Genomic DNA, 115,343 nt, shown 5'->3' with positions numbered 1-115,343 from the left:
GCCGTATTTGGCGAGCAGCCCGAAGCCGCGCATCCAGGCGTCCGAGGTGGTGATGTCGGCCGGGGAGTAGCTGCGCCGGGGATCGGCATGCCAGTTCACGATATGGCGAATGCCGCGCACATTGGGGTGCGCGACATGGGCGCCGAGCAGGCCCTCGAGCGTCGGGCTCTCCAGTGCGGCGAAGGCGATAATGCCGTTCGGCATGCCGCTCCGGTCGGCCATGGCCTGGAGCCACTCGGTCTCGCGCAGCGCGTCGTCGGGATGCGCGCCCGCATCGATATGGACGATCCCGCGCACGTCCCACTCGCCCGCATCGGCCAGATAGTCGTCGAGCCCGTAATCGCTGGCGATGGGCTCGACGCTGCCATTGGGCCCGTCCTCGCTGAACGGCGGCATCAGCCACGGATAGCGGATGTGCGACAGGTTCCAGAGATGGACGTGCGGATCGATGAAGGGCGGGCGCTGGGGCATCAGAAGGTGGTTCGGCCGCCCGAGGTGTCGAAGGTGGATGCGGTGGTGAAGCTGCACTCCTCCGAGGCCATGAAGCACACCATCGCCGCCGATTCCTCGACTTCGCCGAGGCGGCCCATCGGGATCTTCGAGCGCATGTAATCGACCTGGCTCTGGGGGAGCTGAGCAAGGATCGGGCTCTCGAAGGTGGCAGGGGTGAGCGCATTGGCGATCACGCCCTTGCCGGCCAGTTCCTTGCCGAGCGACTTGGTGAAGCCGATCACGCCGGCCTTGGATGCCGAATAGGCGCTGGCGTTCGGATTGCCTTCCTTGCCGGCGACCGAGGCGATGTTGACGATGCGGCCATAGCCGTTGGCCAGCATCAGCGGCACGATCGCGCGGTTGCAGTAGAACAGGCCGTTGAGGTTGATGTCCATCACCCGCAGCCAGCTGTCGAGCGGGAACTCATGCACCGGCACGGTGGCGCCGGTGATCCCCGCCGAGCAGACCAGCACGTCGATCTTGCCGAGGATTTCGGCGCTGGCCTTGGCTGCGGCTTCGACCGCGGTGGCGTCCGACACGTCGAGCGCCTGCACGCCGGCCGCGCCGACTTCGGCCTGCGCGGCGGCGAGGGCATCGGCGTTGAGATCCCAGAGCACGACCTTGCCGCCCTCCGCGACGATGCGCGCCGCCACGGCCTTGCCGAGGCCCGAGGCACCGCCGGTGACGACGGCGCAGCGGCCGGCATAGCGTCCCGCGAACACGCTCACTTGGCGGCCTGCCATGCGACGAATTCCTGGCGCTGCTCGCCGAGCTTCTCGATGCCGAGCTCGACCACGTCGCCGGCCTTGAGATACCAGGGCTCGGGCTTCTGGCCGAGGCCGACGCCTGGCGGGGTGCCGGTGGTGATGACGTCGCCGGGGAGCAGCGTCATGAACTGCGAGCAATAGGCGACGATCTGCGCGACGGTGAAGATCATCGTCTTGCTGTTGCCGTTCTGCATCTTCTTGCCGTTGACCGACAGCCACATGCCGAGATCCTGCGGATCGCCGACTTCGTCCTTGGTCACCATCCACGGGCCGATCGGGCCGAAGGTGGGGAAGCCCTTGCCCTTGTCCCAGGTCAGGCCGCGCTCGACCTGCCAGTGGCGCTCGGACACGTCGTTGATGACGCAATAGCCGGCGACATAGTCGAGCGCGTCTTCCTCGGAGACATAGGAAGCGGTGGTGCCGATCACGACGCCGAGCTCGACTTCCCAGTCGGTCTTCTTCGAGTCCTTCGGGATGGTGACGGGGTCGTTCGGACCCTGGATGCAGCTCACCCACTTCTGGAAGACCACGGGCTCCTCGGGCACCGGCAGGTTCGATTCCGCGGCGTGATCGGCGAAGTTGGTGCCGATCGCGATGAACTGGCGGGTGCCGCCGACGCACGCGCCGTAGCGGACATCTCCCTCGACCAGCTTCAGGCTGGCGGGATCGATCGCGGCGAGCCTGGCGAGGGCATCCTTCCCGAGCGCATCGGGGCCGATATCGGCGACATGCGCGGAGAGGTCACGGATGCGGCCTTCGGCGTCGATCAGGCCGGGCTTCTCGGCGCCCGGGGCGCCATAACGGCAAAGCTTCATGGGATTGGGTCCTTAACGGGAATAGGGGCGGTGAAGGGCGATATCGCGGTTGAGCTCGACGCCGAAGCCGGGCTTGTCGAGTTCGCTCGCGCGGATCCTGCCGTTGACGGGCACCGGCTCGCCGAGCAGCTGCGGCGCGAACATCGGCACCACCTCGGTCGGCCCTGGATGCATCATCAGGAACTCGGCGAAGGGCGAATTGTGGCGGGTGATGACGAAGTGGTAGCTGTACACCGACGAGCCGTGCGGGACCATCATCACGCCCTTTGAATCGGCGTAATTGGCGATCTTGGTCAGCTCGGTCACGCCGCCGCACCAGCCGACATCGGGCTGGATGATGTCGCAGCATTCCATGTCCATCAGCATGCGGAAGCCCCAGCGGGTCGCCTCATGCTCGCCGGTGGTGACGAGCAGGCCCTTGGGAGCATTCTTCTTGAGCTGGGCATAGCCCCAGTAATCGTCGGGGCTCAGCGCCTCCTCGATCCACTTCAGCCCGCATTCCTTCCAGGCGCGGTGGGCGAGGCGGGTCGCGTAATCGAGGTCGAGCGACATCCAGCAATCATACATCAGCCAGAAATCGTCACCGCACTTGGCACGCATGTCGGCGAGCAGGGCGATGTTCTTCTCCAGCCCCTCCAGCCCTTCGGCAGGACCGTGGTGGAGCGGCAGCTTGCCGCCGATGAAGCCGAGCTCCTTGGCGATGTCCGGCCGTGCGCCGGTGGCGTAGAATTGCAGCTCGTCGCGCACCGCGCCGCCGAGCATGTGATAGACCGGCTCGCCGCGCAGCTTGCCGAGCAGGTCCCACAGCGCGAGGTCGACGCCCGAGATCGCGTTGATCACCAAGCCCTTGCGGCCATAATATTGGGTCGAGAAATACATCTGGTCCCAGATCTTCTCGAACTCATACGGGCTACGGCCTTCGAGGAAGCGGGCGAGATGCTTCTCGACGATATAGGCGGCAGGCTCGCCGCCGGTGGTGACCGCGAAGCCGATCGTGCCGTCCTCGGCCTCGAGCTCGACGACCAAGGTGCCGAGCACGTTGATACCGAAGCTCTGCCGCGAGGCGCGATATTCGGGATAGCGCGCCATCGGGGTGGCGATGTGATCGTCGATCCAGTGGCCTTCGCCCTGATCGTGATAATCGGCGCCGCCACCGCCGCGCACGACGAAGGCGCGGACATGTTTGATCTTCGGCAGGCTCATGCGCATTCCCTTATTGACCGGCGCGCGGCGTGCGCGCGTCGTCGAGCACCAGCACCCAGTCATTGCCCGGCGCGGTTTCCCCCGGCGGATCGAAGCGGTGCTGGCCTGTGTTGTTGAAAGTCCCGATTTCCACCGACTGGCCGTCGCGCGGCGAATACCAGTGCGCGCTGACCCGCTTGCCCGTGGTCGTGCCAAGCCGCAGCGTGAACGGGCGGCCGGTATATGTATAGACAAATGCATAGCCCTTGCCGCGGCTCGCCAGCACGCGGTCATAGCGGGTGCCGTTGTCGACGATCAGCGTCTGGTCGGGCACGCGCTCGAGCATCGGGCGGGATTCGATCAGGCGGCGCAGATACTGCATCTGGTTGGCGCCCGGCGCCTCGATCGCCTGTTGCCAGGGCGTGACCGGCTCGAAATTGGCCGTGTCCGCGCCGGGCGTGAAGAACTGCATGACGTGGTTTTCGCCATAGGTGTGGCCGAACGCGCCGGCCATCACCGCCCACCAGGCATAGCGGCGCGCATCGGGCGCCAGCCAGCGCGGCTGGTTCGCCTCGTGCAGACCGTGGGGGATGCCCTCATAGGAAGGCTCGCCGTCGATCACCGGCTTGGTGGGCAGGCGGATCCAGTCGGTGGCGACATAGCGCCAATTATCCTCGGCAATCGCGCTTGCGCCTTCCTGGGCATAGGAACGGTGGCCGGACTGGAACATGTTGAAATCGAGCCAGGGCGCCTCGTGATACTGCCACGAGGAATCGGTGCGGCCGATCGGGTGGAAGGTCATCAGATGGCCGGGATCGTAGCGCTTGATCGTCGATCCCAGCGCGTCCCATACCGCGGTGCGCATCTCGGAGCGCGTGTCGCCGCCGTTGAGCCAGATGATGTTGGGCTGATCCTTGTAGCGCTCGGCGAGGAAGCGGCCATAGGCGGGGGCGTTCTGCAGGTTCAGCTTGCCGCCGTCGGCGATCGAGCCCCAGCAGGGCACCAGCGCGAGATAGATGCCGAGCTGCTCCGCGCGCTTCGCGACCCAGTCGAGATGGTCCCAGTAATCATATTCGCCGGCCCTGGCCGGATCATTGCCGGGCGTGGTGCGCGGGCGGCCGGGATCGCCATCGACGAGTGCGGGGCCGGTCGCCGGATTGGTCATCTTCTCGGTGTGCAGCACCATGATCTGGACGACGTTGAAGCCCTGGCGCTTGCGGGTGCGCAGATACTGCTCGGCCTCGTCGCGGCTGGTGCGGCTGAGCAGCAGCCAGCCGGTGTCGCCCAGCCAGAAGAAGGGCTTGCCGCCGGCGAGCAGATAATGGCCGTTCGGCGCGACCGAGAGGGGCGGAGTCTGCGCGGCGGCCGGCGTGGCGACTGCCGCAGCGGCCGCGAGCGCGGCCAGCAGAAACGAGCCGGCGTGCATCAGACTTCCCTCTCCCGAAGCGCGGGAATCGTGGCCCCCGCTGTCTGACGTTCATTGTATAATAGTATTATTTAAGTCAACCGCCGTCGCGCACTTCTGCCGTTAATTGCGGTGGATACGGGGCGGTGGCGATCCACGACACGCGCGACCGGGCGCGCCATGCGAGGCATGACGCGCTGTCCGGCGATATGTTTGGCCCCGGGCGGGGCGGTGGGCTTATTGGAGGTTCACGAACATGCCGCCATCGACCAGCAGCGCGGCGCCGGTGACATAGGCCGCCATGTCGGAGGCGAGGAAGACGATCGGCCCGGCGAGATCCTCGGGCATGCCGAGGCGGCCGAGCGGGGTGCGCTCCTCCATGTAGCGGCGCTTGGCTTCGTCGGCGAGATCGTCCTTGTTGATCTCGGTCAGGATCGTGCCAGGCAGCACGCTGTTGCAGCGGATGCCGTGCTTGCCGAGTGCGATCGCAGCCGACTGCATAAGCGAATGCACGCCGGCTTTGGTGGGCGTGTAGTGCGTCTGGAACTCGCCGCCGACCAGCGCCGAGATCGACGAGACCGCGACGATCACACCGCCATGGCCTTGCTTGACCATCTGGTTCGCCGCGGCCTGCACCATGTAATAGGCGCCGTGGAGATTGACCCGGAAGGTGCGGTCCACGGTCTCGACCGGCATGTCGAGGAAGGCGTGGAACGGGCAGATGCCGGCGTTCGAGACCATCACGTCGACCTTGCCGAACGCTTCGACGGCCTTTGCCACGAAATCGGTCGCGGTCTCAGGCAGGGCGACGTCGCCCTTCACCGCGATGCCGCGTCGGCCCAGCGCCTCGACCTCGGCGATGCAGGACTCCGCCTTTTCGTCGCTGGCGACATAGTTGATCGCGACATCGGCGCCGTGCTGTGCCGCGCCGATCGCTGCCGCACGGCCGATGCCGGTCGAGCCGCCGGTGACGAGCACGGTCTTTCCTTCGAGAAGCTTCATCTTACATCCTCTGCCAGGATCGAGCGATCGATCGCTTCGATCCGATTGACTCCGGTCAGCGTCATCGCGACCGTCATTTCCTTGGCGATCAGCTCGAGCAGCTTCGCCACCCCTGCCTCGCCCTGCGCGGCAAGGGCATAGACCCAGGCGCGGCCGAGCAGCACCGAGTGGGCGCCGAGCGCAAGCATCCGCACCACATCAAGGCCGTTGCGCACGCCGCCATCCGCGAGGATGGTCAGCCGGTCGCGGACGGCGTCGGCGATCGCGGGCAGCGCGCGGGCGCTCGACAGCACACCGTCGAGCTGGCGGCCGCCATGGTTCGAGACCACGATGCCGTCGGCGCCGATCGCGGCGGCTTCGCGCGCGTCTTCGGGATCGAGGATTCCCTTGATGATCAGCGGGCCATCCCAGGCGGCGCGGATCCATTCGAGGTCGCGCCACTGGATCGACGGATCGAAATTGGCGCCGAGCCAGCCCATATAGTCGTTGAGCCCGCTGTCCTTGCCGAGCACCGGCAGCAGGTTGCCCAGCGTATGCGGGCGCCCGCGCAGGCCGACATCCCAGGACCAGTGCGGCTTGCCCATTGCCTGGAGCACGCGGCGCAGCGGCGCATTGGGCCCGGACATGCCCGAATGCGCGTCGCGATAGCGCGCACCGGGCACCGGCATGTCGACGGTGAACACAAGCGCCTTCGCCCCGGCGTCCTTCGCGCGGGCGATCAGGTCCCTCATGAAGGCGCGGTCGCGGATCACATAGAGCTGGAACCAGAAGGGGTCGGCCTTTTGCGCGACGTCCTCGATCGGGCAGATCGACACGGTCGACAGGCACATCGGCACGCCGGCCGCGCGGGCGGCACTGGCGGCCTGGAGCTCGCCGCGCCGTGCATACATGCCGCTGATCCCGACCGGGCCGAGCCCCACCGGCAGCGCGATCTCGCGGCCGAACAGGGTGGTCGAAAGGTCGATCGTCGCCACATCCTTCAGCACGCGCTGGCGCAGCGCGATGCCCGACAGGTCGCTCACGTTGCGGCGAAGCGTCTCCTCGGCATAGGCGCCGCCATCGGCATAATCGAACAGGAAGCGCGGCAGGCGGCGGCGGGCGGCCTCGCGGAAATCAGTGGCTGAAGCGATGATCATGGGAATGCCTTATGGCGTTCGGCGCGGCCGCGGGAAACGGATTGTGCAATCATCGCCACGACATTTTTCCTGGCGATGAGGGCTGCTCCTAAGGGAGCGCACCGGCGCTCTCCCGAGCTGCGCGAGTCGCGTGCTTTCATCATCCCGATCCTAAAATTCGCCCCTCCGGCAGCGCCTTGGGGGTGTCGCGCCGGTCTAGTGGCCCGGTTTCGATATTGTCAATTTCTTCGCTAAATGACGGAAAACAAAAAAGTCGTAAGCCGCATACTGGGGATATTGAAGATATTATAGTACTAATCGTTGCAATTGTCCCTTTCCCCGGCTAACGAGCGGGAAGGAGAGATAGATGCATAAGCTGGAAAGGCCGGAGGTGGCGGGCGACCGCTCCACGCGCTTGGAAATTCGTGCAAACCACGTGCGCGAGCGCGCCAATTGGATGCGCCGGCGTCTCTTGAAGATGATCTTCGTTGCCGGCCAGGGGCACCCGGGCGGCGACCTCTCGGCCGCGGACATCGTGGCATCGCTCTATTTCGATATCCTTCGGATCGATCCGAAATCGCCGAATGCGCCGGATCGCGACCGTTTCATCCTGAGCAAGGGCCATTGCACCGGGGCGCTTTATACCGCGCTCGCGGGGGCGGGCTTCTTTCCCGAGGAAGAGCTCGATACCTATCTCCAGCCGGGTTCGCGGCTGAACGGCCATCCCAACCGCAACTATCTGCCGGGCGTCGAGACCAACACCGGTCCGCTCGGGCACGGCTTCCCGGTGGGCGTGGGCGCTGCGGTGGCGGGACAGATCGACGGCGCGGGCTATCGCGTGTTCGTGCTGACCGGCGACGGCGAGCTGCAGGAAGGCAGCATGTGGGAAGCGGCGATGTTCGCCGGGCACCGCAAGCTGGGCAACCTCACCGTGATCGTCGACCGCAACCGGCTGCAGCAGGGCGCCCGCACCGAGGATACCAATTCGCTCGAGCCGCTGGCCGACAAATGGCGCGCCTTCGGCTGGGACCTGGTCGAGGTCGATGGCCATGATCCGGAAGCGCTGCTCGCGGCGTTCGATGCGGCGGCGGACCCGCGCGACAAGCCGCGCGTGCTGATCGCCAATACCTTCAAGGGGCAGGGCGTCAGCTACATGCGCGACCAGGCGGGCTGGCACCACGGCGTGCCCGATGCCGAGCAATATGCCCAGGCGATCGCCGAGCTGGAAGCGGAGCTGCGCGCGTGAAGGACGTGGTCGCGCCCGACATGTTCGATTGCCGCGACGCCTATGTCGGCGCGCTCGAGGCGCTGGCGGCAGGGGACGATCGCATCGTCGCCGTGGTCAATGATTCGGTCGGCTCGTCCAAGCTCGGCAAGTTCCGCGACCGGTTTCCGGCGCGGCTGATCAATGTCGGCATCGCCGAGCAGAACATGGTCGGCGTCGGTGCCGGCCTCGCCAATGGCGGCAAGATCCCGTTCGTCAGCGGCGCGGCATGCTTCCTGACGGCGCGGGCGATGGAGCAGATCAAGGTCGACTGCGCCTATAGCGAAGCGAATGTGAAGCTGTGCGGCATCTCGAGCGGGGTCGCCTATGGCGAGCTCGGCGCGACGCATCACAGCATCGAGGACGTCGCCTGGCTGCGCGCGATCGACAAGCTCACCGTGATCGTCCCGTCGGATCCCTGGGAGACGGCGGCGGCGATCCGGGCGGCGGCGGCGCATCAGGGGCCGGTGTTCGTGCGGATCAGCCGCATGCCGGTGCCGGCGCTCGCGCGCGGCGAAGATGCGGTCTTCACGATCGGCAAGGCGGAGCTGCTGCGCGACGGCGGCGACGTGGCGATCATCGCCAACGGCACGCTGGTCCACCGCGCGCTTGCCGCGGCCGAGGCGTTGGCCGCCGAGGGGATCGCGGCACGCGTGGTCAACATGGCGACGGTGTCGCCGCTCGATGGCGATGCGATCCTCGCTGCCGCGGCCACCGGCGCGATCGTGACCGCCGAGGAAGGGCTGGCGACCGGCGGGCTTGGCGGCGCGGTCGCCGAGCATTGCGCGCGCCACCGCCCGGTGCCGATGCGGATGCTGGGCTTCCCCGGCTTCCTGCCGACCGGATCGGCCAGCTGGCTGATGGAGCATTTCGGACTCACCGCGGAAGGCATCGCCGATGCCGCCCGCGAACTGGTGGCGGGGAAGGGCTGATGGCGGCGCCGTCGGCATCGACCGGTCGCAACATGGCGGAGCGCGCGGCGCTGCCGCCGGGGGGAACGTGACGGGGCGGCGGTGGGGCCGCAACGAATGACGTGAGGTGCTTCGGCACGAGAACATAAGAATTGGGAAGGGAGTGGAAATGAATAAGTCGTTCAAGACAGTGCGTCCCGCGCCGTTGCTGCGCGGAATGCTGCTGACCGGGGTCAGCGCCATGACGCTTGTCGTCGCGCCTGCCGCATTCGCGCAGCAGACCGCGCCGGCGCCGGACACCGTTGCCGAGACGCCGCAGGAGCCGGTGACGCAGAATGATGCGATCGTCGTCACGGGCAGCCGCATCAAGAGCCCGACGCTGACTTCGCCGTCGCCGCTGCAGGCGGTTACCGCCGAGACGATCCAGAATATCGGCGCGACCAACGTCCAGGAAGCACTGGCCCAGATCCCGGCGGTCGGCGTGCCCGGCCAGACCCGCGTCAGCAACGCCGGCGATACCAATCCCGGCCTCGCCACCGTCAACCTGCGCAATCTTGGCGACAACCGCACCCTGGTGCTGATCGACGGCCGCCGCTCGGTCGCCGGCATTCCGGGTACTTCGACCGTCGACCTGTCGATGATCCCGACCTCGTTCGTCGAGCGCGTCGACGTGCTGACCGGCGGCGCCTCGGCCGTCTATGGCTCGGACGCGATCGCGGGCGTGGTCAACTTCGTCTACAAGAAGAATTTCCAGGGCTTCCAGGCCAATGCACAGGCCGGTATCTCGGAACTCGGCGACGACAAGCGCTATTCGATCAACGGCACCTTCGGCCAGAATTTCGCCGACGGCCGGGGCAACGTGATGATCTATGCCGGGTATAATCACGAAGGTGACGTGCCCAACTACAAGCGCGAGCGCACCGCAGCCGGCTATAGCAGCCTGGGCAACACGCAGCGCGTCGGCGGCAACAGCGATGCGAACCTGACCGCAGCGCAGAACCTGTTCACGCGCTTCTACCAGCCGTCGAACGTCGGCCCGGGCGGCGTGTTCAACTTCGGCGGCGTCGGCAGCCGGCTGATCCTGGCGGACGGCACGCTCGACACCTATCCGGCGGTGAACGGCACGAACTACAACGACCCCACGGTCGTCGCGAAGATCAACAAGTACGGCTACAACGCGGCTGCGCTGGGTCAGCAGGCGTCGCCGTCGAACCAGATCACGGTTGCCACGCGCGCGAACTTCGACGTTAGCGACAAGCTGAACCTGTTCGTTGAATCGACCTACTCGAACTACAAGACCAAGGGCCGTCGCGAAGCCTCGCCGATGCGGACGGACAGCGCGCTGGGCGCGTTCAACGGAACGAACGGGTTCTTCCCGATCCAGTTCCAGGTCGTGAACCCGAGCAACGCCGCCGATGTCCGTATCGTCAACAACCCCTTCGTCCCGACCGCGGTGTTCAACGCGGCCGACAATCGCGCCGTCAATGACGCGATCGCTTCGAAGGATGTCAGCTTCCTGCTGCGCACGACGATGTTCGGCGATGGCACGCGCAGCACCCCGACCGAGCGCGACAATTTCCGCGCGGTGATCGGCGGCACCTACAAGATCGGCGGCGACTGGACTGCCGACTTCTACTACCAGTACGGCTTCACCAAGCAGCGCCAGAGCATGACGGGCCTCGCCGACCTCAATCGCCTCGCCCAGGCGGTGCAGGCGATGCCGGACGTGTTCGACTACAACAAGAACGGCAACACCACCGAGGCCGTCTGCGTCGACGCGACGGCGCGCGCAAACGGCTGCGTGCCGATCAACGTCTTCGGCCTGAATGCGGACGGCAGCTCCAAGATCTCGAAGGAAGCCGCTGCGTGGCTGATGACCGAGATGAGCCGCTATTCGAAGCAGGAGCTGCAGACCGCGGCGGTGAACGTCGGCGGCACGCTGTTCAACCTGCCGGCCGGCCCGGTGCAGGTCTCGGTCGGCGCCGAGTGGCGTTCCGAGTACAGCATGGATGACTTCGATCCGCTGACCAACACCGCGCGTAACGGCTATGTCCAGCTGCTCGACACCAAGGGCAAGTTCAACGTCAAGGAAGCGTACGGCGAACTCGTCGTGCCGATCCTGCGCGACACGCCCTTCTTCCAGAACCTGACGCTGCGCGGCGCGGCGCGCCTGTCCGACTATTCGACGGTCGGCAGCTTCTGGGCCTGGAACGTCGGCGGCGAATGGGCGCCGGTCGAGGATATCCGCTTCCGCGCGGTCTATGCCCATGCCGTCCGCGCGCCGAACATCGGCGAGCTCTATGCGGCGGCGGCGGCCGGCATCATCACCATCACCGATCCGTGCCAGGGCGTAACGCTGGCGCAGACCTCGGCGGTGGCAGTGAACTGCCGCAAGGATCCGGGCGTACTCGCGAACATCAACGCGAACGGATCGATGACGCTGACTTCGTCGGATACGGCGGGCGTCGGCAGCATCACCGCGAGCAACCCGGGCATCCAGCAGGAGACGGGCAAGACCAAGACGTTCGGCGTGGTGATCAACCCGCGCTCGATCCACGCGCTGCGCGGCCTGACGATCACCGCCGACTACTACGACATCAAGCTCGAGAACGCGATCAACCGCCTCGCGGCGGCGACCGTGCTCAACAAATGCTATGTCAGCGGCCTGGCGGACTTCTGCCAGTTCGTGACCCGCCGCCAGCAGCCTTCGGGCGCGTTCAGCGTCGGCTCGGTCGAGCAGGTCGTGCGCGGCCTGGTCAACAGCGGTGGCCAGTTCACCCGCGGCATCGACATGACGCTGAGCTATTCCCACAAGATCCTGGGCGGCACGGCGACCTGGTCGGGCAGCTGGACCCATCTGCTAAAGCAGGGCATCGTCCCGCTGACGGGCGACGCCTATGACAACACCATGGGCGAGATCGGCACGCCGCGCGACTCGTTCAACTACGGCCTGAACTGGGACAACGACTCGTTCGGCTTCACCATCACCGGCGAAGTCACCGGATCGCAGATGTTCGACTATGAGAACTACCAGACGACGTTCCGTCTGGCCGATGGTTCGCTGCCCGATAAGAAGTATTTCACGATCGGTGCGAAGAACTACAACAACGCCCAGATCCGCTACAAGGGCATCGAGAATTTCGAGCTCTATGCGGGCGTGAACAACCTGTTCAATGTCCAGGCGCCGCCGCTCTGGACCGGTACGCCCAACGGCAGCCCGAACGCGATCTGGGATATCATCGGTCGCCGTTACTATGCGGGTATCCGCTTGAAGTTCTGAAGGCCCCCCAAGTTGCCTCCTGTCGGGGCGGTGCGAAAGCACCGCCCCTTTTTTTGTGCGCGACAGGGGCGCCCAAATCGACTGGGTTGCCAGCGGGGAGCGCGAGGATATGCTGACCCGATGTGGCAACCGGCTATCCTTGCTCTGATGTCTGCTTCGCCCGCGGGGCAGGGCGTGACTTTCGACGGCGTGGCCTTCGGCCCACAGCGCACCCTTAGTTGCACCTGGTTCACCAATTTCGAGAATAGCCGATTCGAGCAATGCCGGGACGCGACAGGACCGCTGCTGGGGAAGGCGACGGGGCATCGATCAAATGCCGTGGAGACACGTGCAGGCAACTGGATGCCGCAGCCCGGGAGGCATCGGGCTGGCGAAAAGCCGAGCCGCCCTGGGGCAACTTCACGGTGCAGCTGGTGGGGCGGGTGAGCCTTGCGCAGCACAAGAAGCGCTATCTGGGCGATGCCAGCAGGGACGTTCTCATCGAACGTCTCGTCAGCGTTCGCGTCTTGAAATAGGCCGGTATGGGCGAATGAAGAAGGGCGGCCTCGTTGCGGAGACCGCCCGTGCGAGATGCCGGCGGGTCGAAGAACCGGCGGCCCGCAGTTTGTTCAGGCCTTCAGCTGGGCCTCCAGCTCCTCGAGCGACTTGCCCTCGTTGCGCGGGGCGCCGAGCATGCCGATGATGCCGCTTGCCGCGAGGAAGCCGGTGAGGATCCAGGCGAGCGTGGTGAAGCCGGTGGCGGTCAGCACCGGCACGAAGAAGCTCCAGATGCCCAGGCCGATGCGTACCACCGCGAACATCAGCCCCTGCGCCGTGGAGCGCAGCAGCGTCGGGAACATCTCCGAGCTCCACAGCTGGAAGAAGGACTGGGCGCCGAAGCCCTGGCCGAACGCCATCAGGAAGACGTGGAGGATCGCCAGCGGCAGGGTGAGCGGGAACAGCGCGAGCAGCGACATGCCGACCACCTGGATGATCGCCGAGACGAGGAACATCGTCCGCTGGTTCAGCCGGTCGGAGAACTGCATGAACACCCCCCAGATCGACAGCATGCCGATCAGGAAGCTCAGCGTCTGGATCGCCACCGCGGTCGCCTGGCTGGCATCGCCGACGGTGCGCAGGATATAGGGGAAGAAGAAGCCGTTGGTGCCCGCCCACAGATTCCACATGCCGTACATGCCGATCAGGAAGGCCATCGAGCCGAGATAGCGCGGCTTGAACAGCGCGCTGATCCTGGCCGGCTCGATCTGCTTGTGTTCGTCGGCGGCCTGGGCCTCGAGCCAGCGCGGCGATTCCTGCATGCGCGAGCGCAGGAAGGTGAGGCCGATCGCCAGCAGCGCGAGATGCGCGAAGACGATCCGTGCGCCGAGCAGCCCGAGCGGGGTAAGCACCAGGAAAAGCAGCAGCACGACGACCGGGCCCAGATACCAGAGCACCTGCGCCACGCCGCTATGCTTGCCGCGTTTCCCCTTCGGCGCCATCTCCGCGATGATCGACCAGGAAGCGGGAATGTCCGCGCCGACCGCGAGGCCGACCAGGAAGAAGCCGAGCACGACCATCCAGGCGTTCATCGCGAACACCAGCCACAGCATGCCGAACGCGTAGAACAGCATGTCGTACTGGTAGATCTTCTTGCGGCCGAACAGGTCGCACAGCCGCCCGCCGATCAGCGCGCCGACGCCGGCGGAGATCGCGTTCGGCCCGAAGGCGCCGATCAGCCCGACCGTATTGTTGTTGAGGTGATAGGCTTCCTGCCACAGCGCGAGCGCTGCCGATCCGGCGACGATCGATCCGGCGTCGATATAGTTCGCAAGGCCGGCGAGGATCGTGTTCCGCCAATCGTCCTTGTCCTGCGCATTCGTGCTGGCCATCGCCTGGCACCCCTCCTTTACAACATATGATAGTATTATTTGTGACGCAGCCTAGCCGTGCCCGGAGGCGGGGGCAAGCGCTTGCAGCGCTTCGCGGACCCCTTAATCATGGTTGTGCGGATGATGATTTCTAGTACGATAATATTATTATAAAGCGCGGCGCCTTTCCGGGGTGGATGCGGCAAATCTGGAGAGGGTTGGAATGAAGATCACGCGACGGAACATGCTCGCCCAGACGATGGCGATCGGTGCCGCCACTTCCGTTCCCGCCATGGCTGCCGCAGCGCCGCGCACGGTCGAGCGCTGGGGCGTGTTCGAGATCGAGCTGGCCGGCCCGAGCGGGGGCAATCCGTTCGTCGATGTGACGCTTGCCGCGGTCTTCGAAGGCGCGGGGAAGCAGATCCGGGTGCCGGGCTTCTATGATGGCGACGGTGCCTATCGCATCCGCTTCAGCCCACCCGAGCTTGGAAGCTGGCGCTGGCGCAGCGAGAGCAATGCCGGAGCGCTGGCGGGCAAAACGGGCGCGTTCACCGCGGTCGCGCCGGGCAAGGGCAATCGTGGTCCGGTCCGCGTCTCCAAGGATGGCTATCACTTCGCCTATGCCGATGGCACGCCGTTCCGCCAGATCGGCACGACCTGTTACAGCTGGGCGCTCCAGTCCGACGCGAAATGCGCCGAGACGCTGAAGACGCTCGCCGGCGCGCCATTCAACAAGATGCGGATGCTGGTCTTCCCCAATGTCCCCTCGGTGGCGACCAACCCGTTCGCGCGCACCGGGGACGGGCCGAGGGACTGGGATCCGGCGCGGTTCGATCCCGCCTATTTCCGCCGCTACGAGGATCGCATCCAGAAGCTCGGCGCGCTGGGGATCGAGGCGGATGTGATCCTCTACCACCCCTATGACGAGAAGCGCGGCTATTCGGACATGAAGCGCGCCGACGACGAGCGCTATCTGCGCTACGTCACCGCACGCTTCGGCGCCTACCGCAACGTCTGGTGGTCGATGGCGAACGAATATGACAACATCGAAACCAAGGCGGTGGAGGACTGGGACCATCTCTTCCAGGTCCTGGTCGCCGCCGATCCGCATGACCGGCTGCGCTCGATCCACCAGATCAACACCTATTACGACCACCGCAAGCCGTGGATCACCCATGCCAGCGTCCAGAACGGCGCGGCCGTGCTCGACGATCTGCGCGCCGAGCTGCACCGCGCCTTCGCGCTCAAGCCGGTGATCTTCGACGAGGTGGTGTATGAAGGGAACATCGCCAAGCGCTGGGGCAATCTGAGCGCCGAGGACATGGTCCAGCGCTTCTGGTACGGGCTGATCGGCGGCTGCTATGTTGGCCATAGCGAGACCTTCGCGGCCGATCGCAATGCCGATGGCTCGTGGCTGGGGCAGGGCGGCAGCCTGGCCGGGCACAGCGCGCCGCGCCTCGCCTTCCTGCACCGGATAATGGAGGAAGGGCCGGTGCCGGGCGTGGAGCCGATCCAGGCCTGGTGGAACTATCATCTCGGCGGCCAGCAGAACGCCTATTACCTGCGCTATTTCGGCGCCGAGCAGCCGACCGAATGGCCGGTGGTATTGCCCGGCAAGGGGCCGGACTCGCTGCAGAGCTACCGCCTCGACATCATCGACACCTGGAACATGACGGTCACCCCGGTCGAGGGCGTGTTCCGGATGGCGAAGAAGAACGACTATGACGTCCAGGACCCGGCGCGGCCGACGGTGAAGCTGCCGGGCAAGCCGTGGATCGCGCTGCGGCTGGTCAAGGTGCAGGCATAGCGATGCGGTACGCGCGCTTCCTCGCGGCAGGGCTGCTGCTGGTCGCTCTGCCTGCCGCCGCGCAGAGCGGTCGCGAGGTCTGGATCGACGCCTATCAGTCGAGCCCGGCGGATTACGACTTCGTCATTCCGAAGGAGATGAAGCTCCCGCCCGAGACGCGCGAGCGCCTGCGCGATCGGCCGCCGGTTACCGGCACGCTGCGGATGCGCTTCGCGGTTGCGGCCGGCGGGCGGCAGGTCCGCATTCGCCTGTCGAATGAGGACGGCACAACGCCGCTGACCGTGGTTGCTGCCAGCGCCGGCATTGCCGCGACCGGCTTTGATGCGAAGCCCGGCACGCTGCGCAAGCTCAGCTTCGGCGGCGCGGGGCAGGTGACGATCATACCCGGTGCGCCGGTGCTGAGCGATCCCGTCGACCTGCCCGTTCCGACAATGGGCGAGCTGGTGGTGAGCGTGCACATTCCGGCGGGGCTCAAGCTCAAGGGCTTCGGCAATGCGGTGATGGCGATGGGGGAGGGCGACCAGATTCTCGCCGAGGCGATTGCGGGTGCCGATACGATCATCGGCCGCCCGCCGGTGAGTGGCGTGCTGGTGCGCACGGCCAGCCCGCCGCGCGTCATCGTCGCGCTGGGGGATTCGATCACCGACGGCAACCGGCCCGCGCTCGGCCAGCTGCATGGCTGGCCGGAGAGGCTGAACCAGCGCATCGCCGCCGCGCCCGGCCGCCCGGCGCTGGCGGTGATCAACGCCGGTATCGGCGGCAACCGGGTGCTCTCGACCAGCTGGGGCAAGGCGGCGCTGGCCCGGTTCGATCGCGATGTCGCCCGCGTGCAGGGCGTGTCGCATGTCATCCTGTTCGAAGGCATCAACGATATCGGCAATGGCGGTTCGAGCACGATGTTCGGCAACAACCCGCCGCTCGACGTGGACGCGCTGATCGCCGGCTACCGCCAGATCATCGCCCGGGCGCACGCGGCGAATATCAAGGTCGTGATGGGGACGCTGACGCCGTTCCAGGGCGCGACTTCGTACAACGAGGCGCGGGAGGCCCAGCGCCAGGCTGTCAACCGCTGGATCCGCACCTCGGGCGAGCCGGATGGCGTGATCGATTTCGACAAGGCCGTCCGCGATCCCGTCGCGCCGCTGCGGCTCCGCCCGGACTATGATTCCGGCGACCATATCCATCCGGGCGAGGGGGGATACCGGGCGATGGGCGATAGTGTCGATATCGCGGTGTTTGGGAAGGCGGGGTGACGCTCGGACCCTGAAAGCTCCCCGGCGAAAGCCGGGGCCCAGGGTTTCTCTGCCGTCCCGCTTGTGACCCTGGGCCCCGGCTTTCGCCGGGGAACAGAATAGTGCGGAAGGGTCAGCCCGCGAACAGCGCTTCCCGCGCCAGGCGCAGGGTCTCCACCGCGTCCTGCTTCGCCTGCGCCGCGCGCATCGCGTCGAAGTCGAGCCGGTCGAGTGCCTTCTCGATATGCTTGAGGAAGCCGATCGCGCTCTTGGCGGCGCCCACGCAATCCTCGCGGAACGGGAACTGGTCGAGCTGCCAGACGCCTTCCCACTTGTTCTTGCGCAGCGTGTAGAAGAACTCGAACAGCTCGATCGGATGCACCGAGCCGGCGATCATGTCGTCGTCCCAGCCGCGCAGATTGTCGTTCACGTCCATGCCGAACAGCCGGCCATGGTCGATCGCCAGCTGGGCCGAATCCGCCGGGCTCTCGCCGCCGTACAGCGCATGGCCGAAATCGAGCAGGATGCCGATATTGGGCAGGCCGATCTTCTCGATGCCGAGCAAAGTCCGCGCGACGCTGTCGAAGCTCATATGGTTGCGCGGCTCGCGCGGCTTGTACTCGATCACGAACTGGAGATCGGGATTCTCGGAGGCGAGCTGGCCGACGCCGTCCATGCTCATCCGCCACAGATCGCCATGATCGACCTGGAAGGGATAGTCCCAGCCGTCCTGACCCGGCCACAGCTTCACATATTTCGCGCCGAAGCGGCGGACCACGCCGGCGGCCTCGGTGATCATCGCATGCGCTTCGCGGCGGATGCCCGGATCGGGATTGGTGAAGGCGCCCTTGGCGAACTTGCGCGTATAGATCTCCGGCGTGATGCCGATCACCGACAGGTTGTTGCGGGCGAGCGCGGCTTCCACTGCGGCGAAATCGGTCTCGCCGCCGGGGAAGGGATAGTTGATGTCGACCACCGACAGGTCGCCGACCTCGCCGGCCAGGTCGATCATCTCGATCAGCGAGCGCGCCGGGCCATAGCCATCGGTCGCATAGCGATCCACATAGGTGGCGAAGTGCCAGATCCCCGCGCCGTACTTCTGCTCGCTCGCCATCATCAGTCCTCTCGAAGTGCCGCCCGGCTTCGTGCCGGGCGTGAAATCATGGGGCCGTCGCGTTTTCGCGCCTGGCCGTGCGCCTGCCGGTCAGGCGATGAGTACCTTCACCCCGGCGGCCTCGAAGCCCGCACGGTCCTCGTCGCGGATGCCGTCGTCGGTCACCAGCGTGTGGATCAGCTCGATGCCGCCGAGCGACGAGAAGGAGCGCTGCCCGATCTTGCTGCTGTCGGCGACCAGGATCACCTCGGCCGCGGATTCGATCATCGCGCGCTTCACCGTGATGTCCGAAAGCGACGGGAAGGTGAGGCCCGCATCGAGCGACACCGCCGCCGTCGCCAGGAACAGCTTCTGCGCGAACAGCCCACGGAAATAGTCGCCCGAGCGCTCGCCGCTGAGCGACAGGGTCGGTGCCTTGAAATGGCCGCCCGGCATATGGACGTCGAACCCCGGCAGGCCGCCGAGCGCCAGCGCGATGTTGAGCGCGTTGGTGATCACCGTCAGCCCGCTGCGGGTAGCAAGATGGGACGAGATCTCGGTGGTGGTTGATCCGGAATCGAGGATGATCGTCTCACCATCCTGCACCAGCGCGGCGGCCGCCCGGCCGATCCGGCGCTTCGCTTCCATATGGACCATGTGGTGCAGCGCCATTGCGCGCACCTGCTGGGTCACCGACTTGAGGAACGCGCCGCCATGCTCGCGCACGACATGGCCTTCCGCTTCGAGCTTCTCCAGGTCCTGGCGTACCGTCACTTCGGATACCCCAAAGGCATCAGCAAGTGTGCGGACGCGGGCGGCGCCTTCTTCCTGCATCCATTCCAGGATCTTCATCCGGCGGGCTTCGCCAAGCAGCCCGGGCGTTCCGGTTCGAGTGTTCATGCCTGTCTCCAATCCCCGCGTGCGATGCGGAGCTGCAGTGGCTCTAGCATGCGGGCGCGTGCGGCATAGATGCGGCGCACTTCCGGGGTTGAGGCAAGGACATGACGCGGGCCGGCCTGCTCACCATTTTCCATGCCGAAACGCCGCACAGCCCATCCTCTTCCGTATCGCAGCTCTGATTGCCGGATTTTGCGCAACGCTAAGCGGTAACGCAGCGAAGTGTCAACGAACGAACCGATATTCGTTGTGAAATGGAGGTAAACGAAAATAATCGTAAGAAGTCGGTTGCCGTTCCCATCGGTCCTCGGTTAAGGCCCGGCCATGGGTAAGGCAGTAGCAACCGAGGAATTCGTCGATGCGCGGGTGGCGGACATCCGCCGCCGGGCGGACTGGATACGGCGCCAGGCGCTGACGATGGCGCACCGCGCGAAGCAGGGGCATCCGGGCGGTGACATGTCGTGCGCGGATATCCTGGCGACGCTTTATTCCGCCGTGCTGCGCTTCGATCCCGCCAATCCGCAGGACCCGACGCGCGATCGCTTCGTGATGAGCAAGGGCCACTGCACCGGCGCCTTCTATTCGGCGCTGGCCGGTGCGGGCTATTTTCCGGTCGCCGATCTGGAGACCTATCTCCAGCCGGGCTCGCGGCTGAACGGCCACCCGAACCGCAATTACCTGCCGGGCGTCGAGACCAATACCGGCCCGCTCGGGCATGGCCTGCCCGTCGCGGTCGGCATGGCGGTGGCCGGGCAGATTGACGCGGCGGACTTCCGGGTCTTTGCGCTCACCGGCGACGGCGAGCTGCAGGAAGGCAGCATGTGGGAAGCGGCGATGTTCGCCGGCCACCGCAAGCTCGGCAACCTGACGGTCATCATCGATCGCAACCGGCTGCAGCAGGGCGCACCGACCGAGGACACCAATTCGCTCGAGCCGCTCGCCGACAAATGGGCGGCCTTTGGCTGGGAAGTCGCGGATGTCGACGGTCATGATCCCGCGGCCCTGCTCGAACTGCTCTCCACACCGCGCGGCGCCAACGGCAAGCCGCTTTGCATCATCGCGCATACGATCAAGGGACGCGGCGTGAGCTATATGGAAAATCAGGCGGGCTGGCATCACGGCACGCCCAGCGACGCGCAGCTGGCCCAGGCTTTCGCCGAACTCGACGCGGAGCTTGCCGCATGAGCGCCGCACCGCAGGGCAAGGGCTTTGATTGCCGGAATGCCTATGTCGAGACTTTGGAGGCTTTGGCTGCTGAAGATCCCCGGATCGTCGCGGTGGTCAATGACTCGGTCGGCTCGTCGAAGCTCAACAGGTTTCGTGACCAGTTTCCCGAGCGGCTGGTCAATGTCGGCATCGCCGAGCAGAACATGGTCGGCGTCGGTGCCGGCCTGGCCAATGGCGGCAAGGTGCCGTTCGTCAGCGGCGCTTCGTGCTTCCTGACCGGACGCGCGCTCGAGCAGATCAAGGCGGACATCGCGTACAGCAACGTCAATGTGAAGCTGTGCGGCATCTCCAGCGGCGTCGCCTATGGCGAGCTTGGTGCGACGCATCACAGCATCGAGGACCTGGCCTGGCTGCGCGCGATGAAGGGACTGACGGTGATCGTGCCGTCCGATCCCTGGGAAACCGCCGAGGCGATCCGCTGGGCCGCCGGTTATGACGGCCCGGTCTTCATCCGGGTGAGCCGCATGGCGGTGCCGGCGCTGGCCCGTCCGGAAGGCGCGCGCTTCGAGGCCGGCAAGGCCGAGATCCTGCGCGACGGCAGCGATGTCGCGATCATCGCCTGCGGCACGCTGGTCCACCGCGCACTCGATGCCGCCGAGGCGCTGGCGGCGGAAGGCATATCCGCCCGCGTGCTCAACATGGCGACGGTCTCGCCGATCGACCGCGAGGCGATCGTTGCCGCAGCCGGCACGGGTGCTATCGTCACCGCCGAAGAACATGTCGTGCGTGGTGGCCTGGGTGGCGCCGTGGCCGAAGTCGTGGTGGAGGAGAGGCCGGTTCCGATGCGCGTTCTGGGGTTCCCCGGCTTCCTGGAGACCGGCTCGGCCGAATGGCTGTTCGAGCGGCACGGGCTCACCCCGGCAGGTATCGCCGCCGCGGCGCGCGAGCTGATCGAGAAGCGCAGCTGATGGCGCGCCCGGCGATCCTGGCGGTCGACCAGGGCACGACCAACACCAAGGCGCTGCTGTTCGCGGCGGATACCGGCGAAGTGCTCGGCCGCGCCTCGCATCCGCTGGGCGTGGTCCATCCGCGTCCCGGCTGGGCCGAGCAATCGGCCGAGGCGATCTGGGGCAGCGTCGCCGGCGCGATCGGCGAAGTCATCGCGACCACGCCCGGCGCCGAAGTCGCTTCGCTCGCCATCGCCAACCAGCGCGAGACGATCGTGCTGTGGGACGCCGAGAGCGGCGAGGCTGTCGCGCCCGCGATCAGCTGGCAATGCCGCCGCACCGCCGATCGCTGCACCGCGCTGATGCCGCATGCGCAGGAGATCATTGCAGCGACCGGGCTCGGCATCGATCCGCTGGCGCCCAGCACCAAGCTCGCCTGGCTGCTCGACGAGACGCCGGGCGCCCGCGCCAAGGCGGAGGCGGGGCTGCTCCGTGCGGGCACGATCGACAGCTGGCTGTTGTGGAAGCTCACGAACGGCGCCCAGCACGCGACCGATGTCAGCAACGCCTCGCGCACCCAGCTGATGTCGCTCGACGCGCTTGATTGGGACCGCGCGATGCTTGCGCTGTTCGGCGTGCCCCGGCTGGTGCTGCCGACGATCCGCCCGTCCGACGCCCAGTTCGGCCTCACCGCGGCGAGCGGCGTGCCCTCGGGCCTGCCGATCGAAGTGCTGCTCGGCGATTCGCACGCGGCCCTGCTCGGCCATGGCTTTGCGGCGCCCGGCCAGGCCAAGGTCACCTGCGGCACCGGATCCTCGCTGATGGCGGTGACGCCGGCGCGCGTGACCTCCTCGCATGGGCTGTGGAGCACGATCGCCTGGGCGCGCGGGCATGACGTCTTCCACGCGCTGGAGGGCAATGTCGCGGTATCGGGCCACGCCGCGGCCTTTGCCGTGCGCCTGCTCAACCTGCGTGACGAGGGCGAACTGACCCGCCTCGCCGCCGAAGTACCCGACAGCCAGGGCGTGACCTTCGTGCCCGCGCTGGCGGGGCTCGGTGCGCCGCACTGGCGCTCCGAGGCGCGAGGGCTGCTCAGTGGCATGTCGCTCGGCACCAGCCCGGCCCATGTCGCGCGCGCGGTGCTCGAAGGCATCGCGCTGCAGATCGCCGATATCGTCTTCGCGATGGACGCCGATCTCGGCGCGCCGCTCGATACCCTGTCGGTCGATGGAGGTGCTGCGGCCAACGACCTGCTCGTCCAGATCCTCGCCGACGTTATCGACCGTCCGGTCCTGCGGCCGCGCCAGCTCGAGCTGGGCGCGCGCGGGGTGGCGCAGCTGGCTGCCGGGAAGCTGGGTGGCAATGCCTGGGCCATCGTGGATCAGGACCGCTTCGAGCCGGGCATCGCCGGCGCCGATCGCGGGCAATTGATGGCGCGCTGGCGCCAGGCGGTTACCGCCTCCGCCGCGACGCATCCCTAGCCCAGGGTGCCCGGCGAGGTGGCGCGTGCAACATCGAAATCCGAGGTCGTCAGCAGGAAATCGCTCGGCTAAACACTCGTGAAACTACGAGTGAGAAATCGATTCCATGAGCCTGTCCGATACCCCTTCGCGGCGTGTGCGTTCCGTCGTTATCCTGGGTGGTGGAACGGCTGGCTGGATGACCGCGACGGCGCTGGCGCGCCAGTTCGGCCAGACGCTGGATATCACCCTGTTGGAGTCCGAGGAGATCGGCACGGTCGGCGTCGGGGAAGCGACGATCCCGACGATCCACTGGTTCAACCAGCTGATCGGGCTCGACGAGGCGGCGTTCCTCCGCGAGACCAAGGCGAGCTTCAAGCTCGGCATCGAGTTCGTCGACTGGGTGCGGCCGGGGCATCGCTATTTCCACCCGTTCGGCGACTATGGGGTGCGCTTCCCGGGCGTTGCCTTCCACCATCGCTGGATGAAGGCGCGAGCCGAGGGGCTGGACCTGCCGCTCTCCGCCTTCTCGCTGGCGACCGAGCTGGCCGGGCAGGGGCGCTTCGCTATGCCGACGGGCGACGCCCGCTCGATCCTGTCGACGCTCGGCTATGCCTATCATTTCGATGCCAGCCTCTATGCCCGGCACCTGCGCGGCATTGCCGAGGCCGCAGGGGTCACCCGGATCGAGGGCAAGCTCCGGGAGGTCGAGCGCGACGGCGAGAGCGGCATGGTCGCTGCGCTGACGACGGAACGGGGCGAGCGGATCGAGGGCGACCTGTTCATCGATTGCTCGGGCTTCCGCGCGCTGCTGATCGACGGGACGATGGGCGGCGGGTTCGAGGACTGGTCGCACTGGCTGCCCTGCGACCGCGCGGTGGCGGTGCCCTGCGAACGCACGGAGCACACCACGCCCTTCACCCGCTCCACCGCGCGCCCGGCGGGCTGGCAGTGGCGCATTCCGCTCCAGCACCGGATCGGCAACGGCCATGTCTTCGCCAGCGGCTTCATGAGCGAGGACGAGGCGACCGCCATGCTGATGGCGAACCTGGACGGGGAGGCGCTGGCCGAGCCGCGCACGCTGCGCTTCAAGGCGGGCACGCGGCGCAAGGCCTGGATCGGCAATGTCGTGGCGCTCGGGCTGTCCTCGGGCTTCCTCGAACCTTTGGAGTCCACCTCGATCCACCTGATCCAGAGCGGCATCGCCAAGCTGCTGACGCTGTTCCCGGACCGCGACATGGATCCGGCGCTGGCCGAGCGGTACAACGCGCTCCTCAATGCCGACATGGACAATATCAAGGACTTCCTGATCCTCCACTACCACGCCAATCCCGGCCGGACCGATCCGTTCTGGGTCGAGCGGCGCGAGATGGCGCTGCCCGAGACTTTGGTGGCGCGCGAGGAGCAATATCGTCGCTCCGGGCGGCTGATGCTCGGGCCCGAGGAGCTGTTCCGCGACGCGAGCTGGCTGGCGGTGCTCAACGGGCAGGAGATTGTGGCGGAGGACTATAACCCGCTCGCCGACGTGCTCGACAGCGCCGCGAACAGCGCGCAGGTCCGCCAGGTCGCCGAAGTGATCCAGCGCGCCGCGCCGACGCTGCCGCTGCACGACGCGGCGCTCGCGGCGGCGATGGGCGGGTGATCAAGCCGGACATCGTCGCGCGGCGGATCGGCAGCGAAGGCCAGCCGATCGCGATCGTCGACGGTTTCCATCCTGATCCGGATGCGCTGCGCGCGGCCGCGCTGGCGGCGCGGTTCGAGCCGGGCCGGCATCACTATCCGGGCATTCGCGCCCCGCTGCCGGCCGACTATTTCGCCCGGGTGCGCCCGGGGCTGGCGCCGGTGCTGCGCGAGGTGCTGGGGGCTGCGAGCGTCGAGCTGCTCGACGCCAGCTTCTCGATGGTGACCACGCCGCCCGCCGAGCTCGGCAGGGAGCAGCGGCTGCCGCATGTCGATGCGGTACAGCCCGGACGGATCGCGCTGGTCCATTACCTGTCGGAAGGCGAGGGCACGGCATTCTTCCGCCACCGGGCGACCGGGTTCGAGACGATCGATGCGGCGCGCTCGGCCGGCTATCTCGCCACGCTCAACGCCGAGCTGCGCACCGATCCGCCGGAAGCGGCCTATCCCTTTGGCGATACGGCGCTTTTCGAGCGGATCGCGCATGTCGAGGCGCGGTTCAATCGCGCGGTGATCTATCGCAGCGCGCTGCTCCATAGCGGCGCGATTTCACCGGGGGCGCTGCTCGATGCCGATCCTGCGACCGGGCGGCTGACGGTGACTGCGTTTCTGGCGGCTACCTAAAAATCACCCGCCATCTCCCCGGGAAGGTGGAGATGACGGGCCGAGGTGGGGTGTAGGGTTAGCGCTTCTTCGCCGGGGCGGCCTTGGGCGGCTGGACCGCGAGATAGACCGTGCTCCACAGCTGGGCGGCGTTGGACTCGTCGACATCCGCCTTGCCGGCGCCGAAGGCGACGACCTTGTAGCGGCCATTCTCGAAGGCCCAGGACCAGAGCTCGGAGCTCTGCGTCGCCCGGGTGGCCTGGATCGCGCGCCACAGCTTGGCCTGCGCGTCCTTCAGCACCGCGCGGGTGGCGGGGGGCAGGTCGGTGCGGGCGAGCTGGCGCTCCAGGCCGGCGGCGAACAGGGCCTGTTGCCACGACCAGACCACCGCGCCGTGATAGGCGGCCGGGGTGAAGCGGTCCTGGACCTCGGTGCCGGCCAGCGCAGGATTGGCCACCAGCAGGCCGATATCGGTCATCAGCCCGGCCGGGAACGGCCGTGCCAGCGCGCCGACATAGGCCTGGAGATCGGCCGGATCGGGATGGCCGAACAACAGGCTAAAGCCTTCATCCGAATTGATAATCGGCACCGGCTTGCCGTCATCGTCGAGCGCGATCGCGTGATAGCGCAGGGGCTGGCCCTTGAGCGCGACGAGGGCCGGGGCGGCGGGGACGCCGACGCGGGCGGCATAGGCGCGGACCTGGGCTGCGGCCTCGGGGCCGGGGGTCTCGACGGCGAACAGGCTCGGGGCCTTGCTCCGCCAGGTCGCCGCCATCGCATGGGCGCGCTCCAGCGCGGCGCGGTCGTCCGGGGTCAGGTAGCGATCGAGCAGCCCGGCGCGGAGCAGCTTGTCGGCGGCCTCGAGCGCGGCGGGGACAAAAACCGCATTGACGTCATAGGGATAGCGGCCGCGGCCAAGGCCTTCCTCGCTGTCGCGCCACTGGCCGGTCAGGCGGCCCTTGTGGATCGCGACGAGGTTGCTCCAGCGCGGATCCTCGGCAAACGGACGCACTTGATCGATAACGTAGCGAAGGTTGCGCACCAGGAGGGTTCCGGCCGACGCGGAACTGCCGGGATTCGCTTCGCTCTGTACGGTTCTGGCCAGGAAAGTTCGCGCGGCCGCCCGGGTCGCCGAACCGAGCAGATAATCGGCGGAGACGGGACCGAGCATATAGTCGTCATCGACCATACCATAATCGAGCGTCGCAGCGGCACCGCCCGGTTGCTTGTGCTGCGCATGGTCGATCAGCGCGAATTCGGAGAGCCCCTCCTCATGCGCGACCTCGCCGTCGCGATCGAGCCGGGCGAGCACCGCGCCCAGGCCCGCCTCCACCGCAGCGCCCTTGAGCGCGGGCATCAGCAGGCGAACCGACATGAGCGTGTCGCGGCCGAAATAGGTGTCGAAGCGCCACGAGCCGGCCAGGAACTTCTCCCGGTAGCTGAGGAAAGCGAGCGCGTTGCGCGCTGCCGGATCGGCGGCTGAATGGGTATTGAGCAGCTCGGCCTTGCTGAGGCCGGTCAGCGGGGTGTCGCCGGTCGCTGCCACGATCCGCAACTGGATGCGTCCATTCGCGCCCGCGACGATCTCGCCCTTCTCGATGCGGCCGTGCAGCACCTGGATTTCCAGGCTGTAGCCCGGCGCGCCATCGACCCGGTCACGGGCATAGAGGATGCGGTCGCCCTCGATGCGGACCGGTGCCGCCACTTCGGCGGGGAAGCGGCTGACCGACTGATAGTCGCGCAGGAAGCGGACATTGGAGAGTACCGCCTGCTTGGGGGCGAGGCGGGGCGCGTCGATCGTCGCGATGCTCTCGATGCCGTGGAGCGGGCGCCCCCTGGCGTCGGCGAAGGTCACCGGGCGCGGGGCCTGGTCGAGCTTCCAGCTGGCGGGACGGGCAAGCGGCTGGAACCACAGGCCGACGCCGCTGTTGCCGGCGGGGAAAGCGACGAGGATGCGCGGATCGCTGCCGTTGCGCAGCAGCAGGTGCGCCGCAACCTTGCCGTCGCGCACGAACGCGTTGAGGTTCTGGCCCTCGGTCAGGCTGTACGCCAGCTCGGGCGCCTTCGCGGCGCGCTGCTGCGCCATCGCCGCCGTGCTCGTGCCCGCGAGCAGCAGCCCGCCCACCAGCAGCAACCGCATCGAACCTCGCATCCGTCTCTCTCCTCTTTTCATTCCAGATATGGAAAGGCGCGGCGAACCTTTCAGTTGCCGCGCCCTCCCTTTTGCGACCCTTGCGGGGTTTATCAGAACTTGAACGTGATCGTGCCGCCATAGGTGGCGCCGACGATGCCGCGGGCATAGAAATAGCCGTCGGTGATCGCCTGCGTCTGGCCCTGGCGGGGATTACCCTCGGTCAGGCCGATGACGTTGAAGATGTTGTCCGCGTTCACGCTCAGCTGCAGCTGCTTGCTGAGGTTGAACGAGGCACCCACGCTGGTCACGCCGTAGCTCGGCAGCGCCACGCCGTTGCCGGCGTCGGCGTAGATCTTGCCGATATACTTGTAGCGGCCATAGATCTCACCGAGACCGTTCGGCAGCTTGTAGCTCGGCGTGATCGTGAACAGGCGCGCCGGAGTGCGCTCGGGACGATTGCCCTCGAAGCCCTGCTGGTTGGCGCCGTTGATCGCCAGGTTGACGAGCTTCGGATCCTGGAACACGCCCTGGAAGTCGATGCTGAAGGCATCGACCGGACGGACGTTGAGGTTGAGCTCGACGCCGTTGGTGCGCAGATCGGCGTTGATGTTGCTCTGCTGCGACGGGTTCACCGGATCGGCGAAGTTGTAGTTCTGGTTGCGGAAGTTGGTGCGGAACACCGTCGCCGAAGCCGAGACCAGGCGGCCCATCTGGTAGCGGACGCCGGCTTCGTACAGCTCGATCCCGGTGATGGGATCGACATTGTTCATCTGGAAGCCGTTGGCGTAGCGGGCATAGATCGAGAAGTTCGGCGTGATCAGGTAGTTCGCGCCGACGGTGTAGGCCACCGCCTTCTTGTTCGCCTTGCGCACCGCATAGGTGCCGTCCCAGGTCGAGCCGACCGTGGTCAGCACGCCGGCCGTGCCCGGCTGCACCGCCTGGTTGACCGCCGCGGTGTTGCCGTCCCACGCCGTCGCGCTGTCATGTTCCCAGCGCACGCCGGCGTCGATGTGCAGGTCGCCGATCGAGAACTCGTCGTTCACATAGAGCGACAGGCTCGAATCCTGGCGGCTGCGGATGCCGGCACCCCAGTCGCCGTACGAGACCAGGCCGTTGTCGGACAGGGTGCCGATCACCTGGTTGTTCGCGTTGAGCGCGACGATGTCATAGACGTCGCTGTTGGTGCGCACGTCGTTGACCACGCTCGCCGTCGCCGACTGGTCCTGGTTGCGCTTGGTCTTGTAGTACATCACGCCCGCGGTGAGCGAGTTCTTGAAGCTGCCGCTCTCGAAGTTCCAGCGGCCGCCGACGTTGAAGCCCAGGTCATAGGCGTCGATCGCGTCGTGGTTGAGCGTGGTGCGCTGCAGGAAGCCGTTGCCGTTCAGCGCGTTGAGCAGCGCCGTCTGGTTCGAGCCGATGACCTGGCCGGTGCGCAGGTTCTTGATGCCGTAGCGCACGGTGGTCGGGAAGGCGGCCTGGCCGAGCGTCAGCAGGTCGTTGATCGGCGAGCTGCTGCCCGGGGTCAGGTAGTTCACCGCGCTGGTCAGGCCGGCATTGCCGGTGCCCGAGCCCGGGAACAGGCCGTTGAAATCATAGCTGTAGTCGAGATAGCGGCCATGGCCGAACAGCGTGAACGAGTCCGAGATCGGCTTCTCGAAGTCGAGGCGGACCTGCCAGGTCTTCGAGACGATGCCGTCGTCATAGTTGAATTCGCGATAGCCGCTCGAATGCGCGTTGGTCGAAACCGGCACCGCGATGTTCGAGAAGGCGCGGCCGCCGACATTGCCGAACTGGGTATCGAGGCTCGGCACGCCGCCCGGCTCGCCATCCGTGAACTTGTACGGCTGGTCGGCGTAATAGGCGTTCTTCATGTCGCCGCCCTTGGCCGACAGGCGGACATAGCCACCGTCGTCGAACTTGTATTCGAGCGCGCCCTTGATGCGCCAGCCGGTATAGTCGTTGGTGTTCTTGCGAACGCCCGGGCTCGACTGGAAATAGCCGCCGACGCTGAAGGCCAGCTTGTCGGTGATGGGCTGCGAATAATAGCCGTCGGCGCGCTTCAGGCCGTAATTATAGCCGGTGAAGCGGACCGCGCCCTCGGGGCGCTCATGGTTCACGGCCTTGGAGATGAAGTTGATCGTCGCGCCCGCGCCGTTGACGGTGAGCACGCCCGACGAACCGCCCTTGACCGCTTCGAGGCGATCGATGGTCAGGTCCTGGTCGAAGAAGAAGTCGGCGCCGCCGCCGCCGTACAGGATCGGCATGCCGTCTTCCTGCAGCTGGACGAAGCGCTGGCCGCCGCCCTGCAGGCCGCGGACCGAATAGTTGTTCGAAACCGCGCCGGCGGTCGCCTCGACGAAGATGCCCGGGACCATTTCGAGCAGGTCGGCGGTCGAGCGCGGGGCCTTCTGGTCGATCAGCTCGCGGTTGGCGAGCGTGATGTCGGCCGACGAAGTGATCAGCGGGCGGTTCGGCGTGGTCTGGCCGGTGACGACGATCTGGCCTTCATCGGCGGCGTCATCCTGCGCGGCGGGAGCAGCCGCATCAGTGGTGGCCGTCTGGGCCTGGGCGGCGAGCGGCGCGAGCGCGGCACTGGCCAACAGCGCGGCGCGAACGCCAGCGCGAACGGAAAGCAACATATATCCTCCCCAACCAAGTTATTGCCGGACTGTCCGGCGGGTTGATCCCGCTCGATTAGTCGCGACGCAGGCATAATGAAATCGTTTTCTGCAACTGTCACGCGGAATTTGCCAAGCACTGGTGCGCTGGTGCAACAGGTGCGGAAACCAACGGATTTCGGCGGGCTTCGTTGCAAGGTTCCGCCACGCGGGAGAGAGATTTTGACACGGAAAAGCGCGGGTGGCGCAGGGGCCATGCGAATCAACCGGCGGGCCTTGATGGCGGGATCGGCGCAGGCGGCGCTGCTCGGTTTGCTGCCGGTTCGGGCGCATGCGGGATCGGCGCGGATCGACGGGCTGATCGCGCGGATGACGATCGCGGAGAAGGCGGGCCAGCTCAGCTGCTTCAACGACGAGATCCGCCCGGTCGGCGCGGTGTTCAACCCCGTGGTCGATCCGCGCGGCGCGGATGCGATGCTCGCGGATATCACCGCCGGTCGGGTGGGCATGTTGTTCAACGGCTATGGCGTGGCGGGCGCGCGCAAGGCGCAGGCGGCGGCGCTGAGGAGCCGGCTCGGCATTCCGCTGATCTTCGCGGCCGACGTGATCCATGGCTGCCGCACGATCTTTCCGATTCCGCTGGCCGAAGCCGCGGCGTTCGATCCGGCACTGTCCGAGCGCGCGGCGCGGGCGGTGGCCGAGGAGGCGAGTGCTGGCGGGTTGCACTGGACCTTCGCGCCGGTGGTCGATGTCGCCCGCGACCAGCGCTGGGGGCGGGTGGCCGAAGGGGCGGGCGAGGATGTGCTGCTCAACCGCCAGCTCGCCGCCGCGCGGGTGCGCGGGTTCCAGGGGAAGGACCTGCGCCGGGCGGACAGCCTTCTCGCCACGCCCAAGCATTTCGCCGGCTATTCGGCGGTGCGCGGGGGCATGGAATATGCCGCGGTCGACATGAGCCTGGCCGAGCTGCGCGAGACCTATCTTCCGCCCTTCGCCGCCGGGTTCGGCGCGGGTGCGCTGGCGACGATCGCTTCGTTCACCGACTTCAACGGCGTGCCGGCAACCGCCAATCGCTGGCTGCTCACCGATGTGTTGCGCGGCGAGCTGGGTTTCGCCGGCGTCTGCGTCTCCGACTATGATGCCGATCGCGAGCTGATCGCGCACGGCGTGGCGGCGGACGAGGCGGATGCGGCGCGGCTGGCGATCCTGGCCGGTGTCGATGTCTCGATGCAGAGCGGGCTCTACAACAAGCATCTCCCGGCGCTGGTCGAGAGCGGCAAGGTGCCGATGGCGCGGGTCGACGAGGCGGTGCGGCGGGTGCTGGCGCTCAAGGAGGCGCTGGGGCTGTTCGACGATCCGTTCCGCTCGCTCGATGCCGTGGCCGAGAAGAAGCGCACCGCCACGCCGGCGATCAGGGCGACGGCCCGCGAGGTGGCGACGCGATCGATCGTGCTGCTGCGGAACGCGGGCGACCTCCTGCCGCTGCCGGTGAAGGGGAAGAAGATCGCGCTGATCGGGCCGTTCGGGGCGGACAAGGCCAACCTCAACGGGCCCTGGTCGTTTGCCGGCGATGCGAGGGACGGGATCGACCTGGCGACCGGCATCCGCGCGATGCTCGCCGATCCGGCCGCGCTGGCGGTGGAGGCGGGGAGCGGGATCCACGCGCCGCTCGCCGGCGGGATCGAACGTGCGGTGGCGGCCGCAAAGGCGGCGGATGTCGTGCTGCTGGCGATCGGCGAGGCGGGTGACATGTCGGGCGAGGGCAACAGCCGCACCGAGATCACTGTGCCGGCGGCGCAGCAGGCGCTGGCCGAGGCGGTTGCCGCAGCCGGCAAGCCGGTGGTGGTGCTGCTCCGGAGCGGCCGGGCGCTGGCGCTGGAAGGGGCGGTGAGCGATGCGCCGGCGATCCTCTGCACCTGGTTCCTCGGCGAGCAGACCGGGCCGGCGGTGGCGGATGTTCTGTTCGGCGTCCGCGAGCCGACCGGGCGGCTGCCGGTGAGCTTCCCGCTCGCCACGGGGCAGCAGCCCTGGTCCTATGACCGGCGCAGCACCGGGCGCCCGGCGGCCGATGCGGACCCGATGGAGCCGGGCCGCAGCCATTGGCGCGACGCGCCGGACCGGGCGCTGTTCCCGTTCGGCAGCGGGCAGGGCTATACGCGCTTCGCTTTGGCCGAGCTGCAGGCCCCGGCACGGGTGGCGAAGGGCGAGGCGGTGCAGGTCCGCGTTGCCGTCACCAATGCCGGGCTGCGGCGCGGGGAAGCGTTCGTGCGGGCGGATATCCATGACCGGATCGCCAGCCGGACCCGGCCGGTGCGGCAGATGAAGGCCTATGCGCGCATTGCCCTCGATCCCGGCGAGCGGCGCGTCGTGACGCTGGCCATCCCCTATGCCGAGCTCGCGCTGGTCGCCGCCGACAACCAGTGGCGCGTTGAGCCGGGTGCGTTCGACCTTTGGGTGAGCGCCGGCGGCGAGGAACTCCACAGCCAATTCGAAGGGGTATGATACGGGCGTTGAAATGCATTGCATGATCTGCTTGGCTGCGCCCGACAAGGATACGAGAGAGGATACCGAATGAAGCGCGCAGCCTGGGCGGTACCCGCCCTGATCACCAGCTACGCCCTGCTCGGGCTGCTGATGAACAGCGTCGGCACGGTGATCCTCCAATCGATCGCGCATTACGGCGTGACCAAGACCCATGCCGCCACGCTCGAGGCGTGCAAGGACCTGTCGGTGGTCGTCGCCTCGTTCCTGTTCGCGACCACGCTGCCGCGCTTCGGCTTCCGCCGCGCGCAGATCGGGGTGATGCTCGCGGTGGCGGCCGGGGCGGTGGCGATCAGCTTCGCCAACAGCTTCTGGGCGATGCAGCTGTTCTTCGTGCTGGTCGGCCTGTGCTTCGGCATCGCCAAGGTTGCGACCTACAGCTCGATCGGTCTGGTCCGCCCCGATCCGGCGCGCCACGCCAGCCTGACCTCGCTGATCGAAGGCGTGTTCATGGTCGGCATCCTCGCCGGCATCTGGCTGTTCGGCTGGTTCATCGGGCAGGACGCCACGGGGCAGGGCTGGCTGGGCGTCTACCGGGTGGTCGCCGTGCTGGCGGTGCTGACCGCGATCCTGTGGTGGTTCGCCGATCTCGACGAGGGCGCGGCGAAGCCGGTGGAGGGCCCGAGCGGGTACCGCGACGCGGTGGCGCTGCTGGCGCTGCCCTCGACCATCGCCTTCCTCACCGCGATCTTCCTCTATGTGCTGATCGAGCAGGGCGTCGGCACCTGGCTGCCGACCTTCAATAACCAGGTGCTCCACCTGCCCGGCGCGATGAGCGTGCAGGCGTCGAGCATCTTCATCGCCGCGCTGGCGGTGGGGCGGCTGAGCGCCAGCGGGCTGGTTGCCCGGCTCGGCTGGCTCAGGCTGCTGCTCGGCTGCCTCGGCCTGATCGCGGCCTTGGTGCTGCTCACCCTGCCGACCACCCAGGGCTTGCAGCCACGCGCGGAGATGGGCTGGTTCGACGCGCCGATCGCCGCGTACATCTTCCCGCTGATCGGCGTGTTCATGGCGCCGATCTACCCGATCGTCTCCTCGGTGGTGCTGAGCGCACTGCCCCGCGAGCGGCATGCTGCGATGGTCGGGCTGATGGTGATCTTCTCGGCGCTGGGCGGCACGATCGGATCGTTCATTACCGGCTTTACCTTCGATCGTTTCTCGGGCCAGACCGCCTTCTACCTGGTGCTGGTGCCGCTGGTGCTGATCGCGCTGGCGCTGGTGCGGCTCGAGCGGCTGACGCGGAAAACTCAATAACCGTCATCCCCGCGGAGGCGGGGATCCAGGGTTTCTATGCCGCATCGCTTGTGACTCTGGATCCCCGCCTTCGCGGGGATGACGAAATGAGGGTTAGTCGGCGTAATCGCGCAGATCGAAATCGGCGATCGCCGGGATGATCCAGTCGGCTTCGGGGAGCGCGGCCGGGGTGCCGACCCCGACGGCCTTCATTCCCGCGGCATGGATCGCCTCGACTCCGGCCGGCGCATCCTCGACCCCGAGCATCTCGGCCGGATCGGCGCCCAGCGCGGTGGCGGCGGCCAGGAAGATGTCCGGCGCGGGCTTGCCGGCGGCGAGGCTGGCGGGATCGATGATCGTGTCGAACAGGTCGGCCACCTGCATCCGCGCGATCAGCAGGGGCGCATTGCGGCTGGCGGAGGCAAGCGCGATGCCCAGGCCCGCGGCACGGCACTGCTCCAGCGCCGCGCGGGCGCCGGGGAACAGGTCGCCCGGGCCGAAATGCGCGATCTCTTCCAGATACCAGTCGTTCTTCTGGCTGGCGAGGCAGACGCGCCTGGCTTCGTCATAGCCTGGGCGATCGCCCAGGATCAGCGCGAGGCTGCCCATCCGGTCGACGCCCTTGAGCGCTTCGTTCGCTTCCTCGTCAAAGGGGATGCCGAGCTGGTCGGCCATCCGCTTCCACGCCCGGTAGTGCGCGCGGGCGGTATCGGTCAGCACCCCGTCCAGGTCGAAGGCGATGCCCTTGAGGGTCATGCCAGCGGGCCCGTCCAGCTCTCGCCGGGGGCGAGAAGGACCTTGGTGTCGTGATGGCCGATCACGATCTCGGGGCCGGAGACGGCGCGATAGGTGATCTGCTCGCCCGCCACTTCGACGCGCACCAGCGTGCCGCGCCAGTTGAGGCCGAAACTGTAGCCGGGCCAGGCGGCCGGACGGGTCGGGCGGAAGCGGAGCTGCGGGCCATGGGGGCGGAAACCCGCGAACCCCCAGACCAATGCCAGCCACGAGCCAGCGAGCGCGGCCATATGGACGCCGTGGCCGGTATTGCCGTGGCGATCGTCGATATCGACCAGGCTGGTCTCGGCGAAGAAATCGAGCGCCTGTGCCTCGTGCCCGACCTCACTGGCGAGGATCGCGAAGGTGGAGGCGGACAGGGTGGAATCGTGCGTGGTGATCGGCTCGTAATGGTCGAACACCCGGCGCTTGCGCTCCGCCGAGATATCCTCGCCGCCCAGCACCATGGCAAGGACGATGTCCGCCTGCTTCGAGACCTGATGGCGGTAGAGCGTCATCGGGTGATAGTTGAGCAATAGCGGGAATTCGCTGGCCGGCGTACCGGCGACATCCCAGCGCGGCTTGTCGAGGAAGCTCGCGTCCTGCGCATCGAGGTTGCGTTCGGCATCGAACGGCAAGTGCATCGCATCGGCGACGCGGGTGAACTCGGCAAGCTCCTCGACACCGAGCTGCATCTCGGCGGCGAGCCAGCCCCAGGCTTCGGGATCGATCGCGGAGACCCGGTCGGCGGCCGAGACGGCGAGGCGCAGATGCTTCTGGGCCATCCGGTTGGTGTACCAATTGTCGTCGACCAGCGCGGTATATTCATCCGGGCCGGTGACGCCGCGCAGGTGGAAGCTGCCGTCCGCCCAGTCGCCGAGCGCCAGCCAGATCCGCGCGGTCTCGACCAGCATGCGCACGCCGTGCTCGACCAGGAAGCCTTCGTCGCCGGTCGCATCGACATAGGCGCCGATCGCGAAGGCGATGGCCGAATTGATGTGGTACTGCGCCGATCCGCTTGGGTAATGGGCCGAGCATTCGCGGCCCTCGATCGTACGCCAGGCGTAGAGCGCGCCCTGCTTGTGGTCGAGCGCGCGGGCATTGGCGAAGGCGGCATCGAGCGTGCCGGCGCGGTAGACCAGCATCGCCCGGGCGATCTCCGGCGCCAGCACCGAGAGCACCGGCAGCATGAATGCTTCGGTGTCCCAGAAATAATGGCCCTCATAGCCTTCGCCGGTCAGGCCCTTGGCGGCGGCGCTCGAGCGGCCGTCGCGGCCCGCCGAGGCGAAAAGGTGGAACAGGTTGGCGCGCAGCGTCGCGGCAAGGCGCGGCTCTCCGGCGATCGAAAGGTCGGCGGCGGCCCAGAAGCGGTCGAGCAAGGCCGCCTGGGTGGCGGCGGCGACGACGAAGCCCTCGGCCAGCGCGGTGCCGGCCAGCGCGCCGGCATCGGCGACCAGCGTCTCGGAAGCGTCGCGGCCTGCCGCGAAGCCGGTGGCGACCAGCAGCCAGCCATCTTCCTCGCCGATCCGCTGAACCGCGGCGACCCCGATGCCGCTGCCGGGCAGGCGCTCGACGACTTGTTCATCGCTTGCCTGTTCGGTCTCGAACCCGCGCGAGGCAAGGTTCACGCCGATGCGCGGGTCGTCCGACTGCGCGGCGCCGCTGGGAGCGGGGGCGAGGCGCGGGTGGAGGGTGACGCCGGCTTCCCCGTCGATCTCGGCCTGGAAACGGCGTAGCAGCAGGGTGCTGCCATCGAGCGGCACGATCCGCTCGCTGCGGATGCGCAGCAACCGGCCGTCGGGAAAGGACCAGCGCGTCTCGCGGCGGAGCATGCCGGCGCGCAGGTCGAGCGTGCGGCGGGTGGCCGAGCGGAGTGTTCTGAAATCGATTGCTTCGCCGTTGATCCGGACCTCAAGGCCAAGCGCCTCGGCGACGGGGACGCGCGAATCGGAGCTGGCGGCAAAGCCCTTGAGCTTTTCGTGATAATGGATCGGCGCCTGCTCATAGGCATGGGCGAGGAAGGTCGTGGCCTCCGCGCGCTCCTCGATGGCGCCGCGCACACCCAGCGCGCCGTTCGAGAGGGCGAGAATCGTCGCGGCCCAGCCTTCGCGGGCGGGATCGTCGCCGATCACATCGAGCGACCAGCCGTCCTCCGCGAAGAGCACACCATCGTCCGCGCCGTTCAATACTCGAGCCAACACCCGCTCCCCAACTCTTATCGAGTGGTGCGATACAGGGTCTTTGATATCGTTTTCAAGGATAAAGGGTCACGACGATGGCGACGGCTGCTTTCACCCTTCCATCGTCATCCCGGCGAAAGCCGGGATCTCGTGCGGCTCTTGTCCCGCGCCGTCGCCTGAGATCCCGGCTTTCGCCGGGATGACGGATATGGGGCGGGATGACGAGGGAGAGCTGGGCCGCTCTCGGCTCAGGTATCCCGAACCACGATCTCGGTAGGCAGGGTGGTCGAGCGCGCGCGGCCGCCATCGACCTGCTGCATCAGCTTCTCGACGAGCAGCGCGCCGGCCACGTCGGTCTTCTGGTTGATCGTGGTGATTGCCGGGCTGAAATGCGCCGCGGGCGGGATGTTGTTGTAGCCGACCAGCGAATAATCGGTGGGGGCGGCGAGGCCGCGTTCCTTGAACGCGCCGATCACCGCCATCGCGGCGGTGTCCGAAAAGGCGAACACCGCATCGGGCAGGCGGCCCGCGGCGAGATAGGCAGTCACCGTATCGGCGGTGGCGTGGAAGGCCATCGAAGCGATCGGCAGGAAATCGACGGTGACGTCGCCCTGCTCGTTCGCCATCGCACAGAGCCCCTCATAGCGCAGGCGCAGCTCTTCGTGGCGGATGTCGCCGACGAACAACCAGCGCTTGCGCTGCCTGTCGAGGAAGTGCCGCCCGGCCAGCTCGCCGCCCAGGAAATTGTCGCTGCCGATCGCGCAATAGCCGGCATCGGGGGCGACCGCCCCCCAGACGACCAGCGGCACATCGGTGCGGCCCAGCTCGCGCAGCATCGCGTCCCGCGTGCCCTGGCCGAGCACGATGAACCCGTCAGCGCCGCGTGCCTGGTAGAAATCGCGAAAGGCGCGGACGTCCTCCAGGCCAGGCGGGGAGAGCAGCAGGTCCTGGTTGCGGATCGACAGCGCCTCGGACACCCCGGCGAGCAGCTCGAAGATGAAGGGATCGCCGATCGCGCCGTGCCGGTGCGAACCGAAATCGAGCATCACCGCCACGGTGTTGGTGCGGGTGTGGCGCAGCTTGGCGGCGTTGCGGTTGACCGCATAGCCATGCGCCTGCGCCACCGCCATCACCCGCTCGCGGGTCTCCTCGGTAACCAGCGGGCTGCCGTTCAGCACGCGCGAGACGGTGGGCGTGGAGACCTGCGCCAGCCGCGCGATGTCCTGCATCGTCAGGCGGGCGCCAGGCTTGGGGCGCTGTTCGTTCTTGCTTGCCGATTTCTTCGTCATTGCCGCCCACTATGGCGTGGAATCGACAGGCATCAACCGTTCAAGCGCAACATGCGAGCCGGATTGCGGAAGAACCTGCTCGCGAGTGCCTCGTTTTGGCGAAGGGGCGGGGCATTCGCAAGATAACGGCGTGCACTGCAGGCAGGCGAATGCGTTCGTCCGGCCCGCAATGCTTGGGGAAATTTGACATCAGGAAATATACCTAAGCTATCCCGTGGAAGTGATGCGGGTGGGTTGCAAAGTATTTCCCTGTATGATCTAGGTTAAGATCTGTTCGAGGGAAGATGTGTCCGTATCTGCTCTTTCGTCGTCTGGTGCTTTGTGACTGGACTGGACGCGCCTAAAGTGGCCGCGGATGCCGACTTTCTTGTCGGCGACAGCGAGATGGCCAGGCTGATACGGTCGAAGGACTGGTCGCAGACGCCGCTCGGCCCGATCGGGCATTGGCCACAAAGCTTGCGCACCACGGTGAGCCTGTGCCTGGCTTCCAATTTCCCGATCAACATCATCTGGGGCGCGAAACACACCCAGATCTACAATGACGGCTATCGCATCGTATGCGGCGATGCGCATCCCGTGGCGCTCGGGCAGGGCTATAACGTGACCTGGGAGAGCGCCTGGCCCGCGATCGGCGAACCCTTCGAAAATGCGCGGGCGGGGGACACGTCCTTCCTCGAGAACCAGCGCATGTACCTGACGCGCAACGGCTATCTGGAAGAGACGTTCTTCACCTTCTCGCTCTCGCCGATCCGCGACGAGAGCGGGGGGATCGGCGGGCTGTTCCATCCCGTCACCGAAACCACCGCGACGATGCTTGCCGAGCGGCGCACCCGCGCGCTGCGGGACCTCAACGCCAGCCTGGCCGGCGCCGAGACCATCGACGGCCTGGCGGAGCTGGCGGTCGAGACGCTGGCGCCGTTCGAATATGACCTGCCGTTCCTGCTCTTCTATGCGCTCGACGAGGACGGCGCGTGCTACCGGCTGCGCGCGCATCACGGCATTGCGGCGGATACCGTTGCCAGCCCCGCCGTCATCGCGGTCGATGCCGCCATGCCCTGGCCGATCGGCGATGCCGCGGGGCAGGGCGCCATCGTCGAACTGGGCGGCGTATCGACGCAGCTCCGCGGCATCGCCTGCGGCCCCTATGACGAGCCGCCCGGAAACGCGTTCGTCCTTCCCATCAGGGTTGCCGGTGCGGCGCTTCCTCCGGCGATCGTGATCGCCGGGGCGTCGCCGCGATTGCCGCTCGATGATGTCTATCGCGGTTTCTACGAACTGCTGGGCGCCGCGCTGGCGGCCGCGCTGGCAGCGGTGCGCGCGCGCGAGGATGAACGGCGGCGCACCGAGGCGCTCGCGGCGATAGATCGCGCCAAGACCCTGTTCTTCTCGAATGTCAGCCACGAGTTCCGCACCCCGCTGACGCTGATGCTGGGGCCGATCGAGGACGCGCTCGAAGCGGGGGATCTCCCGGCGGCGCAGCGCGAACGCCTCGACGTCGCGCATCGCAACGCATTGCGCCTGCTCAAGCTGGTCAATGCCCTGCTCGACTTTGCCCGGATCGAGGCCGGGCGCATGCAGGCGCGGTTCGAGCCGGTCGACCTGTCCGGGCTCACCGCCAATCTGGCGTCGAACTTCCGCTCCGCCTGCGAGCGTGCGGGCCTGACGCTCTCGGTCGATTGCCCGCCGCTATCCCGGCCGATCCATGTCGACCGCGACATGTGGGAGAAGATCGTCCTCAATCTGATCTCCAATGCCTTCAAGTTCACGCTGCAGGGTGGGATCAGCGTTTCGCTGCGCGAGACGGAGGCCGGTGCCGAACTGGTGGTGCGCGATACCGGCGTGGGGATAAGCGCGACGGAATTGCCGCGGGTATTCGAGCGCTTTCACCGCATCGAAGGCCAGCGCGGGCGCACGCACGAAGGCACCGGCATCGGGCTCTCGCTGGTTCAGGAACTGGTCGCGCTGCATGGCGGTTCGATAGTGGCGGAAAGCGCCGAGAATGTCGGCACGGCCTTCCGGGTGGCGTTGCCCGCAGGCAGCGAGCATCTCCCGGCGGAGAATCTGGTCGATGCTTCGCTTGGCGCGGCGGATGCGGGGCGTTCGAGCGCGTTCGTCGAGGAAGCGCTGCGTTGGCTGCCCGAAGGCGACGCGCCGCCGGCGCCGGGCGATCGATCCGATCCGGCCGACGAACTGGTCGAAGGCCAGCCGCGGATCATCCTGGCCGACGACAATGCCGACATGCGTGCCTATGTCCGCCAGATCCTCGAGGCGGGGGGCTATGTCGTCGAGGCCGTGGCGAATGGCGAGGAAGCCCTTGCGGCGGCGCGGCGAGTCCCGGCACCTGACCTGATCCTCAGCGACGTGATGATGCCGGTGATGAACGGCTTCGAACTGCTGGCGGCGGTGCGCGCGGATCCCGGCCTCGCGCATCTTCTTGTCATCCTGCTGTCCGCGCGCGCGGGACCCGAGGCGAAGGAGGAGGGACTCGAGGCTGGGGCGGACGATTATCTGGTCAAGCCCTTCGGCGCGCGTGAACTGCGCGCGCGGGTCGATGGCGCGGTCCGGCTTGGCCGGCAGCGCAGCGAGGCTGCCACGCGCGAGCGCGATCTTCACGCCGCCCTGGCTTCGGAGCGCAGTCGCGCGGAGCTCCAGGCCACCGAGCAGCGCCTCGAAGTGGAGCAGCGGGTCAACCGGGTGCTCGATGCCCGGATCGCCGAGCGCACCACGCGCCTGCGCGAGAGCAACGAGCGCCTGCATCTGCTCGAGCAGATCACCCGTGCGATCGGCCAGCGGCAGGACGTGTCGAGCATCCACCAGGTCGCGATCAGCGCGCTGGAGGACCGGTTGCCGGCCGATTTCGCCTGTGCCTGCCTGTATGCGCCCGACGACGATGCCGTCAGCGTGGCGCATGTCGGAACGGGCAGCGCCGCGCTGGCCGAAATAATGGGGATCGGTGCCGGCGCGCGGATCGCGATCGACGGCAACGGCCTGTCGCATTGCATCGCCGGCGACCTCGTCCATGAGCCGGACATCGCCCACGCGACCTTCCCGTTTCCGCGAAGACTGGCCGAGGCGGGGCTGCGATCGCTGGTGCTGTCGCCGCTGCTGTCCGAAGGCCGGGTGACGGGCCTGCTGGTCGTGGCACGGCGCCAGCCCAATGCCTTTCTCAGCACCGATTGCGAGTTCCTGCGGCAGCTGGGCGAGCATGTCGGGCTGGCGGCGCACCAGACGCGGCTTCGCGAGGATCTGCAGCGTGCCTATGACGAGCTTCGCCAGACCCAGCAGGCGGTGCTGCAGCAGGAGCGGCTGCGCGCGATCGGGCAGATGGCGAGCGGCATCGCGCATGACATCAACAACGCCATCTCGCCCGTGGCGATCTACACCCAGTCGCTGCGGGAACGCAGGCGCGATCTGGGGAAGGAGGTCGACGATTATCTCGAGGTCGTCGGCCAGGTGGTGAAGGACATCGCGGCCACGGTTGCGCGGATGCGCGATTTCTATCGTCCGGAGGACGGCAAGTCCGAGCTCGTGCCGGTCGATCTGAACGCGCTGGTGCCGCAGGTGGTGGAGCTGACCCGCGCGCGGTGGAGTGACATGCTGCAGCAGCGGGGCGTCGTGATCACGGTGGATACGCGGCTCGAACAGGCCCTGCCGAACGTGATGGGCAATGCCTCCGAGCTTCGCGAGGTGGCGACCAACCTGATCTTCAACGCCGTGGACGCGATGCCGGATGGCGGCACGCTCAGCGTGCGGACCGAGCATGTCCGCATTCCCGGCGGCGGATCTCGGGTGAAGTTCGAGATCGGCGATACCGGTGCGGGCATGGACGAGGACACAAGGCTGCGCTGCCTGGAGCCCTTCTTCACCACCAAGGGCGAGCGCGGCACTGGCCTTGGCCTGGCGATGGTCCAGGGTGCCGCGCAGCGCCATGACGCCCGGCTGGGCATCGACAGCGCGCCTGGCGACGGCACGCGCGTGCATCTGGACTTCGCCGCGGTCGACGCGGATCCGGCGGGCGCAGCGATGGAGGCGCCCAGGCGCGAGAGCGGCCCGCTGCGCCTGCTGCTGGTCGATGACGATCCCGCCGTCCTGTCATCGACGGCGGTGGTGCTCGAATTGAGCGGGCATGGCGTCACCGCCGCGGGAGGCGGTCAGGCTGGGATCGATGCCATGCAGCACGCATCGGGGAAGGGCGAAGGTTTTGATGTCATCATCACCGACCTGGGCATGCCGCATGTCGACGGCAACCAGGTCGCGCGGACGGCCAAGGCGATATTCCCCAAAACCCCGGTTATCCTGCTGACGGGATGGGGGCGCCGGATGGCGACGGACGACCAGGCGCCCGCCCATGTCGATTTCGTCCTGTCCAAGCCGGTCGACCTGGACCAGCTCCGGGGGATATTCGCCGAGCTCGATTGAGCAGCGCTCCAAACTCAGACTGTCACATTCGCCGCCTAACGGAATGCCGACTCGCCGCCCGGCGGGATCGAGTTGCACCCTGCAGGGATGGCCGATGCACGCGATTGACCGCGAACGGACGCGATGGTTCCTGCGCAACATCCTGCCGCATGAACCGGCGCTGCGCAGCTGGCTTGCCCGGCGCCAGCCGATCGGCCTCGATGTCGACGACATCATCCAGGAATCCTATGCGATCCTGGCTGATCTCGACGGGATCGACGGCATCCGCAATCCGCGCGCCTATCTGTTCCAGGTCGCCCGTTCGGTGATCACCCGCCATGTCCGCCGCGCCCGGGTCGTGTCGATCCACACCGTGGAGGATCTGGGCGAGCTGGACATGGCGGACGATCGCCCGTCTCCCGAACAGGTTTCGATCGATCGCGACGAACTGGGGCGACTGGCCCAGGCGATCGGGGCAATGCCGGCGAAGACGCAGCAGGCCTTCATGCTGCGCCGGGTGGACGGACTGTCGCAGCGCGAGATCGCCGCGCGCATGGCGATTTCGGAGAATACGGTCGAGAAGCATATCTCGCGCGGGCTTCGTTTCCTGATCGATTGGTTTGGCCATGGCGGAAAAGCTCTGGCAAAAGCCTCTAGGGAAAGGGAAATGGAGAGTAGCGCTTTTGACGATCGAGCGAGAAACCAGTCGATCCATTGACGAGCAAGCCGCCGACTGGATCGCCAGGCTCGATCGGGGGCTATCGGAAGCGGAATCACAGGCACTGAACGACTGGCTGGCGGGCGATCCCCGCCGGCGCGGCGCGATGCTGCGCGCCAATGCCCTGGGCATGCTGAGCGAGTCCGCCCGGGCATTGGGCCCGCAGTTCGACCCCAAGCAGTTTGCCGTGCCCGAACCCGCACCGCAGCCGCGTACCCGGCGTGTCACCCGGCGATCGATGCTCGCGATGATCGGCACGGGAGGCGCGATAGCGGCGTCGGTCGTGGCACTGGGGATCAGCCTGCCTGCCGCCGCGATCACCACCGGATTGGGGGAGGTCCGCCTCGTCACGCTCGAGGACGGATCGACGATGATGCTCAACACGCAGACCAGCGTGAAGGTGCATTACGGCGCCCGGGAACGCAGCGTCGAGCTGCTTTACGGCGAAGCCTTCTTCACGGTCCTCGCCGACCCGAGCCGGCCCTTCTTCGTCGAGCTGCCCGGCAAAAGGGTTCGTGCCACGCGCGGCACCTTCCGCGTGCGCAAGCTCGACGGCAAGCCGGTCGACATCCTCGCCGATCAGGGCGGGCTGGCGCTGGTGGCGGCGAGTGCCCCCGCGCTGTTGCAGCTTCCCCAGGGCAGCCGGCTGGTATTCCCGTCGGAAAGTCCGATCGCGCAACTGCCCACCCCGCAACCGATCGCGCCGGACCTTGTCTCGCGCGAGCTTGTCTGGCGCGAAGGCAAGATCGCCTTTGAAGGGGAGGCGCTGATCGACGCCGCCGCCGAATTCGCGCGCTACAGCAAGGTCCGTATCGAGATCCGCGATCCTTCGCTGGCGCGCGAACCCGTTGCCGGGCTGTTCGCCGCCAGCGACCCGATCGGCTTCAGCCGCGCCGTCGCCAGCCTGTTCGGCGCGCGGATCGAGCAGAGCGGCAACACCGTGGTGCTCAGTCGAAATCAGGGACGTCCCCAAATTTAGTTCCGGCCTAAATTTAACTCCGGAATGGCGGAACTTTCCCCGCCAGGTCTCTCAGCCACCAAAGGGTGCGGCGCCCGCCGCACGGATTGGGGGTCCCAGAACCATGTTTTCCCGGAATGCCATTCTCTCGACCACGGCGATCCTTGCCGCATGCGCGGCAACGACGCCGGCTTTCGCGCAGGTCCGCAGCTTCGACATTCCCGCGCAGACCGCTGTGAAGGCCATTCCGGAATTCGCCCGCCAGGCGCAGATCCAGGTCATTGCGTCGGCCCGTGACCTGGCCGGTGTGCGCACCCCGGCGATCAAGGGAGCCATGGATGTGCGGCAGGCCCTGCGTCGCCTGATTGCCGGCACCGCGCTGGAGATCGCCAGCGACGATGGCCAGGTCATCACGCTGCGCTCGCGCCGGGCGCCTGGCCACAATGCGGCGCAGGTGAGCGGGCGGGGTACGGTTGCCGGCCAGGTCGCCAACACGACGAGCGGCGACTATCTGCGCGCCGCGATCGTCGAGCTGGTCGCTGCGAACGGGGAACGGCGCTCGGCCACTTCGGGCGAAGGCGGGGCCTATCGCTTCAACGACGTGCCTGCCGGGCCCGCCAGGGTGTCGGTCCATTTCACCGGCTATGCGACCGAGGAAGCGGACGTGCAGGTCCAGCCGCGCAAGACGGCGAAGCTCGATTTCAGCCTTAGCGAGAGCGGGGCGGACGGGGAGGCGGCGAGCAACCGCATCATCGTGAACGGCGCGCGCGAGGACTATGCCCAGGAGATCATGCAGCAGCGCAAGTCGATGAACATCGTCGATGTGCTCTCCACCGATGCCTATGGCGATATCGCCGGGGGCAATCCGGCCGAGTTCCTGAAATTCATGCCGGGCATCGATGTGGACGGCACCAATGGCAGCTCGCTCTACGCCTTCCTGCGCGGCCTGCCCGCGGAATATACCCGCACCCAGCTGAACGGCATGGACGTGGTGTCGGCCAATGCCAATGCGCCGTCGGGCTATGCCAATTCGGCGGCCGCCGCGCGGATCTTCAGCTATGAATCGATCTCGATGTCGGCGATCGATTCCGTGACGGTCTACAAGACCGTCAGCGCCGACAACAACGCCGATGCCCCGGCCGGCATCATCGATCTGCGCACCAAGCACGCCTATGACCGCAAGAAGCAGGCGCTGGTCGTCTCGGTCGGCGGCTTCACCCACGAGAACATGCTGGACGGCACCATCCATACCGGCCCCGATCCGCGCGGCTATGGGAAGGATCGCTTCCTGCCCGAGGCGTCGTTCTTCTACGCCAACAGCTTCTTCAACCGGCGGCTCGGCGTGATGCTCTCGCTGGGCTACAACAACAGCTATATCGAGCGCGAGCAGCTCACCATGAGCCGCAACTATGTGCCGACCGCCAAGAGCCCCGATCCGCTCGCCTTCACGTCGATGGAGTTCGAGACCTCGGCGCGCCAGACGACGCGGCGCACCGCCTCGACGGTGATCGACTTCAAGGTGGACGACCGGCTGACCGTGTCGCTGCTCGGCATCGCCTATCGCGGCAACGTCTATCAGAACCAGTCCGACGCGACCTTCACCACCGGCGCCCGCACCAATGGCGTGAGCGGCGACATGCTGAGCGACTATACGACGCTGAACCCGGCCACGACCAAGACCTTCCAGGCCGCGAACTCCACCCAGTACAAGGTCAACAAGGGCAACATCATCGCGCCGAGCTTCGAGTGGAACCGCGGCAACCTGCATCTCGACGGCTATTTCGCCTATTCGGACTCCAGGTCCTATTATGACTCGCCGCACATGGGGCAGGTCACCTCGTTCATCCCGACGGTGACCTCGACCGGCAATTTCTCGGCGGTGAAGGGCAGTTCGAGCCTGGCCCATACCGATTGGGACATCACCCAGCTGAGCGGGCCGGACTGGAGCAAGACGGGCTCCTACACCCTCTCCGCCGCGCCGCAGATCCGCACCACCAGCGGCGCCAATGCCTTTATCTACGAGAAGTCGGGCGGGCTGAACGCCAGCTATGATGCGCAGTTCGGCAATGTGCCGATCACCTTCAAGGCGGGCTTCAAGGTCACCGACACGGTCTACCGCTTCGGCGATACCTCGGGCGACAATCTCTACACCTATACCGGCGGCCTCTCGAACGCGGCGTTCCTCGCGGCGGTGACCGGCCCCTACACCCGCACCTCGTGGGACAAGAGCAACGCCAGCTTCACCTCGATCTCGGGCTCGTCCTATGTGCCGATGATCGACATGAGCAAGCTCTACGAGATGTACGCCACCCATCCGGACGAGTGGACGCACACGCTCACCGCCGCCAATTACGCAGCGGCCAATTATTCGAACAACACGCGGTTCCAGGAGAACATCAAGGCGGCCTATGGCATGGCGACCGCGCAGATCGGCAAGCTCAAGCTGCGCGCCGGCCTGCGTGCCGAATGGACCGCCAACACCAGCTGGGGCTGGTCGCCGCTCTCGGCCACCGAGGTGAAGGCCGCGACGGTGGACGGCGTGAAGTGCGCGGTCACCGCCTCGACCGGGATCGCCACGACCATTCCCTGTGTCGACTATCAGTTCCGGACCAACGGCTATCAGGCGATCAAGGGCGACTATTTCAAGCTCTACCCGAGCGCCTCGGCCAAGTTCACCTTCGCCCGCAGCACCGATGCGGAAGTGGGCTATAGCCGTACCATCCTGCGCCCGGGCCTCAATGCGATCGCCGGCAGCGCCAGCGTGGACGATGCCGACAAGGTGATCTCGGTGCCCAATCCGGGCCTGACCCCGGCGATGTCGGACAATATCTCGGTGCGGCTCTCGCACTATTTCAAGTCGGTCGGCCTGTTCACCGCGGGCTTCTACTACAACCGGATCGACGGCCTGGCCGACCTGCAGGAGGGGCTGAGCGCCGCAGAGGTGGGCAGCGCGGCCGGCGGCTATGCCGATGACCCGTCCTATGCCGACTATACCTACACCACCTATCGCCAGCTCGGCGTGGTGAGCATCAAGGGGATCGAGGTCTCGTTCCAGCATGCGCTGAGCTGGCTGCCCGCGCCGTTCGACGGGCTGTCGGTACGCGGCGGCTTCATGCACAACGAGCCGAGCGAGCCGATCACCCGCGTCGGCAAGAACATCGGATCGGCGGCGCTGATGTACGAGAAGGGGCCGGTGAAGCTCTTCGTCAACATGCTCTGGAACGACGACAAGTACCGCTCCACCACGCCGAGCTGGTTCCAGGCACGCACCGATCTGAGCGTGTCGGGCCGGATCAAGCTGGTGAAGCATTGGGAGGCCTATTTCTCGGTGAACAACCTGCTCAGCCAGCCCTACAACGTGATCGTGCCGGGCACGCTCGCCACCAGCGTGAGCAGCTTCCCGAACCACAGCGCCATCTTCGTCCAGAACGGCCGCACCGGCACGTTCGGCATCCGCGCACGCTTCTAGGGCGCGCGGTCTCCTTTCATCGCAACCAGCGGAACCTTCCCATGGCAGATACCCCGATCTTCACGCGCCGCCGCCTGATCGCCGATGCGGCGCAGCTCGCCTCGCTCGCCGCCGCCACCACGCTGATGCCGCCAAACGTGCAGAAGGCGCTGGCCCAGGCGCCGAACCGCGCCGGATCGATCAAGGACATCAAGCATGTCGTGATGCTGATGCAGGAGAACCGCTCCTTCGATCACTATTTCGGCACGCTTTCCGGCGTCCGCGGCTTCGGCGACCCCGATGCGCTGAAGCTGCCGGACGGCCGGAGCGTGTTCCACCAGCCGGACGCCGAGAACCCGGCAGGCTATCTGCTGCCCTTCCACCTCGATACCGCGACCACCAACGCGCAGAAGCTGCCCTCGACCAGCCATGCCTGGAAGGTGCAGCACCAGGCCTGGAACGGCGGCAGGATGGACCAGTGGCTGCCGGCGCACCGCGCGGCGGACGGCACCGACGGTCCCTACACCATGGGCTATTTCAAGCGCGACGACATCCCGTTCCACTATGCGCTGGCTGAGGCGTTCACGATCTGCGACGCCTATCACTGCTCGGTGATGGGGCCGACCTGGCCGAACCGGCTCTACTGGATGACCGGCATGATCGACACCGAGGCGACCGGTGGCGGCCCGGTGATCAGCAACAAGGCCCCGCCCGAGGGCTTCCGCTGGACCACCTATGCCGAGCGGCTTGAGGCCGCGGGCGTGCCGTGGCGGGTCTATCAATATGGCGAGCAGGGCAAGCGCGCGCACAATCTGTTCAAGTACTTCGCCCAGTTCCGGGGGGCGCCGGCGGGCTCGCCGCTGGCGGTGAAGGGCATGCCCGACACCGACGAGGGCGCCTTTGCGCAGGACGTGCTGCACGACCGCCTGCCGGCCGTCTCCTGGATCATGCCGAGCGCCGAGGCGAACGAGCATCCCGAGCACATGCCGGCGGCCGGCGCCAAGTTCATCGCCGACCGGCTGAACGAGCTCGCCGCCAATCCGGAAGTCTGGGCCAAGACCGTCTTCATCCTCAACTATGACGAGAATGACGGGCTGTTCGATCACGTGGCGCCGCCGGTGCCCGCGCCGGGCACGCCGCAGGAGTTCGTCAACGGCCTGCCGATCGGCGGCGGTTTCCGTGTGCCCTGCATCCTGATCTCGCCCTGGACAGCGGGCGGCTGGGTGTGCAGCCAGCCCTTCGACCATACCTCGGTGCTCCAGTTCTGCGAGCAGGTCACCGGCGTGCGCGAGCCCAATATCAGCGCATGGCGCCGCCAGGCATTCGGCGACCTGACCGCGGCATTCCGCTTCCAGCAGTCCGCGACCAGATTCCCGCCGCTGCCCGGCACCCAGGCGATGCTCGACCGCGCGGCCTATGCGGCGGCCAACCTGCCCAACCCGCCGGTGCCTGGCGCGGAACAGCAGCCGCCGGTGCAGGAGAAGGGCACGCGCAAGCGGGTCAAGTGAGGCGCCCGCCTTTGCCTCTGCTGCTTCTTGGCGTGGTGGCGTTGCTGTCCGCGGCGGCGCTGCCCCGGCCTGCCGTCGGGGAACGCGGGCGCGCGGTCTATCTCGCCCGCTGCGCCGATTGCCATGGCCGCAGCTTCGAAGGCGTCGAGGAAGCCCCGGCGCTCACCGGCGCGCGGTTCGAGGCGAAGTGGCGCGGCCAGACGGCAAGGCTCTACGAGAAGATCCGGCGCTCGATGCCGCAGGACGATCCCGGATCGCTTTCGGAGGCGGACGCCGAGGACCTCGTCGCGCTGGTCTCCGCGGCCAACCATGGCCGGCTCGCGACCGCCGGGGCGGGCAACTAGCTGTCGAGCGAACTCACGCTGACTCGGATGGTACTGTTGTAAAATCTTGTAATGTAAAACGAATTTTACATCGCAGGGCTGTTCTTCGGTAAAGCTTTTGGCGGATACGGTAGATGCGCTGATCCCGGATGGGCTCAGCGATCCGTATCGGGTTTGCGAAGAGCTTGGGTGGGGCGTGATCAACTATTGCCGGCATCGGCCGGAACTCAACGGGGAAGGGCGCGCGATCCCGTGCGCGTGGCGCAGGGCCTGATGGGCGCGCATCCCCTGGAGATCGTGCCGGACATGCCGGCGATCGGCGCGGACAGCCTTCGCATCCTGATCGAAGGTTCGCCGGACGGCTTCCTGGTGCATGACGTGACCGGGCGCATCCTCGATGTGAACGACCGCTTCTGCCGCGACCTGGGCTATAGTCGGGCGGAATTGACCGGCCTGACGGTCGACGAGATATCCTGCGGCAGGACGCCGGCCGCGAACGCAAGGCTGTGGGCCGCCGCGGCGCCGGGAGCCGCCGCCACCCTGTCGCAGATCGTCGTCCGCAAGGATCGCACCACCTATCCGGCCGAGGTTCGCCTCGCCTGCCAGATGGTCGCCGGCCGCAAGTTGTTCATGGCCTTCGTGCGCAACCTGGGCTTCCCCGCATCGCCCCGTGTCACATCGCCCGGGATCTCCACCCGCGACAGGGCGCGAGAGGCCCAGTCGGTCCATGGAAAGCTGCGCGCGGTTATGGACAGCGCCGACGACGTTATCGCTTTCCAGGATCGGCTGGGCCGTTGTCGGATGCTCAATCGCAGCGCGGAGGCGCTGGCGGGGTTGCCGCGCGAGGAAATCCTCGGTCGGAACGCGATCGAGATCTTCGGCGACGCGATCGGCATGCGCCTTCGCGCGGGGGAGGAGCAGGTCCTGTCGACCGGCATCTGCTCGGTCACCGAGGAAGTCTTCCGGGTGGATGGCGGGGAACGGATCTTCCTCATCACCCGGAGCCCGCATCGCAACGAACGGGGCGAGATCGACGGCCTGGTGAGCATCGCCCGCGACGTCACCGATCTTCGCGAGCGCGCCCGCCTGGTCGAGGCACGGCTGACACAGGCCAATCTCTCGCTGGAAGAGGAGAAGCTGGCGCTTTCCCGGCGCACCGCCGAGTTGGGGCGTCAGGCCGGCGAGGACGCGCTGACCGGTATCGCCAATCGCCGCCGCTTCGACGAGGCGCTGAAACGGGCCTGCCTGCATGCCGCGCGCACGGGCCAGCCGCTTGCCCTGGCGATGGTCGATGTCGATTTCTTCAAGCTCTACAATGATTGCTACGGCCATGTGCGGGGCGATGCCGCGCTGAAGCGGGTCGCCGATATCCTCGCCGACGCGGCCAGGCGACCCTATGACCTCGCCGCGCGCTATGGCGGTGAGGAGTTTATGCTATTGCTGCCCGGCACGGACCAGCCCCGGCGGCTGCTCGAGGATATCGCGACCGAACTGGCGCGGGCGCGGCTCCCGCATGCCGCGTCGCCCATTTCGCCCTTCGTGACAATGAGCTGCGGTTGTGTTGTGGTGACCGATCCCGGCGCGATCGCGCCTGCAGACATCATCGGGGAGAGCGACAAGGCATTGTACCGGGCGAAGAAGGAAGGGCGAGACCGGGTCGTGGTTACCCGCTTCTGATCGGGCTTTGTAAAACCTTGTAAAGCGGGCGAAATGGCGCGCGACTTCCTATGATCTAACCGGTTACACGCATGGTTGCGAACCTCCCATCGGTCGCAGTCGCCGCCGAGTTGAGGCTCGGCGGCGGCATCTCTATGGTTCTCCCTGGTGGACCATGAGGGAGAACGAATTGCGTTGTGCTTTCTGGATCACGGCTGCCTCTTGCGCCCTTCTGGCCGGTTGCGTCGCGCCGATCGAGCGGAGCGACCTGATCGTCGGCGAAGCTTCGGCGCCGCCCGCGACGCGCTTCACCCTCGCCGGCACGGACACCAGTACGCCGATCGGCGTCGAGGCGCGCGAGGAAGTGCGCCGCGCCCTGGTCGCGGCCGGGCTGCAGGAGGATCCCGCCGCGCCGGTCCGCGTCGATGTGGGGTTCGCGGTCGCGCGCAAGGCGCTCCAGGTGGCGCTTCCGGGCGCCAGGCCGGTTCCCGATGACCCCGAAGGCATCGCCACCTGTCGTCGTAGCGAATATGTCCTGTCGGTCGCGATGATCGCGCGGGACAGCGGCCGCTTGCTCTTCCGGAGTGCGGCGACCGCGCATCGCTGCCCGCGTTCGGCCCGGAAGGTGCTGCCGCTGCTGGCCCGCGCCGCCCTGTCAGGCAGCCCCTGGACTGGCGGGAAGGACTAGGGTGAAGCAGGCGCCGCCGCCTGGCGCCGCGCGATAGACGAGAACTCCGTTGTGGCGCTCCGCCACGGTGCGGGCATAGGCGAGGCCCAGGCCGGCGCTCAGGCCCTTCTTCTCCTTCGATGTCGGGCCGAAGCGCTCGAACAGCCAGGGCAGCTGTTCGGCGGGTACGCCGGATCCGGCGTCCCGTATCTCGACGCGCTGCCAGCGTGCGCCTTCCTCCGTTACCGCTTCCAGGGTGCAATGAACCTCGCCCCCTTCGGGGCTGAATTTCACGGCATTGTCGAGCAGGTTGAGCAACGTGCGCGTCAATGCCTGCTGCTCGCCCTGGATACAGTGCGGTTCCAAGCCGGCATCGACGACGATGCGCACGCCCTTGGCGTTGGCGAGCGGCCAGACCGCGTCGCTCGCTTCGGCCAGGCAGTCCGCCACGTCGATTTCCTCGGGCTGGAACGCAGCGGTCTCCAGCCGGGCGAACTGCACGAAATCCTCGGCCAGGCGCAGCGTTCGGCGGGCATGGCCGGCGAGCCGGCGCGCGAGACTTTCGGGAATGTCCTTGCCCGGCTCGCCCTCGACCAGCGCCACGATCGCGGCCTGGGGGGAGCGCATGTCGTGGCTGAGGAACTCGATCGCGACCTCGCGGTCGCGCTCCGCGGCGCGGATCGCGGTGATATCGGCGAGCAGCAGGATCCAGCCGCGCTGCTCGGCGCTTGCGCCGGTGAGGGCGGTCTTGCGCGGCGAGAAGCTGCGTCCGTCGGAAAGCCGCACGTCCTCAGCTGCCGGTTCGCGGATCAGCCGCGCCACTTCCGACAGGTCGAGCGGGCCGTCGAGCAGCAGTTGCGCGGGCTGGTTGGCCAGGAGCACTTCGCCTGACAGGGTCGTCACGATCAGCGGATCGGCAACGCCCTCGATCGTGTCCGCGACGAACTGCTTGAGATCGCGCAGGCGCGCGATCGAGCTGCTCAGCGCCAGCGCATTGCTGCCCGTCGGATCGAGCCCGACGGGCGCGGAAGGGGCGATGGCGCTGTCCGCCCCGAAGCGGGTCAGCTCGTCGGACATCGCGCGGTGGATCGCGCTCAGCCGGCGCCATCCCCAGAGCGGATAGACCAGCGCGAGCGCCAGCAGTGCCGATACCGGCGGGATCCAGATGCCGGCGAGCAGGAGCAGGGCGATGGGCAGCATCGCCGTCACCGCGAAGATCGCCAGCGCCGCGAGCAGGGACTGGGTCGGCCGCAGCCGCAGGAAGAGCAGCAGCAGGATGATGCTGGGCAAGCCGGCGAAGAGCAGGCGCCACGGCGTCGATGCGAGCTGGACGAACCGGTCGGCGAGCAGCGCGTTCAGCAGATTGGCCTGCACCTCCACGCCGGGCAGGGTGCCCGCGCCCGCGACGAAATGCCGGTCGCCAAGGCCCGCCGCGGTGGCGCCGACCAGGATCAGCTTGTTATCGAGGAAGCCCTGGGGGACGTCGCCCGCGAGCACGTCCTTGAACGGCACGGTGCGGAAGCTGCCCGCTGCGGCATAGGGCACGAACACCCGGTAGTCGCCCTGCGCGGCGGCGCGGGCAAAGGCCGGCGAGGGCGCGCGGTTGGCAAGGCGATAGGCCGTCTCGGCGAGATGCGGGAAGGGGTGGCCGTCGATGTCGAGGGCGAGCAGCGCGGCGCGGGCGCTGCCATCCGGATCGTGCGGCAGCGCGACATGGCCGAGCGCCGCCGCCTCGCGCTCGGGCGAGATCGGAAGGGTCGCATCGAATTCCCTGCCGGCGGTGCCGGGTGCCTCGAGCAGGATGGGCAGGGCGATCGGCACGCGGCGCATCGCCCCGGCCAGCGCCTGATCCTCGGCGGGGCGCGCGGCGGGCTCGGTGAAGAGCACGTCATAGGCGATCGCGGCGGGCCGGGCAGCCGTCATGCGCGCGAGCGCCTGGGCATGGATGTCGCGGCGCCAAGGCCAATGGCCGAGCGCGGCAACGCTGGCATCGTCGATCGCGACGATCAGTATCCGGTCGGAGGGCGGCGCGGCGCGGAAGCGGACCAGGCCGTCATAGAGCGCGCTGTCGAGCCGGGAGACGCCGCCGCCCAGCACCAGGCCGCAGGAAACGGCCAGCGCCAGCAGGGCGATCGCCGCCCATTCCAGCAGCAGCCGGGTGCGGGCCAAGGTCAGCGATCCGCCTTGCGCCTGGCGGACGGGCCGGCGATCGTCAGCTTCTCCGGATTGGTCCAGGTCTCGACGGTATCGTCCGCCTCGATCTGCAACAGGCCGACGCGCCAGTGATAGACGCCGGGCGCGAGCCGGTGGAGCGTGAGCGAATCCTGCTCGAGCCCGACCCGATCGACGATGGGAGGGGCCTCGGGCGTGTCGCTGAGCAGCTGGAAGCGATAGCGGCGGGTGCCGTTGCCCGAGCCCCACCAGCGGAAGCGATAGCCGTCATCCGCGGCGTCGACCGAGGCATGGAGCGAGGCGAGGCGCCGCTTGAAGCCATAGCTCTGGGCGAAGCCTTCGACGCCGCTCGGCGCGATCGCCGAGATGCGGGCGAACTGGTTGCCATTGGGAATGTCGGCGAAGGAGAAACGGCCGTCCTCGGAGATCTGCTCGACATTGTTGTCGATGAAGCCCGCATCGCTGGCGATGACCAGCCGGTAGCGCGCGGCGCCCGGCGTCGTCGCGGCCCGGAACGCGACATTGTCGTCGAGCTGCACGGCGCCCGGATCCTCGAGCGCGGGGGCGGGGAGCAGCGGCTCGGTACGCACCGCGCCTTCCCCGTCGCGGGCCGCGCCGATGCCGGGATCGAGCGCCAGCGCGCGCGTCTGCCCGTCGCTGTCGGTGACGAGCACATGGCCGCTCAGCACTTCGGTGATCGCGGTTCCTGCCGCGAACGACACGCGGAACTCGGTGCCGCGCACGGCTGTCATGCTCACCGGCGTCTCGATCCGGTACCTGCCGGACGGCCCTTCCAGCGGCTGGACCTTGGTCTCCAGCCGGCCGCTGATGATCTCCAGGCGATAGTCGATCGCGTTGGTGAGCAGGATGCGGCGCAATTCGCGGACCCGGACGCGGCTTTGCGAGGGCAGCACGATCCGCGACTGGTCGGCAAGGATCAGCGTGGCGAAGCTGTTGGCGGCGGTGGCGATGAACGTGCCTTCGTCGATGCTCGCGCCGATCACCGCGGCGGCCTCGCGCCCGTTGGCGGTGATCGCCACCTTGCCGCGATAGCTCGCCAGCCGGGCGGGCTCGATCCGGTAGCGCAGCCAGCTTCGCGGGATCAGGAGCTGCCGGCCCGTCGGCAGGCGGCGCGGGTTCTGCACCCGGGCGAGCTTGAGCAGGGCACGCCAGTCGCGTCCCTCGACCAGATATTTGCGGCTCAGCTGGTCGGCCGTGTCGCCGCGCCGGATGACATAGGCGATGGCATTGGCATGCGGCGCGGACCGGGTGACGGGTGGGGGCGTGTCGGGGATCATTGCAACTCCTCCGCGCCGAACTGCTCCATGCGATAGCCGAAGCCGGAGATCGCGACGATGCGGTAGCCATTGGCGGGGGTCAGGTTGAGTTTGGCGCGGATGCGCGAGACGTGCATGTCCAGCGTGCGGGTCGGGAGGTCGCCCGCGCTCTGCCAGATCTTCTCGAGCAGATAGCTGCGCGACAGCGGCCGGTGCATGTTCTCGAAGAGCAGCAGCGCGAGCCCGAATTCCTTGGCGCTGAGCGGAATGTCGGCGCCTTCGAAGCGCACATGGCCGGTCAGCCGGTCGAAGCCGTATTTGCCGAAGATCGAGACGCGCTGTTGCGCGGCATCGGGCAGCGCGCGGCGGAGGACCGCGCCAACGCGCGCGGCGATCACGATCGAGCTTTCGGGCTTGACCACATAGTCATCGGCTCCGGTCTGCAGGGCAACGGCGATGTCGTCCTTGTCCGAGCGGCTGGTCAGCATGATGATCGCGGTCGAGTGCGCCCCCGTGCCGCGGATCGAGCGGAGCAGGTCGATGCCCAGGCTGTCGGGCAGGTTCCAGTCGAGCAGGATGAGGTCGAAGGTCTGGCGGCGCAGCGCGGCGAGCAGGGCGGCGCCGGTCCGGAACGGTGTGCAGGCATATCCGGCTGCGGTCAGCGCGGCACTGACGAAGTCGATGATCTCCTCGTCATCGTCGACCACGGCGATGTGCATCGCACCGTTCTGGTCCGGGAACCCCGGCTTAACAGCGACCATCGCGGCTGAAACCGTTACGCAAGTACGTCTCGTCCTTTGTCATTGAGAGCGAGCACTTATTCCCGAACGCCAGATGTCGGTGTCGCGTGCGCTTCCTCCATAGCGATCGCGCCGAATGGACGCGGGGCTTTCCTGGGCTGCTACCAACTCGCCTCATGGTGAAGTGCTAGCAAAGCACTGCCCACGGGGACAGCCATTGCCGGTGTAAACTGTTGTAACGGGAAGGCGTGGCTTGGCCCTCCTGTCCGCGCGCTGGCGCCATCGCTACGGGGCGCGATTGTAAACTGTTGTAACCGAACCGCATTTGATCGGGCTTTGCCCTGGCGGATGGGATATTGGCGGGCCGTCTCGGGACGCGTGGCTCAGGGGTGCGCGCGTTCGTGCAGACGATATTCGCCCCCCTCCGGACAGCACGCCCCACGTGCTCCCGGAGTCCCGGCCGGTCCGACTCTCCCTCGATTGTCGGGCCGTGCTGCCCCGCCGGGTCCCCCGGCCCGGCGGGGCTAGGCACATGGCCGGCCGGGAAGCGCCCCATCCCGATGTAAAATCTTGTCAGGCAGGCGGGCTTCCGATTGTCCGGGCCAAGGCCCTGATTTACCTGGGGAAGACCGGCGGAGTGCCGGGATCCGAACGGCGGCGAGGCGCGGGGACCGCGTCGCATGTCAGCAACGGAAACCATATGACGCTTGATTTGCCCACCGCGATCCTGGGCGCGCTCCTCGAAAATGGCGAGAAGACCCTGGCAGGCATCGCCCATGACCCCATGCCCGTCGTCAAGCTGCACTGCCCCGATACCGGGGGCATCTGGCTCCTGGCGGAACTCGACCCGAGGGACCCCGATCGGGCCTTCGGGCTGTGCGATCCGCTTCCCGGCGCCCCACGCGTCTGCACGGTCTCGCTTGCCGAGCTTGGCAAGTTTCGCGGGCCGCTGGGCCTGGCGATCGAACGGGACCTGCTCTTCCAGGCGGACCGGACGTTGCGCGCCTATGGCGAGGGCGCGCTGGCCGCTGGACGGATCATCGCCTGAGCGGAATCCGACCAGCAGCGACCGATCTCCACGGGTTGTTGCGAGTCATTCGCAAACTTACTAGAGCCGCGACATGCGGACGAACGCACTCGTCATATCCCGGCTCGTGGTTTCGGAAAGGCCGTCCTTGTTGCGGCTGATCGGGCGGATCGTCGGCAATCCGGCGGCGGCCGAGGATGTGACGCAGAGCCTTTGGCTGCGGGCGCAGCGCATCGCGGACGATCCGCCGATCACCAACCAGCGCGCCTATCTCTATCGCCTCGCCACCAATCTCGCGATCGATCACCTCAAGGGCGAGGCGCGCCGATCCGGCGTCGAGGTCGAGGCGCAGGCGCTGCTCTGGGGATGCGACGAAGCGCTTGCGGCCGAGCGGGTGGTGATCGCCAACGATACGCTCGCCCGGGTGGAGGCGGCGGCGCGGGCGCTGCCCGAGCAGACGCGGCGGGTGTTCGAGCTGCATCGCTATGAAGGGCTGTCGCAGCGTGCGGTCGCCGAGCGGCTGGGGGTTTCGACCACCACGGTCGAGAAGCATATGCGGCGCGCGATGCAGCTGCTGGCGAGGGCGCGCGACGGCGAATGAGGAAATCGCTGCATCGGGGGTTGGGCATCCGGCCCTGCCGACAGTCCTATGCGCGGAGGGACTCTTGCGCGAACGGATGACGGGATCGATGGACATGTCCGGCGAGATTGCCGAGCGCGCGCGCGAATGGGTGCGGCTGCTCGCCTCGGGCGAGGCGCGTGCCGGGGCGTTGGCGGAACTCCGGCAGTGGCTGGCGGCGGACCCTGCGCATGCCCGTGCTTTCGAGCGTGAGCGGGCCTTCTGGCAGGAACTGGAGCTGCATCGCGGCCTGTTCGCCCAGCCCGAGCTGCCGCCGGTGACCGCGCGGCGGGATCGCCGCGGTGCGGGCGGGTGGCGCGCGCTGCCGCGATCGGTGCGACGCGGGCTGGTGGGAGCGGGAATGGCGGCCTGCCTGGCCGTGCTGGTCGCCGCGCCCGAGCTCAACGTTCGGCTGCAGGCCGATCACCTGACCGGCACCGGCGAGATCCGCTCGGTCGCGCTGGCGGACGGTTCCGCCGCCATGCTCGACAGCGGATCGGCGATTGCCGTCGAGTATGCCAGCGGCGAGCGGCGCGTGCGGCTGCTGCGCGGGCGAGCCTGGTTCAACGTCGCGCATGACGATCGGCGACCGTTCCGCGTCGATGCGGCGGGCGGCACCACCGAGGATATCGGCACCGCCTTCGAAGTCTCGACCGGCAATGGCGAGGGCGCCGATGTCGCGGTTGGCCAGGGCGCGGTGCGGGTGATCGCAGCGCGTGGGGCGATGCCGCTGACTGCCGGGCAGCGCGCGCATTATGTCGACGGGGCCGTCGCGCGGCTGGCGAACGTGCGGCCCGATCGGGTTGCGGCCTGGCGTATGGGCGAGTTGCTGATCGATCGGCAGCCCGCCGCCGCCGCAATCACCGAGATCCGCCGCTATCGTGTCGCGCCGGTGATATTGATGGCCGATCTCGGCCGGGCAAAGCCGGTCAGCGGCGTGTTTCGGGTCGATCGTCCCGACGATGCGCTGGCCGCGATTGCCGCCGCCGCCGGGCTGCGGCTGACCTGCCTGCCGGGCGGGATTCTGCTGATCCGATAAAAATCACCGAAAGGGGGTTGGGTGTTTCTCTCCGGCGCCAGTCTCTCAGATGCATAATTGATAATGATTAGCATATGCATTTGAAGGGGCCGCGCGGGGCGGCGCTCATCGAACCGGGGGCTCCATGCTTCGTTCCAACTTCGCCATGTCCGTTGCCATTCGCTGCCTGCGCAGCGCGAGCGTGATCGCGCTCGCGACGGGGGCGACCGTCGCGCATGCCCAGAGCGGCAACGGCGCGGCGACCCAGAGCTTCGATATTCCGGCGGCGACGCTGGAGGAAGCGCTGCGCATCTATATGCGGCAATCGGGCGTGCAGGTCTCGTGGAGCGGGATCGACGGCACCGCGATCCGGGTGAACGCCGTGAAGGGCAATCTCTCCGCCGCGGCCGCGCTGAGCCGGCTGCTCGAGGGGACGGGGCTGACCTATCGCTTCACCGCCGCGACCTCGGCGATCCTGGAAGCCGCGCCGCGTGCCGATGCGGGCACGGTCCAGCTCGGCACGCTGCGCGTCGAGGGGGCGAATGACGGCACGGGTGGCGGTGCCCGGGGTGCGGGCGGCACGGGTGCCGGCAATGCGGGCGAGGGGCGCAACTTCACCGGCGCCCAGTCCACCGCCTATTTCAGCCGGGAGCGGATCGAGCGCTTCCGCGGCACCTCGCCGGGCGACTTCCTGAGCGGCACGCCGGGCGTGCTCAACGGCGACAACCGCAATTCGGGCGCGCTCGACGTCAATATCCGCGGCATGCAGGGGATGGACCGCGTGCCGGTGGTTATCGACGGATCGCTCCAGCAATCGACCGTCTATCGTGGCTATTCGGGCGTGGCGGGGCGCACCTATCTCGATCCCGACCTGGTCGGCAGCGTGACGATCGAGAAGGGGCCAAGCGCCGCTGCCGACGGCGTCGGCGCGACCGGCGGCCTGGTGCGCGTCGATACGATCGGTGCGAAGGACCTGATCGCCGAGGGTAGCGACTTCGGCATCCGCTTCCGCAGCGGGCTTTCGGGCAACAATGTCGCGCCGCCGCCGACGGCGACGCCGGGCACCGGCACGGGCAGCGCCGAGCGGTTCGACCGGCCGGGGGCGCTCGACCTGGGTGGCTGGAACTTCAGCGTCGCCGCCGCCGGACGCGTGGGGGACAATATCGAGCTGGTCGGCGCGGTCGCGCGGCGCAAGCTCGGCAATTATTTCGGCGGCGAGCACGGCACCGTGCCGCCGGGCGGCACCGGCACGCTCGGCAATGTCCTCCAGCGCTACAATCTGGGCGAGGAAGTGCTCAGCACCTCGCAGGACAACAGTTCGTACCTGCTGCGCGGCACCTGGCGCTTCGGCGACGGACACGGGATCGACCTGTCCTATGTCCGCTATGAAAGCGATTTCGGCGAGATGATGCCGTCGCAGATCATCCGCTTCGGCGGGGCGCTGCAGGCGCCGCTCAGTCGGGCGGAAGTGGATACCTATACCGCGCGCTATCGCTGGGATCCGGACAGCACCGACCTGATCAACCTCAAGATCGACGCCTGGAAGACCGACAGCTTCACCAGCATCGAGACGCTGTATCGCTATGTCTTCCCCAACGGCAATGTCAGCGTGACCGATGCGGCCTATCAGAGCCAGTCGACCCGCTGGGGCGTCAACCTGTCGAACCGCTCGACGCTGTACACGCCGCTCGGCCGGCTCGATCTCGATTATGGCGGCAGCTATGCGCGTGAGGACATGACTCCGCCGCGCGGCTGGGACACCTACAAGGGCAATTCGGGCTACACGTCGTTCGTCGAGCCGCGGCACGGCTGGCGCGACGAGTATAGCGGCTTCATCGCCGGCGAGCTGAAGCCGAACGACTGGGTGACCTTCAACGCGGCGCTGCGCTACACCAACACCGTCTCGCAGGACCTGAACCAGACGCATACCTGGGCGGGCACGCCGCAGGTGGAAGTCACCGGCTATAATCGCGAGAGCAATGCCGGCTTCGCGCCGATCGCGTCCTTCCTGATCGAGCCGGTGAAGGGCCTGCAATTCTACGCCCGCTATGCCGAGGCGATCCGCAATCCCAGCCTGTTCGAATCCACCACGGGCTTTTCCTTCTACCCCGATCCGCGCAACCCGATCCGGCCCGAGCATGCCCGCAACAGCGAAGTCGGCACCAACCTGCAACTGGCCAACCTGGCGAAGGTCGGCGACCTGCTCCAGGCCAAGCTCGCCTATTTCAGCAACGATATCGACGACTATCTGACCCGCGGTATCAGCGAGGGCATGACCTCGATCATCAATATCGAGAAGGCGCGGCTGCAGGGCGTGGAGGCGTCGTTCCAATATGATGCGGGCGTGGTCTTCGCCGATTTCGGCGGCACCTATTACACCTTCAAGCAGTTCTGCGGGACCAATCACACCTGCCGCGAGGGCGGCACCGCTGACAGCTATGTCCCGGCGCATCTGCCGCCCAAGCTGAGCCTGAACGTCAATGCCGGCGTCCGCCTGCTCGACGAGCGGCTGACGCTGGGCGGGCGCTATCGCCATGTCGGCGGGCGCGACACGCCGATCATCACCTTTGGCGGCACGATGACCACCATCGACTGGTCGCCCTATGACCTGTTCGACGTCTATGGCAGCTTCGACATCAGCGACGATCTGCGGCTCGACGTGGCGATCGATAACCTGACCGATCGCTATTACATGGACGCGCTGACGCTGGGGCTGATGCCCTCGCCGGGGCGGACCGTGCGGATCGGGATGACCGCCGGCTTTGGCGGCCCGTCGCGCAGCCGCTCGCGCGATGCCCGCCAGCGGGCGATCGAGGCGTTGAACGGACGTCCGGCGCTGGCCGCTTTCGATGGCGACTGGTCAGGCCCCTATATCGGGCTCGCGGCGGGACACGACTTCGTCAGAAGCCGCCGCACCCGCTCGACCGCCGGCAACGGCGCGACCGGCGGCATTCCCGCCACCGAAGTCGGCGAGGCCGAGGGCAATGGCAGCCGGATCGGGTTGCTCGGCGGCTATAACTGGCAGCTCGCGCGGCACTGGGTGATCGGCATCGAAGGCGATTTCGGCCTGAGCCGGGCGCGGTCGCGGCTCTACACCAACTCGACCGAGTTGCTGGTCAATACGGCGATCACCACGCCGCAGGACATGCGCAACCAGGCCGATACCGAGTTCGGATCGGACTGGACCGGCGGGCTGCGTGCGCGGCTGGGCTATGCGACCGGCCCGGTGCTGGTGTTCGGCAGCGCGGGTCTGGCGGCGATGCAGGAAGTGCAGACGCGCACCCAGTATCTCGACAATGCGGCATCGACCTATTTCAACGCCAATCGCCGCTTCAGCCAGAATTCGGCGCCGATGTTCTCCGAAAAGGACCGCCGCCTGGCGACGGGTTGGAGCGTGGGCGGCGGCGTCGAATGGGCGCTGGGCAACAACTGGTCCGTGCGCGGCGACTATGGCTATGCGCGCTACGGCAGCGGCGCGTTCCAGTTCGACGATGCCCGCGCGGGCGTGGGGCGGAACTTCACCGTGGCCGGCGCGGTTCTCCGCGATCCGGTGACCAACGCGATCCTGCGCGATCCGGTGACCGGCGCGATCCTGCGCGAGATGACCAGCTACACCGGCACGTCGAGCACGGTGAACGGGCGGCGCACGCGCAGCAATGCCGACGCGCACAGCATCCGTCTTGGCGTGAACTTCCGGTTCTGAAGGAGCATGTGGATGACCGATGTGACGAACCTGCCGCGATCGCAGCGGCTCAAGCAGGCGACGCGGGAGGTGCATGACGGGCTCGATCGCTCGATCATGGACGCCGGGCTGTTCGAGAGCCTGGCGGGCTATGTCCGCTTCGTCGCGATGCAGCGGCGTTTCCACCGCGACATCGACGCGCTCTACGCCGATCCCGGGATGCGCGCGCTGCTGCCCGGGCTCGCCGACCGGCGCCGGCTGCCGCTGATCGAAGCCGACCTGGCCGATCTCGGACTGGGCGAGGCGGAGGCCGATGCACCGGCGTTCGCGGCCGGCGAGGTGGACCCCGCCACGGCGCTCGGCTGGCTCTACGTCGCGGAAGGATCGAACATGGGGGCGGCGCTGCTACGCAAGGCGGCAGCGAAGCTCGGCCTGTCCGATACCCATGGCGCGCGGCACCTGGCGCCGGCGCCGGAAGGGCCGGCCGCGCAGTGGCGCAGCTTCACCGCCTCGCTCGATGCGATACCGCTCGACGAGGCCGCGGAGGCGCGTGCCGTCGAAGGGGCGAGGGCGGCCTTTGCCCGGGTGCAGCGCCATGCCGACAGCGTCCTTGCCTGACGCCGAACCGGCGATGCCGCGCGGCGGACGCGCGACGCGGGCGGTCTGGCTGGTCGCCGGACTCGCCTGCCTGTGCCTGGGCGGGATCGGCATCGTCGTACCGCTGATGCCGACGACGATCTTCGTCATCCTCGCCGCCGGGTGCTTCGCCCGATCCTCGCCGCGGCTCGAGGCCTGGCTGCGCACCCACCCGCGTTTCGGTCCCCCGATCCGCGCCTGGCAGGCCGAGCGGGCGATCCCTGCACGGGCGAAGCGGGCGGCCTGCATGGGGATCGTGCTCGGCTATGGCCTGTTCTGGCTCGGCGCGCGGCCGCATTGGCCCTTGGCACTCACCGTTGCCGTGATGATGGGCGGCTGCGCGCTGTGGATCGTCACCCGGCCCCTGCCGAGCGGGGCGGGACTGCCGTGAAGCTGATGCTTCCGGAGGATGCGGTCGCGTCGCCTTTGCTCCTGCCGGTCCAGCGGCATGGCTATCGCGCGCAGGATTGGCGGACGCGGTCGATCGGGCTGGGTGGCGCGCTTGCCGTGCCGGCGGCGATGCTCGCGCTCGCCATATTGCGCTGGGCGGCACCTGCGACGATCCCGGCGCGGCCGGCACCGATGATGGTGGAGCTGCTGCCGCTCGCCGCGCCGCCCGAACCGGTTCGCGAAGTGCCGGAGGGGCGGGTGCAGGAGGAACGCAAGGCGAGCAGGATGGCCGAGCCCGTGCGTCCCGAACCGCCCAGGGTGATCGTGCCCCACCTGCTTACCCAGCCGACCACGCCCGTGCCGCCGGTCGAGCCCGCGCCCAATGCCGATCCGGTGCCCGAGACGACCGCGCCCAAATCGACGCCCGCGCCGCCGGCGCCACGCATGTCCAGCGATGCCCCGGCAAGCTGGGAAGCACGGCTGCTCGCGCATCTGGAGAAGTATCGACGCTATCCGGCGTCCGTGCGTGCGCGGCGGGAACAGGGCGTTGCCTATGTGCGGTTCCGGATGAACCGCGCAGGGCGGGTGCTCGACGTGGCGCTGGTGCGCTCCTCGGGCAATGCTGCGCTCGATCGCGCGGCACTCGAGACGATCCGTCGCGCGCAGCCGCTGCCGGAAATCCCTGCGGATCGTGCAGACGAACTGCAGCTCTCGGTTCCCGTGGAATTCACCGTCCGCTGATCGGCCGATCCCGATCGGCGCGGCGGATGGTTTCCGACGCCCGCGCCGGCCGGGCGCGCGAGCGCGCATCGCGGCGACGCTTCAATAGCGCCGGGGCGAAACAGGAAATTCCATCGTGCGGAGAATGGCAGGGCATCGTGTACGATATTCGAACTTGTCTATGGGAAGACGCCGACACAATCGCCGCGAGCGTGCTTAGCCTCCGATTGATCGGTTATCTACCGCAAGCTGGCGGAGGAGGCTAAACTGGCGGTGGCGCGTTGGTCCGGCGCCTGCTGCGCGTGGCCAGAATCTAGTCCGCAGTCCGGCGGCCCAGTCGGCGGGTATCGAGCGGCCGTGCGCCCTGCACCTTGGAACTATGCTCTTTCATCCAGGTCTCGGCGAACAGGTCGCGCTTCGCGATATGGTCGCTCAAGTCCTTCGTAACCCGGGTGAAGGCGCCGATCAGCGTGCCGGGCTCGAGGAACGTGATGTCGTCGCCCAGAGTCTCGTTGAGCTCGCTCATCGCGATCATCAGAATCGTCATCAACTTATTGTCCGCGCAGCGCAGCGCAAATTCAGGGGACTTGAGCGCCAGCACTGCAATGATCGCGAATGGATCGCTGTTGGTGACTTCCGCGAACCGCACCAGCCGGTCGAAAGTGATGCGGCCGCGACCGGATTCAAAATGCTCATAGGAGCGGAGCGGCATGCCGAGCGCGCGGGCCACCTCGCTCGATCGCATGCGACGATCCATGCGGATCGCCTTGAGCGCAGTCGAAAGCAGGCTGATATCGGCGCGCTCCTCGGTGCTCTTCATATGCCTCCACGCTCTCCGTCTTCAATCGCGGTCGCGATTTCCGGAAGCCTAATTCTCGCACCCAATTGTTGCGTCGGGCTGTCGGCCAGTTCGCCCGGGAACAAGCGGGGTGGCATCAGGGAATGATACGCATTCTGCCAATATTTGTACGCTTTTCCATGCGGACGCGGCAACATTCCCGTAGAATTGGCGCACGCTGTGCCGATACAGGATCGGTTTTTGGTTCTTTGGCCGGAGCGGTGCAGCAGTTCTACCCATTTTGGAGGATATTGCTGGACGGGTTGTACTGCGAACCGATGCTGGCCAGGTGCAGGAGAAGTGGGGGATCGAACGAGGCGGGCGGGGCGATCCGTATGAACGTGCCTATCGCGGGCTGCGGCGGGATGTTGTCACCGGGGCAGTCCTGCCCGGCGACCAGATCGTCGTCATCGAGGCGGCGAAGCGGCTAGGCATCAGTCCGACGCCTGTGCGCGAGGCGCTCGCGCACCTGGCGGGCGAGCGCCTGATCGAGGACCGGCGCCGGCACGGCTATTTCGTGCCGCTGCCCTCCTGGTTCGACCTGGTCGAGCTCTATGATCTTTGCGAGCTGCATCTCGTCGCCGCGCTTCGCGAGGCTGGGCGCAGCGGTGCGTCGGCGCCGGTAGGCGCGACGGAGGTCGAGGCGACGAGCGTCCAGATGGATCCCCTGGGCGAAAAATTCGTAGCGGTGATGTGCTTGTCGCGAAACACCCGGCTCGTGCTTGCCGGTTGCAGTTTCATCGACTGCCTGGCCGCGGCGCGGCGCTTCCAGGTGGGGATCTATGGGGAGGACGAAGGGCTCGCCACTCTATCCGCATTGCTTAGCGCCGAAGACTGGCGACAGGCGGTCGCCGTCCTCTGCCGGATCCTGCGCCGGTGTCGCGGCCATGCCGAGCCGGTGGCGCGCGCGATGGCCGCGGCGCATCGCGCAAGAAATAGAGCCGATATAGTTTGAGAATAGAAAGGCAAGGGCATCTGCTGGGCCTGTCGCAATTCCGCGGCACGACAGTGGAGATCTATATGCAGACCAAGTCAGCACGGCTCGTCCACGTCGGGCAGGTGAGCAAGCTCACCAAGTCCGTCGTGCTCGTCCAGCCGAACGAGCCGGGCAGCATCCTGCTCGGCATTCCCACGCCGTAACGGCAGGTCTGGGGGCGACCGGTTCGGCCGTCCCCATTTTCCGGGTGCCGCCATGTATTATGGTCTCTCTCCCGACGTCTATCTCGCGGAGGTGGACGGCGATATCGTCCTGCTCGATGCGCGTGCCAATGCCTATTTCTGCCTGCCTCGCGTGCATACTCGCGGCGTGAAGGCGGCGCTGCTCGGGAACCACCGTTTTCGCCCAAGCGCCGACCTGCTGGATGAGCTTGAGGCAGCGGGGCTGTTCGGGCTGATCGACACGCCTGCTGATGCGCCGCCCGTCGAGAGCCGGGCGCGACGCGACCTATTTCGGCTGCCCGGTGCGCGTGCCCGGCTTACCCCTTGGAGGGCCTGGCTGCTTGTTAGGGCTGCGGTGCGCACGCGCCTGCGCCTCTGTCTGTTTCGCCCGCGCCGCTGGCTCGCGGTGGTTGCGCGCCGCAACGCGCATGGGCGAGAGGACGATGGCGAGTGCCTCCTAGCGCTGGCGCGCCTGGCGCGCGACATCCAGCCATTTGCGCCGGCGATGTCGAGCTGCCTGCCGAGCTCCTTATTCCTGCTGGATCTGCTCCAGCGCCATGGTCTGCGGGCGCGATGGGTGTTTGGGGTGCGCACCTATCCGTTCGAGGCCCATTGCTGGGTCGAGCATGATGATATTGTCCTCAACGACAGCCTCGAGCATGTCCGCTGGTTCACACCCATTGTCGCCGTCTGACGCCTATTCGGCGCTCGGTTATCTAGGGCTTTGCTGGGATCCGGTAGCCGAATCAGCCTCTCTTCGCCGCATCCTCGCAGCGCTGGCCGTGGAAGCACCCAGGCTAAAGCTACAGCTGTCGCATCCCGGGCTGATGGTGTTCGGCGAAGCGGACGCGCCGCGCTGGTCGGTAGATGGCGACCGTGAAGGGACCTTGGCGCTGATCGGCACGGCCTTCGATACGGCCAGCCTCGGCGAAGCCGGTGCTGCGCGTGCGCAACCGGACTGCCTGGCGGGCATGACTGACCTCGCGTTGCTGCGCGCCGCCTGGGGCGGGTTCGTTGCCATTCGCCGCCGTGGCGGAGCCTCAGGTTGGACCTTTCTGCGCGAGCCTGGCGGGACGGCTCCGGCGCTGATTGCCGAAGGCGCCGGGCTGGTTCTGCTCGCGCCCAGTCTGCCGCGCTGGTTGCGCGAGGCAGCCGGGATCGCGCCGCGGATCGATGTGCCGATGCTGGCACGCGCGCTCTTCAACCCCTTGCTCCCCACCTGGCGGTCGCTCCTTCAAGGCGTGCACCAATTGCCGGCGGGCTGCGCGATCGATTGGGACGGCCATGGCATCGGCGCGGCGCGAACGCTCTGGCCGGGCCCCGAAGTGCTCAGCGATCCAGTGCCTGAGGATCCGACCGCCCCGGCGCACTTGCGCAGCACAGTCATCGGCTGCGTACGCGCGCTGGCGGCGCGTCACCAACGCGTGACGCTGGAGCTTTCAGGCGGCCTCGATTCTGCGATAGTGCTCGGCGCGCTGGCGAGCGCGCCCGAGCCTATCGATATCAGCTGCGTCAACTTCGCGGTCGCGCATGCTGGCGGCGACGAGCGCTCCGAGGCGCGTGCCGTCGCCGATCGCTGGGGCGTTCGGATGATTGAAGTCGCCGCCGATGCCAGGGAGCTGCGCTTCGAGGATTTGCTTCTGGGTGAGCAGCCGGTCGAGCCGGTCCTATTCGGGCTCGACCCGATTCTAGAGCGTGCCAGCGTCGGGGTCGCCCAGGCGTTCGATTCACACGCGATCTTCACCGGCCAAGGCGGGGATGCGATCTTCTGCAATTTGCCGACGCCGCTGGTCGCGGTCGATCATGCACGCGCGATGGGCTGGCGCGCCTTTGGGTCGCGCGTCGCCTATGATGCAGCCATGCGCGCCCATTGCTCGATCTGGCGGGTGCATGCGCTGATGCTTGTCGATCGCTTCGCGCCCTTGCGCCCGCCGCCGCAGTCGCTGCCGGGCATGCAATTGGGCGCGCGCGCCGCTGCGCTGGCTGGGCCATTGTCGCGCCATCCCTGGTTGGCCGGCGATGCCGGCATGGCGCCGGCCCGCCGGATGCAGCTCGGCGCGATCGCCAATTGCCAGCATTTCCATAGCCCGACCTGGCGAAGCGGCGCCGCAGCACTCGTTCATCCGTTGCTTGCCCGGCCGATCGTCGAGGCCTGCCTCGCCATACCCACCTACCGCTTGGCCCAAGGCTCGGGCAATCGTGCGCTGGCGCGCCAGCTCTTCGCCGACTGGCTGCCGGAGTGCGTCCGCACCCGGCGCGACAAGGGCGACGCCACCAATTATTATCGCCGGGCGGTCGCCGAGAACGTCCCATTCCTGCGCGAGCTGCTGCTGGACGGCGTGCTGGTCGCGCATGGCCTGCTCGACGGCGCCGGAATCGACACGGCGCTCAGCGATGCGAGCCTGATCTGGAGCTACGAGTCCCGGCTGATCGTTGCCTATGCGAGCTTCGAAGCGTGGGCGCGCTATTGGGGCTTGGAGCGTTCCGGTGACAGCGGTGCTTTTCGGGTGAGATCCATTTAGCGCCGGGCAGTAAGGCCTGCCAAGGGGAGGATTTGGGCAGGGTCTTATGAAGCTGCCCGCGACCTTTGCAGCCTGCCTTCGAACAGGGGGCGTCCCATATTGGAGTCTTAGCCGGCGGCGTGCGCTCGCTGATATTGTCGGTGTTCAGCTCCACATAAGCGAGGTTAGCGAACCGCCCAGGATGGCTGGCTGCCAGGCCCATGCAACATCTCGTACGTGCTGCATGGATGGCGCTTGCCCCGGTACCGGACAGGTCTCAGGGCAAACGACGAGATCCTGCCCGGCCTTCGCATAACGCTTTTCGCTCGACTCGGTTTCCCAAGTAGAACGCGGGGACAGTGGCGCACGCCGGACCTTGTTGCGAATGCGATAGGGTGCGTGTCTTGATTTGATATTGTCTCGGACATAATCTCCGAGAACGGCAGATTTCTGTCGTTTTCGCCGCTCGAGCTTTAATCGATTGCTCGCTGGGGAGACCCAGTCTCCCCAACTCCTTCAAATGAGTTGTCGTCCCACTGGGGACAGCGACAAACGCGCGATTCTCTTCTGAGATGCAATGTGATAACTGGCCGCACGGCCGCGCCGGCCGTAGTGCCGGTAGGTTGGCGCTCATCAGGCTGCTTGCTGCTGCACTGTCCGGCGCCGGGCAACCAGAGAGAATAGGTCACGTGGGTCGTTCGGTTCGACGATCAGGTCGAGCCGGCGCAGGTCCTCGCGGCCCTCGATCAGTTCGTGGAGATAGGAAAGGGCGGAGAAGTCCTCGATCCCGAAGCCGACCGAGTCGAAGATGGTGATCTCGTCCGCCGTTCTGCGTCCTGCCGCTTCGCCGACGAAGACACGCCATAGCTCGGTTACCGGGAAGTCGGCCGGCATCTGCTGGATCTCGCCTTCTATCCGGGTCTGTTCGGGATATTCGACGAACACGGTGCCGCGCGACAGGATCGCCGGGGCGAGCTCGGTCTTGCCCGGGCAATCGCCTCCCACTGCGTTGATGTGGATGCCGGCGCCGATCATGTTGTCAGAGAGGATCGTGGCCTGCGCCTTGTCGGCGGTCACGGTGGTGACGACGTCGGCCCCCAGTACCGCCTCGGGTGCCGAAGCGGCCGCGACGATCTCGAAGCCCTGGTCGGCCAGGTTGACGCGGAACTTGGCGGTCGCCGCGGGATCGACGTCCCAGACCTGCAGGCGCTCGATCCCCAGCATCGCGCGGAAGCCGATCGCCTGGAACTCGGATTGGGCACCCAGCCCGATGATCGCCATCGTCCGGCTGTTCCGCCGGGCGAGATAGCGCGCCGCCAGTGCCGAGGTCGCCGCGGTGCGCAGCGCGGTCAGCAGCGTCATCTCGCTCAACAGCACGGGATAGCCGGTGTCGACATTGGCCAGCACGCCGAACGCCGCCACCGTCTGCAGGCCCAGCTTGGTGTTCTTCGGATGGCCGTTGACGTATTTGAAGCTGAAGCGTGCGCGGTCCGCCGCGGGCATCAACTCGATCACCCCGTCGGGCGAGTGGCTGGCATAGCGCGGCGCCTTGTCGAACGCTTCCCAGCGACGGAAATCGCTCTCGATCCGGTCGGCGATGCCGAGGATGAACGGCTCGACCCCAACCTGCTCGACCAGCCTGCAAAGATCTTCCACACCCATATAGATCGTCATGCCGCTGCCCTTCCTGTTCGCGTTCCGGGGAAATTAGCTCCGCATAGTGTCGAAAAAAATTGCCATAGTGCGCAGCTGATGGGTAACCACTCGTCAAAATGACGGGTTATGCTAGGCAATTTGCATGATTTTGCTCGACTCGCTCGATCGCCAGCTGATCTCGCTGCTCCGGGCCGATGGCCGCGCCCCGGTCTCGCGGTTGGCCGAGGCACTCAAGGTATCGCGCGCCACCGTGCAGGCGCGGCTCGACCGGCTGATCGAATCGGGCGCGATCCTGGGCTTCACGGTGCGCGCCGAGGAGCGGGGGGCGGGCGAGGGCGTGCGCGCGATCACCCTGATCGAAGTCGCCGGCGCCTCGACCAGCGCCGTGATCCGTGCGCTACGCGGCCTGCCCGAGATCACCGCCCTCCATACCACCAACGGCGCCTGGGATCTGGTCGCCGAGGTCCATGCGGATTCGCTCGTCGATCTTGATCGCATCCTGCGCGAGATGCGCACGGTCGAGGGCGTGCTCAACAGCGAGACGAGCATCCTGCTGCGCTCGGTGCAGTAATCCATTTGACCGTCATCCCGGCTTTCGCCGGGATGACCGCTAGAAACTAATCCCGCCCGCGCAGCAACCCGATCGCCACCGCCGCGATAACCCCGCCTGAACCCATCACCAGCGACACCGTCAGCAGCCCATGACCCCCGGCGAACAGCGCCCCCGCAAGCAGCGGCCCTAGGATCGACCCACCACGCCCGACACCGATGACGAAGCCCGTCCCGCTCGCGCGCAGCTCGGCCGGATAGGTCTTGGCTAGCAGCGGGTAGATGCCGACCACGCCGGCGTTGATGAAGAAAGCCGCAACCGCGACGCTCAGCGAGAGCAGGGTCAGGTCGCGGAAACCGAGCCCGAACACGCCGATCGCCGCCACGCCGACCAGCATCGCGCCACCGATCAGCGGCCGGAGCTGCAGCCGCTGGGTGGCCAGGCCGATCACCAGCGCGCCAAGCAGGTTGCCGACATTGGCCGCCACCAGCACGCGCCCGGCCTGCGCCGCGTCGAAGCCCATGTCGACGATGATCTTCGGCACCCATTTCTGGATGTAGTAGAAGAATGTGATCTGGGCGAAATAGGCGATCGTCAGTAGGATCGTGACCGCGCGATAGTCGCGCGAGAACAAGGCGAGGATCGACGGCCGGGCACGCGCTGCATCGGCTGGCGGCAGCGCCGCGATCGGTGCGCGGCGCAGGCGGGCGAGGGCGCGGTTGATCGCGTCCAGCGCCCCCGCCGGCCGCCGCGCCAGCAGCGAGTCGATCGATTCCGGCAGCAGGAACCAGGCGAGCGGCAGCGCCACCAGCGTCATCGTCCCGCCGAACAGGAACACATGGCGCCAGTCGCCGCTGCCCGCCAGCAGCGACGAGGCGACCAGTCCGCCCAGGATCGCTCCGGTCGAATAGCCGGCGATGTTGAGCACCGTGTTCAGCCCGCGCCGTCGGCTGTTCGAGAATTCCGCGACCATCGCGCTGGTCGCCGAGAGCATGCCGCCGATCCCCAGCCCGGTGAACAGCCGGATCGCCGAGAGCATCTCCACGCCGGTCGCTTGTGATGCGGCGAACATGCCGATCGCCATCACGCACAGGCAGGCAAGGATCGTCGGCCTCCGCCCGATCCGGTCGGCAAGATTGCCGAGCAGCACCGATCCCGCGGCCATGCCGATCAGCTCCATCGACAGCACCACGCCCAGCGTCGCCTTGTCGACACCCCATTCCTTCGCGATGCCGGGCGCGGCGAAGCTGATCGCCAGCACGTCGAAGCCGTCGAGCGCGTTCAGCGCGATGCAGACCGCGACCACCGCGATCTGCGCCAGCCGCATGGGTTCAGCGGCGATCGCCGCGCGGGGATCGTGGGACATGGCATTCCTCTCGTTGGAAACCGTGCCCGCGCCTGCATCGGCGGGGCATCGGGGGTATTGGGGGCGGGTTATGTCGTTCCCCTCCCTTGCAGGGAGGGGAGTAGGTTCAGCCCAGCCTCCCCACCTGCCGTTGCAGCACCGCCGCCAGCTCCGGCCGCCGCTCCAGGCAGCGCGACACCGGCCCGACCACCACGATCGACAGCCGTCGCCCGGCCACCGGCAGCGGCAGGGCGACGCCCGCCAGGTCCGGCGTGTACTCGGCATTGCTCTGGTGCCAGCCGCGCGCCGCGGCCTCGGCCAGGTCGGCCTCGATCCGCTCGGGCGACACCGGCGTGGTCGCCGAATAGCCGGTGAAATCCATCTTGCGGTACAGCGCCTGGCGCTCCTCGGCCGGCATCTGGGCGAGCAGCGCACGTCCCGCCGAGCTGGCATGGATCGGCACCCGGTCGCCCACCTGCGCGAAGTAGCGCACCGCATGGCGCGATTCCTTCACCGCGACGAACATCGCGAAGATGCCCGCCGGTGCCGAGATCGCGGTGGTCTCGCCGGTCTCGGCCGCCACGTCCTGCACCAGCTTGAGCACTTGCGGCGGCAGCGGATCGGCCTGCGCCACCTGCTCGGCCAGCTCCAGCCAGCGCGGGCTGGGATAGTGCCCGCCGCGCCCCTGCGGCTCGTAGAGATAGCCCCGCGCCGCCAGCGTGCCGAGCAGCTTGAACGTGCTCGATCGCGGCCAGCCGAGATCGTCCGCAATCTCCGCTGCCGTCGCCGGTCGCCGCCGCTCGGCGAAATATTCCAGCACCTGAAGCGCGTTCTCCGCCTGCCGTACCGTCATCGATGCTGTCCGTCACAAAGGGGAAGGGGCCGCGATATGACGCCAGTTGCTGCGCGGCAACTGCGGGGCCTTCCATCCTCCCCCTCCGGGGGAGGATCTTGGAGGGGCGCCCCAGAATCACCGCGCGGTAAACCCGCCATCCACCGGCAGCGCCACGCCGGTCACAAAGCTAGCCTCGTCCGAAGCCAGCCACAGCGCCGCATCCGCCACTTCGCCCGGCTTGACCAGCCGGCCCATCGGCACCGCGCCGACCACCTTGGCTTCGTTCGCCGCCGCTTCGGCCGGATCGCCGCTGCGGCCGGTGAAGCCGATCTTCATCGGCGTATCGGCCAGCCCCGGGCACACCACGTTGACGCGGATGCCGTCGCCCGCCAGCGCCAGCGCCAGCGATTTCCCGAGCCCGACAACGCCCCATTTCGCCGCCGAATAGATCGGGCTCATCATCGATCCGACCAGCCCGGAGATCGACGAGGTGAAGATGATCGAGCCGCCGCCGCGCGCCCGCATGTGCGGCGCTACGTGGCCCGCGCCCAGCGCGGCGGACGTGATGTTGAGGTCGATCGCCTTGCGATAGGCATCCATGTCGAGATTCTCGACCGAGGCGGGGCCGGGCATGCCGGCATGCGCCCACAGGATATCCGCTCCACCCAGCGCTTCCACCGCCTGGTCGATGCTGCCCCGCGCGCCCTCGGGCGTCGAGAGATCGGCGACGATCGGCACCACCTTGTCCGGTCCGAACTCGGCGACCAGCGCGTTCAGCGCTTCCGAGCTGATGTCGATCGCGGCCACCCGCGCGCCTTCGCGCACGAAGCGGCGGACGCCCTCGCGGCCCATGCCCGATGCGGCGGCGGTGACGATGGCGAGCTTGCCCTGCAAACGCATGACTTCAGTTCCTCAATTGGCGAAGGGATCGGCGAACTTGCCGGTGGTGGAAATGACGGTGGTCTTGGTCTCGAGATAGGAATCGAGCGCCTCGATCCCGTTCTCCCGGCCCCAGCCGCTCGACTTCACCCCGCCATAGGGGGTGGACCAGCGGATATAGCGATAGGTGTTGACCCAGACGATGCCCGCCTCGATCCGGTTGGCCACCCGGTGGGCGCGGCCGACATCGCCAGTCCACAGGCCGGCGGCCAGGCCATATTGCGTGCCATTGGCGATCGCGACCGCTTCTTCCTCGCCGTCGAACGGGATAATCGCGGCGACGGGCCCGAAGATCTCCTCCTGCGCGATCCGCATTTCCGGCGCTACCCCGGCAAACACGGTCGGCGCGACGAAATAGCCGTCCCCGTCCAGCCGCGCGCCGCCGGACACCAGCTCGGCACCCTCCTCCTTGCCGATCGCGACATAGGAGAGCGTCTTGTCGAGCTGCTGCTGGTGCGCTTGCGGGCCCATATGCGTCGCCTGGTCGAGCGGATTGCCCACCCGTACCCGCGCGGCATTACGGCGGAAGCCTTCGACGACCTGCTCATAGATCGGCCGCTCGACCAGGATGCGGCTGCCTAGCGCGCAGCTCTGGCCGCACAGCGCCCAGGCCGATCCGGTCGCGGCGTTGAGCGCATTCTCCACGTCGCAGTCCGCGAACAGGATATGCGGCGCCTTGCCGCCCAGCTCGAACGAGAAGCGCTTGAGCGTGTCGGCCCCGGTCTTGAGGATCGTCTTGGCAGTCGCGCCTTCGCCGGTGAACGCGATCTTGTCCACGTCCGGGTGCGAAACGAGATGGGCGCCGGCGACCGGCCCGTCGCCTGGCACGACATTGACCACGCCCGGCGGGAAGCCGGCTTCCTCGAACAGCTTCGCCAGTGCCAGCGACGAGGCTGGAGTTTGCTCGGCAGGCTTGAGGACCAGCGTGCAGCCGGCGGCGAGGGCAGGGCCCAGCTTCCACGCGGCGGCCATCAGCGGCACGTTCCACGGGGTGATCGTGCCGACCACACCCACCGGCGAGCGGGTGGTGAAGGCATGGACGCTGTCGTCCATCGGGATCGTCCGCCCGCCCAGCTTGTCGGCCAGCGAGGCGAACCAGTGATAATATTGGGAATGCAGCCCGATATCGCCGCGCGATTCCCGGATCGCCCGGCCATTGTCCTGTGATTCGATGCGGGCGAGCGCATCGACCTGCGTCGCGTAGAGGTCGGCGAACTTGCGGATCAGCGCCGCGCGCTCCCACGGCGCCATCTTGCGCCACGGTCCTTCAAAGGCTTCGCGCGCCGCCGCGACGGCCCGGTCCACGTCCTGCGCGCCGCCATAGGCAACATCGCCCCAGGGCTTTCCGGTTGCCGGATCGATGCTCGGGCGCGCCCCGCCGTCAATGGGGGTGACCCATTCGCCGCCGATGAACAGACGGTCGAAGCGATATTCCATGGCGACCTCTCAAGTTTCTAATGCTAGACTAATTTGTCCACATATGGAAATTTGAGTCAAACGAATTTGTGGAGAGTTGCCGTGCTTCCCCTGCTCGAAGGCGTGCGTGTGATCGAAGTCGGCGCGGTGGTGCTTGGCCCCTATGCGGGCCAGATCCTCGCCGATCTCGGGGCCGAGGTGATCAAGGTCGAGCCGCTGGAAGGGGACATCGCCCGCCATGCTCATCCGCAGGGGCCGGGGGGCGGGGCGCTGTTCGTCAACAATAACCGCAATAAGCGGATGCTGGCACTCGACCTCAAAAAGCCCGAAGGGCGGGCGGCGCTGGCAAGGCTGGTTGAGAGCGCCGACGTGCTGTTCCACAATATGCGACTGGACGCTTCCGAGCGACTTGGACTCGGATATGAACAGGTCATCGCGATTAACCCGAACATCGTCCATTGCGCGGCCACCGGCTTCGGCCGCGGCGGGCAATATCGCGACCGTCCGGCCTTTGACGACATCATCCAGGCGGCGAGCGGCTTGGCCGGGCTCGCGGCCCTGCAAAGCGGCACACCCGCCTTCGCGCCGACCATCGTCGCGGACAAGGTCGCTGCCTTGCACGTGGTATACGGTATAGTTTCGGCGCTGTACGCGCGCGAAAGGGGACGGCCGGGACCCTTCCGCGTGGAGGTGCCGATGTTCGAGGTGATGGTCGCCTTCCTGATGAACGAGCATCTCTCCGGCGCAACCTTTGCCAACAACGGCGTACCCGGGTATCCGCGCCTGCTCTCCCCCGATCGCCGGCCCTTCCGCACCGCCGATGGCTGGATCGCGGTGCTCCCCTACACCGAGCCGCAATGGCGCCGCTTCCTCGCCGCGATCGGCCGGGCCGAGGTCTGCGAGGAGGCTTGGTTCAAGTCCCCGGCCGAGCGCCAGGCCCATATTGGGGACCTCTACGCCATCGTCGCCGCCAGCCTTGAGGCCCGCGGCACCGATGCCTGGATCGAAGCGCTGGAGGCGATCGACATACCCTGCTCGCGCGTGCCCATGCCGCTGGAATTGCTCGAAGATCCGCACCTCAAGGAGATCGGCTTCTTCGACGTTCCCGAGGGGTTTCCGGTCGCGCGGATGATCCCCCAGCCGGTCCAGTTCACCGGCATCCCTCAGACCCCCGACACGCCGCCCCATGCCCTGGGCGAGGACAGCCGCGCGGCGCTGTTGGGCTGCGGCTATGACGACGCCGCGATCGATGCGCTGGTCGCGGCCGGGGTGGTCGCGGTCTAGCTACCCGAAAATTCTCCGCCTTACCCGCCGCACCCGATGGCAGCACGGCGCCAGACGGCGTTCAATCCCTCCCAAATCAGGAGGACAGGATGCCCAGATTGCTCGCCACCAGCGCCCTCGCGCTCTGTCTGCTGGCCGCCGCGCCAGCCGTTCATGCCCAGACCGCACCGCTAGCGGCACCCGGCTATGTTCTCCCCGATACCGAGACTTGGGAGCTCAAGAGCGCCGACGGTTATCCCTACCAGATCTTCGTCTCCAAGCCCGATGGCCCGGCTCCCGAGGGCGGCTGGCCGGTGCTCCTCGTGCTCGACGGCAATGCGATGTTCGCCGGCTTCGCCGAGACCCGGCGGATGCACGAGTACATGAAGGCCGATCCCGGCAAGACGATCATCGTCGGCGTGGGGTACAAGACCGACAAGGCCTATGACATCCGCCGCATCCGCGACTTCACCGGCGGCCCGCCGCCGCCGCCCTGGGACGTCTCGCTCGCCAAGGCGCCCTATGGCGGCTGGGACCCGTTCCTCGATTTCCTCACCGGCCCGCTGCGCAGCGAGCTCGACCGGCGCTACACGATCAACCGCGACCGGCAGGCGTTGTTCGGCCATTCGCTGGGCGGCCTGTTCGCGATCCACACGATGTTCACCCGGCCGAGCGCCTTCCACGCGCTGATCGCGGCCAGCCCCTCGCTGTTCTGGCATGACCAGGAAATGCAGCAGGAGGAACGCGCCTTCGCCGCCGGGCTGCAATCGGGCAAGACCATCAGGGTCGCGCGGCTGATGGTCGTCTGGGGCGAGCGCGAGGAGACGATCCTCGAGCGTTGGGACGCCGAGGCGTTCGTCCGCCGGATGGACCCGCTATCGGCCCATGGCTTGCGCGCCCGCCACGAAGCCTATGACGACGAAGTCCACATCACCGTGCCTGCCCGCGCGGTAACCTCTACGCTGCGCTTCGCGTTCGCCTGGCCTTGAGCAGCACCCCGTAGATCGCCGCGGCGACGATCGTCGCGTCGAGCGCCGGCACGGTGGTGAGCGTCCAGCCCTTATAGGCTCCGAGCACGCCCACCACCACCGAGATCCCCCAAGTCGCGATCGCCCGCCAGTCGAACTTCGGCAGGCCGAGCAGCGATTCCGCCGCGTCGGCAGTGCGGTAGCGCGTCCAGGCGTCGATCACATAGATCGCTGCGATCGGCGGGATGATCAGGCCGAGGAACAGCACAAAGGGGATGAACGCCTCGAGGATGCCCATCAGCGCCAGGATCGTACCAATCACGCCGCCCGCCACAGTGAACACCCATTGCCGCACCTTGGGAAAGGTGCTGCCCAGCGACAGGCTCGACGAATAGAGGTTGAGCGCGTTGATCGTCCAGGTCGGCAGCAGAAGCAGGAACAGCACCGGGGTGCCGAAGCCATAGGCTGTGATCAGCTTCATCACGCTGGTCTCGTGCGTCGCCAGTGCGGGGATCGCGGCGGCGGTCATCATCAGCGGCGTCGCGATCGGGAAGGACAGCGCCATGCTGGCGATCGCCCCACGCCGAGTGCGGGTGAAGCGCGACAGGTCGGGCATCGTCGCCACCGCGAGCATATAGGCGCCGATCAGCGCCGATATCGCGATGCCGAGCGTCATCGGCTCGGGCGGGTTGGGATCGGCCGCGGTGACGAAGCCGTGGGTCTGCAGCGTCACCACCACCACCGCGAGCAGGATCGCGGCGAGCACCGGCACCGCGACCAGCGCCAGCCGGTCGAGCGCGCGGAAGCCGATCACCGTCGATCCCATCATCAGCACGCTGCCGAGGATGACGAAGGCAGTGAAATTGCCCGGCAGGCCATTGGCCCTAGCCGCCTCGACCATCGCCTCGCCGAAGAAGGAGGCATTCACGCCGAACCAGCAGAAATGGATCAGCGCGATCACCGTGTTGATCAGCGCCGCCCCGCCGGTGCCGAACGAGCGGCGGACGAGGAGGTAGGTCGAAAGCCGGGTGCGGACGCTGACGATCGCGGTCATCGAGCCGCCGACGCACAGAATGAGGCTCGCGATCACCGCAGCGATCACCGCGCCGGAAAAGCCCAGCGCCAGCGCGTTATGCGAGCCGTTGAGGAAGTCCGGCAGGCCGATCGAGAAGCTGGCGACGATCAAGCCCACGCGCCATCCGGGAACGGTGATGCCCTGGGGCACCGGCGAATGAGCATAGGCATCGTCAGCTTCGTGGCTCATCCGCGGTTCCAGCCGTTGAGGTCCTCAATGGGACGATAGGGTTCGCTAAAGCCGAAGGCACTCGGCCCGACAAAGGTCAGCGCCCGCTCGGCACGCAGCACCGCCGGCGCAGCGGCGCCGACCACCTTGACGCGCTGGCCGAATTTCAGTCGCTCGGTGACGATGCTGTCGGCGGTCTCGCGGTCCATCACGGTGATCAGGTCGGGCACCATCGCGCGAACCTCGCCGTTTACCCGGGCAATCAGGTTCTCGTTCTGGAATTCCAGATCCATCCGCCCTTCGCCCCCGAACCCCTCGATCACGACATGGCCGACCGAGAAGCCGCCCTTGGTCTCGCGCTCGACATCGACGACCTTGCCGTCGAAGATCGTGCCGGCAAAGGGATAAAGCCCGCTGGCCATCAGCGCCTTGTGCAGCGACTCGAATGGATCGTCGCCCGCCGCGCGCGCGATGCGCACCGCCGCGCCGATCGCCACCGCCGCCGAGATGCTGCCGCCGATCGCGTGGCGCTTGGCCTGCGCGCCGGTCAGCGGATATTCGACCATATGGGCGTTGCCGCCGAACTCGATCGAGAGCTGCCGCGCCACGCGCTCATGCTCCAGATTGTCGTCGGTCTCGATCAGCCGCAGCTCGCCATTGGCCGAAGTGACAACGGAGGGGCAGGCGGAGAGCCCGTCGACGCTGAACACCGTCATCTGCGATTCCGGGAAGGCCCGGCCCATGCCGTCGGCATCGACTACCGGGATGCCGAGCTCGGCCGCGGCGAGCAAAGGCGCCAGGCCGTTGCCGCCACCGATCTCGATCGGCATCACCGCATCAATCGGGCGGCCGTAGATCCGCTCCAGCTCGCGCAGGCCGAGCAGGGCTTCCCGGCCATTGGGCAGCTTCTCGGCGGAGACGGTCGGCGCGCCGACCCAGCCGCACGGTGCGATCAGCGCATCATCGGCCAGTGCATCGAGCGCGACCAGGTTGAACGGCCCCCGCCGCGCGATCTCGGCCTCGCCGAGCAGCTGCGAATAATAGGGGTCGCCGCCGCCGCCCGAGCCGAGGAAGGCGGCGCCGGTGGCGAGGTCGAGCAGCGCCTGGCGATCAATGCGCATGGGCGGCCAAGGCAGGGGTGCCGGCAAGGTCTGCGACGGCGCGGACACGGACCTGCGCGGCGCGGCCGGGCAGATAGCTGAGATACACTTCGTCCATCTCCACGATTTCTACGGTCTCGGGAATGCCGCCGGCTGCGATCGCCTGGTCGCGCGCTTCGGTCTGCAGCCGTTCCAGCGCAGCCTCGCGCGGCTCGCGATCGAACGACACGACCTGGTCGACCATCGCGCCGACCTGGGCGATCGCCGCACCCACGGCATTGGCGACGGCGGCGTGCGGCGGGCGCACCACCCGGGTGGCGCCGTGCAGGCTGTCGGGCACCAGGAAATTGCCGCCGCCCACGGCCAGGAGCACGACTTCGCCGCGGCTGGTCTTCATCCGGTCGACCGCTTCCTCGAGCATCGCCTGCATCCGCGCCCACACTGCGTCACGCATGCCCTCGGAGAGCGCCGGCAGCTTGGCCGGATCGCCGAAGCGCGCGCGCCCGGCGGCGACCGCGACATCGCTGGCGGTAAGCGTGGTGCCGCCGAACAGCCGGGCCTGCTCGGTGATGCGGAAGCCCACCGAGTCCGGCCCGACGCGCAGCTCCTCCGCGTCGATCCCCTCGGCGCCATAGCGTGCCGGGTCGAGATGGATGCGCGTGCCGCCGCCCAGGCCGAGCGCCAGGATGTCCGGCATGCGGAAGTTGATCCGCACCCCGCCGATATCGACCGCGACCGAGGATTCGCGCGGAAAGCCATTGGCCAGCACGCCCAGATCGGTGGTGGTGCCGCCGACATCGAGCACGATCGCGTCGCGCACCCCGGTGAGGAACGCCGCGCCGCGCATCGAGTTGGTCGGCCCCGATCCGATCGTCAGCACCGGATAGGCCGCGGCATGCGAGGCGGAGATCAGCGTGCCATCATTCTGCGAGAGATAGAGCGGCGCATCGATGCCGATCTCGGCCAGCGCCCGCTCGAACGAGGCGACGACATGCGCCGCGAGGCTTCCCAGCGCGGCGTTGAGGATCGCGGCATTCTCGCGCTCGACAAAGCCGATCCGGCCCAGCGTATGCGACACGGTGACCCGTGCCTCCGGATGCTCTTCCGCCACCAGCGCGGCGGCACGTTCCTCCATCGACGGGTTCACCGGCGCGAATACGCTGCTGATCGCGATCGAGTCGATGCCCATCGCGCGCAGCTCGCGTGCCGCATTCCGCACCGCCGACTTGTCGAGCGGCGCGATCTCGCGCCCGTCGAACTCGAAGCCGCCGGGCAGGAGATAGGTCTTCGCGTCGATCTGTGCGGACAGTGCCTCGGGCCAGCCAGTCATCGGCGGCAGCGCTTCGCCGGCGGGGCTGGCGAGCCGCAATATGCCCACCCGGTCGAGCTTGTTGCGCTCCACCAGCGCGTTGGTGAAATGGGTGGTGCCGATCATCACTGACGCCACCGCCTCTGGGGCGACACGCCCATCGGCCAGCACCGCGCGGATCGCGGCGGCAACGCCCGATCCGACATCGGCCGTCGTCGGCTGCTTGGTCCAGGCGACCACCTCAGCCCCGGTCATCAGCACGGCGTCGGTATTCGTTCCCCCGACATCGACCCCAATTCGCACGCTACACCAATCCTTTGGCACGCCCCATAATCCTTGCGAGCTAAGGGCCGGCAGCTTCGCCGCGCAATGCGGGAAACGGGTGCGCGGGGTCGGCGAACGGGTAATCGGGGCGCCCGGACGGGTAAGTCGCTCCCGCACTTGCCATCTTCTTGTACCGTCTTCGGTCTAGCGAATCGGCATGGGTGGAGTAGCCGCGATAGACGAACTGATCCCGACCAAGGTCGCGCCGCCATTGTGGATGGGTGACCAGATCCGCCGCGATGCGCTGCTCGACCGGCTCGACGGCGCGCTCGGGCGGCGGCTCACGCTCATCCATGCGCCGGCGGGCTATGGCAAGACCAGCCTGCTCGCCCAGTGGCGCCGCCGCTTCAAAGGGAGCGACCGGCTCGTCGCCTGGCTCACGCTCGAGCGCGACGATGCCGATGCCAAGCGCTTGGCGCAGTACATCAGCTATGCGATCAGCGGCGAAGGCGAGGAGGAAGGCGAGCCCGCTTCCTCCGGCATGCCCGCGCGTGCGGCGCTGTCGGCGATCATCAACCGGCTGGCCCGCGATCCGCGCCAGGCGGTGCTGATTCTCGACGATCTCCACTGCGCGGAAAGTGTCGAAGTGCTCGATTTCCTACAGTCGCTGATCCGGCTGGCGCCGCGCAACTGCCACTTCATCATCGCCTCGCGCGATTATCCTCGGCTCGGCCAGGCGATGCTCGCTGCCGAGGGGCAACTGCTCGAACTCTCCGCCGAGGACCTGAAATTCTCCAGCCCCGAGGCGGAGGAGATGCTCGCCCGCGCCGAGGGCATGCCGCTGGGCGACGACGATGTCCGCAGCCTGATCGAGCGCACCGAAGGCTGGCCGATCGCGCTCCAGCTCACCCTGTTCTCGCTCAAGCGCGGCATCGACCGGAGCAGCTTTGTTGGCGGGGCAGGGGGCTCCGGCTCGGAACTGGCCGGCTATCTCTCAGAACAGGTACTGATGTCGCTGCCCGAGGATGTGCAGGAAGTGGTGTTGCGCACGTCGCTGCTCGGCCAGGTGACCGGTGAGGCGCTCAACCTGATCTGCGATCGCCAGGATGGCGGGCTGCTGCTCGAGCGGCTGGAGCAGCAGGGCGTGCTGCTCACCCCGCTGTCGCCGGCGCGCGACGCCTGGCGCTACCACCAGCTCTTCGCCGAGTATCTCCGCCAGCGCCTCGCACGGCGCGACATCGGCCAATATCGCATGTTGCACCAGCGACTGGCGCTGTGGTTCGATGCGCGCGGCGAGACCGCCGAGGCGATCAGCCATGCGATCGAGGCCGAAGACCCGGCGCTGCTGGCCGGGGTGCTGGAGGATGCCGGTGGCTGGCGGCTGATCCCCCAGGGGCAGCTCAACCTGGTCGAGCGCGGGCTCGCCCGGCTGAGTGCCGCCGAGATCGATGCCAGCCCGGCGCTGGTGCTGGCCAGGCTCTATCTCGACATGAAATGCGGCCGGATGGACGCGGCGCGCCTCGCCTATGATCGTCAGGTCGCGCGATCGGAGCAGGAGGACACTTCGCCCGATCTGTGGACCGAGATCCGCGTCGTCGGCGACATCCTGGCCGAATATGAGAACCAGCCGATGGCGCTTGAAGACCTGCTCGCCCGCGAGGCGCTGCTGCGCACCCTGCCGGCCGACGATCACCTGATCCTCGCCAATGTCAGCGAATCGCTGGCGTCCAAATATTATGAGGGCGGCTGGCTGGAGCGCGCGATGGAGCCGACGCTGACGGCCCGCGCGCATTACCAGGCGATGGGCTCGCCCTATAGCGAGCTGTTCACCCGCTTCCACGAAGCGCGCATCCGCGAGGCGCAGGGGCGGCTGAAGGATGCGGTGACGGTGCTCGCGGTGGCGCGCGGCGAGATCGAGGCGGATTTCGGCGCGCGCTCCGATCTCGCCGCCAATTGCGCCGCGTTCGAAGCGGAGCTGCTCTACGAGCAGGACCGCGCCGGCGAGGCCAATGCGCTGCTCGAATGGGCGCTGCCGCACATGGAGCAGTCGGATGGCTGGGTGGACGTCTATGCCGCCGCCTATTTCACTGCGGCGCACAGCGCGGCCGATGAGGGTTCGCTCGATGCCGCCCGTGCACTGCTCGCCCGTGCCCGCGGCGTCGCCCAGCGCCGTCGCCTGCGCCAGTTGGAATTGCTCGCCGAGCTGTGCGAGCTCGAACTGCTCCTGCGCGACCCGGTCTCGCTCGGCGAAGCCCGCGCCTTCGCCGCCACGATCGGCCTCGACGCCCAGGCCGATGCGATGGCCGAGGAATCGCCGATCTATCGCCCGGTGGCCGTCGCCGCCGCGATCTGCCGGGTCCGCCTCCAGCTGTTCACCGGCGCCCACCACAGCGCGCTCGACGAGCTGGTCGTGATGAGCCGCTGGGCCCGCCAGCACGGTGCCGGCCGGCTGCTGATCGATCTCAACCTGCTCAAGGCCGAGGGCTATCGCGCCATCGGCGAGGCGGGCAAGGCTCAGGCCTGTTTCGACGAGGCCGTCGGCACCGCGATGTTCCAGGGCATCGTGCGCCCGTTCCTCAATGCGCGCGCCTTCGTCCAGCCGGCGCTGGAGGAAGCGCTCGCGGCCACGCCGGACCGGTTCCGCGCCCAGTTCCTCAAGACCCTGTCCAAGACGATGGGCAGTGCCCGCGCGCCCGCGCCGGCCCCCGATGCGCTCAACGATGCCGAAGCGGCGATCCTGCGCCATCTTAGCCAGGGCTACTCCAACAAGGAGATTGCCCGGCTGATCGGCATGTCGCCCGATACGGTGAAATATCGGCTCAAGGCGGTGTTCCGGAAGATCGGGGTCAACAAGCGGCGCGATGCGGTGCGGGTGTCGCACGAGCGCGGACTGATCGACGGGGGCGATATGGGCTCGGGCGCGCTCTGATCGGGCCGTTCCCCCAAACAGGGTAAAGCCTTACCCGTCTTGTGCCCGGAATTACCCTGAAAACCGCGTGACGGTTTTGCGACGCTGGCTGTTCAATGCCCCTGCAAACAAGCCGGCTGTCGTCACGGGAGGCGACATCCACGAGGCCGGCGCAAAGAGCAAAGGGTGGGCGGCCATGACACACGAACTTTCAGGGAAACTGGTAAAGCAGACGCGGCTCGCGCTGCTCTCGGCATGCGCGGTGATCGGCTGGTCCGGCGCGGCGATGGCGCAGGACAGCGATGCGGCGCCGAAGGACGACGAAACGATCGTCGTCACCGGCGAGCGCGCGCTTTCGGGCACCAAGACGGATACGCCGGTCACGGAAATCCCGCAGTCGGTGAGCGTCATCACTGCCGAGGAGTTCCACAATCGCGCGGCGGTCAATCTCCAGGACGTCATCCGCTACAGCGCGGGCGCCTCGAGCGAGCTGAACGGCGTCGATACGCGCGGTGACTTCCTCGCGGTGCGCGGCACCGGCGCCGAGCAGTATCTCGACGGTCTCAACCGCATGCCTGGCTTTATCTATGGCGGCCGTCTCGAGATCTTCACCGTCGAGCGCGCCGAGCTGCTGCGCGGCCCGTCCTCGACGCTGTACGGCGGCGGCGGCGCCGGCGGCATCCTCAATTCGATCAGCAAACGCCCGCGCGAAGGCTTTGGCGGCGAAGTCGGCGTCACCTACGGCACCGACGACTACAAGCAGTTCCAGCTCGATGTGACCGGCCCGATCGTCGACGGCGTCTCGGCGCGCCTCGTCGGCCTCGTCCGCGATGCGGACCTGCAGCAGAAGGGCCAGAAGAACGATCGCATCGTGGTGATGCCGGCAGTCACGCTCAAGCCGGGCCCGGACACCGAAGTCACCTTCATCGGCCTGTACCAGCGCGACCATCTCGGCAGCCAGACCTATCTGCCGACCAGCAAGACGGTCGACGGCAGCGGCGCGACCAAGATTTCGGACGATTTCTACCTGGGCGAGCCGGGCTTCAACCACACGCTGGCCAGCCATTATGCGCTTTCGCTGCTGGTGACGCATCGCTTCAGCGACAACCTGACCTTCAGCAGCCGCAACCGCGCCTTCGAGCAGGACACCGACTATCAGGAGGTGTTCGGCTATACCGGCTTCGGCGGCGCCTATGCCGATGCCGGCCGCACCATCGCCAACCGCGCCTGGTATCTGAACCGGGCCAAGTACACCGGGCTCAACAGCGACAACAACCTGGTGCTGAGCTTCGCCACCGGGCCGCTGGAGCATCAGATCCTGGCGGGCTTCGACTATACCGAGTTCCGCGAGGACAAGCAGGAAGGCTTCGGTCAGGCGCCGGGGCTCAACCTCTACAATCCGGTGTACGGGGTGCCGTTCGCGTATGGCGTGGGCTGGACGACCGACACCAAGAACTCGCAGACCGGCTTCTATGTCCAGGACCAGATTCGTGCCTGGGATCGCGTCTCGCTGGTGTTCGGCGCGCGGCACGACAATGTGAAGTCGAACGTCAACGGCACTGAGCTGGCGGCCAACAAGGCCTGGACCTTCCGCGCCGGCATCATCGCCGACGTCGTGAAGGGCGTGTCGCCCTATTTCAACTATTCGGAATCGTTCCTGCCGGTGTTTGGCTCGAACTTCTTCGGCGTCGCCTATGTGCCGCGCACCGGCCGGCAGTACGAGGCGGGCATCAAGTTCCAGCCCTCGAAGCGCATGCTGTTCACGATCGCGGCCTATGACATCAAGGAACAGAATGTCCTGATCGCCGATCCGAACGAGCTGCAGAACTTCATCCAGGGCGGCTCCACCGGCTCGCGCGGGATCGAGGCGGAAGCCAATGTGAAGCTGCCCGGCGACTTGGACCTGACCGCGGCGTACAGCTACACGCGCGCGCAATATCTCAAGGTTGATGGCCGCCAGCGTGGCGACCGGCGTGAGAACCTGCCCGAGCACCAGGCCTCGGTCTGGGCCTCGAAGCGGTTCGACCTGGGCGGCGAGCTCGGCCTCAAGCTCGGCGCGGGCGTGCGCTACCAGAGCGACAAGGTCAGCTTCGACCAGCTCTACCGCATCGCGCCGGTCACCTTGGCCGATGCGATGGCTGAGCTGAGCTACGGCAAATGGTCGCTGTCGGTGAACGGCGCGAACATCTTCAACGAGCGCGTCTACACCAATTGCACCTACAGCGCCGCGGTGGCCGAGGGCTATTGCTATCTCGGCAAGGATCGCACCGTGCTCGCCACGCTGCGCCGCCGCTTCTAACCTTGCCTCATGGGGCCGGAAGGGAAGACCCTCCGGCCCCCTTATTGTTCAAGCTTGCACAGGAATTGCCCCTCATGGCCCCTCGGTTCGCTCGTCATTCCCTGTTCCTCCGCTCCGCGACCGCCGGGTTGCTCCTTGCCGCCACTGCCAACAGCGCGCCGGCGCTGTCGGCACCCGAGGCGGCGGACCTGATCCTCACCAATGGCCGGGTCTATACGGTGGAGGAGGGCAAGCCCTGGGCGCAGGCCGTGGCGATCAAGGATGGCCGCATCCTCGCCGTCGGCAGCGTCGCCGAGATCGCGAAGCGCAAGGGCGCGAAAACCCAGGTCGTCGATCTCCACGGCCGCTTCCTGATGCCGGCCTTTGGCGATGCGCATGCCCACCCGATCTTCGGCGGGATGAGCCATGCCCGCTGCTCGCTCCACGCCGGCAAGACGCTCGACGATTATCGCCGGATCATCGCCGAGTGCGTGAAGAAGAACCCCGGCACCGGCACGATCTTCGGCTCGGGCTTCAACCAGACCCTGTTCCCGCCCAACGGCATCCCCAACAAGCAGCTGCTCGACGAGATCTCGAAGGATCGCCCGCTGATCTTCGAGTCCGACGGGCACACGCTCTGGGTGAACTCCAGGGCGCTCGAACTGGCCGGCATCACCAAGGATACGCCCGACCCCAAGAACGGGACGATCGACCGCGATCCGAAGACCGGCGAGCCGGTCGGCGGGCTCGAGGAATCGGCGATGGCGCTGGTCGACAAGCTCGTGCCCGCGCCTACCGACGCCGACTTGCAGGGCGCGATCCGCTATACGGTCAAGTTCTTCAACTCGATGGGCATCACTTCGTGGCACGATGCCGCGGTCGAGTGGGACAAGGGCGGCACTAGCCGTGCGATCGACGCGTACGAGGCCGTGAAGGCCCGTGGCGAGCTCACCATGCACACCGCGATGGACCTGCGCTGGAACAATGAGCGCGGCATCGAGCAGATGGGCGACATCCTCAAGCTCTCCGCCCGGGCGAAGCAGCTCGGGCTCGCCGCCAATGGCGTGAAGTTCTTCATCGACGGGGTGATCCCCCAGCGCACCGCCGCGATGCTCAAGCCCTATGAGGGCACCAGCGAGAAGGGCGCCACCCAGATCGGCCTCGACACCTTGTCCGAAGCCGTGGCGGCGCTCGATGCCAGGGGCATGCAGTCGCACTTCCACACGATCGGCGACGCTGCCGTGCGCGAGGCGCTGGACGCCGTCGAGCGCACCCGCGGCAAGGACGGCATGACCGATACTCGCCCGATGATGTCGCACATGAACGTCATCGATCCGGCCGACCAGCCGCGCTTCGGCAAGCTCAACGTGACGGCAGTGTTCCAGCCGCTCTGGGCCTGCAACGAAGCCTATATGGACCTCACCAAGGAGCAGATCGGCCCGGTCCGCTCGACCTATATCTATCCGGCGGGCAGCGTTCTGCGCGCCGGCGGTCGGCTGGCCTATGGCGCCGACTGGTCGGTCGCCTCCGCCAACCCGTTCGAGGGGATCGAAGTCGCGCTCACCCGCGTCGCGCCCGAAGGCGACAAGCCGCCGCTTGAGCCAAACGAGGCCGTCACGCTCGCCCAGGCACTCAAGGCCTATACGCTCAACGTGGCCTATGTGAACCACCTCGAGAAGGAGACTGGCTCCATCCTGCCGGGCAAGAGTGCTGACCTGATCGTGCTCGATCAGGACCTGTTCAAAGTCCCCGCCAGGCGCATCCACGCAACCCGGGTGGTGCTGACCATGTTCCGGGGGCGGACAGTCCATGGCAGCCTTGACGGGCTAGGGCGCTAGGATCTGGTGCGACGATGAGCCGTTTTGCGCCGCGCCGTAGCGGAGACGTCGCGAGGATGGTGCGGCAAGAAGTGCTGGGCCTCGTTACGACGCATGACTGCGGAGGCTTCATCTCGACCCCTTTGCCGCTATTCGCGGAGCTGGACGAAGCGGGGGAGGTTCGCATGCTGGTCGGGCATTTCGCAAAGGCCAATCCGCATGTTGCACGCGTGGTTGCGACGCCGCGCGCCCATGTCAGCTTCTTCGGCCCGCATGCCTATATCTCGCCTTCGATGGTTTCGAAGACTGATTGGGGACCGACTTGGAACTATCGCCTGGCGCAGTTCGAAGTCGATATCATGTTGGAGCCTGGCAACGAGGATCGTGTGATCCGCACGCTTGCCACCCTATTGGAGGGAACCGAAGAGGGAGGATGGACGGTCGAACGGATGGGCCCGCGTTATGCAGACCTCGTCGCACACGTCGTTGCCTTCCGGGCCAAGGTGGTGCGATCAAGCACGCGCTTCAAGCTCGGACAGGATGAGAGCATGACATCCTTCCAAGAGATCCTTGCGGCACTTGGAGATACGCCTCTTTCGAGGGCGATGCGCGAACAGCGTGATTGACGACGGGGTTAATGCAATGTCGGCGCTCGCCTATAGAGGAAATCAGCAGGGCTCAGACAGTGAAGATCTTGATGGAAGCTGAAACCAGAAGTCACGCTTCGGCGGTGCCTGCCGGGCGTTCTCGGGCAGCCCTGATCACCGGAGTGGAAGATGAAGGCATCGTTTTCCTATCAAGCGCCGCTCCTGGTGCTGATGTCGACAGCCGTGCATGTCGACGTTTCGTCGGCAAAGTCTGGCAACAATGGCGATCCGCGCACCTGGAGTGTCAGCGGTGCCGAACTGATCGAAGCGCTGGAAGGAAAGTCCGATACGGGCGAATTGGGAGGCGAGGCGGACCGCATCAAATTGGCCATCAAGGCGAGCGCCTATATAGCCGGAGTGGCGGATGCTACCAGCGCGACGGCCTGGTGCGGAGCCGGATCGATCCTTCCCCATGAACTCGCCGATCGGGTCTACACCTATCTTCGCAGTGCCCCGCCAGAGCTGCTCAAGGGGAGGGCATCGACCTTAGTGATCAAGGGGCTCGCCAAAAGCTTCCCTTGTGCTGGTCAGAGATGAGCGTTTTCGAGCCGACTAGGAGAAAAGCTATCGTGCGTTCGACTGATGATAGTGCCGTAGGGATAACAAGACGTGGGAATTGGCTTTCGGGGCACGCGTCGAGTGATTCATATTTCGAGCCCTTCCGGTCGTCCATTGGGGTGTGAGCTACCGTTCGGGCGGAGCCAGCGGCGAATGGCAGCAATCGAGATCGCCGGACTGAAAGCGGACTGTCAGCTTTGGGTAAGTTCAGCTGCTCGATTGACAGTCGAGAGGTTGATCGCTTGATGACAGCTTTCTGGGACCTGGTACCAAAAGCCGCCTGACCGCAACCGGCCCAAAAACCGCTGGCCTGCTCTCGTCCAACCTGCCGGTCGGGAGTGCGCCCGATCTCGCCCGCTTCCGAAACGAGGTTTGAGCACATAAGCTGGCCGTTCGTTCGAGACGCTCGCGACGGCCGCATGAATGCTGGAGTTTGCAAACGCCCAGCCTGTCAGCCTTAGCCTACAAATCGCCAAACTCCGCGCCGGCTAGTGGTCATGATATTTTGCAACCAAACAAACTATCTTTTCCTAGGGGGGAAATTCTCTTCCCATGTCTCATAGATTGCAGAACGGGAGTTAATCTCGGCAGGGGAGGGGTTTACGCAAGGGGCAGCGGACAAGCAGCTCGCGCAGCGGCGCCGGATTGCGACCTGGGTCGCACGCGAGATCGTTCCCCATGCGGGGCGAATTCGTCGATGGCTGGCGCGCTCGCGCCTTTCGCCTGAGGATGTCGACGAAGTTATGCAGGAAGCCTATTGCCGCATCGCCATGCTGCCCTCGGTCGATCATATCGATCAGCCGCTCGCCTATATGTTTGCGACTTGCCGCAACCTGCTCGTGCGCCGCCTCAAGCGCCAGCAGGTCGTCGTGCTCGAGGCGCTGAGCGAGATCGAATCCTGGGAAGACGAAACCAGCCCCTCGCCCGAAGAGCAGGCGGCGCGTCGGCTGAGCTATGAGCGCGTACTGGCAATTATCGGGGCGCTACCCGAGCGCTGCCGCAAGGTCATTGAACTGCGCAAGATCGAGGGATGGTCGCAGAAGGAAATCGCCACGCATCTGGGCATGACCGAAAAGGCCGTCGAGAAGCAGGTCTGGGTCGGCGTCCGCGCGATCAGGAGCGCCTGGGCTAGGGCCGAGACGCGGAGCGAGGACCTCATGCTGAGCATCGAGCGCAAGGAGGCGCGGCGATGACGGCATCCTCCATGGCCGAGGCTCGGGACATCGTGGCGCATTTTATAGCGCGCATGGATTCCGGCACGTGGAGCGAGTCCGACGAGGCCAAGCTTCAGGCGTGGCTTTCAGAAGATTTGAAGCGTCACGGGTTGTTGCTCGAGATGCAGGCCGAGTGGTTGGCGCTCACGCCCGCTGCGGAAATGTCGACCCTCGCAGCTACGGAAGATCCCGTTGATCTTGAAGCGGCGTCGGGGCGATGGGCGCGGCGGGGCATCCTGGGCGGGATTGCGGCTTCCGCCGCAATCGTGTTCGGGGTCACGCGATGGGCGGAGGGGCCGTCCGAATTCTCCACCCGTCTGGGCGAGATCCGCCGCCTGCCCCTCTCCGATGGATCGGTGATGACCATCAACTCTGGCAGCAATCTCAGTGTCGCCATGGAGAAGCGGTCGCGGCAGGTGGAGCTGGCCCAGGGGGAAGCCTGGTTCGAGGTTGCCAAGGACGCGCACCGGCCCTTTCTCGTGACCGCGGGCAATGTGCGGGTTCGCGCGGTCGGTACGGCCTTTTCCGTGCGCCGCCGCGAGATGGGTGTGGAAGTCCAGGTCACCGAGGGCGTGGTGGAGACCTGGTCCGACAGGGACCGCAGCCTGCGCATGCGATTGAAGGCCGGCGACCGCGCCATGCTCAGTGCCCATGCCGTGCTCGACTATGAGACGGACATCTCTTCTTCTCTCGATCGCTCGCTCGCCTGGAGAAGCGGGATGATCGACCTAGATGGTCGCACGCTCGCCGATGCCGCCGAGGAGTTCAACCGCTACAACACCCGCCAGATCATCATTGCGGATTCGCGGGTTGCGCGGGAGGAGCTCTCCGGCCTGTTTCGCATCAATGATCCCGAAGGCTTCGCCGAGACCGTCAAGACGAGCCTGGGCGTGTCGATTGATAGGACGCAGTCGGAGATCATTCGAATAAAATGAGGAAATAAAATCGAGAAGGCGGGAAGGATTTTCCCATCGGCCGTCTCAAATACAAGTGCGGGGAAAAATTACTCCGCCTAAAAAATATGGGGGAGGAAAATGAATATTTCCACTGTTCGTGGAGCCTTGCTCGTGTCTTCGGCAATCGTCTGCGCGGCAGTGTCGCCGGCGCAAGCCGAGGCACAGATCCGGCAATTCTCGATCGAAGCGCAGTCCGCCGATACTGCGATCAGCCAGCTTGGGCGCCAGGGCGGTATCCAGATCGTCGCGGCGCGTCGCGTGACCCGCGCGGTGCGGACCAATGCCGTGCGCGGCGAGATGCGTGCGGAGGAAGCGCTGACCCGGCTGCTCGCCGGCACCGGGCTGGCGGCGCGGCGCACGGGCCCGACTTCCTTTGCCATCATTTCGAGGACCCCGTCGCCGACGCCGCCGGGCGGCGGCGTGCCGACGAGCTCTGCCGCGGCAGCTCCGAACCAGACCGCTCTTGACCAGCGCGTGCCGGCGGCCGCAGCGGAGCCGCAGGACGGTGGACAAGAGGCATCCGCCGCGGAAGAAGCCATCGTCGTCACCGGCTTTCGCGGTAGCCTCGCCAAGGCACAGGACCTGAAGCGCAGGGCCATCAACGTCACCGAGAGTATTCTGGCCGAGGACATGGCCAAGATGCCCGATCTCAATCTCTCGGAGTCGATCCAGAGGCTGCCGGGCGTGGCGATCTCTCGCGAAGGTGGAGAAGGCCGCAACATTACGCTGCGCGGCTTCTCGCCGGACTTTACCCGGACCACCTTGAACGGCATGGAAGTGCCGGCCAGCAGCGACGGCCTCGATTCCGGCGGGTTCACCATCAATGCCGGCCGCGCATTCGACTTCCACGTCTTCGCCTCGGAGCTGTTCAACCGGATCGACGTCCAGAAGACCCAGCGTGCCTCGATCGAGGAAGGCGGCATCGCCGGCACGGTCGATCTCTATTCGGCCAAGCCGTTCGACTTCAAAGGCTTCCACATCGTGGGATCGGCCCAGGGCGGCTATAACCAGATGACGCGCAAGGTCGATCCGCGCGCGACGCTGATGATTTCCGACACATTCGCGAATGACACGATCGGAATCCTGCTGTCCGCCGCCTATTCCAAGCGCACCGTCTATCAGGAGGGCTTCGCCAGCGTCCGCTGGACCTCGCCCTTCGTCAATGGCGACAGCTGGGCCGATACCAACCCGACCGTTACCGGCACGCCGACCAACTGCGGTGCGGCCGATCGGCTCGACTGCCTCTGGGCACCGCGGCTGCCGCGCGCGGATTTTTTCGGCAACGACCAGAAGCGGCTTGGCCTGACCGGCTCGCTCCAGGTGAAGCCCGTCGACGGCATGAAGATCAGCTTCGACGTGCTCTATTCCCAGCTGGACAACGACCGGTACAATTACAATTCGATGGAGTGGCTGCTTACCCACGGCACGGCGGGCAACTTCGTCGGCCAGACGCCACTGTCCTTCACCATTGCGCCTGACGGCAAGCAGCTGGTCGCGGCGGCGTTCAATGACGTCACCTCCTGGTATGAGAGCCGGCACCAGACTTCGACCTCGAAGTTCCAGCAATATGTGCTTTCGGGCGACTATCAGCTCTCCGACGCGCTCAGGTTCGATGCCATGGCCGGCACGGCGCGCGACGCGGCCGACCGTAGCGAGCTGCGCTTCTACGCGCGCTCGGTCCCGCATTATTATGCCTATGACTATCGCGACAGCGTCGATGTGGCCAAGGTCAGCTATGGGAATTACGACCCGAACAACGTCGCCAATTTCATCGATGCGACGACCGCTGCGAACCGGCTGAACAATGTCGTGAAGGACAATTTCACGGCCAAGGCCAACCTCGTTTTTGAAAGGGGTGCGTTCACGGCGCAGCTTGGCGTCGCCCATAACCGCCGGCTGGTCCGCTACTCCGAAGCACAGGGCGACCTGCCCGGCTTCGCGCCGCAGAAGTATCTGACCAGCTTCCCGATCGCGCATTTCGGGGACGGCGTCGTCGATGGCGGCTTGCCGACCTTCGCGGTTATCGACTTCGACAAGATCGCGAGTTCGGGGCTGATCTCGTCGAACTATCCGGCGAACGTGGGCGCGGGCTGGGAAGTCACCGAGAAGACGACGGGCGGCTATGGCGAAGTCAGCGGCGAAATCCCGATTGGTGCGATGAAGCTGCGGCTTGACGGCGGCGTGCGCTACGTGCGGACCGATGTCGGCTCCAGCGCGGTGATCGGAACCTCGCCGGTCACGGTCGATCGCCGCTATGACAATTTCCTGCCGTCCTTCAACGCGGCGCTTAACATTACGCCGGATCTGGTCGCTCGCTTCGCCTATGCCCGCTCGATGACGCGGCCGGGCCTCGCGGCACTGAACATTGCCGCGCCGGTGTTCGAGTACACGACGCGCACGGTGAGCAATCTCGGCGACCCCAACCTCAAGCCGTATCTGTCGAACGATTTCGACCTGGGTCTGGAATGGTATTTCGGTAAGGGTGGCCTGATCGCGATCGGCGGGTTCAAGAAGAATATCGTCAGCTCGCTGACGACCTCCGTAGTCCAGCAGGCGGTGCCGACTGAGTTCTGGGCCGCGATCTATGCCGACCCGCGCTACAGCCCATCCTACAATGCCGACCCGAAAACCGCGCAGTACACCTTCTACAAGACGGTGAACACGCCCGGCGGCAACAGCGTTACCGGCTTGGAGGCGACGCTCAACCTACCGTTCACCTTCCTGCCGGGGCTGCTCTCGAACCTTGGTTTCGCCTCCAACTATACCCATGTCTCGGCGCGGGATTCGACCGGCCTTTCGCCCAATTCGTATAATTTCACCGGCTATTACGACACCGGCAAGATGGGCCTGCGCGTCTCGGTCAACAAGCGCGACGACTATCTGCTGAGCGAGCCGGGCGGCAACGGCCATGTCCAGGAGCGCAAATACGGCCCGACCCAGGTCGACCTCTCGGCCTATTACAATCTCACCAAGCGGCTGAGCCTCAACGTGCAGGGCATCAACATCACCAACGAGAAGGAACGGATCTACGGCACCGGTGACGGGTCGCAATATCTGGTCCGCGAATTCTCGAAGACAGGTGCGCAGTGGTTCGTGGGCGCGCGCTACCAGTTCTGACACCTTCGGGGCCGTCGGGCGCCTCCCGCCGACGGCCCTCTTTTTCGCTTCTTCGGGGTATTTTACATGCCGAACCTGAGCCTGTTGCCGCTGGCGCTCCTGGCCGCTGCCATGAATGCCGGCGGCGTTCCGTTGCGTGACGTCGATGACAGCTACACGATCGGCCAGCGCTTCGAGCAATATCGCGACAAATATCCTGGCATCGCTTGGGCTCCGGTGACCTGGCGGGAAGGGCAGTCCGTGCTGTTCGACCGGCCGTACAAGAACAGCGGCATGCGTGACCTGCATATCGACATCTTCAAGGCGGCTCCCGGATCGCCCGCGAGGCATCAAGGCATCGTCCTGGTTCATGGCGGTGGCTGGAGTGCCGGCAACAAGAACCATTTTTACGCGCTGGCCAATTTGCTGGCCCAGCGCGGCTACACCGTGTTCCTGCCCGAGTTCCGGCTGTCGCCCGAGGCACCCTATCCGGCGGGCATGATCGACATTGGCGACGCGCTTGTCTGGGCACGAGAGCACGCCGCCGAGCTAGAACTCAGTCCCGACAGGATTGCGATCGGTGGTGCGTCTTCGGGCGGGCAGATGGCATCGCTGCTCGCCTATGCCGGCCCCTCCGGCTTGTTCGGCGAAGGCCGGGACCGGCGCGCAAACGCGCTCATCGACCTGGACGGCGTTCTCGACTTCACGCTTCCGGAAACCCTCAAATATGAGGATGCCGCCAAGGAGGCGTCCCCGGCGGCACGGTGGCTCGGCGGATCCTATGGGTCGGCAGCATCGCGCTGGCGCGAGGCGAGCGCGGCCAACCATGTCGGCCCGGATGCGGTTCCGACCCTCATCCTCGGCAGCGGCATTCCCCGGTTCACCCAGGGCAAGGACGAGGTGTTCTCCGCGCTGGACCGATACCATGTCGCGCACCGCGAGTTTCGCTTCGAGAACGCGCCGCACGATTTCTGGTTGTTCGAGCCCTGGCTTCCGCGGGCAGCTGCCGAGATCGACAGCTTCTTCACCCAGGTCGTCGCGAAGAAGGAGAAGGCGAAATGATCCGGAGGGGCTTTCTCGGACTGGTGGCGGCGGCGATCTTTCTTCCTGCTTTTGCCCCGGTGCCGGTGCCGGTGCCGGTGCCGGTGCCGCGCGAGCTGACTGTCAGGCCGGTCTGCGGCAAGGCGGCGCGATCCTGCTATCCCTCGATCGCGGCGGCCCTGGAGGTTGCGACGGCCGATCGTTCGGGACGCTGGGTGACGATCCGGATCGCGGCCGGCGACTATCGCGAGAAGCCCGTTGTGACGCGCGACCGGGTTCGGCTGATCGGCAGCGGACAGGGCAGGACGCGGCTGCATTTCGATGCCGTAGCGCAGACCTCCAAGGCCTATCACCGTGCTGGGTGGGGGACGCCTGGATCGGCGACGCTCACCATCGACGCGAAGGACGTGACCGTTACCGGCATTACAGTCGAGAACCGCTATGATTATCTCGCCAATGATCGTATTCCGGACGGCGATCCCAGCAAGATCGGCAATCCCCAGGCCGTGGCGCTGCTGCTCGACACCCATAGCGATCGCGTGCTGCTCGATCGGGTCGATCTGCTTGGCTATCAGGACACCCTGTTCGCCAATGGTGGGCGCGGACTGATCCGGAACAGCCTGATCGCGGGCAATATCGATTTCATCTTCGGCAATGGGCAATTGCTGATCGAGGACAGCGAAATCCGCTCACGCCGGCGCAGCGCACCCTATCAGCCGGGCGAATTCCAGTCCTTCATCGCCGCGCCCTCGACCCAGCTCTCGCAGGAGCATGGCATCATATTCTACCGCTCGCGCCTGACACGCGAGGCGGGCGTGCCGGACGGTGCGGTGGCGCTGGCGCGTCCCTGGCACCCGACGACGACCTTTGCCGACGGACGCTACGCGGATCCCCGGGCGGTGGGGCAGGTCTCTTTCATCGATTGCTTCATGGGCCCTCATATTCATCCCGATCATTGGACAGAGATGAAAGGCACTGCGCGCGACGGCACGATGCGCGACGTATTCCGCCCGCAGGATTCGCGATTTCTGGAAGTCGGGTCACGTGGCCCCGGGTCCCGGAAGCGGGATATCGGTCTGACCTGGAATGGCGAGGTTGATATTCACAGGATCAGGGCAGGGTTTTTCCGCGGGTGGCGCTTCTAAATCTAAGCTGGCAATCGCATGGTGGATTTCTGCACACGGCCTTTGAAAAGCTGTGGGAGATCGCCCCCATGCCGCCGCTCCGCGTCGTCTGCGTGGATGATCCCGAACTACCATGCTTTGTAGCGATTTTATCTCGGAACCGGGATGGCCGTATGATCGCAGAGTCCGAGCTGAAGCCATCGGTACGCACGCATGTGCAGGCCGCCAACGAAAGTCGTCCTTGGCAGCTATTGAGCACACCGAGCTGAAAGCTTACTGGCGTCAATCGGCCCAGAAGCAGCAAGCGGGCGCGTCAATCGGCAACGCCCGATCTTGGCGCGCTAGCAGCCAGGCAGCTTGCTACGACCGATGCGGCGGGTGGCTGCGGGTTTTCACCACAAGAGTTCGGCAAGACGAATGTGGCAGTCCGCCAGCTCGAGATGGCGTTCCCTCAGGGCAGCCTCAGTAGCACGGTAAGCTAGCTGGCGCTCACGATCCGCCCGCTGGAGGTGATATTCTCCATCCTCGAACACCCGCGCCTTGCGTAGCGCCTCATAGGCTTGGGCACTTGGTCAATATGGAATGCTCACAGCAAAGTCATATAACCATAGTGTTTACATTACATCGCTACCATCGAGGTATAGCGATTAGAATCGGCGAAATCGGATTTGGCGATTGTCGCGTCTACTCAGGGGAATGATGGACTGCAGCACGAAGGGACGACACTCGCACAACAATAGCGTGATTGTTTTCCCATGTTACTAAGCGAGCAAGTCTGGGATCGCTAGCGGGGTGGTCGATCTGACTAATCTCCAGCCAGTCGATGCCATCGACGCGAACTCGAACAATGAGTTGTTCGTTCAAGTGTTCTGCTGCGGATGCCAACACTTCCAGGCTCAACAGCCGCCTCCGAGGTCTCATGACACCAGCATCGCCGCCGCCGATACCGGAGCGACAAAGAGGGAGGATGTCGCCCCGGTGCCGATTCCCAGCGGCCGCGTAGCCTAGTCACCCAAAAGGTATGAAAACCAGTACTTTGTTGCACGGTTTATAGGCTTAGCGCCCGAGAATGAGCCAATGTGGCTCGGACGACATCGTGGCTTCTCCTAGCCTTGGACAACCCGTTGGCGTGCAAAGAGTTCTTCCGTGCTAGGCAAAAGCCGCGCTTTTCGCGCGCCCTGCCTCACGCCCGCCCGTCGGCCCGCCCGTCCGAATGTATGGGGACGAACTCGGCTTGCCGCCAGCCCGTCATATCAGCGGGCCATCTGTTGGATCCGAGCCTGACGCATCCGAGGCCAGGACCCCCGAAGCCGGCGGTCGACCGCGTCGCTTGGTGGGCTCTCCGCGCGCCTCGCTCGCGACCTGGCGAAGTTGCCTGCGAATGGTCGGACCATCGAGATGCGAGGCGACGTTGGTATAGCCTTCGGCGTTAAGCTTGCGCTCGATATGGTCGATCCGCGCATATTCGCCCGTGGCCGCCAGTTCCAATGCACGCTCGATGATACTCTTCTGCATCCCGGTCTTTTGCCGCGCCGCCCATGCAGTCGCTTCAACCTAGTTTATTGCATCCGGCGAAAAGCCGGGACGACTCATCTGGCCGCCCCGAGCGTCTCGAGGCCGCTCGTCGAATGGCGCGGCGCTATCGGCTTGGCGGCGCGCGCGTTGCCGCACAGGTACCGAAGCTGGTGAATTCGGAGATGCGACGAAAATTGCGATGAAGCGCCGAGCTTCCGAAAAATCCGCCCGGTTGAACCTGATAGCGCACACACCCGATGCGCATGAGGACAGGATGATGACCGACCAGAACCAGAATGGGCAGGACCGCCAGCCGGGCCAGCAGATGCAGCAGGGCCAGCAGAGACTGGAGCGCCAGCAGAACCAGCAAAATCAACGGGGCGCTGACGATCCCAACCGCATCCGCAGCGAGGAAGAGCAGGACGCCGAGGCAGGCCTCGACAACCAGCTCGGCGATCGCGGTACCCAAGACGAGCAGTAGGAGGAAGGCGGTTACCCGCCGACCTGATAGGGGCGCGACCGCAAGTCCGCGCCCTTTTCCTTATCCTACCGATCTGCGATCAAAGCGATAGGGATCGAATAGCCGGGCATCCTCGTCGGGGTTGCCGGTGATCGTCGCATCCAGCAGCTCGGCGGCGAGCGCCGCGAAGGTGATTCCGTTCCCGCCATAGCCATAGGCCAGCCAGACACGTTCGCTATTGGCCGCCTTGCCGATCGCCGGCAGCCCGTCCGGCGAGGTGCAGAAGCGCGCGGTCCAGGCGCGGTCGGCAGAGAGGCTGTCCAGACCGAGCAACCGCGCACCCTTGGCTTCGAGCAAGCCGCGCTTGATCGCCAGCAGCCGGTCACGGGCCTCCGCTTCCACGATCTGCTCGTCCTCGCCGCCGATGATGATCCGGTCGTCGGCGCTGCCGCGGGCATAGAGATAGGGATCGCCGGCTTGCCAGAGCATCGCCTTCTCGCGCCAGCTGGGCGCTGTCCCCGGTGCGGTGGCGATCGCGTAGCTTGACTGGATCTTGAAGGCGGATGGCAGATACCAGCCTGCCGGCTCATAGCCGGTCGCCAGGATGACGCGTTCGGCTTGGATACAGACATCGCCGTCGCATCGGACCGCGATACCGTCGCTGCGCTCGTCCAGTCCGATGACGTCGCAGTTGATGGCCAGACGGGCGCCGTTATCGATCGCGGCACCGAGCATTCCGAGCGTCAGCGCTACCGGATCGACGCCGAAGCATCCTTCCGAGACAATCGCCGGGGTCGGCGGCAGGGCGAAGCGTCCGGCGACCGTTCCCGGATCGAGCAGTGCCGAAGGCAAGCCCGCCGCGACGCGGGCGTCTGTCTCGGCGGCCAAGCCGTCGGCGTCCAACAAATTGCCCGGCAGGTAGAGTTCCGGACGCTTTTGCCATCGACAGTCAAGCCCGAGCATCTCGATGCGCTCGGCGAGCCCGCCGAGCGCGCGGTGGACCCGCCGCCACGCGCGCGCCGCGGTCTCGGCGCCCACTTGTCTGGCGAACAGACTGAGCGGCAGATCCGCTGCCCAGAGCACGAGTGCCGTCGAGGCAGCGGTCGCGCCTCGCGCCGGCGCACGCCGATCCAACAGCACGACATCGTGTCCCTCGGCGCTCAGCTTCTGCGCGAGCATCGCGCCCATCACACCCGCGCCAACGATCACGATCTCGGTTTGGGTGGGCGGCGGTGAGGCTGGGAGGACGTCGCTGGCGGGATCTTCCCAACAGGGTCTACCGGTCCGCAAATCGGCGTGCGGGGTTAATTGCAACATATCGATCTCTCTGCGGGAAGGCGGGGCGAAAGCGGGGAGTGGTAGGGTTCACGGGGGAAGTAACGCGAGACATGGCCTCGCGGGCGCAAGCGATCGATCGCGCTGGGTGCTCCGCCCCGGCAAGCAACCGGCGCCGTCTGCCTATTGGTAGCGCGAAGTGTCGTGATGGACGGCGCGCGCCCCTCGCCCAAGCACAGGAAACCAAGCTAAATCAGCGCGTTCTGATCTTGTCGAAATCCTATCGGGAGAGATGCCATGCCCCAAGGCGACAAAGGCAAATATACCGACAAGCAGAAGCGCAAGGCTGCGCATATCGAGGAAGGTTATGAGGACCGCGGCGTCGGCAAGGACGAGGCCGAGCGTCGTGCCTGGGCGACCGTGAACAAGGAGTCCGGCGGTGGCAAGAAGTCCGGTTCGGGCCGCGGCAAGCCGGAGAACCACGCAAGCGCGCGCAAGGGCGGACGAAAAGGCGGAGCGAGTCAAAGTGCCGCAGATCGCTCGGCTGCAGCCAAGGAAGGTTGGGAGACGCGGCGCCGACGCGGATCGGCATGACCGAGGCAGACCGCGTATATTTCGCCGAGCGAGAGGAAAAGGAGCGCGCGATGGCCGAACATGCGCGAGACCCGGCGATTGCCCTTGCCCATCGGCGATTGGCCGAAGCCTATGCACGGCGTCTGCGTGAGGCGCAGGCGTCCGTCTAAGCGCTAGGAAGCCTGGTCTCACTCGAAACCGCGAGACTCGCCGGTCTCTCTAGCGTTGCAGGGGCGGAACAAAGCCGAACTCCGCGAATTGCTCCCCAGGGTTTGTCATACAGGGAGCAATGAAATGGGTTGGATCATCGCACTGATCGTGGGCGGCATCGCGGGCTGGCTCGCCAGCATGGTGATGGGCCGCAACGCCTCGATGGGCATCGTCCTCAACATCGTCGTCGGCTGTATCGGCTCCGTCATCGGCAATTGGCTGTCCGGGCCGCTCTTCGGTATCCGCGGCAGCGTACAGGAATTCTCGCTGACGGGCCTCATCATAGCCTTTGTCGGCGCGGTGGTGCTGCTCGGCATCTTCAACCTGGTCCAGCGCAACCGCGTCCATTGATTCAGGAGAGACCGCCAGAACGGTCTGGCGGTCTCTCGAAGGATGGTTCGCTCTGGCCGACAAGCCCGCGGTCGTCGAAAGACAGGCGGACCCGCCAGCACCGCCATATCGCCCTATCAGGCAGTGACCAGCTTGACCGCGCGCGGCTCCGCCAGCGGCAGGCCTCCGCTCTCCTCCTGCGCCATCAGCTCTTCCTTGCGGGCTAGCATGGCGTCGCGCAACGCGACCAGGTCGACATCCTCGACCTTGCGGCACTGGGCGAACATGCCCTCGGACGGCATCTCCTCCTCGTGCACATGATGGGTGATCTCCTCCGAGAGCACTTTCACCTTGGCATCGTAGAAATCGTCCTCTGGGCTGCCGGCCTCGATATCGTTGATCAGAACCTTGGCGCCGTCATGCTCGACATAGGCTTCGTCGAGCGTGTCATCCTCGATCTTGCCCCGATAGGCGGGGTAGAAGATCTCTTCTTCGATGGCCGTATGGATCTTCAGTTCGACGCAGATCTGGTGCGCTAGTTTCTTCTTCGCCGCGGTGCCGCTCGTGCCTTCATATTGCTCGAACAGCTTTTCGACCTTGCGATGATCGGCTTTGAGCAGCGCGATCGCGTCCGTGAATTCCGCCATGTCCGACTCCCGTTGGTGAATCGCTCCGATTGGAGGATCTCGGGGATCAATCGCGGTGAATTAGGCGCGGTTCCGCTTGCGAATCGATCGCGAAAAGAGGTGGCGTGCCGGGTTTTCAGGAGCTCACGAACCAGATGTGAAAATCACGCGGCTCTAGGATTGCCGCGTGACTTCCGGCGCTGGCATGGGGCCGGTCGCTGCGTCCATTGCTCGATGTCAGAAGCGACCGCGTAGGACATTGGCTGCCATTATCGCGGCGATGCCAGCAAAGGCGGCGCTGGTCCAAGGCCGCTCCTTGGCGAAGCCCTTCACCTTTTCGGTGATCGGAGCGTCCCCGCTGAAATGCTTGCGGAGCGCATCGGTGAGCGCGGTCTTGCCGTTCGATTCAGCAGTAGCGGGTGCGGTGGCCATGAGTTTCTCCTTTTGCCGCGCGGTATGGCGACTTCGTCAGGAGAACGCGTGAAATCAGTCTTGGTTCTTCGATCCGATGAAAGGCGACCTGTTTGGGGTGGGAGGCAACCAATGGAAAATCAGCGCATTATCTCGTCCAAATGCCGCAATTCTTCTTTCGCCTGCGAACGCCCGACCACACCGATCATCTGGCCCAGGCGCATGAACATCCCGATCTGCGGGCAGCGCTCATCGCCGCCAATTTTGCGGCACGCCGCGTCGTGCGGCGAGAAAGGCGTGCGGCACATTCGCGCATCGCCGGCAGCCTGGATGTCGAGAATGAGCGGCAGGAGCCGGTCGCTCGGATCATGCTTGCGGATCTTGCGCGGCAATTGTTCCCAGGCTGAGGACATGCCTGTTGGGCTGGTTGGCTGATCTATATTAATCATCTGGATTAGAAAGATAAATTTGGCGGATTGGAAACTCCGGGCGACGCGGATGGTTAAGCGGACGTACCGTAGGGTACACGCATAACAGATGATTGGGCCGGCCCCCCCCCCAACCGATCGGCCCGCCTCCCTCAGGACAGGACGCGTGGACTGCGCGTCCTGTTCTCATTTGGGGAGCTGGGATCGGACGCGGGCCTGAACAAGGCAGGTGATGCGGTGCTCGTGGCCGCGGGAGCTGATCGCAGGCAGCGAGCGTTCAGCGGGCATGCCGCGCAAGCTCAAGCTATTCCGTACAGCGATCGGCTTTCATGACGCCTATGTTGCCGCGCCCAGCAAGAAGGCAGCGCTCGAAGCCTGGGGCGCGGATGTGGATCTGTTTGCGCGCGGAGCGGCCGATCTGGTGAGCGAACCTTCACTTTGTGAAGAGGCGCTTGCGCATCCGGGAAAAGTCATCAAGCGGCTACGCGGCAGCGAAGACGAACATTTTGCTGCACTTGAGGCGGCGGACGTCGGCGGCGCGCGAGCCGGCAAACCGCGCAGGGCGAAGGCGTCGCTCGCGAAAGCCGAACAGCCTGTGCCGAAGGCGAAGCCTAAGGTACCGCGGCCGCCTAGGCCGGACCCGACCGCACTCGACAAGGCCGAGGAAGCATTGAAGGGCGCGGAGCAGACTGCCGGCACGGTCGCGCGGACCTTCCGCGAACGCGAGCAGGCGCTTGCGAGAGAGCGGCGCGCGGCAGAGCGGGACGCTGAACGAGAAGTTGGTGAGGCGCGGGCGATGCGCGACGCGGAGAAGGCTAGCTATGACCGGGCGATGGCGCGCTGGCGCAGCTGAGGCGGCGCCGACCCTGGGCTAGGGCGCGGTATTGGGACCGGCGCCCCGATCAGCGATTGTCGGGGCCCGCGACATTGGCGCTGTTGCCGACGGGTTCGCCTTCCTTCAGCTGCTTGTAGTGGCCGAGGTTCATGCCGACGAATATGATCACTGCGATCGCCAGGATGATGATCGGGACGAGGATGAGCCCGTTTCGTTTGTGCGGGGTCAGTTCGGCACATTCCTGCAGTTGCGGATTGCTGTCCATTTCCTCTTTACCCGTGGAAGCAGGTCCGGTTCCGCTTTGGGGCAGCCCCCGTGTCAATAGCGCGCCAGCAGGCGCTCCACCGTAGGGCGGGTGGTGGTTTCCTTGCCGTGGCCCTCGGCAATGTCCTGCTCAAGCGCATCGCGGATCTTGCAGATCTGAGCGTCGGTCAGATGCTCGATGCCGACAAATTCGCCACGTGCTTTTTCAACGGCCCGCAGCAGTTCGTCGAGCTTTGCCTGCATCGCCGCGCCATCTCGGTTCTGGCTGTTCTGGATGAGGAAGACGGCCAGAAAGGTGAGCACCGTGGTAGCCGTGTTCACGATCAGCTGCCACGTGTCGGAATAGTGGAGTAACGGGCCGCTGGCCGCCCAAAGCGCCACGAACAGCACCGAGATGACGAAGGCCAGCGGATTGCCCATCCAGCTCGCCGAGCGCGAGGCCACCTTAGTGAAGAACTCGTCCATCTCTACTCTCCCTGGCTTCCTGTCGTCAGCCTAACGAGCAAATTTCGAGGAGTTTCCAGGGCCGTGGTAAGAGGATCGGCCGAACGATGGGAACATCCCGAGCGGTGTGGGAAGCAGGCATTGCGCCGACGCGTTCTCACACATCCAAGTGGCGGAACTTTGGGGGCGGCTACCCGCTGCGCGCGGCTCTATCGGCGCCTTGGCCGACCGAACTCCAGCTGTGCTGGATTTCGGTCCCGGCGGGTAATGATCCGCTGCCGGGCAGGGGAGGGCGGGGGACGTAGAGGTTGGCGGAAGGCGGCTTTGCGTCCCAAATCTCGGCCATTCAGCGTGCTCGTGATCCAGCTCAGAAGCAGAAGTTGTTCAATGCATCGGGCGAACGGCCGCAAACGCCCCAATAGCAGGCGCTTATGTTTGTGACTGGCAGTCGCGAGGGTTGCCTCCTCCGAGCCTACTACTCTCGAGGTACGGGGCTGACCTGCCAACTTCGCGCATCGCGCGCGCGGCCTCGTCAGCTCGAAGAAGATATAGGGTCCCGAGCCAAGCGTGATGGCGTGCTTCGGCTCGACCGCTCATTTCTTTCGCGGCCTGAAAATGACGATCCGCCGAGGCTCTATAATAATCTACCGCATCCATCTTTAGGCATGCTCCAGCGCACCATTTCATTCCACCGTTGTGTCCAAGCAACGACCCAGCTTAGATGAGCCGATGCGAGCTAGTCTCATGCACACGCCATGTTTTCCAAATCGGTAATATAGCCCCCGTTATATTACTGAATTGCTCAGGAATGCTTTGTTAGCGTGACATCGTCCGGCCCCTGAGTTAGGCGAAATATTGATTCTAGGGGCGTCGGGATCGATTAAGGAAGTTCGAATTGATCGAGCAGGCTCGCGAATGTAACCAGCCGGAGCTCGCAGAGCTGCGCCGTCAGGCGCGCGTGCTGACGAGCGGCGTGTTTGGCATGAGCGGCGACGCCGAGCTCTCCCAAATCGTTGAGCGGGTCGCCGCAGAGACAGGTTTCCCCTTTTCCGCGGTGTCTATTGTCGATCGCTCCACGCTGTGGCTCGCAGTCGCCTACGGCTTCGATCCTAGGGAGTTCGCCAGGCCGGACAGCTTCTGCGACGCTGCGATCGGCGTTCGTAATTACGCGCCTTTGTGTGTCCCGGATGCTTGGCATGAGCCACGCTTCAAGTTCGCTCCCGCGGTGCTTGAGATGAACGTGCGTGCGTATTTCGCCGCACCTCTCGTAACCAGCGATGGCTTTGCGCTTGGTACGTTATGCCTTCTCGACCAGAAACCCCGGACCGTGGACGCGAACGGCCTTGGACTGCTGAAGTCCCTCGCCAGCCAAGCGACAGAGGTGATCGAGCGCGAAGCAAATGCGCTCGCGTACGCAAAATATGCGATCGCTGAGCTCTGCACTCGCATCCGTTTCGCAGTTGCGGACGAGAACGACGCTGAGGTGGCCGTGCTCGATGAGGAACTTCGTCGGATGGAGGGGAAGTTTGGGACTCACTGGAGATAGAGGCTCCGGGGCTGGTCGCGTGTAGCGCGCAAGATGCGCCGTTCGAACGTCTGCTTTGTCGAGATAGCGCCGGCAACGGTCCGGGCGGCAATCCACTCAAAAGCCGGCCGCTCAGGCACCCGCGAGCCGAATTTAAAGCCCTCCGACTGCTGGCGCCCTGCTGGAAAACTGCCGCCTCCTGACCGGCCCTCACAAATGCGGAATGTCGCTTAACCACCCAGTTGCGGTCGCCAAGGAGCAGACAGGCGGCCAACGCCCCAGAAGTGGACGTTCAAGCGCCGCCAAGTCGAATTTAAAGCCGTCCTACGGCTCACGCCCCAGTCGCGGCCGTTGACTGTCCCGGGCCCTGGGGGCCGCGAAGCGGTCGTAAACTGACAATGCACTTTGTCTCACGGGTGCAAAGATGTTCGAGTAGCTTCAGCTATGGCACGGATCATTCTTGTTACCATCGGGTCCCTGGGTGACCTGCACCCTTTCATCGCTATCGGTCAGGGGCTGACTGCACGGGGCGAGCAAGTGTTGATGGCTGTTCCGGAAGATGGCGTAGAGAAAGTAAGAGCGGCAGGGCTCGAGGCCGTTTCCATTCTCCCGAGCTATGCTTCAATTTGCGACCGGCTTGGCATGGGAGAGGAGCATCTCGCTGCGCGCATCCTCGCCGACAGCAGCTTCGTGATCGATAAGATCCTGATGCCTTCCCTGCGCTCGAGCACCGCTGCCCTGGATAGGCTGGCAGCCGGCGCGGACGTTATTGCCAGCTCGATCTTTGCTTTCGCCGGCGAAATCGTCGCTGAGAAGCGCGGCCTGCCTCTGGCGAGTGACGTGCTCCCCAGAAACTCCGCCAGTTTGAGCTAGAGTCCTTCATTGAGGAGGACGGAGATGAAGCGCAGCAGGTTTAGCGAGGAGCAGATCATAGCGATCCTGCGGGAGCAGGAAGCTGGGTCATCGACAGCGGATGTGTGTCGCAAGCACGGCGTGAGCAGCGCGACGTTCTACAAATGGAAGGCGACCTATGGCGGCATGGACGTGTCGCAGGCGCGCAAGCTGAAGGTGCTGGAGGACGAGAACGCGCGGTTGAAGCGACTGCTGGCCGACGCGATGCTCGACAATGCGGTGCTGAAGGAGGTTGCCTCAAAAAACTGGTGAGGCCTGCCGCTCGCCGAAGGGCTGTCGAGGATGTTCGACAGACCTTCGGCATCAGCGAGCGTCGGGCGTGCGCCATTCTCAGCGTGGATCGATCGTCGATGCGCTATGCGCATCGGCGTGGTGATGATGGCGACCTGCGGTCGCGTCTTCGCGAGATCGCGCTCGAGCGTCGCCGGTTCGGTTACCGACGGCTGGGGATCATGCTGGCGCGCGAGGGGTTGGTCATGAACCACAAGAAGCTGCTGCGGCTGTACCGCGAGGAGAACCTGCGCGTGCGTCGGCGTCGTGGGCGGAAGCGAGCGATGGGCACGCGGGCACCGATGACGCTGCCGCAAGGGCCGAACCAGCGGTGGAGCCTGGACTTTGTGAGCGACACGTTGGTGTGCAGCCGGCGCATCCGCATCCTTGCCGTCGTCGATGACTTCACGCGCGAGAATCTGGCGCTGGTGGTCGATACGTTGCTGTCGGGCGCTCGTGTCGCCCGTGAGCTCGATGCGATCATCGCGGTGCGCGGCAAGCCGCTGATGATCGTCAGCGACAACGGGACCGAACTGACGAGCCTGGCGATCCTGCGCTGGGCGCAGGACCGGCGGATCGAGTGGCATTACATCGCGCCGGGCAAGCCGCAGCAGAACGGCTACGTCGAGAGCTTTAATGGTCGCTTGCGCGACGAATGCCTGAACGAGACGCTGTTCGCGTCGTTGAGCCACGCCCGCTCGGTGCTGAGCGGCTGGCGCCACGACTACAACCATGTGCGACCGCATAGCGGGATAGGCGGGCTGACGCCCGCCGATGCTGCCAGGCGGGTTGTGCAACCCCGCCCACAAGGGCACGATGATAACCCCGGACTCCAGTTATGACTGGAGGAGTTTTGGGGAGCACGTCACGAGGATAGTTCTTCAGCCTATGACGCTTTTCTCCGCTTGGGAGCCGCCCTCGGCTCCAAGGTTCGAGCTGATGCGGCATCATCCACGAACCAGCTTGGGGCGGAGCTGGAATCGTATCTTCTTCTCGCTGGTCCGGGTGATGCTTCGCCGTAGATATGGCCGGGATATCGACGCCGTCCGCGCGGAGCACGGACTTGCCCCCACAAAGCGCGCACCAATGCTCGATCTCGGTTCCGCGACGGCGGCAACGCTCTGCTGCTGGTCTTCCGTCCTTGGCAGGCTGCCAACTGACGCGCCACGCGATGCAGCGCTCATCGGCTTCCCTTTCTTCGACAGCGAAAGCGGTGGCCAAGACGTGCTTGCACCCGAGCTGGCGTCGTTTCTCGGCGCCGGCGATCCCCCTCTGGTGTTCACTCTAGGTTCGTTTGCGGTTTCCTCGCCGGGCCGCTTCTACGAAGAAGCCGCCGCAGTGAGCCGGATGTTGGGCAGACGCGCGGTCCTGCTGACGGGACAATCGGGCGCCCCGCGCTTGGAAGGTGACACCCTGTTCATGGGGTACGCACCACACTCCGCAGTCTTTCCGCAGGCGGCGATCATAGTCCACCATGGTGGCATCGGCACGACGGGCCAGGCGCTTCGTGCCGGTCGCCCTCAGGTCATCGTTCCTCATTTCGGAGATCAATTCGATAACGCGGTGCGCGTGGAATCGGCCGGCGTGGGCGTAATGGTCAAGCGGGAGCGGTTCGAAAGAATACGCCTGAGGGACACTCTTTCTGACGTGCTATCCGATACGAAAATGGCGGACGCAGCGATATTGGCTGCCGAGAAGATCGCTAGCGAAGACGGCACAGCTGACGCATCGCGTCGCATTTCCGCTCTATCCGCCTGAAAGCCGCCTTTCCGCTTTCCACCCACTACTGGTCGTTCGGCGGCTCCACCCCATTTTACAGCTTCCTGTCGCTGGGATATGTAGAGCGAAGGGGGCAGATGCTTCAGGGCAGTATGTTGAAGAACGTTCTATCGCGGAAGTTTGGGGGTGAATTCTGGTTCGCCGGCCTGATGATCCTCATTTCCCTATTCTTCGCTTACTTGGGGCTTTCGACCGGCAACGGACGTGCTCTGGTCGGCTCGCTTCTGGTGGCCGCCATCTACTTATGGCGAATGTATGATCGCATTCAAAAAATGCGTCTTGCTAGACTAATCGCCGAGAACCCGGAGGTAAGCCGAATCTATCATTCCGTGGAGAGGTAGGTACGACTGCCAACCACCCCACTTCCGGACCTTAGTCAGCTAGACTAGGATGAGGTGATGGGTACGCGCTATACCATGTTGCGAGAGGCAGTTGCCAACCTAGCCGCATCGGCGGAGGCGCAAGTTTCATATCTTGATAGCAGCTTCTCAGGCCTAACAGGAGGCAAGAGCGCTGAGGCTTACGGCAACTTTGAGCTCGCGATGGAGTTTGACGATAGCTTTGTAGCTGTCGGTCACATGCTTGAGTTCGGCGAGGTCAGTCAGGATGAGATTGATGCCCTCCAAACTCTTGATGAGCTGTTGAGCTGTTGGAGTGGCCCGTCAAACGAGGACTTCTGGGTGCGGGAAGCCTTATTCGAAGACCCGCGCTGGCAGGCGATCCGTTCAAGAGCTGCCGAGGTGCTAGCGCTCCTGCCCGATGAGGCGCGAGAAAGCGATTACACTCGCAGCCTGACTGTCGGCAAACCCGCCACTAACGGACCTTTCCGCTACCGCTATGTTCCGACTATGCGAGCCTTTCTCATAGTAATTGCTGCCTTGGCGTTCGCCTTCGACGTTATGACGGTGAGCACGCTGATCGATCCACCGGTTATATTTGCGATTGAGATGGCGTGCGTCGTCGGTTGGGCAATGGTCATTTGGCGAGTTCGGCCTCTCGCTGCGGTACCGTGGATCGGTTTGGCAACCGGACCCTTCGTTCTCTACGGTCCACTCCGGTGGCTGCTGTTTAACTGGTGCCTGCTGGTCGGTCAGTGCGTGGCCTGACGACCGCTTTTCCACCCATTTCCGGATGTTCAGCGGAGACACGGCGGATCCAAAAGCTGCCAAGGCGCAAAGCCCCATTTTCGATTGTTCAAGCGCCTTGCCGGACAACCCTAAAACGGTCAAACCTCTCTGATCTTAGAGGGGAGTGAAATGAAGGCGGCGTTCTGGCGGTTCGCGCATTCGCGCTACCATAGCAGGCCGATATCGCGCCTGACTGACTTCGCCGCACTAACATGGGCATTCTTTTTCATTTTCGTCTACAGCGCTGCCTTACTGGCGGGATGGCGACCCAGCGTGCCCGAGACGATGATTGGACTCGTTCTGATCGGCGCACCGCTGATGTTTGGCATCGTCCACCGCCGTATCCGACTTGAGGCAGCAAAGGGACCAGACGCTCTCTATCGTAAGAGGGTCGCAGCAAGTCGCTAGTGCAAGGTATCGCGCCGCAAAGCGGCTTGTCCGCTAACCACCCATAGTCAGTCGTTTGGAGGTGAGGCCGCCGCTCCAAAAAAGGTCGGACTGCAAACGCCCCGATCTCCGCCCTTCGTCTGGCGCCGGTCCGACGACAAAAGCGGACACTCGGATGCTAGTCCGGCGACTGAATTGAGGCCCGTGCGAATGTCCATTGCTCACCGGTAACGCGGTTGTTCACGCGGATCGGCAGAGCCAGACCATGATCGATCTCGGGGAATAGATCGCTAGCAACGCGTAGGCCGCCCTCGGTAAAGACGGCAAGGTAACTGTGGTCCTCGCCTACATATCCGGTGTGCTCAGTTCCGTCTGGCAAGGTCGCCGTGACAGCATAAAGCTTGCCCCGCATCCAATAGGATCGTGCAGCTTCTACCGGAAGGGGAAAGTAGTGATCGTCTGCCCAGCCCACTTCGTCGAGCGCGGCACGAACTTCCGCCTCCGGGACTCCCCAGCGAACTATGTCATCCACGTCGTCGGGTTCATAGTACCCGGCCCAAAGCGGCCTCTCATTGAAATCGCGGCTGCTCAGCGCGTCCTCTGGCTTGAGGTGAAAGTTCGCCGATGCCATCCAGTTTCCGTAGCGCGGGGAACGACCGCTTTCCAGCCTCACTCTATCGGAAGCAGTCCGTCGCCTTCCCACCCATAGTCGGCCGTTCGGCGGTGAGACGGTCGATCCGAAAGCGGACAGGCAGCAAACGCCCCAATTGCAGACGTTCGAGAAGGGGCTAAGCTGTTGTAATGGATTTCAGCTACGCCGAACAGCTCCTCGCTATCTACATTGAAAACGCTCGGCGTGTCCTGGTCGCCCATTTCGGTGTCGATCGAGCCGAGCGTTCATTTTTCGATGTGGTCGAGCTACTCCGTGAAGAACCGAAATTGTCCTCGCTCTTCCTTCAGGCGGTGCGGGACAGCTTCATCAAGCATGACCCACGAAGCCTTGATGAAGGTGTGCTGCCCCGAGAGCTTGTCGAGGTGGCTACACACGAGCTTCGCTGGCCTGAGTTCGGAGAGATCGCGCGAGAGCGGATCGAGCTGAAATTCGGAGGCGATCAAAGGCTCGCAGCGTCAGACCCAGCGATGGCCGTCCTAGCGGCTTACGACCCTGCATGGGAGGATCGAGAATTCTACCGCAAGTATCGGGAGCAAGGCGCTGCCTGACCTTCGTGATGTCTGCTTGCCACCCATCGTCGGCCGTTCATCGTTGAAACGGCCGATCCGAAAGCGGTCGGGCGGCAAACGCCGCAAATGCGGACATTACGGATAAAGGGCTCAAGTTCGAAGGATTAGCTCATTTCGGACTGGTGGATTTTGATAGCCTAACAGGCAAAGCTGACATCTGTTCGGCTGCCTCTGTGCGAGGAAAGCTTCTCAAGCCGGTTACGTATTATGCCTAGCTCCCCCACCTTGACATGAGCTATAAGGTGGAAGTTGATATGCTTGGGGGCGAGCATGATAGGCGCCGAATCTTCTTATGGGATAGCAGAAGATCTGGCTCTATTTGTCAGAGGGGCTACTGATCGGGCGGTATTCATCACTGATGCCGGCGGTCGCATTACGACTTGGCTACAAGGCGCCGAGACGTTGTTGGGCTGGTCTGTTTTAGAAGCGATTGGGCAGCCGGTCTCCTTCTTCTACTCTGCGAATGACGTAATCGCCGGCCAACCGGCACTGGATTTGGCGACAGCCGCCGAGGCAGGACCACAGCGAATCGAGGCATGGCGCGTTCGCAAAGACGGCTCCGAATTCGCAGCTGAATCGACCATCATTGCTCTACGCAATTCCGACCGAAGCTTGCGTGGTTTCGGTGTGAGCGTTGTCGATATCACGCCGCGCAGGGCCGCGGAGCAGGCTCTGGCGCATAGCGAACTGCATGTTCGTTCGATCCTGGCCACCGTTCCAAGCGCGATGGTCGTAATCGACGAACAGGGGATAATGCTATCGTTCAGCTCTGCGGCAGAGCGTTTGTTCGGCTGGTCCGAGCAGGATGTGATCGGCCGAAACGTCAAGATGCTGATGCCAAACCCCGATCACGATCGGCATGATCAATATCTCGCGCGATATCGAGCGACCGGCGAGAGGCGGATCATCGGGATCGGGCGCATTATCGTGGCGCAGCGGCGGGATGGAACGCAGTTTCCAATGGAGCTTTCGGTTGGGGAGGCGAGCAGCGCTGGGCGCCGTATTTTCACTGGCTTCATTCGCGACCTTACCGAGCAGCAGCGCGCTGAGTTCAAGCTGCAGGAGCTTCAGTCCGAGTTGATCCATGTCGCCCGGGTGAGCGCGATGGGTACGATGGCCTCGACTCTGGCGCACGAGCTAAACCAACCGCTCACCGCGATCGCGAACTATGTTTTCGCGGCGAAGGACTTGCTGGAACGTGATGGTCCTCAGCCGCTCGACATGCTTAGCGAAGCAGTGGGCGAAGCTGCCAAGGAGGCGTTGCGGGCGGGCCAGATCGTCCGCAGGTTGCGTGATTTCGTCGCGCGCGGCGAAGTGGAGCAGCGCGTCGAGGATTTGCCCAAAATGATCGACGAGGCTGCGCGACTTGCGCTCATGGGCGCGAACGAACGCGGTATTCGGACCAAGTTCGAGATCGATCCGACCATTCACCGCGTGATCGCAGACCGCGTGCAGATCCAACAGGTGATCGTCAATTTGCTGCGGAACGCTGTGGAAGCGATCGGCACTCGGGAAGTCCGTGAGATCGTCGTGCGCGCCGCACGTGATGCGCAGGGCATGGTGCGTGTCTCGGTTGCGGACACGGGTTGTGGAATCGATCCGGCTGTTCGTGAACAATTGTTTGAGGCTTTTGCCAGCACCAAAGAGCAGGGTATGGGACTAGGCCTGTCGATCTGCCGCACGATCGTGGAAGCGCATGGCGGGAGAATCTGGGCGGAGCCAGCCAGCGGGGGCGGCACCATCTTCCAATTCACCATCTCCTCGGTCGATGAGGCAGATATCAATGAGTGACGAGCGCCTCATCCACATCGTGGACGACGAGGAGTCGGTTCGCAAATCCGCGAGCTTCCTGCTTCGCACATCAGGATTTGACACACGTACCTACGCGTCCGGCGGCGCCCTATTGCGCGAGGCCGCGCATGCCCCGCTGGGCTGCATCCTGCTCGACATTCGAATGCCGGACATGGATGGTCTCGAGGTGCAGCGCGAACTCAATGCGCGTGGCATTCCAATGCCGGTAATCGTCCTCACCGGCCATGGCGATATCTCGGTTGCCGTGCAGGCAATGAAGGCAGGCGCTGTCGACTTCATTGAGAAGCCTTTCGAGAAAGACCATTTGCTGGAAGCTATAGCTTCGGCGTTTGCCCGGCTGGAATCTGTCGGCGATAGCGGAGCTGAAAAGCGGGAAGCCCAAAGTCGCCTGGAAGCACTCTCGCCGCGCGAGCAGGACGTTCTCGCCGGCCTCGTCCGGGGGCATCCGAACAAGACCATTGCCTATGATCTTGGCATATCGGCGCGCACGATCGAGGTACATCGAGCAAACCTGATGGACAAACTAAAGGCGCGCTCGCTCTCCGAAGCTCTGCGGATTGCCTTCGCTGCAGGGTTGGCCGACTAGGGAACATTACGTAGCACCCAGTGGGTATGTTCACTTAACGACCCGCGGGCGGGGCAGTGGCATTATAACAATGCCTATGTTCCCAGAAAGCTCCAAGATGCCGTCTAGAGTTCCCGCACGTAACCTTAGGGTCTTGCTGGTCGAAGACGATGATAGCGTCCGGCGATCCCTGCAGCTCCTGCTCGAATGGAACGGTTTCGAAGTGCGCGCGCACACGCGAGCGGCATCGGTGATCGAGTTGGAGGAGCTCAACGGGCTCAATCTACTGGTGACCGACTTTCTCCTGCCGGACACAGATGGAATTGCGTTACTCGAGCATTTGCGCGATCGAGCCTGGGCTGGCCGGGCGGTGCTGATAACGGGGAGGCCCGTCCAACCGCTGCTGGCGCGAGCGAGGACCGCGGGGTTTACGGCCGTGCTCGAAAAGCCAATCGCACGACATACGCTTATCGGCGCGCTGACGAAATAGCGGCGACGATCTCCGGCAGTTCGGTATCCTCTCCCACGGGCGAATACAGCTTCAAAGATACTATGTCGGCCGACGAGTGACGGTATTGGGGCGTCAGGCTGGCGGGATTCGGGTGGATTTGAATGCCCGCCTTCATCGGATCGCTTGCCGATAGCGGTCCGGAAGGAATCCACCCCAATCTACGGCATTCGCAGGTCATCATCGGCGTGGCCGCCCTGAATGGCTAGAAGTGGGTGGGACCGCTTCGGTGAAGCATTTGTCATTAGCGGAGGTTGCGGCAGCAGCTTAAGTGCGCACTCTGGTCACTCCGTGGAGGCGGTTGATATGAGATACGCATTTTGTGCTTTGGCTCTCCTCGCACTCGGATCAACTTCTGCCGCCGGCCAAGATCAATTCGGTGAGAGTTGCAGCGGAACGGAAACCATTCAGGTCGGCGCGAACGCGCCGAAGGTCGTTCCCTACGCCCTAAAATTCAGTGCGGATCTGGCGGCGGGATACTATTGTTACGCGGAGTGCAAGCCCCAGCAAACATATGCGATCAAAGACCAAATGTCTGATCCGATAAGGCTCGCAGACGTGCGTGGAGGCAATCAGAGTCGGTTATTAACCTTCGATCGTAGAACAGCGGCCCTTACCGACCATCAAACCATTCGACTTCTCGGGATCACCACGCGGGATGCGAGGGCCACTTGTCGATCGGCTGCATTCCGCAAGCCAGCGCCGCTGCCCGGCGAGTGAGAGCTGAAATAGCACCCCGAACGAGTGACTGCTTTGGGGCATCGCTGCTATTGGATTGAGTGGCAGTGACTGGGGCGAAAGCCGCCGCATCGTGGTGCGAGGCCAATTTCGGTCAACGCGTTCACTCAACAGCCAATTACGGCCGTGGAGACGAACCATGGGACATTCACATCATGATCCTGCCGCGCAGTGCCGGCCTGCTTGGAACGCCGGCAAGACTGTCGGCGCCAAGCGACCGCTGACACAGAAGCAGATCTGGGCCGTTCGCTTCTTCCTGGATCGCGAAGGCCGCGTTCGTGACAGGGCGCTGTTTGACCTGACGCTCGACAGCAAGCTGCGCGGCTGCGACCTGGTAAAAATCAAGATTGGCGATCTCGTATCTGGAACCGACATCAGGACCAGAGCGATCGTCATC

94 protein-coding genes and 1 pseudogene (1 of these 95 running past the window's edge) are annotated in these 115,343 nt (G+C 66.0%); 61 read left to right on the top strand and 34 right to left on the bottom strand.

The features are described 5' to 3' along the window. The 7 genes from HNP52_RS14965 to lldD all read right to left on the bottom strand — a co-directional run. A protein-coding gene (locus HNP52_RS14965; protein ID WP_184168451.1) for an amidohydrolase crosses the window boundary here: on the bottom strand, window positions 1–471 show its 5' portion. The gene continues 441 nt to the left of window position 1, outside the view; the window shows 471 of its 912 coding nt (coding positions 1–471); its start codon is at window positions 469–471; its stop codon lies off the left edge, out of view. Continuing rightward, window positions 471–1,220, bottom strand: a complete 750-nt coding sequence (locus tag HNP52_RS14960; RefSeq protein WP_184169178.1) for an SDR family NAD(P)-dependent oxidoreductase — start codon at window positions 1,218–1,220, stop codon at window positions 471–473. Before HNP52_RS14960 ends, HNP52_RS14965 begins: the two co-directional genes overlap by 1 nt. Further along, on the bottom strand, window positions 1,217–2,074 hold the full coding sequence (locus HNP52_RS14955; protein ID WP_184168450.1) for a fumarylacetoacetate hydrolase family protein: 858 nt from the start codon (window positions 2,072–2,074) through the stop codon (window positions 1,217–1,219). Before HNP52_RS14955 ends, HNP52_RS14960 begins: the two co-directional genes overlap by 4 nt. Window positions 2,075–2,086: 12 nt before the next feature. Next, complete coding sequence (gene rhmD / locus HNP52_RS14950; protein ID WP_184168449.1) at window positions 2,087–3,277, bottom strand: L-rhamnonate dehydratase; 1,191 nt, start codon at window positions 3,275–3,277, stop codon at window positions 2,087–2,089. Between the two features lie 10 nt (window positions 3,278–3,287). Beyond that, the gene (locus tag HNP52_RS14945; RefSeq protein WP_184168448.1) at window positions 3,288–4,682 is read right to left on the bottom strand and encodes a glycoside hydrolase family 140 protein; all 1,395 of its coding nucleotides are present in this window, start codon (window positions 4,680–4,682) and stop codon (window positions 3,288–3,290) included. Between the two features lie 216 nt (window positions 4,683–4,898). Further along, the gene (locus HNP52_RS14940; protein WP_184168447.1) at window positions 4,899–5,663 is read right to left on the bottom strand and encodes an SDR family NAD(P)-dependent oxidoreductase; all 765 of its coding nucleotides are present in this window, start codon (window positions 5,661–5,663) and stop codon (window positions 4,899–4,901) included. Continuing rightward, entirely contained in the window at window positions 5,660–6,799 is a 1,140-nt protein-coding gene (gene lldD / locus HNP52_RS14935; RefSeq protein ID WP_184168446.1) for an FMN-dependent L-lactate dehydrogenase LldD, read from the bottom strand. Before lldD ends, HNP52_RS14940 begins: the two co-directional genes overlap by 4 nt. Window positions 6,800–7,235: 436 nt before the next feature. Between lldD and HNP52_RS14930 the strand changes: the two genes are divergently transcribed. From HNP52_RS14930 to HNP52_RS14915, 4 genes are all read left to right on the top strand, one after another. Further along, the gene (locus HNP52_RS14930; RefSeq protein ID WP_260396168.1) at window positions 7,236–8,024 is read left to right on the top strand and encodes a transketolase; all 789 of its coding nucleotides are present in this window, start codon (window positions 7,236–7,238) and stop codon (window positions 8,022–8,024) included. Further along, a complete protein-coding gene (locus HNP52_RS14925) occupies window positions 8,021–8,974 on the top strand; it encodes a transketolase C-terminal domain-containing protein (RefSeq protein ID WP_311768480.1) in 954 nt (317 codons plus the stop codon). The genes HNP52_RS14930 and HNP52_RS14925 overlap by 4 nt, the downstream gene beginning before the upstream one ends. Window positions 8,975–9,122: 148 nt before the next feature. Then, entirely contained in the window at window positions 9,123–12,233 is a 3,111-nt protein-coding gene (locus tag HNP52_RS14920; protein WP_184168445.1) for a TonB-dependent receptor domain-containing protein, read from the top strand. A 260-nt stretch (window positions 12,234–12,493) separates the two neighbouring features. Beyond that, window positions 12,494–12,748, top strand: coding sequence for a hypothetical protein (locus HNP52_RS14915; RefSeq protein ID WP_184168444.1), 255 nt, complete (start codon window positions 12,494–12,496; stop codon window positions 12,746–12,748). Window positions 12,749–12,841: 93 nt separating this feature from the next. Here the strand turns inward: HNP52_RS14915 and HNP52_RS14910 are convergent, their stop codons facing one another. Further along, window positions 12,842–14,101, bottom strand: coding sequence for an MFS transporter (locus HNP52_RS14910; RefSeq protein WP_184168443.1), 1,260 nt, complete (start codon window positions 14,099–14,101; stop codon window positions 12,842–12,844). A 202-nt stretch (window positions 14,102–14,303) separates the two neighbouring features. On the opposite strand from HNP52_RS14910, the gene HNP52_RS14905 reads away from it, so the two are divergent. Together HNP52_RS14905 and HNP52_RS14900 are read left to right on the top strand one after the other, a co-directional pair. Continuing rightward, the gene (locus tag HNP52_RS14905) at window positions 14,304–15,887 is read left to right on the top strand and encodes a DUF5060 domain-containing protein (protein ID WP_184168442.1); all 1,584 of its coding nucleotides are present in this window, start codon (window positions 14,304–14,306) and stop codon (window positions 15,885–15,887) included. Between the two features lie 2 nt (window positions 15,888–15,889). Further along, window positions 15,890–17,140, top strand: coding sequence for an SGNH/GDSL hydrolase family protein (locus HNP52_RS14900; protein ID WP_184168441.1), 1,251 nt, complete (start codon window positions 15,890–15,892; stop codon window positions 17,138–17,140). A gap of 112 nt (window positions 17,141–17,252) precedes the next feature. Here the strand turns inward: HNP52_RS14900 and HNP52_RS14895 are convergent, their stop codons facing one another. Both HNP52_RS14895 and HNP52_RS14890 read right to left on the bottom strand, forming a co-directional pair. Next, window positions 17,253–18,233, bottom strand: coding sequence for a sugar phosphate isomerase/epimerase (locus HNP52_RS14895; protein WP_184168440.1), 981 nt, complete (start codon window positions 18,231–18,233; stop codon window positions 17,253–17,255). A gap of 90 nt (window positions 18,234–18,323) precedes the next feature. Beyond that, entirely contained in the window at window positions 18,324–19,112 is a 789-nt protein-coding gene (locus HNP52_RS14890; RefSeq protein ID WP_184168439.1) for a DeoR/GlpR family DNA-binding transcription regulator, read from the bottom strand. A 321-nt stretch (window positions 19,113–19,433) separates the two neighbouring features. Here HNP52_RS14890 and HNP52_RS14885 point away from each other — a divergent pair, with 321 nt between their 5' ends. The 5 genes from HNP52_RS14885 to HNP52_RS14865 all read left to right on the top strand — a co-directional run bounded on the left by HNP52_RS14885 (window position 19,434) and on the right by HNP52_RS14865 (window position 24,987). Then, window positions 19,434–20,294, top strand: a complete 861-nt coding sequence (locus tag HNP52_RS14885; RefSeq protein WP_184168438.1) for a transketolase — start codon at window positions 19,434–19,436, stop codon at window positions 20,292–20,294. Then, the gene (locus tag HNP52_RS14880; protein WP_184168437.1) at window positions 20,291–21,244 is read left to right on the top strand and encodes a transketolase family protein; all 954 of its coding nucleotides are present in this window, start codon (window positions 20,291–20,293) and stop codon (window positions 21,242–21,244) included. The genes HNP52_RS14885 and HNP52_RS14880 overlap by 4 nt, the downstream gene beginning before the upstream one ends. Then, window positions 21,244–22,704, top strand: coding sequence for an FGGY family carbohydrate kinase (locus HNP52_RS14875; RefSeq protein ID WP_184168436.1), 1,461 nt, complete (start codon window positions 21,244–21,246; stop codon window positions 22,702–22,704). Before HNP52_RS14880 ends, HNP52_RS14875 begins: the two co-directional genes overlap by 1 nt. 106 nt (window positions 22,705–22,810) lie before the next feature. After that, the gene (locus tag HNP52_RS14870; RefSeq protein ID WP_184168435.1) at window positions 22,811–24,325 is read left to right on the top strand and encodes a tryptophan halogenase family protein; all 1,515 of its coding nucleotides are present in this window, start codon (window positions 22,811–22,813) and stop codon (window positions 24,323–24,325) included. Then, window positions 24,322–24,987 (top strand): DUF6445 family protein, encoded by a 666-nt coding sequence (locus HNP52_RS14865; RefSeq protein ID WP_184168434.1) that lies wholly within the window; start codon window positions 24,322–24,324, stop codon window positions 24,985–24,987. The genes HNP52_RS14870 and HNP52_RS14865 overlap by 4 nt, the downstream gene beginning before the upstream one ends. A 58-nt stretch (window positions 24,988–25,045) precedes the next feature. Here HNP52_RS14865 and HNP52_RS14860 read toward each other — a convergent pair whose 3' ends face one another. Continuing rightward, window positions 25,046–27,118, bottom strand: coding sequence for a hypothetical protein (locus HNP52_RS14860; protein ID WP_184168433.1), 2,073 nt, complete (start codon window positions 27,116–27,118; stop codon window positions 25,046–25,048). A gap of 92 nt (window positions 27,119–27,210) precedes the next feature. Further along, window positions 27,211–29,739, bottom strand: coding sequence for a TonB-dependent siderophore receptor (locus HNP52_RS14855; protein ID WP_184168432.1), 2,529 nt, complete (start codon window positions 29,737–29,739; stop codon window positions 27,211–27,213). Between the two features lie 234 nt (window positions 29,740–29,973). Here HNP52_RS14855 and HNP52_RS14850 point away from each other — a divergent pair, with 234 nt between their 5' ends. Both HNP52_RS14850 and HNP52_RS14845 read left to right on the top strand, forming a co-directional pair. Next, window positions 29,974–32,217, top strand: coding sequence for a glycoside hydrolase family 3 N-terminal domain-containing protein (locus HNP52_RS14850; protein ID WP_184168431.1), 2,244 nt, complete (start codon window positions 29,974–29,976; stop codon window positions 32,215–32,217). Between the two features lie 69 nt (window positions 32,218–32,286). Beyond that, the gene (locus tag HNP52_RS14845; protein ID WP_184168430.1) at window positions 32,287–33,507 is read left to right on the top strand and encodes a sugar MFS transporter; all 1,221 of its coding nucleotides are present in this window, start codon (window positions 32,287–32,289) and stop codon (window positions 33,505–33,507) included. A 93-nt stretch (window positions 33,508–33,600) separates the two neighbouring features. Here the strand turns inward: HNP52_RS14845 and pgmB are convergent, their stop codons facing one another. The 3 genes from pgmB to HNP52_RS14830 all read right to left on the bottom strand — a co-directional run bounded on the left by pgmB (window position 33,601) and on the right by HNP52_RS14830 (window position 37,729). Then, window positions 33,601–34,242 carry a beta-phosphoglucomutase gene (pgmB, locus tag HNP52_RS14840; RefSeq protein ID WP_184168429.1) on the bottom strand — a complete coding sequence of 214 codons (642 nt, stop codon included), beginning with the start codon at window positions 34,240–34,242 and terminating at the stop codon, window positions 33,601–33,603. Further along, on the bottom strand, window positions 34,239–36,458 hold the full coding sequence (locus HNP52_RS14835) for a glycoside hydrolase family 65 protein (RefSeq protein WP_184168428.1): 2,220 nt from the start codon (window positions 36,456–36,458) through the stop codon (window positions 34,239–34,241). The genes pgmB and HNP52_RS14835 overlap by 4 nt, the downstream gene beginning before the upstream one ends. A 230-nt stretch (window positions 36,459–36,688) precedes the next feature. After that, window positions 36,689–37,729 carry a LacI family DNA-binding transcriptional regulator gene (locus HNP52_RS14830; RefSeq protein WP_184168427.1) on the bottom strand — a complete coding sequence of 347 codons (1,041 nt, stop codon included), beginning with the start codon at window positions 37,727–37,729 and terminating at the stop codon, window positions 36,689–36,691. 345 nt (window positions 37,730–38,074) lie between these two features. On the opposite strand from HNP52_RS14830, the gene HNP52_RS14825 reads away from it, so the two are divergent. From HNP52_RS14825 to HNP52_RS14790, 8 genes are all read left to right on the top strand, one after another. Beyond that, window positions 38,075–42,148: an ATP-binding protein gene (locus tag HNP52_RS14825; RefSeq protein WP_221416444.1), complete on the top strand. Its 4,074-nt coding sequence runs from the start codon at window positions 38,075–38,077 to the stop codon at window positions 42,146–42,148. Between the two features lie 94 nt (window positions 42,149–42,242). Beyond that, a complete protein-coding gene (locus tag HNP52_RS14820) occupies window positions 42,243–42,845 on the top strand; it encodes an RNA polymerase sigma factor (protein ID WP_184168426.1) in 603 nt (200 codons plus the stop codon). Then, window positions 42,811–43,824: a FecR domain-containing protein gene (locus HNP52_RS14815; protein WP_260396167.1), complete on the top strand. Its 1,014-nt coding sequence runs from the start codon at window positions 42,811–42,813 to the stop codon at window positions 43,822–43,824. Before HNP52_RS14820 ends, HNP52_RS14815 begins: the two co-directional genes overlap by 35 nt. Before the next feature lie 103 nt (window positions 43,825–43,927). Beyond that, the gene (locus HNP52_RS14810; protein ID WP_184168424.1) at window positions 43,928–47,272 is read left to right on the top strand and encodes an outer membrane beta-barrel protein; all 3,345 of its coding nucleotides are present in this window, start codon (window positions 43,928–43,930) and stop codon (window positions 47,270–47,272) included. Window positions 47,273–47,313: 41 nt separating this feature from the next. Then, window positions 47,314–48,759 carry an alkaline phosphatase family protein gene (locus tag HNP52_RS14805; protein ID WP_184168423.1) on the top strand — a complete coding sequence of 482 codons (1,446 nt, stop codon included), beginning with the start codon at window positions 47,314–47,316 and terminating at the stop codon, window positions 48,757–48,759. An 11-nt stretch (window positions 48,760–48,770) separates the two neighbouring features. Next, window positions 48,771–49,103 (top strand): cytochrome c, encoded by a 333-nt coding sequence (locus HNP52_RS14800; protein WP_184168422.1) that lies wholly within the window; start codon window positions 48,771–48,773, stop codon window positions 49,101–49,103. A gap of 231 nt (window positions 49,104–49,334) precedes the next feature. Beyond that, on the top strand, window positions 49,335–50,759 hold the full coding sequence (locus HNP52_RS14795; RefSeq protein ID WP_184168421.1) for a diguanylate cyclase domain-containing protein: 1,425 nt from the start codon (window positions 49,335–49,337) through the stop codon (window positions 50,757–50,759). Between the two features lie 169 nt (window positions 50,760–50,928). Further along, window positions 50,929–51,426 carry a hypothetical protein gene (locus HNP52_RS14790; RefSeq protein WP_184168420.1) on the top strand — a complete coding sequence of 166 codons (498 nt, stop codon included), beginning with the start codon at window positions 50,929–50,931 and terminating at the stop codon, window positions 51,424–51,426. Here the strand turns inward: HNP52_RS14790 and HNP52_RS14785 are convergent. Genes HNP52_RS14785 through HNP52_RS14775 form a run of 3 tightly spaced genes read right to left on the bottom strand, consistent with a single transcriptional unit; the run spans window position 51,394 to window position 55,615 of the window. After that, complete coding sequence (locus tag HNP52_RS14785) at window positions 51,394–53,574, bottom strand: CHASE2 domain-containing protein (protein ID WP_184168419.1); 2,181 nt, start codon at window positions 53,572–53,574, stop codon at window positions 51,394–51,396. The two genes, HNP52_RS14790 and HNP52_RS14785, sit on opposite strands and share 33 nt — an antisense overlap. 2 nt (window positions 53,575–53,576) lie before the next feature. Then, a complete protein-coding gene (locus HNP52_RS14780; RefSeq protein ID WP_184168418.1) occupies window positions 53,577–54,875 on the bottom strand; it encodes a FecR domain-containing protein in 1,299 nt (432 codons plus the stop codon). Beyond that, window positions 54,872–55,615, bottom strand: a complete 744-nt coding sequence (locus HNP52_RS14775; protein WP_260396166.1) for a response regulator transcription factor — start codon at window positions 55,613–55,615, stop codon at window positions 54,872–54,874. The genes HNP52_RS14780 and HNP52_RS14775 overlap by 4 nt, the downstream gene beginning before the upstream one ends. A gap of 679 nt (window positions 55,616–56,294) precedes the next feature. Between HNP52_RS14775 and HNP52_RS14770 the strand changes: the two genes are divergently transcribed. The 7 genes from HNP52_RS14770 (at window position 56,295) to HNP52_RS14740 (ending at window position 63,707) form a co-directional block, all read left to right on the top strand. Next, a complete protein-coding gene (locus HNP52_RS14770) occupies window positions 56,295–56,642 on the top strand; it encodes a DUF2958 domain-containing protein (protein WP_184168417.1) in 348 nt (115 codons plus the stop codon). 73 nt (window positions 56,643–56,715) lie between these two features. Beyond that, entirely contained in the window at window positions 56,716–57,222 is a 507-nt protein-coding gene (locus HNP52_RS14765) for an RNA polymerase sigma factor (protein WP_184168416.1), read from the top strand. A gap of 64 nt (window positions 57,223–57,286) precedes the next feature. Next, on the top strand, window positions 57,287–58,279 hold the full coding sequence (locus tag HNP52_RS14760; protein ID WP_184168415.1) for a FecR domain-containing protein: 993 nt from the start codon (window positions 57,287–57,289) through the stop codon (window positions 58,277–58,279). Window positions 58,280–58,424: 145 nt separating this feature from the next. Continuing rightward, window positions 58,425–61,961 carry a TonB-dependent receptor domain-containing protein gene (locus HNP52_RS14755; RefSeq protein ID WP_184168414.1) on the top strand — a complete coding sequence of 1,179 codons (3,537 nt, stop codon included), beginning with the start codon at window positions 58,425–58,427 and terminating at the stop codon, window positions 61,959–61,961. A 12-nt stretch (window positions 61,962–61,973) separates the two neighbouring features. Beyond that, window positions 61,974–62,558, top strand: a complete 585-nt coding sequence (locus HNP52_RS14750) for a biliverdin-producing heme oxygenase (RefSeq protein ID WP_184168413.1) — start codon at window positions 61,974–61,976, stop codon at window positions 62,556–62,558. Further along, window positions 62,551–62,967, top strand: coding sequence for a YbaN family protein (locus tag HNP52_RS14745; RefSeq protein ID WP_311768478.1), 417 nt, complete (start codon window positions 62,551–62,553; stop codon window positions 62,965–62,967). Before HNP52_RS14750 ends, HNP52_RS14745 begins: the two co-directional genes overlap by 8 nt. A gap of 5 nt (window positions 62,968–62,972) precedes the next feature. Next, on the top strand, window positions 62,973–63,707 hold the full coding sequence (locus tag HNP52_RS14740; protein WP_184169172.1) for an energy transducer TonB: 735 nt from the start codon (window positions 62,973–62,975) through the stop codon (window positions 63,705–63,707). A 292-nt stretch (window positions 63,708–63,999) separates the two neighbouring features. Here HNP52_RS14740 and HNP52_RS14735 read toward each other — a convergent pair whose 3' ends face one another. Then, the gene (locus HNP52_RS14735; RefSeq protein WP_221262736.1) at window positions 64,000–64,506 is read right to left on the bottom strand and encodes a helix-turn-helix transcriptional regulator; all 507 of its coding nucleotides are present in this window, start codon (window positions 64,504–64,506) and stop codon (window positions 64,000–64,002) included. Window positions 64,507–64,813: 307 nt separating this feature from the next. Between HNP52_RS14735 and HNP52_RS14730 the strand changes: the two genes are divergently transcribed. From HNP52_RS14730 to HNP52_RS14720, 3 genes are all read left to right on the top strand, one after another. Then, window positions 64,814–65,479 (top strand): GntR family transcriptional regulator, encoded by a 666-nt coding sequence (locus HNP52_RS14730; RefSeq protein WP_184168412.1) that lies wholly within the window; start codon window positions 64,814–64,816, stop codon window positions 65,477–65,479. A gap of 237 nt (window positions 65,480–65,716) precedes the next feature. Continuing rightward, complete coding sequence (locus HNP52_RS14725; RefSeq protein WP_184168411.1) at window positions 65,717–66,376, top strand: lasso peptide biosynthesis B2 protein; 660 nt, start codon at window positions 65,717–65,719, stop codon at window positions 66,374–66,376. Continuing rightward, on the top strand, window positions 66,342–68,204 hold the full coding sequence (locus HNP52_RS14720; RefSeq protein ID WP_184168410.1) for an asparagine synthase-related protein: 1,863 nt from the start codon (window positions 66,342–66,344) through the stop codon (window positions 68,202–68,204). Before HNP52_RS14725 ends, HNP52_RS14720 begins: the two co-directional genes overlap by 35 nt. Window positions 68,205–68,816: 612 nt before the next feature. Here HNP52_RS14720 and HNP52_RS14715 read toward each other — a convergent pair. Further along, window positions 68,817–69,857: an ornithine cyclodeaminase gene (locus HNP52_RS14715; RefSeq protein WP_184168409.1), complete on the bottom strand. Its 1,041-nt coding sequence runs from the start codon at window positions 69,855–69,857 to the stop codon at window positions 68,817–68,819. A 124-nt stretch (window positions 69,858–69,981) separates the two neighbouring features. On the opposite strand from HNP52_RS14715, the gene HNP52_RS14710 reads away from it, so the two are divergent. Further along, the gene (locus tag HNP52_RS14710) at window positions 69,982–70,410 is read left to right on the top strand and encodes an Lrp/AsnC family transcriptional regulator (RefSeq protein WP_183998593.1); all 429 of its coding nucleotides are present in this window, start codon (window positions 69,982–69,984) and stop codon (window positions 70,408–70,410) included. A 46-nt stretch (window positions 70,411–70,456) separates the two neighbouring features. Here HNP52_RS14710 and HNP52_RS14705 read toward each other — a convergent pair whose 3' ends face one another. From HNP52_RS14705 to HNP52_RS14690, 4 genes are all read right to left on the bottom strand, one after another. Further along, complete coding sequence (locus HNP52_RS14705; protein ID WP_184168408.1) at window positions 70,457–71,755, bottom strand: MFS transporter; 1,299 nt, start codon at window positions 71,753–71,755, stop codon at window positions 70,457–70,459. Window positions 71,756–71,861: 106 nt separating this feature from the next. Beyond that, window positions 71,862–72,587, bottom strand: a complete 726-nt coding sequence (locus HNP52_RS14700; RefSeq protein ID WP_184168407.1) for an IclR family transcriptional regulator — start codon at window positions 72,585–72,587, stop codon at window positions 71,862–71,864. 117 nt (window positions 72,588–72,704) lie between these two features. Further along, entirely contained in the window at window positions 72,705–73,469 is a 765-nt protein-coding gene (locus tag HNP52_RS14695) for an SDR family NAD(P)-dependent oxidoreductase (RefSeq protein ID WP_184168406.1), read from the bottom strand. Window positions 73,470–73,481: 12 nt separating this feature from the next. Then, on the bottom strand, window positions 73,482–74,945 hold the full coding sequence (locus HNP52_RS14690) for an aldehyde dehydrogenase (RefSeq protein ID WP_184168405.1): 1,464 nt from the start codon (window positions 74,943–74,945) through the stop codon (window positions 73,482–73,484). A gap of 81 nt (window positions 74,946–75,026) precedes the next feature. On the opposite strand from HNP52_RS14690, the gene HNP52_RS14685 reads away from it, so the two are divergent. Beyond that, a complete protein-coding gene (locus HNP52_RS14685) occupies window positions 75,027–76,208 on the top strand; it encodes a CaiB/BaiF CoA-transferase family protein (protein ID WP_184168404.1) in 1,182 nt (393 codons plus the stop codon). 89 nt (window positions 76,209–76,297) lie between these two features. Further along, window positions 76,298–77,176 carry an alpha/beta hydrolase gene (locus tag HNP52_RS14680; protein ID WP_184168403.1) on the top strand — a complete coding sequence of 293 codons (879 nt, stop codon included), beginning with the start codon at window positions 76,298–76,300 and terminating at the stop codon, window positions 77,174–77,176. Here the strand turns inward: HNP52_RS14680 and HNP52_RS14675 are convergent. The 3 genes from HNP52_RS14675 to HNP52_RS14665 are packed head-to-tail and all read right to left on the bottom strand — an operon-like array spanning window position 77,145 to window position 81,110. Beyond that, a complete protein-coding gene (locus tag HNP52_RS14675; protein ID WP_184168402.1) occupies window positions 77,145–78,419 on the bottom strand; it encodes a cytosine permease in 1,275 nt (424 codons plus the stop codon). The genes HNP52_RS14680 and HNP52_RS14675 overlap by 32 nt on opposite strands. Then, complete coding sequence (locus tag HNP52_RS14670; RefSeq protein ID WP_184168401.1) at window positions 78,416–79,519, bottom strand: DUF917 domain-containing protein; 1,104 nt, start codon at window positions 79,517–79,519, stop codon at window positions 78,416–78,418. Before HNP52_RS14670 ends, HNP52_RS14675 begins: the two co-directional genes overlap by 4 nt. After that, entirely contained in the window at window positions 79,509–81,110 is a 1,602-nt protein-coding gene (locus HNP52_RS14665) for a hydantoinase/oxoprolinase N-terminal domain-containing protein (protein WP_184168400.1), read from the bottom strand. Before HNP52_RS14665 ends, HNP52_RS14670 begins: the two co-directional genes overlap by 11 nt. A 178-nt stretch (window positions 81,111–81,288) precedes the next feature. Here HNP52_RS14665 and HNP52_RS14660 point away from each other — a divergent pair, with 178 nt between their 5' ends. The 10 genes from HNP52_RS14660 (at window position 81,289) to HNP52_RS14615 (ending at window position 96,731) form a co-directional block, all read left to right on the top strand. Continuing rightward, window positions 81,289–84,000 (top strand): LuxR C-terminal-related transcriptional regulator, encoded by a 2,712-nt coding sequence (locus HNP52_RS14660; protein ID WP_184168399.1) that lies wholly within the window; start codon window positions 81,289–81,291, stop codon window positions 83,998–84,000. A 175-nt stretch (window positions 84,001–84,175) separates the two neighbouring features. Next, window positions 84,176–86,278 (top strand): TonB-dependent siderophore receptor, encoded by a 2,103-nt coding sequence (locus HNP52_RS14655; protein WP_184168398.1) that lies wholly within the window; start codon window positions 84,176–84,178, stop codon window positions 86,276–86,278. 74 nt (window positions 86,279–86,352) lie between these two features. Then, window positions 86,353–88,095 carry an amidohydrolase gene (locus tag HNP52_RS14650; protein ID WP_184168397.1) on the top strand — a complete coding sequence of 581 codons (1,743 nt, stop codon included), beginning with the start codon at window positions 86,353–86,355 and terminating at the stop codon, window positions 88,093–88,095. A 14-nt stretch (window positions 88,096–88,109) separates the two neighbouring features. After that, the gene (locus HNP52_RS14645) at window positions 88,110–88,700 is read left to right on the top strand and encodes an FMN-binding negative transcriptional regulator (protein ID WP_184168396.1); all 591 of its coding nucleotides are present in this window, start codon (window positions 88,110–88,112) and stop codon (window positions 88,698–88,700) included. A 150-nt stretch (window positions 88,701–88,850) separates the two neighbouring features. Beyond that, window positions 88,851–89,258 (top strand): Rap1a/Tai family immunity protein, encoded by a 408-nt coding sequence (locus HNP52_RS14640; RefSeq protein WP_221416440.1) that lies wholly within the window; start codon window positions 88,851–88,853, stop codon window positions 89,256–89,258. Window positions 89,259–89,923: 665 nt separating this feature from the next. After that, window positions 89,924–90,472: an RNA polymerase sigma factor gene (locus HNP52_RS14635; protein WP_184169171.1), complete on the top strand. Its 549-nt coding sequence runs from the start codon at window positions 89,924–89,926 to the stop codon at window positions 90,470–90,472. Further along, window positions 90,469–91,428, top strand: a complete 960-nt coding sequence (locus HNP52_RS14630; RefSeq protein ID WP_184168395.1) for a FecR family protein — start codon at window positions 90,469–90,471, stop codon at window positions 91,426–91,428. Before HNP52_RS14635 ends, HNP52_RS14630 begins: the two co-directional genes overlap by 4 nt. A 132-nt stretch (window positions 91,429–91,560) precedes the next feature. After that, window positions 91,561–94,566 (top strand): TonB-dependent receptor, encoded by a 3,006-nt coding sequence (locus HNP52_RS14625; protein WP_311768477.1) that lies wholly within the window; start codon window positions 91,561–91,563, stop codon window positions 94,564–94,566. 66 nt (window positions 94,567–94,632) lie between these two features. Further along, window positions 94,633–95,607, top strand: a complete 975-nt coding sequence (locus HNP52_RS14620; protein ID WP_184168393.1) for an alpha/beta hydrolase — start codon at window positions 94,633–94,635, stop codon at window positions 95,605–95,607. After that, window positions 95,604–96,731 (top strand): pectinesterase family protein, encoded by a 1,128-nt coding sequence (locus HNP52_RS14615; RefSeq protein WP_184168392.1) that lies wholly within the window; start codon window positions 95,604–95,606, stop codon window positions 96,729–96,731. The genes HNP52_RS14620 and HNP52_RS14615 overlap by 4 nt, the downstream gene beginning before the upstream one ends. Before the next feature lie 1,227 nt (window positions 96,732–97,958). Here the strand turns inward: HNP52_RS14615 and HNP52_RS14610 are convergent. Continuing rightward, window positions 97,959–98,225, bottom strand: coding sequence for a hypothetical protein (locus HNP52_RS14610; protein WP_184168391.1), 267 nt, complete (start codon window positions 98,223–98,225; stop codon window positions 97,959–97,961). A 232-nt stretch (window positions 98,226–98,457) separates the two neighbouring features. Here HNP52_RS14610 and HNP52_RS14605 point away from each other — a divergent pair, with 232 nt between their 5' ends. After that, window positions 98,458–98,706, top strand: coding sequence for a hypothetical protein (locus HNP52_RS14605; protein ID WP_184168390.1), 249 nt, complete (start codon window positions 98,458–98,460; stop codon window positions 98,704–98,706). Window positions 98,707–98,766: 60 nt separating this feature from the next. Here HNP52_RS14605 and HNP52_RS14600 read toward each other — a convergent pair whose 3' ends face one another. Further along, window positions 98,767–99,894, bottom strand: a complete 1,128-nt coding sequence (locus HNP52_RS14600) for an FAD-binding oxidoreductase (RefSeq protein WP_184168389.1) — start codon at window positions 99,892–99,894, stop codon at window positions 98,767–98,769. A gap of 363 nt (window positions 99,895–100,257) precedes the next feature. Between HNP52_RS14600 and HNP52_RS14595 the strand changes: the two genes are divergently transcribed. The 3 genes from HNP52_RS14595 (at window position 100,258) to HNP52_RS14585 (ending at window position 101,094) form a co-directional block, all read left to right on the top strand. Further along, on the top strand, window positions 100,258–100,554 hold the full coding sequence (locus HNP52_RS14595) for a plasmid stabilization protein (protein WP_184168388.1): 297 nt from the start codon (window positions 100,258–100,260) through the stop codon (window positions 100,552–100,554). Then, window positions 100,551–100,703, top strand: a complete 153-nt coding sequence (locus tag HNP52_RS14590) for a hypothetical protein (protein ID WP_184168387.1) — start codon at window positions 100,551–100,553, stop codon at window positions 100,701–100,703. Before HNP52_RS14595 ends, HNP52_RS14590 begins: the two co-directional genes overlap by 4 nt. Window positions 100,704–100,827: 124 nt before the next feature. After that, window positions 100,828–101,094, top strand: coding sequence for a GlsB/YeaQ/YmgE family stress response membrane protein (locus HNP52_RS14585; protein WP_184168386.1), 267 nt, complete (start codon window positions 100,828–100,830; stop codon window positions 101,092–101,094). A 116-nt stretch (window positions 101,095–101,210) separates the two neighbouring features. Here the strand turns inward: HNP52_RS14585 and HNP52_RS14580 are convergent, their stop codons facing one another. Next, window positions 101,211–101,720 carry a hemerythrin domain-containing protein gene (locus HNP52_RS14580; protein ID WP_184168385.1) on the bottom strand — a complete coding sequence of 170 codons (510 nt, stop codon included), beginning with the start codon at window positions 101,718–101,720 and terminating at the stop codon, window positions 101,211–101,213. 216 nt (window positions 101,721–101,936) lie between these two features. Further along, window positions 101,937–102,131, bottom strand: coding sequence for a hypothetical protein (locus HNP52_RS14575; protein WP_184168384.1), 195 nt, complete (start codon window positions 102,129–102,131; stop codon window positions 101,937–101,939). Window positions 102,132–102,271: 140 nt separating this feature from the next. On the opposite strand from HNP52_RS14575, the gene HNP52_RS23360 reads away from it, so the two are divergent. Together HNP52_RS23360 and HNP52_RS14565 are read left to right on the top strand one after the other, a co-directional pair. Beyond that, window positions 102,272–102,517: a DUF6894 family protein gene (locus HNP52_RS23360; protein ID WP_409372636.1), complete on the top strand. Its 246-nt coding sequence runs from the start codon at window positions 102,272–102,274 to the stop codon at window positions 102,515–102,517. Between the two features lie 307 nt (window positions 102,518–102,824). Beyond that, window positions 102,825–103,391 (top strand): hypothetical protein, encoded by a 567-nt coding sequence (locus HNP52_RS14565; protein ID WP_184168382.1) that lies wholly within the window; start codon window positions 102,825–102,827, stop codon window positions 103,389–103,391. 49 nt (window positions 103,392–103,440) lie between these two features. On the opposite strand, the gene HNP52_RS14560 is transcribed toward HNP52_RS14565, so the two are convergent. Beyond that, complete coding sequence (locus HNP52_RS14560; RefSeq protein ID WP_184168381.1) at window positions 103,441–103,638, bottom strand: hypothetical protein; 198 nt, start codon at window positions 103,636–103,638, stop codon at window positions 103,441–103,443. 53 nt (window positions 103,639–103,691) lie between these two features. After that, window positions 103,692–104,102 carry a low affinity iron permease family protein gene (locus HNP52_RS14555; RefSeq protein WP_184168380.1) on the bottom strand — a complete coding sequence of 137 codons (411 nt, stop codon included), beginning with the start codon at window positions 104,100–104,102 and terminating at the stop codon, window positions 103,692–103,694. An 874-nt stretch (window positions 104,103–104,976) separates the two neighbouring features. Between HNP52_RS14555 and HNP52_RS14550 the strand changes: the two genes are divergently transcribed. The 6 genes from HNP52_RS14550 to HNP52_RS14525 all read left to right on the top strand — a co-directional run bounded on the left by HNP52_RS14550 (window position 104,977) and on the right by HNP52_RS14525 (window position 110,102). Continuing rightward, the gene (locus HNP52_RS14550) at window positions 104,977–105,627 is read left to right on the top strand and encodes a GAF domain-containing protein (RefSeq protein WP_184168379.1); all 651 of its coding nucleotides are present in this window, start codon (window positions 104,977–104,979) and stop codon (window positions 105,625–105,627) included. 423 nt (window positions 105,628–106,050) lie between these two features. Further along, window positions 106,051–106,479 (top strand): glycosyltransferase, encoded by a 429-nt coding sequence (locus HNP52_RS14545; RefSeq protein WP_184168378.1) that lies wholly within the window; start codon window positions 106,051–106,053, stop codon window positions 106,477–106,479. Between the two features lie 24 nt (window positions 106,480–106,503). After that, window positions 106,504–107,630 (top strand): IS3 family transposase gene (locus HNP52_RS14540; protein WP_409372635.1). Its coding sequence is split into 2 segments (ribosomal slippage): window positions 106,504–106,753 and window positions 106,753–107,630, totalling 1,128 coding nucleotides; the frame shifts between segments, so codons are not numbered across the junction. 244 nt (window positions 107,631–107,874) lie between these two features. Then, a complete protein-coding gene (locus HNP52_RS14535; RefSeq protein ID WP_184168376.1) occupies window positions 107,875–108,546 on the top strand; it encodes a glycosyltransferase in 672 nt (223 codons plus the stop codon). Between the two features lie 419 nt (window positions 108,547–108,965). After that, on the top strand, window positions 108,966–109,673 hold the full coding sequence (locus HNP52_RS14530; protein WP_184168375.1) for a hypothetical protein: 708 nt from the start codon (window positions 108,966–108,968) through the stop codon (window positions 109,671–109,673). 150 nt (window positions 109,674–109,823) lie between these two features. Beyond that, window positions 109,824–110,102, top strand: a complete 279-nt coding sequence (locus HNP52_RS14525; protein ID WP_184168374.1) for a hypothetical protein — start codon at window positions 109,824–109,826, stop codon at window positions 110,100–110,102. 157 nt (window positions 110,103–110,259) lie between these two features. On the opposite strand, the gene HNP52_RS14520 is transcribed toward HNP52_RS14525, so the two are convergent. Next, complete coding sequence (locus HNP52_RS14520) at window positions 110,260–110,712, bottom strand: hypothetical protein (RefSeq protein WP_184168373.1); 453 nt, start codon at window positions 110,710–110,712, stop codon at window positions 110,260–110,262. A gap of 170 nt (window positions 110,713–110,882) precedes the next feature. Between HNP52_RS14520 and HNP52_RS14515 the strand changes: the two genes are divergently transcribed. The 5 genes and pseudogenes from HNP52_RS14515 to HNP52_RS14495 all read left to right on the top strand — a co-directional run. Next, complete coding sequence (locus tag HNP52_RS14515; protein WP_184168372.1) at window positions 110,883–111,302, top strand: hypothetical protein; 420 nt, start codon at window positions 110,883–110,885, stop codon at window positions 111,300–111,302. A gap of 291 nt (window positions 111,303–111,593) precedes the next feature. Beyond that, the gene (locus tag HNP52_RS14510) at window positions 111,594–113,114 is read left to right on the top strand and encodes a PAS domain S-box protein (protein ID WP_184168371.1); all 1,521 of its coding nucleotides are present in this window, start codon (window positions 111,594–111,596) and stop codon (window positions 113,112–113,114) included. Beyond that, a complete protein-coding gene (gene fixJ, locus HNP52_RS14505; protein WP_184168370.1) occupies window positions 113,107–113,721 on the top strand; it encodes a response regulator FixJ in 615 nt (204 codons plus the stop codon). Before HNP52_RS14510 ends, fixJ begins: the two co-directional genes overlap by 8 nt. Before the next feature lie 133 nt (window positions 113,722–113,854). Next, on the top strand, window positions 113,855–114,190 hold the full coding sequence (locus HNP52_RS14500; RefSeq protein ID WP_260396161.1) for a response regulator: 336 nt from the start codon (window positions 113,855–113,857) through the stop codon (window positions 114,188–114,190). Between the two features lie 895 nt (window positions 114,191–115,085). Continuing rightward, window positions 115,086–115,343 (top strand): annotated as a pseudogene (locus HNP52_RS14495) (integrase); the annotation flags it as partial.

Source organism: Sphingomonas kyeonggiensis (assembly GCF_014204495.1).
Lineage (GTDB): Bacteria > Pseudomonadota > Alphaproteobacteria > Sphingomonadales > Sphingomonadaceae > Sphingomonas > Sphingomonas kyeonggiensis_A.
This window is presented reverse-complemented; position numbering and strand designations above follow the sequence as displayed.

Coding starts and splice junctions, on each gene's coding strand:
- HNP52_RS14955 (WP_184168450.1), bottom strand. CDS start 2,074: ATGAAGCTTTGCCGTTATGGCGCCCCGGGCGCCGAGAAGCCCGGCCTG.
- rhmD (WP_184168449.1), bottom strand. CDS start 3,277: ATGAGCCTGCCGAAGATCAAACATGTCCGCGCCTTCGTCGTGCGCGGC.
- HNP52_RS14945 (WP_184168448.1), bottom strand. CDS start 4,682: ATGCACGCCGGCTCGTTTCTGCTGGCCGCGCTCGCGGCCGCTGCGGCA.
- HNP52_RS14940 (WP_184168447.1), bottom strand. CDS start 5,663: ATGAAGCTTCTCGAAGGAAAGACCGTGCTCGTCACCGGCGGCTCGACC.
- lldD (WP_184168446.1), bottom strand. CDS start 6,799: ATGATCATCGCTTCAGCCACTGATTTCCGCGAGGCCGCCCGCCGCCGC.
- HNP52_RS14930 (WP_260396168.1), top strand. CDS start 7,236: ATGCGCCGGCGTCTCTTGAAGATGATCTTCGTTGCCGGCCAGGGGCAC.
- HNP52_RS14920 (WP_184168445.1), top strand. CDS start 9,123: ATGAATAAGTCGTTCAAGACAGTGCGTCCCGCGCCGTTGCTGCGCGGA.
- HNP52_RS14915 (WP_184168444.1), top strand. CDS start 12,494: ATGCCGGGACGCGACAGGACCGCTGCTGGGGAAGGCGACGGGGCATCG.
- HNP52_RS14910 (WP_184168443.1), bottom strand. CDS start 14,101: ATGGCCAGCACGAATGCGCAGGACAAGGACGATTGGCGGAACACGATC.
- HNP52_RS14905 (WP_184168442.1), top strand. CDS start 14,304: ATGAAGATCACGCGACGGAACATGCTCGCCCAGACGATGGCGATCGGT.
- HNP52_RS14900 (WP_184168441.1), top strand. CDS start 15,890: ATGCGGTACGCGCGCTTCCTCGCGGCAGGGCTGCTGCTGGTCGCTCTG.
- HNP52_RS14895 (WP_184168440.1), bottom strand. CDS start 18,233: ATGGCGAGCGAGCAGAAGTACGGCGCGGGGATCTGGCACTTCGCCACC.
- HNP52_RS14890 (WP_184168439.1), bottom strand. CDS start 19,112: ATGAACACTCGAACCGGAACGCCCGGGCTGCTTGGCGAAGCCCGCCGG.
- HNP52_RS14885 (WP_184168438.1), top strand. CDS start 19,434: ATGGGTAAGGCAGTAGCAACCGAGGAATTCGTCGATGCGCGGGTGGCG.
- HNP52_RS14880 (WP_184168437.1), top strand. CDS start 20,291: ATGAGCGCCGCACCGCAGGGCAAGGGCTTTGATTGCCGGAATGCCTAT.
- HNP52_RS14875 (WP_184168436.1), top strand. CDS start 21,244: ATGGCGCGCCCGGCGATCCTGGCGGTCGACCAGGGCACGACCAACACC.
- HNP52_RS14870 (WP_184168435.1), top strand. CDS start 22,811: ATGAGCCTGTCCGATACCCCTTCGCGGCGTGTGCGTTCCGTCGTTATC.
- HNP52_RS14860 (WP_184168433.1), bottom strand. CDS start 27,118: ATGCGAGGTTCGATGCGGTTGCTGCTGGTGGGCGGGCTGCTGCTCGCG.
- HNP52_RS14855 (WP_184168432.1), bottom strand. CDS start 29,739: ATGTTGCTTTCCGTTCGCGCTGGCGTTCGCGCCGCGCTGTTGGCCAGT.
- HNP52_RS14850 (WP_184168431.1), top strand. CDS start 29,974: ATGCGAATCAACCGGCGGGCCTTGATGGCGGGATCGGCGCAGGCGGCG.
- HNP52_RS14845 (WP_184168430.1), top strand. CDS start 32,287: ATGAAGCGCGCAGCCTGGGCGGTACCCGCCCTGATCACCAGCTACGCC.
- pgmB (WP_184168429.1), bottom strand. CDS start 34,242: ATGACCCTCAAGGGCATCGCCTTCGACCTGGACGGGGTGCTGACCGAT.
- HNP52_RS14830 (WP_184168427.1), bottom strand. CDS start 37,729: ATGACGAAGAAATCGGCAAGCAAGAACGAACAGCGCCCCAAGCCTGGC.
- HNP52_RS14820 (WP_184168426.1), top strand. CDS start 42,243: ATGCACGCGATTGACCGCGAACGGACGCGATGGTTCCTGCGCAACATC.
- HNP52_RS14810 (WP_184168424.1), top strand. CDS start 43,928: ATGTTTTCCCGGAATGCCATTCTCTCGACCACGGCGATCCTTGCCGCA.
- HNP52_RS14805 (WP_184168423.1), top strand. CDS start 47,314: ATGGCAGATACCCCGATCTTCACGCGCCGCCGCCTGATCGCCGATGCG.
- HNP52_RS14780 (WP_184168418.1), bottom strand. CDS start 54,875: ATGATCCCCGACACGCCCCCACCCGTCACCCGGTCCGCGCCGCATGCC.
- HNP52_RS14775 (WP_260396166.1), bottom strand. CDS start 55,615: ATGGTCGCTGTTAAGCCGGGGTTCCCGGACCAGAACGGTGCGATGCAC.
- HNP52_RS14770 (WP_184168417.1), top strand. CDS start 56,295: ATGACGCTTGATTTGCCCACCGCGATCCTGGGCGCGCTCCTCGAAAAT.
- HNP52_RS14765 (WP_184168416.1), top strand. CDS start 56,716: ATGCGGACGAACGCACTCGTCATATCCCGGCTCGTGGTTTCGGAAAGG.
- HNP52_RS14755 (WP_184168414.1), top strand. CDS start 58,425: ATGTCCGTTGCCATTCGCTGCCTGCGCAGCGCGAGCGTGATCGCGCTC.
- HNP52_RS14750 (WP_184168413.1), top strand. CDS start 61,974: ATGACCGATGTGACGAACCTGCCGCGATCGCAGCGGCTCAAGCAGGCG.
- HNP52_RS14740 (WP_184169172.1), top strand. CDS start 62,973: ATGCTTCCGGAGGATGCGGTCGCGTCGCCTTTGCTCCTGCCGGTCCAG.
- HNP52_RS14735 (WP_221262736.1), bottom strand. CDS start 64,506: ATGAAGAGCACCGAGGAGCGCGCCGATATCAGCCTGCTTTCGACTGCG.
- HNP52_RS14725 (WP_184168411.1), top strand. CDS start 65,717: ATGTATTATGGTCTCTCTCCCGACGTCTATCTCGCGGAGGTGGACGGC.
- HNP52_RS14720 (WP_184168410.1), top strand. CDS start 66,342: ATGTCCGCTGGTTCACACCCATTGTCGCCGTCTGACGCCTATTCGGCG.
- HNP52_RS14715 (WP_184168409.1), bottom strand. CDS start 69,857: ATGACGATCTATATGGGTGTGGAAGATCTTTGCAGGCTGGTCGAGCAG.
- HNP52_RS14710 (WP_183998593.1), top strand. CDS start 69,982: ATGATTTTGCTCGACTCGCTCGATCGCCAGCTGATCTCGCTGCTCCGG.
- HNP52_RS14705 (WP_184168408.1), bottom strand. CDS start 71,755: ATGTCCCACGATCCCCGCGCGGCGATCGCCGCTGAACCCATGCGGCTG.
- HNP52_RS14700 (WP_184168407.1), bottom strand. CDS start 72,587: ATGACGGTACGGCAGGCGGAGAACGCGCTTCAGGTGCTGGAATATTTC.
- HNP52_RS14695 (WP_184168406.1), bottom strand. CDS start 73,469: ATGCGTTTGCAGGGCAAGCTCGCCATCGTCACCGCCGCCGCATCGGGC.
- HNP52_RS14690 (WP_184168405.1), bottom strand. CDS start 74,945: ATGGAATATCGCTTCGACCGTCTGTTCATCGGCGGCGAATGGGTCACC.
- HNP52_RS14680 (WP_184168403.1), top strand. CDS start 76,298: ATGCCCAGATTGCTCGCCACCAGCGCCCTCGCGCTCTGTCTGCTGGCC.
- HNP52_RS14675 (WP_184168402.1), bottom strand. CDS start 78,419: ATGAGCCACGAAGCTGACGATGCCTATGCTCATTCGCCGGTGCCCCAG.
- HNP52_RS14670 (WP_184168401.1), bottom strand. CDS start 79,519: ATGCGCATTGATCGCCAGGCGCTGCTCGACCTCGCCACCGGCGCCGCC.
- HNP52_RS14660 (WP_184168399.1), top strand. CDS start 81,289: ATGGGTGGAGTAGCCGCGATAGACGAACTGATCCCGACCAAGGTCGCG.
- HNP52_RS14655 (WP_184168398.1), top strand. CDS start 84,176: ATGACACACGAACTTTCAGGGAAACTGGTAAAGCAGACGCGGCTCGCG.
- HNP52_RS14650 (WP_184168397.1), top strand. CDS start 86,353: ATGGCCCCTCGGTTCGCTCGTCATTCCCTGTTCCTCCGCTCCGCGACC.
- HNP52_RS14645 (WP_184168396.1), top strand. CDS start 88,110: ATGAGCCGTTTTGCGCCGCGCCGTAGCGGAGACGTCGCGAGGATGGTG.
- HNP52_RS14640 (WP_221416440.1), top strand. CDS start 88,851: ATGAAGGCATCGTTTTCCTATCAAGCGCCGCTCCTGGTGCTGATGTCG.
- HNP52_RS14630 (WP_184168395.1), top strand. CDS start 90,469: ATGACGGCATCCTCCATGGCCGAGGCTCGGGACATCGTGGCGCATTTT.
- HNP52_RS14620 (WP_184168393.1), top strand. CDS start 94,633: ATGCCGAACCTGAGCCTGTTGCCGCTGGCGCTCCTGGCCGCTGCCATG.
- HNP52_RS14615 (WP_184168392.1), top strand. CDS start 95,604: ATGATCCGGAGGGGCTTTCTCGGACTGGTGGCGGCGGCGATCTTTCTT.
- HNP52_RS14610 (WP_184168391.1), bottom strand. CDS start 98,225: ATGCAGAAGAGTATCATCGAGCGTGCATTGGAACTGGCGGCCACGGGC.
- HNP52_RS14595 (WP_184168388.1), top strand. CDS start 100,258: ATGCCCCAAGGCGACAAAGGCAAATATACCGACAAGCAGAAGCGCAAG.
- HNP52_RS14590 (WP_184168387.1), top strand. CDS start 100,551: ATGACCGAGGCAGACCGCGTATATTTCGCCGAGCGAGAGGAAAAGGAG.
- HNP52_RS14585 (WP_184168386.1), top strand. CDS start 100,828: ATGGGTTGGATCATCGCACTGATCGTGGGCGGCATCGCGGGCTGGCTC.
- HNP52_RS14580 (WP_184168385.1), bottom strand. CDS start 101,720: ATGGCGGAATTCACGGACGCGATCGCGCTGCTCAAAGCCGATCATCGC.
- HNP52_RS14575 (WP_184168384.1), bottom strand. CDS start 102,131: ATGGCCACCGCACCCGCTACTGCTGAATCGAACGGCAAGACCGCGCTC.
- HNP52_RS23360 (WP_409372636.1), top strand. CDS start 102,272: ATGCCGCAATTCTTCTTTCGCCTGCGAACGCCCGACCACACCGATCAT.
- HNP52_RS14565 (WP_184168382.1), top strand. CDS start 102,825: ATGCCGCGCAAGCTCAAGCTATTCCGTACAGCGATCGGCTTTCATGAC.
- HNP52_RS14560 (WP_184168381.1), bottom strand. CDS start 103,638: ATGGACAGCAATCCGCAACTGCAGGAATGTGCCGAACTGACCCCGCAC.
- HNP52_RS14555 (WP_184168380.1), bottom strand. CDS start 104,102: ATGGACGAGTTCTTCACTAAGGTGGCCTCGCGCTCGGCGAGCTGGATG.
- HNP52_RS14545 (WP_184168378.1), top strand. CDS start 106,051: ATGGCACGGATCATTCTTGTTACCATCGGGTCCCTGGGTGACCTGCAC.
- HNP52_RS14535 (WP_184168376.1), top strand. CDS start 107,875: ATGCTCGATCTCGGTTCCGCGACGGCGGCAACGCTCTGCTGCTGGTCT.
- HNP52_RS14530 (WP_184168375.1), top strand. CDS start 108,966: ATGGGTACGCGCTATACCATGTTGCGAGAGGCAGTTGCCAACCTAGCC.
- HNP52_RS14525 (WP_184168374.1), top strand. CDS start 109,824: ATGAAGGCGGCGTTCTGGCGGTTCGCGCATTCGCGCTACCATAGCAGG.
- HNP52_RS14520 (WP_184168373.1), bottom strand. CDS start 110,712: ATGGCATCGGCGAACTTTCACCTCAAGCCAGAGGACGCGCTGAGCAGC.
- HNP52_RS14515 (WP_184168372.1), top strand. CDS start 110,883: ATGGATTTCAGCTACGCCGAACAGCTCCTCGCTATCTACATTGAAAAC.
- HNP52_RS14510 (WP_184168371.1), top strand. CDS start 111,594: ATGATAGGCGCCGAATCTTCTTATGGGATAGCAGAAGATCTGGCTCTA.
- fixJ (WP_184168370.1), top strand. CDS start 113,107: ATGAGTGACGAGCGCCTCATCCACATCGTGGACGACGAGGAGTCGGTT.